General features: G+C 68.4%; 108 protein-coding genes, 3 tRNA genes and 1 other RNA gene (1 of these 112 running past the window's edge). 49 read left to right on the top strand and 63 right to left on the bottom strand.

Features of this window, described 5'->3' with window-relative positions:
• The 12 genes from ACFM35_RS02020 to ACFM35_RS01965 all read right to left on the bottom strand — a co-directional run.
• Positions 1-764: the 5' end (the start) of an MMPL family transporter gene (locus ACFM35_RS02020; RefSeq protein ID WP_378837697.1), read on the bottom strand. 1,540 nt of this gene lie to the left of the window's left edge; only the first 764 of its 2,304 coding nucleotides appear in the window; it begins with the start codon at positions 762-764; its stop codon lies off the left edge, out of view.
• 93 nt (positions 765-857) lie between these two features.
• The gene (locus ACFM35_RS02015; RefSeq protein ID WP_378837695.1) at positions 858-1,298 is read right to left on the bottom strand and encodes a hypothetical protein; all 441 of its coding nucleotides are present in this window, start codon (positions 1,296-1,298) and stop codon (positions 858-860) included.
• A 60-nt stretch (positions 1,299-1,358) separates the two neighbouring features.
• Positions 1,359-1,431 (bottom strand) — tRNA-Thr (locus tag ACFM35_RS02010).
• 92 nt (positions 1,432-1,523) lie between these two features.
• Positions 1,524-3,101 carry an alpha/beta hydrolase gene (locus ACFM35_RS02005; protein WP_378837693.1) on the bottom strand — a complete coding sequence of 526 codons (1,578 nt, stop codon included), beginning with the start codon at positions 3,099-3,101 and terminating at the stop codon, positions 1,524-1,526.
• Positions 3,098-4,285: a DNA polymerase III subunit delta' gene (locus tag ACFM35_RS02000; RefSeq protein ID WP_378837690.1), complete on the bottom strand. Its 1,188-nt coding sequence runs from the start codon at positions 4,283-4,285 to the stop codon at positions 3,098-3,100. Before ACFM35_RS02000 ends, ACFM35_RS02005 begins: the two co-directional genes overlap by 4 nt.
• Positions 4,286-4,347: 62 nt before the next feature.
• Complete coding sequence (gene tmk, locus ACFM35_RS01995) at positions 4,348-4,965, bottom strand: dTMP kinase (protein ID WP_378837688.1); 618 nt, start codon at positions 4,963-4,965, stop codon at positions 4,348-4,350.
• Positions 4,962-7,685 carry a type I DNA topoisomerase gene (gene topA, locus ACFM35_RS01990; protein ID WP_378837685.1) on the bottom strand — a complete coding sequence of 908 codons (2,724 nt, stop codon included), beginning with the start codon at positions 7,683-7,685 and terminating at the stop codon, positions 4,962-4,964. Before topA ends, tmk begins: the two co-directional genes overlap by 4 nt.
• A gap of 103 nt (positions 7,686-7,788) precedes the next feature.
• Positions 7,789-8,142: a helicase gene (locus tag ACFM35_RS01985; protein ID WP_378837682.1), complete on the bottom strand. Its 354-nt coding sequence runs from the start codon at positions 8,140-8,142 to the stop codon at positions 7,789-7,791.
• Entirely contained in the window at positions 8,142-8,435 is a 294-nt protein-coding gene (locus ACFM35_RS01980) for a TadE family type IV pilus minor pilin (protein ID WP_378837680.1), read from the bottom strand. The genes ACFM35_RS01985 and ACFM35_RS01980 overlap by 1 nt, the downstream gene beginning before the upstream one ends.
• Positions 8,436-8,479: 44 nt before the next feature.
• Positions 8,480-8,725, bottom strand: a complete 246-nt coding sequence (locus ACFM35_RS01975) for a DUF4244 domain-containing protein (RefSeq protein WP_378837677.1) — start codon at positions 8,723-8,725, stop codon at positions 8,480-8,482.
• 72 nt (positions 8,726-8,797) lie between these two features.
• Positions 8,798-9,697, bottom strand: a complete 900-nt coding sequence (locus tag ACFM35_RS01970; RefSeq protein ID WP_378837675.1) for a type II secretion system F family protein — start codon at positions 9,695-9,697, stop codon at positions 8,798-8,800.
• Positions 9,694-10,872 (bottom strand): TadA family conjugal transfer-associated ATPase, encoded by a 1,179-nt coding sequence (locus tag ACFM35_RS01965; protein WP_378837673.1) that lies wholly within the window; start codon positions 10,870-10,872, stop codon positions 9,694-9,696. Before ACFM35_RS01965 ends, ACFM35_RS01970 begins: the two co-directional genes overlap by 4 nt.
• A gap of 510 nt (positions 10,873-11,382) precedes the next feature.
• Here ACFM35_RS01965 and acs point away from each other — a divergent pair.
• Complete coding sequence (gene acs / locus ACFM35_RS01960) at positions 11,383-13,353, top strand: acetate--CoA ligase (protein ID WP_378837671.1); 1,971 nt, start codon at positions 11,383-11,385, stop codon at positions 13,351-13,353.
• Between the two features lie 80 nt (positions 13,354-13,433).
• On the opposite strand, the gene ACFM35_RS01955 is transcribed toward acs, so the two are convergent.
• Both ACFM35_RS01955 and sp36 read right to left on the bottom strand, forming a co-directional pair.
• Positions 13,434-13,901, bottom strand: a complete 468-nt coding sequence (locus ACFM35_RS01955; protein WP_378837669.1) for a RidA family protein — start codon at positions 13,899-13,901, stop codon at positions 13,434-13,436.
• Position 13,902: 1 nt separating this feature from the next.
• Positions 13,903-14,118, bottom strand: coding sequence for a Sp36 family protein (sp36, locus tag ACFM35_RS01950; protein ID WP_378837667.1), 216 nt, complete (start codon positions 14,116-14,118; stop codon positions 13,903-13,905).
• 107 nt (positions 14,119-14,225) lie between these two features.
• On the opposite strand from sp36, the gene ACFM35_RS01945 reads away from it, so the two are divergent.
• From ACFM35_RS01945 to ACFM35_RS01925, 5 genes are all read left to right on the top strand, one after another.
• Complete coding sequence (locus ACFM35_RS01945; RefSeq protein ID WP_378837664.1) at positions 14,226-16,922, top strand: transglycosylase domain-containing protein; 2,697 nt, start codon at positions 14,226-14,228, stop codon at positions 16,920-16,922.
• Entirely contained in the window at positions 16,919-17,845 is a 927-nt protein-coding gene (locus ACFM35_RS01940) for a metallophosphoesterase (RefSeq protein WP_378837661.1), read from the top strand. The genes ACFM35_RS01945 and ACFM35_RS01940 overlap by 4 nt, the downstream gene beginning before the upstream one ends.
• 116 nt (positions 17,846-17,961) lie before the next feature.
• Complete coding sequence (locus ACFM35_RS01935; protein WP_378837659.1) at positions 17,962-19,485, top strand: hypothetical protein; 1,524 nt, start codon at positions 17,962-17,964, stop codon at positions 19,483-19,485.
• Between the two features lie 88 nt (positions 19,486-19,573).
• A tRNA-Pro gene (locus ACFM35_RS01930) sits at positions 19,574-19,647 on the top strand.
• 72 nt (positions 19,648-19,719) lie between these two features.
• A complete protein-coding gene (locus ACFM35_RS01925; RefSeq protein ID WP_378837656.1) occupies positions 19,720-20,496 on the top strand; it encodes an HAD-IIB family hydrolase in 777 nt (258 codons plus the stop codon).
• 6 nt (positions 20,497-20,502) lie between these two features.
• Here the strand turns inward: ACFM35_RS01925 and ACFM35_RS01920 are convergent, their stop codons facing one another.
• Together ACFM35_RS01920 and ACFM35_RS01915 are read right to left on the bottom strand one after the other, a co-directional pair.
• Entirely contained in the window at positions 20,503-21,759 is a 1,257-nt protein-coding gene (locus ACFM35_RS01920; RefSeq protein WP_378837654.1) for an alpha-hydroxy acid oxidase, read from the bottom strand.
• Positions 21,760-21,772: 13 nt separating this feature from the next.
• The gene (locus ACFM35_RS01915) at positions 21,773-22,513 is read right to left on the bottom strand and encodes a FadR/GntR family transcriptional regulator (RefSeq protein WP_378837652.1); all 741 of its coding nucleotides are present in this window, start codon (positions 22,511-22,513) and stop codon (positions 21,773-21,775) included.
• Positions 22,514-22,604: 91 nt separating this feature from the next.
• Between ACFM35_RS01915 and ACFM35_RS01910 the strand changes: the two genes are divergently transcribed.
• A complete protein-coding gene (locus ACFM35_RS01910; RefSeq protein ID WP_378837650.1) occupies positions 22,605-23,501 on the top strand; it encodes a DUF1295 domain-containing protein in 897 nt (298 codons plus the stop codon).
• Here ACFM35_RS01910 and ACFM35_RS01905 read toward each other — a convergent pair.
• The 4 genes from ACFM35_RS01905 to ACFM35_RS01890 form a co-directional block, all read right to left on the bottom strand.
• Positions 23,465-24,100 (bottom strand): thymidine kinase, encoded by a 636-nt coding sequence (locus ACFM35_RS01905; protein WP_378837647.1) that lies wholly within the window; start codon positions 24,098-24,100, stop codon positions 23,465-23,467. The two genes, ACFM35_RS01910 and ACFM35_RS01905, sit on opposite strands and share 37 nt — an antisense overlap.
• 44 nt (positions 24,101-24,144) lie before the next feature.
• A complete protein-coding gene (locus tag ACFM35_RS01900) occupies positions 24,145-25,617 on the bottom strand; it encodes a malate:quinone oxidoreductase (protein ID WP_378837645.1) in 1,473 nt (490 codons plus the stop codon).
• A gap of 106 nt (positions 25,618-25,723) precedes the next feature.
• Entirely contained in the window at positions 25,724-26,794 is a 1,071-nt protein-coding gene (locus ACFM35_RS01895; RefSeq protein WP_378837643.1) for an aspartate-semialdehyde dehydrogenase, read from the bottom strand.
• A gap of 140 nt (positions 26,795-26,934) precedes the next feature.
• Entirely contained in the window at positions 26,935-28,221 is a 1,287-nt protein-coding gene (locus ACFM35_RS01890) for an aspartate kinase (RefSeq protein WP_378838620.1), read from the bottom strand.
• Positions 28,222-28,389: 168 nt separating this feature from the next.
• Between ACFM35_RS01890 and ACFM35_RS01885 the strand changes: the two genes are divergently transcribed.
• Positions 28,390-28,881 (top strand): hypothetical protein, encoded by a 492-nt coding sequence (locus tag ACFM35_RS01885; protein WP_378837641.1) that lies wholly within the window; start codon positions 28,390-28,392, stop codon positions 28,879-28,881.
• Between the two features lie 120 nt (positions 28,882-29,001).
• Complete coding sequence (locus tag ACFM35_RS01880; RefSeq protein WP_378837639.1) at positions 29,002-29,583, top strand: DM13 domain-containing protein; 582 nt, start codon at positions 29,002-29,004, stop codon at positions 29,581-29,583.
• A 68-nt stretch (positions 29,584-29,651) separates the two neighbouring features.
• On the opposite strand, the gene recR is transcribed toward ACFM35_RS01880, so the two are convergent.
• The 6 genes from recR to pta all read right to left on the bottom strand — a co-directional run bounded on the left by recR (position 29,652) and on the right by pta (position 39,257).
• Complete coding sequence (gene recR, locus ACFM35_RS01875) at positions 29,652-30,245, bottom strand: recombination mediator RecR (protein ID WP_378837636.1); 594 nt, start codon at positions 30,243-30,245, stop codon at positions 29,652-29,654.
• A 2-nt stretch (positions 30,246-30,247) separates the two neighbouring features.
• On the bottom strand, positions 30,248-32,467 hold the full coding sequence (locus tag ACFM35_RS01870) for a DNA polymerase III subunit gamma and tau (RefSeq protein WP_378837634.1): 2,220 nt from the start codon (positions 32,465-32,467) through the stop codon (positions 30,248-30,250).
• 64 nt (positions 32,468-32,531) lie between these two features.
• Positions 32,532-35,060, bottom strand: coding sequence for a glycoside hydrolase family 65 protein (locus tag ACFM35_RS01865; protein WP_378837631.1), 2,529 nt, complete (start codon positions 35,058-35,060; stop codon positions 32,532-32,534).
• A complete protein-coding gene (locus tag ACFM35_RS01860) occupies positions 35,057-35,788 on the bottom strand; it encodes an HAD family hydrolase (RefSeq protein ID WP_378837628.1) in 732 nt (243 codons plus the stop codon). Before ACFM35_RS01860 ends, ACFM35_RS01865 begins: the two co-directional genes overlap by 4 nt.
• Positions 35,789-35,896: 108 nt before the next feature.
• Positions 35,897-37,135, bottom strand: a complete 1,239-nt coding sequence (locus ACFM35_RS01855; RefSeq protein ID WP_378837626.1) for an acetate/propionate family kinase — start codon at positions 37,133-37,135, stop codon at positions 35,897-35,899.
• A gap of 4 nt (positions 37,136-37,139) precedes the next feature.
• The gene (pta, locus tag ACFM35_RS01850) at positions 37,140-39,257 is read right to left on the bottom strand and encodes a phosphate acetyltransferase (protein ID WP_378837623.1); all 2,118 of its coding nucleotides are present in this window, start codon (positions 39,255-39,257) and stop codon (positions 37,140-37,142) included.
• A 113-nt stretch (positions 39,258-39,370) separates the two neighbouring features.
• Between pta and ACFM35_RS01845 the strand changes: the two genes are divergently transcribed.
• Positions 39,371-40,093: an NUDIX domain-containing protein gene (locus ACFM35_RS01845; protein WP_378837621.1), complete on the top strand. Its 723-nt coding sequence runs from the start codon at positions 39,371-39,373 to the stop codon at positions 40,091-40,093.
• Here ACFM35_RS01845 and ffs read toward each other — a convergent pair.
• An RNA gene (gene ffs / locus ACFM35_RS01840) (signal recognition particle sRNA small type) lies at positions 40,088-40,184 on the bottom strand. The two genes, ACFM35_RS01845 and ffs, sit on opposite strands and share 6 nt — an antisense overlap.
• A gap of 183 nt (positions 40,185-40,367) precedes the next feature.
• Here ffs and ACFM35_RS01835 point away from each other — a divergent pair.
• From ACFM35_RS01835 to ACFM35_RS01820, 4 genes are all read left to right on the top strand, one after another.
• The gene (locus ACFM35_RS01835) at positions 40,368-41,414 is read left to right on the top strand and encodes an AAA family ATPase (protein WP_378837618.1); all 1,047 of its coding nucleotides are present in this window, start codon (positions 40,368-40,370) and stop codon (positions 41,412-41,414) included.
• 31 nt (positions 41,415-41,445) lie between these two features.
• A complete protein-coding gene (locus ACFM35_RS01830) occupies positions 41,446-42,693 on the top strand; it encodes a DUF58 domain-containing protein (protein ID WP_378837616.1) in 1,248 nt (415 codons plus the stop codon).
• A complete protein-coding gene (locus ACFM35_RS01825) occupies positions 42,680-44,989 on the top strand; it encodes a transglutaminase TgpA family protein (protein WP_378837613.1) in 2,310 nt (769 codons plus the stop codon). The genes ACFM35_RS01830 and ACFM35_RS01825 overlap by 14 nt, the downstream gene beginning before the upstream one ends.
• 26 nt (positions 44,990-45,015) lie before the next feature.
• Positions 45,016-45,100, top strand: a tRNA-Ser gene (locus ACFM35_RS01820).
• 270 nt (positions 45,101-45,370) lie between these two features.
• On the opposite strand, the gene ACFM35_RS01815 is transcribed toward ACFM35_RS01820, so the two are convergent.
• Together ACFM35_RS01815 and ACFM35_RS01810 are read right to left on the bottom strand one after the other, a co-directional pair.
• Positions 45,371-46,606 carry a site-specific integrase gene (locus tag ACFM35_RS01815; protein WP_378837610.1) on the bottom strand — a complete coding sequence of 412 codons (1,236 nt, stop codon included), beginning with the start codon at positions 46,604-46,606 and terminating at the stop codon, positions 45,371-45,373.
• Positions 46,607-46,613: 7 nt separating this feature from the next.
• Entirely contained in the window at positions 46,614-47,243 is a 630-nt protein-coding gene (locus ACFM35_RS01810; RefSeq protein WP_378837608.1) for a hypothetical protein, read from the bottom strand.
• An 84-nt stretch (positions 47,244-47,327) separates the two neighbouring features.
• Between ACFM35_RS01810 and ACFM35_RS01805 the strand changes: the two genes are divergently transcribed.
• Both ACFM35_RS01805 and ACFM35_RS01800 read left to right on the top strand, forming a co-directional pair.
• Positions 47,328-47,507 (top strand): excisionase family DNA-binding protein, encoded by a 180-nt coding sequence (locus ACFM35_RS01805; RefSeq protein ID WP_378837605.1) that lies wholly within the window; start codon positions 47,328-47,330, stop codon positions 47,505-47,507.
• A 21-nt stretch (positions 47,508-47,528) separates the two neighbouring features.
• Positions 47,529-48,230 carry a hypothetical protein gene (locus ACFM35_RS01800; RefSeq protein ID WP_378837603.1) on the top strand — a complete coding sequence of 234 codons (702 nt, stop codon included), beginning with the start codon at positions 47,529-47,531 and terminating at the stop codon, positions 48,228-48,230.
• A gap of 284 nt (positions 48,231-48,514) precedes the next feature.
• On the opposite strand, the gene ACFM35_RS01795 is transcribed toward ACFM35_RS01800, so the two are convergent.
• Complete coding sequence (locus tag ACFM35_RS01795) at positions 48,515-48,973, bottom strand: GNAT family N-acetyltransferase (RefSeq protein ID WP_378837601.1); 459 nt, start codon at positions 48,971-48,973, stop codon at positions 48,515-48,517.
• Positions 48,974-49,529: 556 nt separating this feature from the next.
• Here ACFM35_RS01795 and ACFM35_RS01790 point away from each other — a divergent pair.
• Positions 49,530-49,799, top strand: coding sequence for a hypothetical protein (locus ACFM35_RS01790; protein ID WP_378837598.1), 270 nt, complete (start codon positions 49,530-49,532; stop codon positions 49,797-49,799).
• A 182-nt stretch (positions 49,800-49,981) separates the two neighbouring features.
• On the opposite strand, the gene ACFM35_RS01785 is transcribed toward ACFM35_RS01790, so the two are convergent.
• Together ACFM35_RS01785 and ACFM35_RS01780 are read right to left on the bottom strand one after the other, a co-directional pair.
• The gene (locus tag ACFM35_RS01785; protein ID WP_378837596.1) at positions 49,982-50,458 is read right to left on the bottom strand and encodes a cupin domain-containing protein; all 477 of its coding nucleotides are present in this window, start codon (positions 50,456-50,458) and stop codon (positions 49,982-49,984) included.
• A 170-nt stretch (positions 50,459-50,628) separates the two neighbouring features.
• Complete coding sequence (locus ACFM35_RS01780) at positions 50,629-51,318, bottom strand: BON domain-containing protein (protein WP_378837593.1); 690 nt, start codon at positions 51,316-51,318, stop codon at positions 50,629-50,631.
• A 321-nt stretch (positions 51,319-51,639) separates the two neighbouring features.
• Here ACFM35_RS01780 and ACFM35_RS01775 point away from each other — a divergent pair, with 321 nt between their 5' ends.
• A complete protein-coding gene (locus ACFM35_RS01775; protein ID WP_378837591.1) occupies positions 51,640-52,299 on the top strand; it encodes a GAF domain-containing protein in 660 nt (219 codons plus the stop codon).
• Positions 52,300-52,733: 434 nt separating this feature from the next.
• Positions 52,734-53,009, top strand: a complete 276-nt coding sequence (locus ACFM35_RS01770) for a hypothetical protein (RefSeq protein ID WP_378837588.1) — start codon at positions 52,734-52,736, stop codon at positions 53,007-53,009.
• Between the two features lie 34 nt (positions 53,010-53,043).
• Here ACFM35_RS01770 and ACFM35_RS01765 read toward each other — a convergent pair whose 3' ends face one another.
• The 3 genes from ACFM35_RS01765 to ACFM35_RS01755 all read right to left on the bottom strand — a co-directional run bounded on the left by ACFM35_RS01765 (position 53,044) and on the right by ACFM35_RS01755 (position 54,704).
• Positions 53,044-53,754 carry an ANTAR domain-containing protein gene (locus ACFM35_RS01765; RefSeq protein WP_378837586.1) on the bottom strand — a complete coding sequence of 237 codons (711 nt, stop codon included), beginning with the start codon at positions 53,752-53,754 and terminating at the stop codon, positions 53,044-53,046.
• Between the two features lie 78 nt (positions 53,755-53,832).
• Positions 53,833-54,231, bottom strand: coding sequence for a hypothetical protein (locus ACFM35_RS01760; protein WP_378837583.1), 399 nt, complete (start codon positions 54,229-54,231; stop codon positions 53,833-53,835).
• Positions 54,232-54,284: 53 nt separating this feature from the next.
• Positions 54,285-54,704: an Asp23/Gls24 family envelope stress response protein gene (locus ACFM35_RS01755; RefSeq protein ID WP_378837580.1), complete on the bottom strand. Its 420-nt coding sequence runs from the start codon at positions 54,702-54,704 to the stop codon at positions 54,285-54,287.
• Positions 54,705-54,963: 259 nt separating this feature from the next.
• Here ACFM35_RS01755 and ACFM35_RS01750 point away from each other — a divergent pair, with 259 nt between their 5' ends.
• The 7 genes from ACFM35_RS01750 (at position 54,964) to ACFM35_RS01720 (ending at position 62,494) form a co-directional block, all read left to right on the top strand.
• The gene (locus ACFM35_RS01750) at positions 54,964-55,554 is read left to right on the top strand and encodes a DoxX family protein (RefSeq protein WP_378837578.1); all 591 of its coding nucleotides are present in this window, start codon (positions 54,964-54,966) and stop codon (positions 55,552-55,554) included.
• 42 nt (positions 55,555-55,596) lie between these two features.
• Positions 55,597-56,439, top strand: a complete 843-nt coding sequence (locus tag ACFM35_RS01745) for a universal stress protein (RefSeq protein ID WP_378837575.1) — start codon at positions 55,597-55,599, stop codon at positions 56,437-56,439.
• A 34-nt stretch (positions 56,440-56,473) separates the two neighbouring features.
• Positions 56,474-58,135, top strand: a complete 1,662-nt coding sequence (locus ACFM35_RS01740) for a sensor histidine kinase (protein ID WP_378837572.1) — start codon at positions 56,474-56,476, stop codon at positions 58,133-58,135.
• A complete protein-coding gene (locus ACFM35_RS01735) occupies positions 58,132-58,779 on the top strand; it encodes a response regulator (RefSeq protein WP_378838618.1) in 648 nt (215 codons plus the stop codon). The genes ACFM35_RS01740 and ACFM35_RS01735 overlap by 4 nt, the downstream gene beginning before the upstream one ends.
• Positions 58,780-58,858: 79 nt before the next feature.
• Positions 58,859-59,392 carry a flavodoxin family protein gene (locus ACFM35_RS01730; protein WP_378837570.1) on the top strand — a complete coding sequence of 178 codons (534 nt, stop codon included), beginning with the start codon at positions 58,859-58,861 and terminating at the stop codon, positions 59,390-59,392.
• Between the two features lie 147 nt (positions 59,393-59,539).
• Positions 59,540-59,758: a hypothetical protein gene (locus ACFM35_RS01725; RefSeq protein WP_378837568.1), complete on the top strand. Its 219-nt coding sequence runs from the start codon at positions 59,540-59,542 to the stop codon at positions 59,756-59,758.
• Between the two features lie 219 nt (positions 59,759-59,977).
• Positions 59,978-62,494, top strand: coding sequence for a phosphoketolase family protein (locus ACFM35_RS01720; RefSeq protein ID WP_378837566.1), 2,517 nt, complete (start codon positions 59,978-59,980; stop codon positions 62,492-62,494).
• A 14-nt stretch (positions 62,495-62,508) separates the two neighbouring features.
• On the opposite strand, the gene ACFM35_RS01715 is transcribed toward ACFM35_RS01720, so the two are convergent.
• Entirely contained in the window at positions 62,509-63,144 is a 636-nt protein-coding gene (locus tag ACFM35_RS01715; RefSeq protein ID WP_378837563.1) for a pyridoxamine 5'-phosphate oxidase family protein, read from the bottom strand.
• A 137-nt stretch (positions 63,145-63,281) separates the two neighbouring features.
• Between ACFM35_RS01715 and ACFM35_RS01710 the strand changes: the two genes are divergently transcribed.
• On the top strand, positions 63,282-63,614 hold the full coding sequence (locus ACFM35_RS01710; RefSeq protein ID WP_378837561.1) for a cupin domain-containing protein: 333 nt from the start codon (positions 63,282-63,284) through the stop codon (positions 63,612-63,614).
• A 659-nt stretch (positions 63,615-64,273) separates the two neighbouring features.
• Here the strand turns inward: ACFM35_RS01710 and ACFM35_RS01705 are convergent.
• Positions 64,274-65,563, bottom strand: a complete 1,290-nt coding sequence (locus tag ACFM35_RS01705) for a GAF domain-containing protein (RefSeq protein ID WP_378837558.1) — start codon at positions 65,561-65,563, stop codon at positions 64,274-64,276.
• A 77-nt stretch (positions 65,564-65,640) separates the two neighbouring features.
• Here ACFM35_RS01705 and ACFM35_RS01700 point away from each other — a divergent pair, with 77 nt between their 5' ends.
• On the top strand, positions 65,641-67,299 hold the full coding sequence (locus ACFM35_RS01700) for a sensor histidine kinase (protein WP_378837556.1): 1,659 nt from the start codon (positions 65,641-65,643) through the stop codon (positions 67,297-67,299).
• Entirely contained in the window at positions 67,296-67,940 is a 645-nt protein-coding gene (locus tag ACFM35_RS01695; protein WP_378837554.1) for a response regulator, read from the top strand. The genes ACFM35_RS01700 and ACFM35_RS01695 overlap by 4 nt, the downstream gene beginning before the upstream one ends.
• Positions 67,941-68,036: 96 nt before the next feature.
• Here the strand turns inward: ACFM35_RS01695 and ACFM35_RS01690 are convergent, their stop codons facing one another.
• Positions 68,037-68,396: a hypothetical protein gene (locus ACFM35_RS01690; RefSeq protein WP_378837551.1), complete on the bottom strand. Its 360-nt coding sequence runs from the start codon at positions 68,394-68,396 to the stop codon at positions 68,037-68,039.
• A gap of 218 nt (positions 68,397-68,614) precedes the next feature.
• Between ACFM35_RS01690 and ACFM35_RS01685 the strand changes: the two genes are divergently transcribed.
• Entirely contained in the window at positions 68,615-69,907 is a 1,293-nt protein-coding gene (locus ACFM35_RS01685; RefSeq protein ID WP_378837549.1) for an APC family permease, read from the top strand.
• Positions 69,908-70,041: 134 nt separating this feature from the next.
• Positions 70,042-70,320 carry a hypothetical protein gene (locus ACFM35_RS01680; RefSeq protein WP_378837547.1) on the top strand — a complete coding sequence of 93 codons (279 nt, stop codon included), beginning with the start codon at positions 70,042-70,044 and terminating at the stop codon, positions 70,318-70,320.
• Positions 70,321-70,453: 133 nt separating this feature from the next.
• On the opposite strand, the gene ACFM35_RS01675 is transcribed toward ACFM35_RS01680, so the two are convergent.
• From ACFM35_RS01675 to ACFM35_RS01665, 3 genes are read right to left on the bottom strand one after another with little or no spacing between them, the layout of a single operon-like run.
• Positions 70,454-70,858, bottom strand: coding sequence for an arsenate reductase ArsC (locus tag ACFM35_RS01675; protein ID WP_378837544.1), 405 nt, complete (start codon positions 70,856-70,858; stop codon positions 70,454-70,456).
• Positions 70,855-71,427 carry a GNAT family N-acetyltransferase gene (locus ACFM35_RS01670; protein ID WP_378837542.1) on the bottom strand — a complete coding sequence of 191 codons (573 nt, stop codon included), beginning with the start codon at positions 71,425-71,427 and terminating at the stop codon, positions 70,855-70,857. The genes ACFM35_RS01675 and ACFM35_RS01670 overlap by 4 nt, the downstream gene beginning before the upstream one ends.
• Positions 71,415-72,728: an NAD(P)-binding domain-containing protein gene (locus tag ACFM35_RS01665; protein ID WP_378837540.1), complete on the bottom strand. Its 1,314-nt coding sequence runs from the start codon at positions 72,726-72,728 to the stop codon at positions 71,415-71,417. Before ACFM35_RS01665 ends, ACFM35_RS01670 begins: the two co-directional genes overlap by 13 nt.
• An 86-nt stretch (positions 72,729-72,814) precedes the next feature.
• Between ACFM35_RS01665 and ACFM35_RS01660 the strand changes: the two genes are divergently transcribed.
• The 3 genes from ACFM35_RS01660 (at position 72,815) to ACFM35_RS01650 (ending at position 74,510) form a co-directional block, all read left to right on the top strand.
• Positions 72,815-73,165, top strand: coding sequence for an ArsR/SmtB family transcription factor (locus tag ACFM35_RS01660; protein WP_378837537.1), 351 nt, complete (start codon positions 72,815-72,817; stop codon positions 73,163-73,165).
• Positions 73,162-73,869 (top strand): aquaporin, encoded by a 708-nt coding sequence (locus ACFM35_RS01655; protein ID WP_378837534.1) that lies wholly within the window; start codon positions 73,162-73,164, stop codon positions 73,867-73,869. The genes ACFM35_RS01660 and ACFM35_RS01655 overlap by 4 nt, the downstream gene beginning before the upstream one ends.
• Before the next feature lie 62 nt (positions 73,870-73,931).
• On the top strand, positions 73,932-74,510 hold the full coding sequence (locus ACFM35_RS01650) for a Dps family protein (protein WP_378837532.1): 579 nt from the start codon (positions 73,932-73,934) through the stop codon (positions 74,508-74,510).
• 24 nt (positions 74,511-74,534) lie between these two features.
• Here the strand turns inward: ACFM35_RS01650 and ACFM35_RS01645 are convergent, their stop codons facing one another.
• From ACFM35_RS01645 to ACFM35_RS01610, 8 genes are all read right to left on the bottom strand, one after another.
• Complete coding sequence (locus ACFM35_RS01645) at positions 74,535-75,635, bottom strand: DNA glycosylase AlkZ-like family protein (RefSeq protein ID WP_378837530.1); 1,101 nt, start codon at positions 75,633-75,635, stop codon at positions 74,535-74,537.
• Positions 75,636-75,675: 40 nt separating this feature from the next.
• Positions 75,676-76,194, bottom strand: a complete 519-nt coding sequence (locus tag ACFM35_RS01640; RefSeq protein ID WP_378837528.1) for a GNAT family N-acetyltransferase — start codon at positions 76,192-76,194, stop codon at positions 75,676-75,678.
• A gap of 48 nt (positions 76,195-76,242) precedes the next feature.
• Complete coding sequence (locus tag ACFM35_RS01635) at positions 76,243-76,986, bottom strand: NUDIX hydrolase (protein WP_378837526.1); 744 nt, start codon at positions 76,984-76,986, stop codon at positions 76,243-76,245.
• Positions 76,987-77,069: 83 nt separating this feature from the next.
• Positions 77,070-78,374 (bottom strand): M18 family aminopeptidase, encoded by a 1,305-nt coding sequence (locus ACFM35_RS01630; protein WP_378837524.1) that lies wholly within the window; start codon positions 78,372-78,374, stop codon positions 77,070-77,072.
• 375 nt (positions 78,375-78,749) lie between these two features.
• On the bottom strand, positions 78,750-79,721 hold the full coding sequence (gene fdhD, locus ACFM35_RS01625) for a formate dehydrogenase accessory sulfurtransferase FdhD (protein ID WP_378837521.1): 972 nt from the start codon (positions 79,719-79,721) through the stop codon (positions 78,750-78,752).
• Between the two features lie 60 nt (positions 79,722-79,781).
• The gene (moaA, locus tag ACFM35_RS01620) at positions 79,782-80,870 is read right to left on the bottom strand and encodes a GTP 3',8-cyclase MoaA (RefSeq protein WP_378837519.1); all 1,089 of its coding nucleotides are present in this window, start codon (positions 80,868-80,870) and stop codon (positions 79,782-79,784) included.
• 125 nt (positions 80,871-80,995) lie between these two features.
• The gene (locus tag ACFM35_RS01615) at positions 80,996-81,361 is read right to left on the bottom strand and encodes a hypothetical protein (protein WP_378837517.1); all 366 of its coding nucleotides are present in this window, start codon (positions 81,359-81,361) and stop codon (positions 80,996-80,998) included.
• 17 nt (positions 81,362-81,378) lie between these two features.
• Entirely contained in the window at positions 81,379-81,780 is a 402-nt protein-coding gene (locus tag ACFM35_RS01610) for a PPOX class F420-dependent oxidoreductase (RefSeq protein WP_378837515.1), read from the bottom strand.
• Between the two features lie 47 nt (positions 81,781-81,827).
• Between ACFM35_RS01610 and ACFM35_RS01605 the strand changes: the two genes are divergently transcribed.
• Positions 81,828-83,120: an FAD-dependent oxidoreductase gene (locus tag ACFM35_RS01605; protein WP_378837513.1), complete on the top strand. Its 1,293-nt coding sequence runs from the start codon at positions 81,828-81,830 to the stop codon at positions 83,118-83,120.
• A 110-nt stretch (positions 83,121-83,230) separates the two neighbouring features.
• On the opposite strand, the gene ACFM35_RS01600 is transcribed toward ACFM35_RS01605, so the two are convergent.
• A complete protein-coding gene (locus ACFM35_RS01600; RefSeq protein ID WP_378837511.1) occupies positions 83,231-83,455 on the bottom strand; it encodes a hypervirulence associated TUDOR domain-containing protein in 225 nt (74 codons plus the stop codon).
• Between the two features lie 166 nt (positions 83,456-83,621).
• Between ACFM35_RS01600 and ACFM35_RS01595 the strand changes: the two genes are divergently transcribed.
• The 3 genes from ACFM35_RS01595 to ACFM35_RS01585 all read left to right on the top strand — a co-directional run bounded on the left by ACFM35_RS01595 (position 83,622) and on the right by ACFM35_RS01585 (position 86,966).
• A complete protein-coding gene (locus tag ACFM35_RS01595) occupies positions 83,622-84,197 on the top strand; it encodes a DUF2510 domain-containing protein (protein WP_378837508.1) in 576 nt (191 codons plus the stop codon).
• A gap of 161 nt (positions 84,198-84,358) precedes the next feature.
• A complete protein-coding gene (locus tag ACFM35_RS01590) occupies positions 84,359-85,870 on the top strand; it encodes a SulP family inorganic anion transporter (protein WP_378837506.1) in 1,512 nt (503 codons plus the stop codon).
• A 67-nt stretch (positions 85,871-85,937) separates the two neighbouring features.
• Positions 85,938-86,966 (top strand): LLM class flavin-dependent oxidoreductase, encoded by a 1,029-nt coding sequence (locus tag ACFM35_RS01585; RefSeq protein ID WP_378837504.1) that lies wholly within the window; start codon positions 85,938-85,940, stop codon positions 86,964-86,966.
• Positions 86,967-86,982: 16 nt separating this feature from the next.
• On the opposite strand, the gene ACFM35_RS01580 is transcribed toward ACFM35_RS01585, so the two are convergent.
• Positions 86,983-88,392, bottom strand: a complete 1,410-nt coding sequence (locus tag ACFM35_RS01580; RefSeq protein WP_378838616.1) for an SDR family NAD(P)-dependent oxidoreductase — start codon at positions 88,390-88,392, stop codon at positions 86,983-86,985.
• 227 nt (positions 88,393-88,619) lie between these two features.
• On the opposite strand from ACFM35_RS01580, the gene ACFM35_RS01575 reads away from it, so the two are divergent.
• From ACFM35_RS01575 to cydC, 5 genes are all read left to right on the top strand, one after another.
• Positions 88,620-89,387: a hypothetical protein gene (locus ACFM35_RS01575; protein WP_378837501.1), complete on the top strand. Its 768-nt coding sequence runs from the start codon at positions 88,620-88,622 to the stop codon at positions 89,385-89,387.
• A gap of 118 nt (positions 89,388-89,505) precedes the next feature.
• Entirely contained in the window at positions 89,506-90,948 is a 1,443-nt protein-coding gene (locus tag ACFM35_RS01570; protein WP_378837499.1) for a cytochrome ubiquinol oxidase subunit I, read from the top strand.
• A 9-nt stretch (positions 90,949-90,957) separates the two neighbouring features.
• Positions 90,958-91,989 (top strand): cytochrome d ubiquinol oxidase subunit II, encoded by a 1,032-nt coding sequence (gene cydB, locus ACFM35_RS01565; RefSeq protein ID WP_378837497.1) that lies wholly within the window; start codon positions 90,958-90,960, stop codon positions 91,987-91,989.
• Between the two features lie 63 nt (positions 91,990-92,052).
• Entirely contained in the window at positions 92,053-93,777 is a 1,725-nt protein-coding gene (cydD, locus tag ACFM35_RS01560) for a thiol reductant ABC exporter subunit CydD (protein WP_378837495.1), read from the top strand.
• 50 nt (positions 93,778-93,827) lie between these two features.
• Entirely contained in the window at positions 93,828-95,504 is a 1,677-nt protein-coding gene (cydC, locus tag ACFM35_RS01555) for a thiol reductant ABC exporter subunit CydC (protein ID WP_378838613.1), read from the top strand.
• A 37-nt stretch (positions 95,505-95,541) separates the two neighbouring features.
• Here the strand turns inward: cydC and ACFM35_RS01550 are convergent, their stop codons facing one another.
• From ACFM35_RS01550 to ACFM35_RS01530, 5 genes are read right to left on the bottom strand one after another with little or no spacing between them, the layout of a single operon-like run.
• A complete protein-coding gene (locus tag ACFM35_RS01550; protein ID WP_378837492.1) occupies positions 95,542-96,138 on the bottom strand; it encodes a GNAT family N-acetyltransferase in 597 nt (198 codons plus the stop codon).
• Positions 96,139-96,147: 9 nt separating this feature from the next.
• Positions 96,148-97,362, bottom strand: a complete 1,215-nt coding sequence (locus ACFM35_RS01545) for an ABC transporter ATP-binding protein (protein ID WP_378837490.1) — start codon at positions 97,360-97,362, stop codon at positions 96,148-96,150.
• Positions 97,359-98,237 (bottom strand): ABC transporter permease, encoded by an 879-nt coding sequence (locus tag ACFM35_RS01540; protein WP_378837488.1) that lies wholly within the window; start codon positions 98,235-98,237, stop codon positions 97,359-97,361. The genes ACFM35_RS01545 and ACFM35_RS01540 overlap by 4 nt, the downstream gene beginning before the upstream one ends.
• Positions 98,234-99,034, bottom strand: coding sequence for a molybdate ABC transporter substrate-binding protein (gene modA, locus ACFM35_RS01535; RefSeq protein WP_378837485.1), 801 nt, complete (start codon positions 99,032-99,034; stop codon positions 98,234-98,236). The genes ACFM35_RS01540 and modA overlap by 4 nt, the downstream gene beginning before the upstream one ends.
• Positions 99,035-99,037: 3 nt before the next feature.
• Positions 99,038-99,430, bottom strand: a complete 393-nt coding sequence (locus tag ACFM35_RS01530) for a TOBE domain-containing protein (RefSeq protein WP_378837483.1) — start codon at positions 99,428-99,430, stop codon at positions 99,038-99,040.
• A gap of 119 nt (positions 99,431-99,549) precedes the next feature.
• On the opposite strand from ACFM35_RS01530, the gene ACFM35_RS01525 reads away from it, so the two are divergent.
• Genes ACFM35_RS01525 through ACFM35_RS01500 form a run of 6 tightly spaced genes read left to right on the top strand, consistent with a single transcriptional unit; the run spans position 99,550 to position 103,713 of the window.
• Complete coding sequence (locus tag ACFM35_RS01525) at positions 99,550-100,746, top strand: ThiF family adenylyltransferase (RefSeq protein WP_378837480.1); 1,197 nt, start codon at positions 99,550-99,552, stop codon at positions 100,744-100,746.
• Positions 100,746-101,981, top strand: a complete 1,236-nt coding sequence (locus tag ACFM35_RS01520; RefSeq protein ID WP_378837477.1) for a molybdopterin molybdotransferase MoeA — start codon at positions 100,746-100,748, stop codon at positions 101,979-101,981. Before ACFM35_RS01525 ends, ACFM35_RS01520 begins: the two co-directional genes overlap by 1 nt.
• Positions 101,978-102,454, top strand: coding sequence for a cyclic pyranopterin monophosphate synthase MoaC (moaC, locus tag ACFM35_RS01515; protein WP_378837475.1), 477 nt, complete (start codon positions 101,978-101,980; stop codon positions 102,452-102,454). The genes ACFM35_RS01520 and moaC overlap by 4 nt, the downstream gene beginning before the upstream one ends.
• A 37-nt stretch (positions 102,455-102,491) precedes the next feature.
• A complete protein-coding gene (gene mobA / locus ACFM35_RS01510) occupies positions 102,492-103,172 on the top strand; it encodes a molybdenum cofactor guanylyltransferase (RefSeq protein ID WP_378837472.1) in 681 nt (226 codons plus the stop codon).
• Entirely contained in the window at positions 103,169-103,480 is a 312-nt protein-coding gene (locus tag ACFM35_RS01505) for a DUF6457 domain-containing protein (protein WP_378837469.1), read from the top strand. The genes mobA and ACFM35_RS01505 overlap by 4 nt, the downstream gene beginning before the upstream one ends.
• The gene (locus ACFM35_RS01500) at positions 103,480-103,713 is read left to right on the top strand and encodes a MoaD/ThiS family protein (protein ID WP_378837467.1); all 234 of its coding nucleotides are present in this window, start codon (positions 103,480-103,482) and stop codon (positions 103,711-103,713) included. The genes ACFM35_RS01505 and ACFM35_RS01500 overlap by 1 nt, the downstream gene beginning before the upstream one ends.
• A 21-nt stretch (positions 103,714-103,734) precedes the next feature.
• Here ACFM35_RS01500 and ACFM35_RS01495 read toward each other — a convergent pair whose 3' ends face one another.
• From ACFM35_RS01495 to ACFM35_RS01465, 7 genes are all read right to left on the bottom strand, one after another.
• Positions 103,735-104,166: a molybdenum cofactor biosynthesis protein MoaE gene (locus ACFM35_RS01495; RefSeq protein ID WP_378837464.1), complete on the bottom strand. Its 432-nt coding sequence runs from the start codon at positions 104,164-104,166 to the stop codon at positions 103,735-103,737.
• Positions 104,163-104,717 (bottom strand): MogA/MoaB family molybdenum cofactor biosynthesis protein, encoded by a 555-nt coding sequence (locus tag ACFM35_RS01490; protein WP_378837462.1) that lies wholly within the window; start codon positions 104,715-104,717, stop codon positions 104,163-104,165. Before ACFM35_RS01490 ends, ACFM35_RS01495 begins: the two co-directional genes overlap by 4 nt.
• 9 nt (positions 104,718-104,726) lie before the next feature.
• Positions 104,727-106,355, bottom strand: a complete 1,629-nt coding sequence (locus ACFM35_RS01485) for an SDR family oxidoreductase (protein ID WP_378837459.1) — start codon at positions 106,353-106,355, stop codon at positions 104,727-104,729.
• Between the two features lie 99 nt (positions 106,356-106,454).
• On the bottom strand, positions 106,455-108,911 hold the full coding sequence (locus tag ACFM35_RS01480; RefSeq protein ID WP_378837456.1) for an FdhF/YdeP family oxidoreductase: 2,457 nt from the start codon (positions 108,909-108,911) through the stop codon (positions 106,455-106,457).
• 38 nt (positions 108,912-108,949) lie between these two features.
• Positions 108,950-110,905, bottom strand: a complete 1,956-nt coding sequence (locus ACFM35_RS01475; RefSeq protein WP_378837453.1) for a helicase HerA-like domain-containing protein — start codon at positions 110,903-110,905, stop codon at positions 108,950-108,952.
• Positions 110,906-110,914: 9 nt separating this feature from the next.
• A complete protein-coding gene (locus ACFM35_RS01470) occupies positions 110,915-111,613 on the bottom strand; it encodes a phosphatase PAP2 family protein (protein ID WP_378837450.1) in 699 nt (232 codons plus the stop codon).
• A gap of 81 nt (positions 111,614-111,694) precedes the next feature.
• Positions 111,695-112,924, bottom strand: a complete 1,230-nt coding sequence (locus ACFM35_RS01465; protein ID WP_378838610.1) for a multidrug effflux MFS transporter — start codon at positions 112,922-112,924, stop codon at positions 111,695-111,697.
• Between the last annotated feature and the right edge of the window lie 32 nt (positions 112,925-112,956).

The raw sequence follows: 112,956 nt of genomic DNA, 5'->3' as shown, positions 1-112,956 counted from the left end.
ACGTACAGCAGTGCGTAGTCGGTCGCGGCGCCGATCACGAGGATGAAGAGGATCCCCTGCACCTGCCCGTTCAGGACGAAGACCTCGGCTTTCGCCAGCCACCACACCGTCAACAGCGCCACACAGAGGGCGAACACAGATGTCAGGAGCACGAGGACGGGCAGAAGCGGCGACCGGTAGACGATGATCAGGATGATGAACACGGCGCCCAATGCCGTCAAAAGCAGGATGCCGTCGATCCCCGTGAAGCCCTTGACCAGGTCTGCCGTGAACCCCGCGGGCCCCGTCACCCACGCCTGCAGGCCCGCGGGCACCTCGGCCTGCACGACCGCGCGCACGGCATCGACGTTCTCCTGCACCTCACCGCTCGCATCAAGGGGCACGAAGATCTGCACCGCTTCCCCGTCTTCGGAGACGATCGGCGGCGAAACGCCCTCCAGGACACCCTCCACGTCGGCCACGTCATCGGCCAGTGTCTGGATGTCGGCGATCTGCGCGTCGGTGAGAGCCTCCGTGCCCGTCACCACGACGACGGCGGGGATGCTGTCATCCCCGAGGAAGTCCGTGAGGCGTTCACTCACCTGTGTCGCGTCGGCGCTGCTCGGGAGGAAGGAGGACTGGTCGTTCGATGCGACCTCATCCACCTTGCCGAAGTACGGACCGCCGATCGATCCGCCGATGAGCCAGATCAGCACAAGGACCACCGGGATGCCGATGCGCAGCCATCGCGCGGGGGTCGTGCGGCCGTGACGAGGATGATCCATTTAGCTAGCTTATCTAGCAAGTAGTCATCGCGCCATCCGACTTTCTCGATCACCGCCCGTGAGGTGAGCTGCGCAGGCCTCCTCGACCCGACGTCACCCGCGGGCGAAGAGAACGATCCAGGAGACGACGAGTGAGACCATCCCCACGGCGAAGAGCCCGGACGCCAGCAGGACCGTCGCCCGCACCGCCGGCGAGCCCGGCGTCACCCGCATGCGGTTCGTCCACCCGCGCCTCGTGTAGATGTCGACCATCCCCCGGCTGCCGAGCAACGCATGCTGCTCGTGCGTGAGGGGCGCCTGGTTCACCCCACCGTCCTGATCGAACCAGCGCACCACCAGCCGGTGCTCCTGGATGTTCGGAGCGATGTCGGGGGTCGGCCCGTCCTCTTCATCGAGGTCTTCGACCACCGCTTTCACCGAGATCCAGGTACCGTCGGCGAGGTGCAGGATGAGCGCGAGGACCGCCAGCACGATGCCGACGCCGAGCCCCACCCACGCGAAGATCTCGAGGATCGCGTCGAGCGTGTTCGACATCGCGCCTCCCGTCTCCGGATACGGCGAAGGGGCCGCGGTCCGCGACCCCTTCTGAAACCGAGCCGCCTGTCAGAATCGAACTGACGACCTTCTCATTACGAGTGAGATGCTCTGCCGACTGAGCTAAGGCGGCGCGCCCCGCTCACGCGTTGCACGATGACCAATCCTACAGGTTCGCGGGACACCCCGCGAACCGGTGGAACGGAGGGCGAAGCGTCCCCCGCCTCACTCGCAGCGCAGGCCGTCCTCGGGGACCGTGCCGTCGAGGAAGTACGTCTCGACCGCATCGTCCACGCACGCATTGCCCTTGTTGTAGCCGGTGTGCCCCTCGCCGACGCGCGTGACGAGGACGCCCGAAGACAGCTGATCGGCCAGCGAGACCGACCACTCGTAGGGCGTGGCGGGGTCGTTGGTGGTGCCGACGACCACGATCGGTGCCGCGCCGTCCGCGGCGATCGGTTCGCGCACTCCGGTCGGAGGGTAGGGCCACTGCGCACAGGCGTCGGGGCCCGACCAGTAGGGAGCGACCGTCGGCGCCTCCGCCGCGATCTTCGCGTCGGAGGCGTCCTTCTGCTCCTGCGTCGCGTCGTCGGGGTAGTCCATGCAGTTGTAGGCCCGGAACGCCTCGGTGGAGTTGTCGTCGTACTGCCCGTTGCTGCGCCCGTAGTAGAAGTCCGCCAGTTGGAACGCCACGTCCGAGTTGCCCTGCAGGACGTCCGAGAGCGCCGTGGTCAGGTAGGTCCAGCTGTCCTGGGAGTAGAGGGCAGCGATGATCGCCGTCATGAGCGAGTCGGCCCCGAGCTCGCGACCATCGGACGCGCTGATCGGCGTCCTGTCGACGCTCGCGAGCAGCGTGCCGAGGTCGGCCATCGCCTCGTCGACCGTGCCGCTGAACGGACAGTCGCTCCCCGACAAGCAGTCGGACATGTAGGCGCGGAGGGCCGACTCGAACCCGACCGCCTGCGTGGTGCTCACGTCGAGACCCGACACCGACGGGTCGATCGCGCCGTCGAGGACGAGCCGGCCGACGCGCTCCGGGAAGATCTTCGCGTATGTCGCGCCGAGGAATGTGCCGTAGGAGTAGCCGAGGTAGTTCAGCTTCTTGTCGCCGAGGACGCCGCGGAGCAGATCCATGTCGCGGGCGGCGTTGTCGGTCGTGATGTACGGCAGGATGCCGTCACTGTTCGCCTCGCACGCGTCGGCGAACGCCTGGTTGCGGCTGTCGAGCTCTGCGGTCCACGCCTCTGATCCCCGGGGATCCGCGGGGATGTCGAACAGGTAGGCGTCCATTTCGGTCGCGTCGAAGCAGCGCACCGCCGTGGACTCGCCGACCCCTCGAGGATCGAACCCGATGACGTCGTAGTTCTGCTGCAGCGCATCGCCCACGGCGAAGGAGAGGGAATCTCGGATGAGCGCGACGCCGCTGGCTCCGGGGCCGCCGGGGTTCGTGAGCAGCGAGCCCTCCGCCGTGCCGGTCGCGCGGTGCCGGATGACCGACAGTGCGACGTCTCCCGTGGCCGGATCGGACCAATCGAGGGGAGCCCGCACGTCGGTGCACTCGAAGCCCGACCCGCACGACGTCCACTCGAGTGTCTGCTCGTAGAACGGCAGCAGGTCGGCGTCAATGCCGTCGGTGTCGGGGGCTGCGCTCGCGGTGGACGCCGACGTCGGCGCACTCTCGGGGATGAGGGAATAGAGGCATCCCGACAGGGCCAGCGTCGCGGCGACGAGGCCTGCGATGACCGCCACCCCGCGACGTGTGCGGCCGAGACGGTGGGGGCGGTGCGACGATTCGTTGGTCACGGTGTCCTTCCGCTCGCGACGGTCACGAGCATGCTTTCGAGTGCGAGGGTGGGCGCGACGTTCTGTTCGAGATTGCGGCGCGTCTCGGAGATCTGATCGAGCACCGTCATGGTGCGCGCGGGCGCCCAGGCAGCCGCCAGGGACCGCAGCTCCGGCTCGAGCTCGCGGTTGATCAGCCCGTCGTCACGGCCGAACTGCAGCAGGACGACGTCGCGGAACAGCGACTGCAGGTCGGTGAGCACGCGGTCGATGCCGTCGCGCAGGCTGCGCGTTGCGCGTCGCTTCTGATCGTCCTCGAGGGCCGAGACCTGGGAGCGGACGGCCGGAGGCACGGCGGCGCCCTCCGGGACGCCGACCGTGCGCAAAAGGCTCGAGCGCTCCGCTTCGTCACGCTCGGCGGTCAGTGCCTTCGCATCCTCGGTGGCCGCCTGCACGACCCGCCCTGCGACGTCGACCGCGTCGCCGACGCTGCGGACGCTCAGGACTCCGCGGAGTGTGTCGTCGCGGCGCGCGCGGGCCGCGGCATCCGTCGCCAGCCTCTGAGCCATACCGATGTGGCGTTGTGCGTGCCGCGCCGACTGCTCGGCGACGGCGGCATCGACGCCGGTGCGCTGCATGATGAGACCCGCCACGTCGGAGACGCTGGGCTCGCGCAGCCGGAGGGCGCGCACGCGCGAGCGGATCGTCGGGAGCAGATCGGCGTCGCTGGGAGCGCAAAGCACCCAGACGGTGCGCTCGGGCGGCTCTTCGAGAGCCTTCAGGAGCACGTTGGACGTGCGTTCGGTCATGCGATCCGCGTCTTCGACCACGATCACGCGATAGCGCCCGATCGCCGGCGAGAAATAAGACCGCTCGACCAGAGCACGCGCGTCCTTGATGGTGATGATGACACCCTCGGTGCGCAGCGATGTGAGGTCGGGATGAGTGCCTGCGAGAACCTGCCGCATGGCCGGCTCGTCGCCGGGGTCGGCGATCAGCGCTGCGGCGAAGGCATACGCCAGGGTGGATCGGCCGGAGCCGGGCGGGCCGGTGATGAGCCATGCGTGCGTCATGCCCGCGGCGTCGGATGCTGCGCCCCGAAGTGCGGCGACGGCATCGTCCTGCCCCCAGACGTCGGCCCACGGGAACGGCTCACCGGCGCGGGAAGACGCATCCACCGCCCCCACCGTCGCGACCGCGTCCATGCCGTCCAGCCTAACCGCGGCCACCGACGCGACCGGCCATGTCCCTGTGCCCGCGGTGGCGGTCAGAGCAGGCTCGACACCCTCGCGCGGACGGAGGTCGCGAGCACGTCGACCGGGAGTGCGGCATCGAGGACGAGGAAGCGTGCGGGCTCGGCGTCCGCCAAGGCGAGGAACTCCGCACGCACCCGCTCGTGGAAGGCGCTCTGCTCGGATTCGAGGCGGTCGAAAGGCTTGTCGTCGGCGTCGAGCCGCTGCCGGGCGCGAGCAGGATCGAGGTCGAGCAGGACCGTGACGGCCGGCAGCAGACCGCCCGTCGCCCAGAGCGACAGGTCGCGCACCTCGTCACGGCCCAGCACCCGGCCGGCACCCTGGTACGCGACCGACGAGTCCAGGTAGCGGTCCTGGATGACGACCTCGCCGCGCTCGAGAGCGGGTCTGACGAGAGTGTCGATGTGCTGAGCGCGGTCGGCCGCGTACAACAGCGCCTCGGCGCGCGGCGCGACCTCCCCGCGGTGGTGGAGGACGATCTCGCGGAGAAGGAGCCCCACCTCGGTTCCGCCCGGTTCGCGTGTTCGCAGCACCGTGCGCCCGGCATCCGTCAGCCACTCCTCCAGAAGCGATGCCTGCGTCGTCTTGCCGACCCCGTCGCCACCCTCGAACGTGACGAACAGTCCGCTCACGAGGTCTTCTTCGCCGGGGCCTTGCGGGTCGTCGTGCGCTTCGCGGGAGCCTTCTTCGGTGCCGGACCCTTCGCGCGCTTGTCCGCGAGCATCTGAACGGCGATCTCGTACGTGATGTCGGCCACCGTCTGCCCGCGGGGGATGGTGACGTTCGTCACACCGTCGGTGACGTACGCGCCGAAGCGCCCGTCTTTCACGCGGATGGGCTTCTCGCTGACCGGGTCGTTGTCGAACTCGGCGAGAGCGCTCGAGGCCTTGCGTGCGCCGTACTTGGGGAGCGCGTAGATCGCCAGCGCCTGCTCGAGCGTGATGTCGAAGATCTGCGCCTCCGTGTCGAGCGAGCGCGAATCGGTTCCCCTCTTCAGGTAGGGCCCATACCGGCCGTTCTGGGCGGTGATCGGCTCGTGCGACTCGGGATCCTCGCCGACCACCCTCGGCAGCTCGAGAAGCCGCAGCGCCGTCTCGAGGTCGATCGTGTCGACCGACATGGACGAGAACAGCGACGCCGTGCGGGGCTTGGGCGCGACCTCTTTCTTGGCTCCGCGCTTCTTGGGCGGCTCGATCACCTCGCCGGTCGTCTCGTCGACGCCGCCGGGCTCTTCCGGCAGCTGCTCCTCGATGTACGGGCCGAAGCGTCCGTCCTTGACGACGATGATGCGTCCGGTCTCGGGGTGCTCGCCGAGCACCCGGTTGCCGGCGACGGGAGCGTCGATCAGCTCCTGGGCCTTCTCGGATGTGAGCTCGTCGGGTGCGAGGTCCTCGGGGATGTTGACGCGACGCGGCTCCGCTTCGGGCGCCTCGGGGTCGATCACGTCGAGGTACGGGCCGTACTTGCCGAACCGAAGCGTCGTGGTGTCGCTGATGCGTGTGGCGTTCAGTTCCCGCGCGTCGATCTCGCCCAGATTGTCGACGATGTTGCGGAGCCCGACCTGTTCGTCGGACCCGTAGTAGAAGGAGCGCAACCAGTCACCGCGCTGCTGCTCCCCACGGGCGATCGCGTCGAGGTCCTTCTCGACATCGGCTGTGAAGTCGTAGTCGACGAGATCGGCGAAGTGCTCTTCGAGCAGGCGCACCACGCTGAAGGCGAGCCAGCTCGGCACGAGAGCCTGGCCGCGCTTGGTGACGTAGCCGCGATCGAGGATCACATCGATGATGCTGGCGAAGGTCGACGGACGCCCGATGCCCTTCTCCTCGAGCGCCTTCACGAGGCTCGCTTCGGTATAGCGCGGCTTCGGGTTGGTCGCGTGCCCCTTCGCTGCGATGTCGCGGACATCGAGGCTGTCGCCCACAGCGAGCACCGGCAGGGACTGGTCGTCCGCCTTGTCGGCGTCGGCGCGCTTCTCGTCCTGGCCCTCTTCGTAGGCTTCGAGGAAGCCCTTGAAGGTGTAGACCGTGCCGGAGGCGGTGAACTCGGCCGTCTGGCCACCCGCGGCGACCGCGAGCGTCACCGTCGTGGTCTCGTACTTCGCGTCGGACATCTGGCTGGCGACCGTGCGCTTCCAGATCAGGTCGTACATCCGCTGTTCGTCGCGATCGAGCTGGGACGACACCGAGGCCGGGGTACGGAAGGTCTCGCCCGACGGGCGGATGGCCTCGTGCGCCTCCTGCGCGTTCTTGCTGTTGTTCCGGTACACGCGGGGATTCAGGGGCACCGCCTTCGACCCGTAGAGGGCGACGGCCTGCTCACGCGCGGCCGTCACGGCCTGCGTGCTCAGCGCGGTCGAGTCGGTGCGCATATAGGTGATGAAGCCCTTCTCGTAGAGTCGCTGGGCAACGCTCATCGCGTGCTTCGCGCTCATCGAGAGCTTGCGTCCGGCTTCCTGCTGGAGGGTCGACGTGGTGAACGGCGCCCGGGGGCTGCGCGTGCCGGGCTTGGCTTCGATGCTGGTGACGGATGCCTCGCCCGCCGCCTCGATCGCCGTCGCGAGCTCGGCGGCCTGCGCCTCCGTGAGCACCAGGACGGCCTTCTTCAGCTGACCACGGTCGTCGAAGTCGGAACCGCGGGCCAGCGGGGAACCATCGACCCGCGCCAGACGGGCGAGGAAGGATTCTGCCCCCTTGGCTGCACGCGCCTCGACATCCCAGTAGGACGCCGAGACGAAGGCCATGCGTTCGCGCTCGCGCTCGACGACCATGCGGGTGGCGGCGGACTGCACCCGGCCGGCGCTGAGCGCCGCGCCCTCGCGGCCGCTGCCGACCTTGCGCCACAGCACCGGGGAGACGTCCCAGCCGTACAGACGATCGAGAACACGTCGAGTCTCCTGCGCGTCGACGAGCGCGAGGTCGAGGTCACGGGTGTTCTCTGCGGCGGCGCGGATCGCGTCCTTCGTGATCTCGTGGAAGACCATGCGCTTCACCGGCACCTTGGGCTTGAGCACCTCGAGCAGGTGCCAGGCGATCGCCTCACCCTCGCGGTCCTCATCAGTGGCGAGCAGGACCTCTTCGGCCGTCTTGACCGCGCGCTTCAGTTCGGCGACGGTCTTGGTCTTGCGATCGTTGACGACGTAATAGGGGTCGAAGTCGTTGTCGACGTCGATCGAGTACTTGCCGTAGGACTCCTTCTTATCCGCGGGGATGTCCTTCTTGCTGGCGAGATCGCGGATATGTCCGACCGAACTCAGCACCTCATAGTCATCGCCGAGGTATCCCTGAATCGACTTCATCTTCGTCGGGGACTCTACGATGACGAGCTTCTTGCCGTGCGGCGCTCCTTGTGGCACTGATGGTCCTTTCGTCGTTGCACACCATACACACCGCAGGCTGTGAGAGGCGCTGTGAGCTGCGGCGCCGGGGGCACGATGTCACGGCGTCGAGACAACCCCGTCAGCGCGCTTCCGCGGGCGCCCCCGTCGGTGCGGTGACCGGCGGTGGTCCGGCGCGAGCGGATGCCGCGGCCGGCAGCCGGGCGAACGAGCCCGCCACGCTCACCGTGGCGATGAGACCGTCCACCTCGCAGCGCTCGAGAGCCGCACCGGAAGCGGCGGCGACCTCCGCCGCGCGGTCGCAGGGCGCACCCGCGACCGCGCCGGATGCGGCGTCCGCCGCGGCCAGGGCCGCGGCATCCGCGGCCCCGGCGAGCTTCTGGCCGTAGACGGCGCCGGCGCCCGAGATCACGAGCCCGCCCGCAAGAGTTGCCGCACACGCCAGGACGCCGACCGCGAGCAGGGCGCCTGCCATCAGCGCCCCCCGGCGAGGGCGCAGCTGGTCGCGTGCAGCGCGCCGAGCGGCGGGATGTCTCCGCTGGCGGTGACGCAGACGAGGTCGTCACGGCGGTCGATCGCCATCGAGCCGCCCACCGCCGCCACCGCCCCGGACACGCGGCCGTCGGACTCGCCGCGTCCGGCCAGGCGGGCGGCGTCGGCCGCGGCATCCTGCAGACGCACCTGCAGCGCACAGGCGTTGAGGGCCGCCGCGCTCAGGAGGAGCACAGCGACGACGGCGGGGAGCGCCACGGCGAACTCGGCGACCACAGCGCCTCTCTCGTCTGAGGACCGCCGTGCTCGCCCCCGGCGCATCATGCGACGGTCAGAGCACGTCGCACCAGGTCGGTGAGGATGCCGCGCACCTCGTCGCTGCGCATGATGACGACGAGCAGCCCGGCGAATGCGACGGCTGCCATCGTGGCGATCGCGTACTCCGCGGTGGCGGCACCGGTCTCATCGGTGAAGAGGGTCGCGGCGCGTCGACGGCTCAGACGAGGAAGCGCTCCACCGGGGTCGACGGGGTGGGCACGGCGGAAAGGGCGGCGGGGATCGGACATGTGATTCTCCTTCGGGGTCGAGCGATGTGTGGGGCGGGCACGGTTCGGGGCCGCGAACGGGCGCGGCGGAGGTCAGATCCGGATCGAGGTGGATGAGAGGACGCTCAAGAGCATCGGCGCGACGCCGAGTAGGAGGAATGCCGGCAGCGTGCAGACCCCCAGAGGGAGCAGCAACTGGGAGGACAGTGCCGCAGCCTTCATGCGGCCGTCGGTGCGTGCGCGATGGCGGGCCAGCGACGCCGAGGCCCGCAGCAGCTCGACCGCGGGCACTCCGGCGTCGCGGGAGAGCGCGAGAGTTTCGTCGGTCGACTCGTCGGCCGCCGTCGGATGTGCGCGTGACACGATCGACCGTGCTCGATCGATCGAGACGCCACCGCTCAGCCCGATGGCCAGGAGCTCGGCGTGCAGCCCCGGGATTCCGGGTGTCGGACGCGCTCGTCGGACCAATCGTGACGACCAGCGCCGGGCGGCCACGATGAGGGCGATGCCCGCGACCAGGCACGCCATGCCGAGGGGACTTCCCACGAGCATCCCGAGCGTGTCGAAGCCGAGCGCGATGCCCAGCCCGACGGCGACGAGCGGCAACAGGCCCATCAGCCGCGCGGTACCGGCCGGCTCGGCCAGCGCGACCCGGACGTCGTCGGTCGTCTCCTGCGCGTCACGGAGGGCCACGGCGACGCCGCGGAGCGAGGCTGCCAGCGGGGCGCCCACGGTCGTCGCCACGTCCCACGCGGCGGCCACCTCGGTCCACGCTCCACCCAATCCCGACACGGCGGCGGCGACCGTGGCTCCGGAGTCCACGGCGGCGTGGACACGAACGGCCGCCGGATCGCCGGAGGCAGCGAGGTGCATCCACGCGCGTGCGGGCGAGACCCCGGCCTGGAGGAGCACAGCCAGGCGCAGCACGGTCTCGGCGGTGGCGGCGGCATCCGGACCTCTCTGCTCTCGTACGCGTCCTGCGCGACCGATCATCCGCGCGACACCGTCCCTGACGTGCGGCGCCGCGCACGTCGTCCCGGAGCGTCTATCACGGCCTCGCGGACGACGCGCAACCGCCCCCGCTCGTCGACGCCGGGACGCCCGATGCCCTGCAGCAGACGCCGCCCATCGGCGCCGCGGCCGATGTGCAGCACCCAGTGGATCGCGCTGACCACCTGCCGCGCCAGTGCACGATCGTCGAGCGAGGCGAGCGCGCCGAGTGATTCCAGTCGCGCGGCGACATCGTCGAGCCCGTTCGCGTGCACGGTGCCCGCTCCCCCGTCGTGCCCGGTGTTGAGCGCGGAAAGGAGTTCGCGGACTTCATCGCCGCGGCATTCGCCCACGACGATGCGGTCGGGCCGCATCCGCAGCGCCTCGCGCACGAGACGCGCGAGGCCGATGGCCCCCGCGCCCTCCAGGTTCGGCTGGCGGGACTCCAATCGCACGTGATGCGGGTGATCGATCGCCAGCTCGGCGACGTCCTCGATCGTGACGATCCGCTCATTGGCCGGCACCTTCGCCAGGAGCGCGGCGAGCAGTGTGGTCTTGCCCGCCCCGGCCGCACCCGTGATGAGGATGTTCTCCCGACGCGCGACCACCGCCTCGAGCCACACGCGCGTCGCCGCGTCGAACATCCCGAGCGACTCCAGTTCGTCGAGATCGGCCCGATCGGGCCTCGAGATGCGGATCGAGATGGCAGCGCCCTCTGACGCGACGGGGGGAAGCACCGCGTGCACCCGCAGCCCGCCCTCCAGGCGGACATCGACGCACGGGGAGGCGTCATCGATGTGCCGGCCGCCCAGTCCGATCAGGGCGACGGCGAGATCGCGCACTTCGGGAGCGGTCGCCCGCCACGCGGCCACGGGCGCCGGGCCCTCCCCGCGATCGACGAACAATCCGGCACTGCCGTTGATGAAGAGGTCGGTGACGTCATCATCATCGAGGAACTCCGCGATGGGCGCGAGCATCGGATGCTTCGGAATCGCCGTCCTCCGCGTCCTCCGATGCCGCGCCTCCTGCCGATCGGCTGTCGCGGACTTCTCGCGGTCGTGATCCGGCTCCTGGCTGCCGACGACCGCCGGGGCCCGCCCGCCGCGCGAAAGCACCGGTTCCGTCGTCGGCGCGGGCGGCGCGGAGTCGCGCGGCTGGACGACGAACGGTTCGGTCATTCCTCGACGCTAGGAGCGCGCCGCGTCCCCGATGGTGGCCGTGCGCCTGATCGTGGACAACGCGGTTCACTCGAACGCTGGGGAGGAGGAGCCTTCGCGAGTGTGCGGCGGCGGCGGCGTTCGCCCGAGCCGGTGGGGGCGCCCGGCGCGGCCGCCGCGGGCACGACGCCGAAAAGAAGGGCGGCATCCCATGGGGGGAATGGGATGCCGCCACGAGCAGCACCGACGCAGGGGGGTGATCGTGTGCTGCTTTGCCAGAATCGAATGTTCGGCCGGAGGAGATACTACGCATTTTCCTGCGCTGATTCCAACGCACGCGCCCCGGGTCGCCGATATATCGCTCACGCCGCGAATCCGGCGCCCGTCCGCCGCCCCCCGGAGGGCACGAGGCATCCCAACTATCGGCGGTAGTGACCGTCGGATCGCGACGGGTAGATTGACCGTGCTCGGGGCCGCTCGGCGATCGACGAGCACGACGACACCATCTTCTCCGCCGCAAAGGAGCGCCGTATGAGCAGTCAGATCGACCACCTCTTCTCCGAAACCCGCCGGTTCCCGCCGACCGAGGCGTTCACGGCCGATGCCGTGGGCACGGCCGAGCTGTACGAACGTGCGGCGGAGGACCGCGAGGGATTCTGGGCCGACCAGTCACGCGCATTGCTCACCTGGCACACGCCCTTCACCCGGGTGCTGGACTGGTCCAATCCTCCGTTCGCCGAATGGTTCGCCGACGGCGAGCTGAACGTCGCGTACAACTGCCTCGACCGCCACGTCGAGGCAGGCACCGGCGAGCGGACGGCGTTGCTCTGGGAGGGCGAGAACGGCGACGCGCGCGCCGTGTCCTACCGCGAACTCACCACCGAGGTGAAGCGCGTCGCGAATGTGCTCACCGACCTGGGGATCGGGCAGGGCGACCGCGTCGCGATCTACCTCCCCATGATCCCCGAGGCCTTGGCGGCGATGCTCGCCGTCGCCCGCGTCGGCGCGATCCACTCCGTCGTGTTCGGCGGCTTCTCGGCGGACAGCCTGCGGTCACGCATCGACGATGCGGGCGCGCGCCTGGTCATCACCGCGGACGGCGGGTATCGCAAAGGCAAGGTGTCCGCGCTCAAGCCCGCCGTCGATCAGGCGCTGGCGGACCGCAACGGCTCGGGGGTGCAGGAGACCGTCGAGCACGTGCTGGTCGTGCGTCGCGGGGGCAACGACGTGGCATGGCAGGACGGACGCGACGTCTGGTGGCACGACGTCGTACCCGCAGCATCCGACGTCCACGAGGCGAAGCCGTTCCCCGCCGAGAACCCGCTGTTCATCCTCTACACGTCCGGCACGACCGGAAAGCCGAAGGGCATCCTCCACACGTCGGGTGGCTACCTCACGCAGGCCGCATATACGCACCGGAACGTGTTCGACCTCAAGCCCGAGACCGACGTCTTCTGGTGCACGGCGGACATCGGCTGGATCACCGGCCACTCCTATGTCACGTACGGGCCGCTCGCCAACGGAGCGACCCAGGTGCTGTACGAGGGAACCCCCGACACCCCCCACCCCGGTCGGTGGTGGGAGATCATCGAGAAGTACAAGGTGTCGATCTTCTACACCGCGCCCACCGCGATCCGTTCCTTCATGAAGATCGGCCGCGCGGTCCCCGAGAAGTTCGACCTCTCCTCCCTGCGGCTGCTCGGGTCGGTGGGCGAGCCCATCAACCCCGAAGCGTGGATGTGGTACCGCACGGTCATCGGCGCCGACAAGACCCCCATCGTCGACACCTGGTGGCAGACCGAGACGGGGGCGATCATGATCTCCGCGCTCCCGGGGGTGACCGAGACCAAGCCGGGCAGCGCCCAGGTCGCCATCCCCGGCATCTCGATCGATGTGGTGGGCGACGACGGCGCGGCGGTGGGCGACGGCAACGGAGGACTCCTGGTCGTGACCGAGCCGTGGCCGAGCATGCTGCGCGGCATCTGGGGCGACCCCGAGCGCTTCGTCGAGACGTACTGGGAGAAGTTCGCCGAGCAGGGCTACTATTTCGCCGGCGACGGCGCGCGGCTCGACGAAGACGGCGACATCTGGCTGCTGGGACGCGTCGACGACGTGATGAACATCTCGGGACATCGTCTCTCGACCGCGGAGATCGAGTCGGCTCTCGTGGCACACGAAGCCACGGCCGAGGCGGCCGTGGTGGGGGCCTCCGACGAGACGACAGGCCAGGCCGTGGCCGCGTTCGTGATCATCAAGCAGAGCTACCTCGCCGCCCACTCCCCCGACGGCCTCGCCGCGGCGCTCCGGGCCTGGGTCGCCGAGCAGATCGGGCCCATCGCACGGCCGCGCGACGTCTACATCGTGGAGGAGCTGCCCAAGACGCGCTCCGGGAAGATCATGCGACGTCTGCTGCGCGATGTGGCGGAGGGCCGGGAAGTCGGCGACACCACCACGCTCGCCGACACCGCCGTCATGAGCGTGATCTCGGCGCAGGTGCGGTAGTCGCGAGGAAGGACGGATGCCCCGGACCACGTTGTCCGGGGCATCCGCTGCTCGTCGGCGGCGTATTCGCCCGCCACAGGTCACACGAAGGTGAAGACGACCTCGACCTCGACGGGCGAGTCCAATGGCAGGACCGGAACGCCGACCGCTGACCGCGCGTGGCGACCCTCGTCGCCGAAGATCTCGCCCAGAACCTCGCTCGCTCCGTTGATCACTCCGGGCTGCCCGGTGAACTCGGGGACGGATGCCACGAACCCCGTGATCTTCAGCACCCCGGTGAGGCGATCGACGCCGCCGACGACGGCGGCCGCCGCAGCGAGCGCGTTGAGTGCGCTCTGCCGCGCGTACGTCTTCGCGTCCGCGGCGGACACGAGGCCGTCCGCCTCGCCGACCTTGCCGGTCGCCGGCAGGGATCCCTGCACCATGGGCAACTGGCCCGACGTGAACACGAGGTCGCCGTGTGCCTTCGCGGGAATATAGGCCGCCACCGGCGGGACGACGTCGGGAAGCGTGATCCCGAGCCCGGCCAGCGTGTCCGACACCGTCATCTCACTGCCCCTCGAACTGTCGCGCGGCCTGAGCCGCAGCATCCAGCCCCGCATTGTCGGTGCCCCCACCGGAAGGACGCTTCAGGTACGCGACCAGACCCCCCTCGGGGCCGGTGACGACCTGCACGAGCTCCCAGCCCTGCTTGCCCCAGTTGTTGAGGATCGCGGCCGTGTTGTGGATCAGCAGGGGCGTGGTGAGATACTCCCACGTCGTCATCGAGACTCCTCGGGGGTCGGTGTACAAGCGGGGCGAAAGCCGGGAAGACGCGGGAAACGCAGAGCCTGTCAAGGCTTCCCTCAGGTAACTCCCTTACGATCAAGCCTATGCCTGATACCAAACGGACGGCCAGTGGCGTGCTCGGCGGCATCGCCGGAATGCTCGGTCTGAGCGTCGTCGCCGGTGTGCTGATCACCGCCACCGTCACCCCCGCCATCGCCGTGTCAGGCGCCGCCGCATCGAGCGCGATCACGATGTTCGACAACCTGCCCAGCATCCTCGACATCGAGGACCTCATGCTGCCGAGCACGATGTACTACACCGATCCCGCCACGGGCAGCCCGGTCGAGCTGGCCACCTTCTACGACCAGAACCGCTCCCCGGTGACGTTCGAGCAGATCGCCCCCGTGATGTACGACGCGATCCTCTCCAGCGAAGACCCGCGCTACTACCAGCACGGCGGCATCGACCTGATCGGCACCTCGCGTGCGCTCCTGCAGAACCTCCGAGGCGGCGGCGAGACCCAGGGCGGATCATCGATCAGCCAGCAGTACGTGAAGAACATCCTCATTCAGCGCTGCGAGTCCGACGCGACGTCCGACGAAGAGCTGCAGAAGTGCTTCACCGACGCCACCAACTCCAGCGGCACGGAGGGCATTCAGCGCAAGCTTCAGGAGATGCGCTACTCGATCGCGCTCGAGCAGAAGTACTCCAAGAACGAGATCCTGCTCGGCTACCTCAACATCGCCAACTTCGGCGGGACCACCTACGGCATCGACGCCGCCGCCCGCTATTACTTCGGAGTCACCGCGGCCGACCTCAACCTCGCGCAGGCGGCGACACTCGCCGGCATCGTGCAGAACCCGAACACGTACCGCATCGACAAGACGGGCGGCTCGATCACCGACGCCGCCGGTGTCACGTACAACAAGGCGCCCGACGGTTCAATCGACGACGTCAACCCCAACACGATCGCGGGCCTCAAGACGCTGCTCGACAACGGAACGATCACGCAGGAGCAGTACCTGGCCGCCGCCGACGGATACAGCGCGACCAAGGGTCGTCAGCTCTACGTGCTCAGCCGGCTCCTGGACGACGGGAAGATCACCCAGGAGCAGTACACAGAGGCGGTCATCGCCCCCATCACGCCGAACATCAATCCCTCGCAGACCGGGTGCGTCGCCGCCGGCGGCGCCGCGTACTTCTGCCAGTACGTCAAGAGCATCATCAAGACCGACGCCGCGTTCGGCGCGACGCAGGATGAGCGCGACAAGACGCTGCAGCGCGGCGGCCTGAAGATCTACACGACCCTGGACGTGCGGCTGCAGGCCGCCGCCGAGGGCGCGATGAACGAGTACGTTCCGACGTCGGTGGCGAACATGAAGTTCGGCTCGACCAACGTGAACATCGAGGCATCCACCGGTCGAATCCTCTCGATCGCCCAGAACACCAGATTCAGCGAGACCGCGGATGCTGCAGCCGACCCCAATCTCTCCTCGCTCGTGTACGCGGGCGACGTGACGCACGGTGGGTCGTCCGGATTCTCGGCGGGTTCGACGTTCAAGATCTTCACGCTCATCGACTGGCTCGAGAAGGGCCATTCGGTCAACGAGCGCCTCGACGGCCGTGTCCGCGTCATCGACAAGATGAAGGACAGCTGCGCGCCCGACGGGTCGGGCTACTGGTACAACGGCGCGAAGGACAAGATCGGCAACTTCGGCGGCGGCGGCGGCAACTACGGCACGCCGATGGACTTCACCGCGTCCTCCCTCAACTCGGGCTACTTCGCGATGGCCGAAGAGCTCGACCTGTGCGACATCCAGAAGGTCGCCACCAAGATGGGCGTGATGAAGGGCACCGGCGGCGAGGTCGACATGCACACGCAGTTCTCGGTGATCGGCTCGAACAACATCGCCCCGATCGCCATGGCCGGCGCCTACGCGACGGTCGCCAACAACGGCACCTACTGCCAGCCGAAGGTCATCGACCGTGTTCTGGACCGCAACGATGCCGAGCTCGCGATCCCGGCGACGACATGCACGCAGGTCATCGACCCGAAGGTCGCCGCCACCGCGGCGTACGCCCTGCAGGGTGTCATGAACCGCGGCGGCACCGGCGCCAACGGGAACCCGTACGACGGAACCCCCTTGCTCGGCAAGACGGGAACGCACGAGCAGCTGCAGACGTGGCTGGTCGAGTCGAGCACGAAGGTGACGAATGTCACCTGGGTGGGCAACTCCGAAGGCGAGGCCGATGTCTTCAAGAAGTACTACAACGGCAATGCCCTCTCGAACCTCCGCTATCTCGTGGGCAAGAGCGTGCAGCGCACGGTGGACGAGGTCTACGGCGGAGACGACTTCCCGGAGCCCGACAACAGCCTGACGCGTCGCGTGCTCAAGAACCTGCCGAACGTGGTGGGCCTGTCGGTGGACGAGGCGACGTCGCGGCTGGACGACGCCGGGTTCACGGTGAGCGTGGGTACGCCGGTCGACTCCACCACGGGTGCGGGCCTCATCGCCCAGCAGGACCCGGCCGGTGGTCAGGCCGTCGGCGGCACGACCGTCACGATCAGCCCGAGCACGGGTCAGGGAGTGTCCATACCCGACGTGAACGGGCAGTCGCTCGAGGCAGCGACGAGTTCGCTGAAGTCCGTGTTCGGCAACGTCACCATCGGCACGTGCACCGCCGACGGCAGCCTCGACGCGAACCGGAAGACCGCCAACGGGACGAATCCGGCCGCCGGCACGATGACCAACAGCGGTGCCGCGGTGAGCATCAACTACACCTCGAAGACGTGTCCGTGACAGCAGGTCCGAACGGCCGAGCCGCCCTCACCGCCCTTGCGACGGTGGGGGCGCTCGGCGCCGGGGCCGCGATCTGGGGCGTGGGTATCGAGCGCTACCTGTTCGCGACCCGGCGACACACCCTCCGCGTACTCCCCCCGGGGTCCTCACCGCTCAAGGTGCTGCATGTCTCGGACGCGCACATGGCCCCGTGGCAGCACCGCAAGCAGCAGTGGATCGCCGGGCTCGCGGCATTCCAGCCCGACCTGATCGTCAACACGGGTGACAACCTGGGCCACGTCGAAGGTCTCCGTGGTCTGCGGAGGGCCTTCGATCCCTTTCGCGGCATCCCCGGATTCTTCGTGCACGGCTCGAACGACATGTCCGCCCCCGGCCCGCGCAACCCGCTGAAGTACTTCACCGGGCCGTCCAAGATCCAGGCGGTCGAGCAGCCCCTCGACACGAACGCCCTCGACGCCTACCTCACAGACGACCTCGGCTGGCAGCGGCTCGACAACACCACCGCTGTCCTCGAGACGGCCGGCCTGCGTGTCAACGCCTTCGGCGTCAACGACGCGCACCGCGACTGGGACGACCTCGCCGCACTGCCTCCGCTGGTCGCCCAGCAGCCGAGCGCCGACCTGCGCATCGGCGTCACCCACGCCCCGTACCGCCGGGTGCTCGACGAGTTCACCGACCTCGGCGCCGACCTGCTGTTCGGCGGACACACGCACGGCGGCCAGGTTCGGATCCCCGGGTTCGGCGCCCTCGTCGCGAACTGCGACATCCCCCTGCGTCAAGCGCGCGGACTGAGCACGTGGACGCACGCCGGACGCAGCATCCCGCTGAACGTCAGCGCGGGACTGGGCCACTCGATCTACGCGCCCGTGCGTTTCGCCTGCCGTCCGGAGGCGTCGCTCCTCACGCTCCTGCCTCGCGGCTGAGCGCTCTCCTCCCCAGCGGCATCGTCGCGCCGACTCTCCACATCGAAGCCTTCCGCGGCTCACCGGCGCGACCCTCCGGCGCACGATCGACGTGACCCCGTCGAAAGGAAGCCGCGATGTCATCGTCCGCGCCAGCCCCCCTCCCTCTCGTGCGCACCGCCGTCGCGGCGATCGCGTGCGCGATCCTCATCGCCGCCGGTGCCGTCCTCTTCGCGCCGCCGGCCCACGCCGCCGACCAGGGCACGGGGTTCGGCACATGGGCTCCCCTGTCCGCCTCCGGGTGGCACGGGTCGATGGTGGTGGGCGGCGTGCACACCTACTGCATCCGCCCGGGGCTGCCCCTACCCACCGGGGAGTCGACCGACCACGGCGTCACCGCGGCGGCCGCCGGCCTGTCACCGCAGCAGTTGACCGGCATCAATCTGCTCGTGACGACCTACGGTCAGACATCCGATCCCGTGCAGGCGGCCGGGGTGGGCTGGGCCGTCAAAGCGATCGCCGACCGCTCTGAAGCCCTGCATTCCTGGGGATACCGCGGCGAGTCCCTGGCCGAGGCCGTGCGGTGGACCATGAATCATATGTCCCCGGCGCACGCCGAGGAGGTGGCTCGACTCGCCGAGAGGTACTACGCCGAGGGGATGAGTGCGGCCGTCGCCTCGAGTGCGGCACAGATCTCGCTGACCACCGATCCCGCGGATGCGCGCCGAGGGGTGGTGCGGTTCGAGGCCGGTGGCCCCGGCACCATCACCCTGCAGAACGCCGTCTTCGCCGACGGTGGCGCCGCGGCTCTCGCCGACGCGCGACCGGGTGCCGACTACGCGATCGTCTCCGCCTCACCCACCGGCGACGGTGCGCCCTACTCCGTCGACGCACGCGTCGAGGGGTCCGCAGGGTACGCGGCGGCCGTCCGGCACATCACCACGGACGGCGGGCAGGACACGGCGGGTCCCGGCGGTCCGTTGCGCTTCTCTGCCGAGACGACGGATGCCACGCCACGACCGGTCCTCTTCTCGCCCGTCCTGTCGACCCAGGTGATCGACGCCGAGGTCGACGGCGGCCCGTTCGTCGACGACGTGCGCCTGTCGGTCGAAGACGGCGTCTGGCCGCGCGCCGGCGACGGCAGCTTCGTCGCCCTGCGGGCCACCGCGCGCGTCTACCGCACCGATGCCCCACCTGCCGAGAGCCTGGGGGTCCCCGCCGATGCGACGCCGGTCGGGGATCTCAGCCTGACGAGCGATCCCGGCCGGGGCGCCGGCGTGTACCGCGTGGAGTCCGGGTGGGATCTTCCGGGGCCGGGCGTGTACACCGCCGTATGGCAGATCAGTGCGAAGGCTCAGGACGCGGGAGTCGCCGCCCACCTCGAGCCGGGCTACGCGTGGGTGGAGAAGTTCGGGGTCGCGACGCAGCAGATCTCGATCCTCGCTCCCCCGCCGCAGCCCACGCAGACGCCGGGCGTCCCATCCGCACCGCCGGCCGCGGAAGCACCGCCAGCAGCCGCTGCTGCCCCGCCGGCGCTCGCGGCGACCGGGCTCGATGACAGCACTGTGCGCGCAGGCGGTATCGGTGTGGCAGCGGTGATCCTCGGCTGCGCCGTGCTCGCCCACGTCGCGCAGCGACGACGGAGATCCGCGCTGCCGTGACCGCCTCGCGCTCCGATCGGGCGGCGATCACGTGGTCGGCCACGATTCGGCACTGCGCCGGGAAACGGGTAGACTCGGGGGGTTGCCACGGGGTGTGGCGCAGCTTGGTAGCGCGCGTCGTTCGGGACGACGAGGCCGCAGGTTCAAATCCTGTCACCCCGACAACGGAAGGGCTCCATCGCACCGCGGTGGAGCCCTTCGCTTAGGCCACGCAGCTCGTCGCGAGAGGGAACCATGACCGAATCCGCCACCCCGCGTCTGGTCGCCTTCGACCTCGACGACACGCTCGCCCCCTCCAAGGCGCCGATCGACCCGCGCATCGGCGCCCTGCTGATCGCGTTGGCGGAGCGCGTGCAGGTGGCGATCATCTCGGGTGGACAGATCGTGCAGTTCCGCACGCAGGTCATCGACAGGCTTCCGGATGCCTCGCCCGAGGTGCTTTCCCGTATCCACCTCATGCCCACCTGCGGCACGCAGTACTTCCGCTTCGGCGGCCAGCACTTCGACGTCGTCTACGCGAACGTGCTCACCGCGGATGAGAAGTCCCGGGCGCTCGCCGCCGTGGAGGAAGAGGCACGGCGCCTCGGCCTCTGGTCTTCAGAGACCTGGGGCGACATCCTCGAGGACCGCGACTCCCAGATCACGTTCTCGGCTCTCGGACAGCGTGCGCCGCTGGACGCGAAGGTCGCCTGGGATCCCACCGGCGAGAAGAAGAACACCCTGCGGGCCGCGGTCGCGGCTCGTGTGCCGGATCTCGAGGTGCGGTCGGGCGGCTCCACCTCGGTCGACATCACTCACCGCGGCATCGACAAGGCCTACGGCATGAATCGCCTCAGCGAAGTCACCGGCATCCCCCTCGACGAGATGCTCTTCATCGGCGACCGCCTGGATCCTGAGGGCAACGACTACCCCGTGCTCGCGATGGGCGTGCGCTGCCATGCGGTGGAAGGGTGGGAGCAGACCGCCGACTTCCTCGACGACCTGCTTCCCACGCTGCCCGCGCGGGCCTGAGCCGGATCAGGCGACCGGCACGCCGGTAGCGCCGGCGACCGGCACGAGGCGCGTCAGCTGAGTCACGTGCTTGGGCTCCAGTTCCTCCAGCGACGCGACGCCGAGCAACCGCATCGTGCGCTCGATCTCGGTGCGCAGGATCTCGATCATGCGGTCGACGCCCTCTCGACCGCCCGCCATCAGACCGTAGAGGTAGGCGCGCCCTACGAGCGTGAACTTCGCCCCGAGGGCGATGGATGCCACGATGTCGGCACCGTTCATGATGCCGGTGTCGACCATCACCGTGGCGTCCTTGCCCACTTCGCGCACGACCTGTGGGAGCAGGTGGAACGGGATCGGCGCACGGTCGAGCTGGCGGCCGCCATGGTTGGACAGGATGATGCCGTCCACACCGAGGTCGATGAGCCGCTTGCTGTCCTCGATGTTCTGCACCCCCTTGATGAGAATCTTTCCGGGCCACAGGCCGCGGATGACCTCGAGGTCCTCGTAGCTGATCGTGGGGTCCATGGCGTAGTCCAGCAGCTCGCCGACAGTGCCGCCGGTGGTCGAGAGCGACGCGAACTCGAGCTTCGGCGTGGTCAGGAAGTCGTACCACCACCACGGTCGCGGGATCGCGTTGACGATCGTGCCGAGGGTCAGCTGCGGCGGAATTGAGAAGCCATTGCGCTTGTCCCGCAGTCGGGCGCCCGCGACGGGGGTGTCGACCGTGAACATCAGCGTGTCGAAGCCCGCGGCCGCCGCCCGTCGAGCGAGCCCGTAGGAGATCTCGCGGTCCTTCATGACATACAGCTGGAACCAGTTGCGACCCTGCGGATTGGCTGCCACGACGTTCTCGATCGACGTCGTGCCGAGCGTCGACAGAGTGAACGGGATGCCTGCAGCACCCGCAGCGGAGGCACCGGCTGTCTCCCCCTCGGTCTGCATGAGGCGCGTGAAGCCCGTGGGCGCGATACCGAACGGCAGCGCGCTCGGGCCCCCGAGGATCTGCACCGACGTGTTGACGTCAGGAGCCGGCCGGAGGATTCCGGGGTGGAACTCGATGTCCTCGAACGCGTGCCGCGCCCGCGCCAGTGACAGCTCACCCTCGGCGGCGCCATCCGTGTAGTCGAAAGCCGCCTTCGGCGTCCGGCGCTTCGCGATCGTCCTGAGATCGGCGATCGTGAGGGCCGCGTCGAGGCGGCGCTTGCGTCCGTCGAATTCCGGCTTCTTGAACTTCATCAGCTCGAGGAGCTCGATGGGGTTGGGCAGCTGACGCTGGACCATGGTCTTCCTTTCGTCAGGCGGGGAGGCGAGCCGGGGTGGCCTCGGCGTAGTACCCCGTGATGTGGTCGTGGATGAGCGTGCGCGCCAACGTGACGTGACCGTCGTCGATGGCATCGAGAAGAGCGCGATGCTCGCCGCGGAGGCGCGCGGCCACCGGCTCCCATTCGGGGATGCGGGCAGCTCCTGCCTGCACGTACGATTCGATCGATGTGCGGAGCCCCGCCATCATCGCGGCGATGACGACGTTGCCCGAGGCCTCCGCCAGCGACTGGTGCAGTTGGGCGTCGAGCGCAAGGAACTCCGCCGCAGTGAGCGTCGGCTCTTCCATCGCCGTCGCGATGGTCGAGGCCGCGGCCGTCGACCGATCGTCGTGGCCGGCGAGCTGCGTCACCACCGCTTCCTCGAGCACGAGTCGCGTTCGCATCACGTCTTCGAGCGGAAAGCCGTTCGCCGCGACCTGAAGACGGAGCAGCGCCGCCATTCCCCCCTGAGGTGCCGCGACGATGATGGCGCCCGATGTCGGACCCGAGCCCGTGCCGGTCCGGATGAGCCCCAACACCTCGAGCACGCGCAGCGCCTCGCGCACGCTGGAGCGGCCGACCCCCAAGGAGGCGGCGAGCTCGCGCTCCGGCGGCAGGTGATCTCCCGGCGTCAGCGTGCCGTCCAGGAGCGAGGATTCGACGTGGCGCAGCACGCGCTCCCACGCGCGCGGCGAGGCGGCCTCGCGGGACGACGTTGTGGAAGGGATCACCATTGCTCCGGACTCTGTGGTCTGGCCACACTAGCGCGTGTGGTCGGACCACGCAAAGCGAGCGCGCAGCCCTTGGAGGTCGTACTCTGTCGCCATGGAACCGCTGCAGGCCGTCCTCATCCTCTTCGCTGCCGTCTGCGTCTTCTGCTGGATCGCGTCACTGATCACGAAGGACACGTCCTGGGTCGACCGCATCTGGTCGATCGTGCCGGTCGCCTATGTCTGGATCTTCGCCGGCTTCGCCGTCGCCGAGGGACGCGAGGCGACTCGGCTGGTGCTCATGGCCGCGGTGGTGACGTTGTGGGGCGCCCGACTGACGTACAACTTCGCCCGGAAGGGCGGCTACACCGGCATGGAGGACTACCGCTGGGCGATCCTGCGGGGCCGTATGAAGCCCTGGCAGTTCCAGCTGTTCAACCTCCTCTTCATCGTGCTCTACCAGAATGCGCTGCTCGTGCTGATCAGCCTTCCGGCGCTCGTCGCCTGGGAGAATCCCGCACCGCTGGGTGTCGGAGACATCCTCTTCGCCGCACTCTTCCTCGCGTTCCTCCTCGGCGAGACCATCGCCGACCAGCAGCAGTGGAGGTTCCACCAGGCGAAGAAGCGCGCAGGAGGGCAGCTCGCCCCCGGTTTCATCACGTACGGCTTGTTCCGCGTGAGCCGGCACCCGAACTTCTTCTTCGAGCAGGCGCAGTGGTGGGCGTTCTACGCGCTGGGGGCGACGGCGGCCGTGGCATCCGGTGCGGGGATCTGGGGCGGAGCGATCAACCCGACGATCGCGGGCGCGATCCTCCTGACCCTGTTGTTCATCGGGTCGACGATCTTCACCGAAAGCATCTCGGCGGGCAAATACCCCGCGTACGCCGACTATCGACGTTCCACGTCGATGTTGATCCCCTGGCCCCCGAAGTCATCGACAACGGGACAGGACGAGCCGGATGCCGCAGCGAGACCTCACGCGCCGAGCAGGCCCGCGGACTCCCGGAGGTAGCACTCGCCGCACAGCGACTCGTACGTCACTTCTTGTCCGTCGATGGCGACCTGGTCACCGTCGAACACGAAGACCCCGTCCACGAGACGCCCGTTGAACAACGCCTTGCGTCCACAACGACAGATCGTCTTGAGCTCTTCGAGGGCGTGCGCCACCTCGAGGAGTCGGCGCGAACCCGGAAACGCGGCCGTCCGGAAATCGGTGCGGATGCCGTAGGCCAGCACAGGAGTGTCGTCGAGCACCGCGATGCGGAAGAGGTCGTCGACCTGCGAGGCAGTGAGGAACTGCGCCTCGTCGACGAGCAGACAGGCGACATCGGCAGGGCCGGTGCTCAGCCCTGACAGCTCATCGTGAGTGTGTCGCACGCGCGCCTGGTTCTCGGCGAACAGACCGCGCGCATCGTCGGAGCCTCCGATGAGGAAATCGACGGCACGCGTCATCCCGAGGCGACTGGAGATCTGCCCGGCGCCCTTCGTATCGATCCGCGGCTTGGCCAGGAGGACGTGCTGCCCGCGCTCTTCGTAGTTGTACGCCGCTTGGAGGAGGGCCGTCGACTTGCCCGAGTTCATCGCCCCGAAGCGGAAGTACAGTTTGGCCACCCGCCGATTCTACGGAAACGCGGGTCGCGGGGTGCGACGGCCGGTCACGCGGTGAGGGCGAGCGCGTCCGCGGTCTCGGCGAGCACTTCGCTGGCGACCTCGGGTCGCGGATTGAGCGTCTGTCCGTAGCTCGGGATCAGCTCGCGCAGCCGGGGCTCCCACGACGAGATCTGGTCCGGGAAGCAGGTCTTCAGCAGTCCGAGCATGATCGAGACGGCCGTCGACGCTCCGGGCGAAGCACCGAGGAGACCGGCGATCGAGCCGTCCTCCGACGTGACGACCTCCGTGCCGAACTGCAGCACCCCGCCTTTCTTCGGGTCCTTCTTCATGACCTGCGCACGCTGGCCGGCCTGCAGAAGCTCCCAGTCCTCGGCCTTCGCGGTGGGCATGAAGATGCGGAGGCTGTCGACCTTCTTCGCGTGGTTCTTGAGCAGCTCCCCCACGAGGTAGGTGATGAGCGACGGGTTGTCGACCGCGACCTTCAGCATCGGGCCGATGTTGTGCGGCCGCACCTGCGACACGATGTCGAGCATCGAGCCGTTCTTCAGGAACTTCGGGCTGAATGTCGCGAAGGGACCGAACAGCAGCGACGTCTCGCCGTCGACGACTCGCGTGTCGAGGTGCGGCACCGACATCGGCGGGGCACCGACGGAGGCCTGCGAGTACACCTTCGCCTTGTGCTGCGCCACGAGCTCGGGGTTGGAGGTCTTCAGCCATTGCCCGCCGATCGGGAAGACGCCGTAGCCCTTGATCTCGGGGATGCCCGAGCGCTGCAGCAGCTTGATGGCCCAGCCGCCCGCGCCCACGAACACGAACTTCGCCTTCGTGGTGCCGGGCGTGCGGCCGATCGTGTTGCGCCACTTCACGACCCAGCCGCCGTCTTTCGCGCGTGTCAGGTTTCGCACCTCGCGGTTGGTGACGACTTCGGCGCCGTCCTCCTTGAGCTTGTCGAAGAGCTGATGTGTGAGAGCGCCGAAGTCGACGTCGGTGCCGGCGGGCACGCGCGTGGCGGCGAAGGGCTCGCCGGCAGGCCGCTTCTTCATGAGCAGCGGGGCCCACTGGTTGATGACGCGCGAGTCCTCGCTGTACTCGATTCCCGCGAACAGGGGCTGCTTCTTCAGCACCTCGTACCGCGCCTTGAGGAAGGCGACGTCTTTTTCGCCCCGAACGAACGTCATGTGCGGGGTGGAGTTGATGAACGTCGAAGGCTCCTCCAGTACGCCCGCCTCGACCAGGGAGGACCAGAACTGACGGCTCTGCTGGAACTGCTCGTTGATCGTGATGGCCTTGGCAGGATCAATGGTCCCGTCGGCGCTCTCGGGCGTGTAGTTCAATTCGCACAGCGCTGCGTGGCCGGTACCGGCGTTGTTCCAGGCGTTCGAGCTCTCCAGCCCCACGTCATCGAGACGCTCGTACACCGCGATCTTCCAATCGGGCTGGAGTCGGGAGAGGAAGGTGCCCAGGGTGGCGCTCATGATGCCACCGCCGATCAGCACGACGTCGACGGATTCGTTCACACGTCGATTCTAGTTGCGACCGCTCGCGGTACCTCCCCGCGAGGCGACGCTGAGCACGAAAGTCCGCGATTCTTTCCTCGAGGTCAAAAGAATCGGTCGACGCTCTTCAGGCGGTGACGCCCAGGGACGCCGCGACGACCTCGGCGATCTGCACCGCGTTCAAGGCCGCTCCCTTGCGCAGATTGTCGTTGCTGATGAACAGCACGAGGCCTCGGCCCTCGCGGGCGGACTGATCGGCACGGATGCGACCGACGAAACTCGGATCCTTGCCCGCGGCCTGAAGAGGTGTGGGCACCTCCTCGAGCACGACGCCGGGCGCCGCGCTCAGCACTTCCCGCGCTCGGTCGGGGGTGATGTCGCGAGCGAACTCCGCGTGGATGCTCAGCGAGTGACCGGTGAAGACGGGTACGCGCACGCACGTGCCCGCGACGCGGAGGTCGGGCAGCTCGAGGATCTTCCGGCTCTCGTTGCGCAGCTTCTTCTCCTCGTCGGTCTCGTTGTCGCCGTCGTCGACCAGGCTGCCCGCGAAGGGGATGACGTCGAAGGCGATCGGAGCGATGTACTTCTCCGGCTGCGGGAAGTCGATCGCTGAGCCGTCGTGGACGAGGCGCAGGGTGTCCCCCTGGGCGAGGACGGCCTCCACCTGGCCGAGCAGCTCCTCGGCGCCGGCGATGCCGGAGCCGCTCACGGCCTGGTAGGTGCTCACGATCAGCCGCTCGAGCCCGGCCTCGGTGTCGAGCACCTTGAGCACGGGCATGGCCGCCATCGTGGTGCAGTTCGGGTTGGCGATGATCCCCTTCCGCGCCTCGCGGATGGCATGAGGATTGACCTCGCTCACGACGAGCGGCACGTCGGGGTCCATGCGCCAGGCGCTGGAGTTGTCGATGACCACGGCGCCCGCCTCGGCGAAGCGCGGGGCGTGTGCGCGGCTGCCGGTGGCGCCGGCCGAGAACAGGGCGATGTCGATGCCTGCGGGATCGGCGGTCTCGACATCCTCGATGATCACCGTCTGCCCCGCGAATTCGAGAGCCGTGCCCGCCGAACGAGCCGTCGCGAACAATCGCAGTTCGCGGATCGGGAAGGCGCGCTCGGCGAGGATCTCACGCATCACGGTGCCGACCTGGCCGGTGGCGCCGATGACGGCGACGGAGAGTCCTGAGTCGGAGATGCGGGTCATGATGGTCATCCTCGAGTGTCGGGGGCTCACGCGGACATCGCGAGGCCGGTTGTGCTGATTCTACCGAGACCGGCGTATCCGCCGAGACGGTGTGACGTCCGTGAGGAGTTGAGCGCAGCCGAGCTGGCGGGTGGGTGCGGTCAGCGACCCGTACCGGCGTGGATCACGGCGTCGCTGTCACCGTCGAGCCCGTATGCCGTGTGCACGACGCGCGCCGCCTCGGCCAGATCGTCGCCGCGCACGACGACCGAGATGCGGATTTCAGAGGTCGAGATCATCTCGATGTTGACGCCCGCGATGGACAGCGCCTCGAAGAGCGTGGCCGACACACCCGAGTGCGTGCGCATTCCCGCACCCACGACCGACAGCTTGCCGATCTGGTCGTCGTGCACGAGGCTCTCGAAGCCCACGTCGGCCTGCTCGCCGGCGAGGGCTCGCAGCGCCGTGGGCGCGTCGGATTTGGGTACGGTGAACGAGATGTCGGTGCGGCTCGTGGCGGCGGCCGACACGTTCTGCACGATCATGTCGACGTTCGCGCCGGACTTGGCGACGATCTTGAAGATCTCGGCGGCCTTGCCGGGCACATCGGGCACACCGATGACGGTGATCTTGGCCTGGCCGAGATCGGTCGCGACACCGGCGACGACGGGCTCTTCCATGGGACCCTCCTGGTCCGCGTAGCGGGCACGCTGCTGTTCGTTGAGCACGAGAGTGCCCTCGGTGGAACTGAAGCTGGAACGGGCGTGGATCAGCACACCGTGGCGGCGTGCATACTCCACAGCGCGGATGTAGAGCACCTTGGCGCCGTTCGCCGCGAGCTCGAGCATCTCTTCGCTCGAGACGCGATCGAGTTTGCGGGCTTTCGGCACGATGCGCGGATCAGCGGTGAAGATGCCGTCGACATCGCTGTAGATCTCGCATACGTCGGCGTTGAGCGCTGCCGCCAGTGCGACGGCGGTCGTGTCGGATCCCCCGCGACCGAGCGTCGTGATGTCACGCGTGTCACGGTTGAACCCCTGGAACCCGGCGACGATGACGATGGCCCCCTCGTCGAGGGCCTCGCGCAGGCGCACCGGGGTGACGTCGACGATGCGGGCCGCGCCGTGCGTCGCATCGGTGATCATTCCCGCTTGGCTGCCGGTGAAGGACCGCGCCTCGAAGCCCATCGAGTGGATCGCCATGGCCAGCAGTGCCATCGAGATGCGCTCGCCGCTGGACAGGAGCATGTCGAGCTCGCGCGGCGCCGGAATCGGCGCCACCTGACCGGCGAGATCGAGCAATTCGTCGGTGGTGTCGCCCATGGCGCTGACGGCGACCACGACCTCGTGGCCCGCCCGACGATTGTCGACGATGCGCTTGGCGACCCGCTTGATGCTCTCGGCGTCGGCGACGGACGAACCGCCGTATTTCTGCACGATCAGCGCCACTGTGGAACTCCCCGGGAAGGAGTCGTCGCGTCGGAACGTGGACCGGCGACGACGGGCGAGCGGATGCCGCACCCGAAGGTCCATCTTACGGAAGACGCATGCCCGCACTGCCATGGACGCCTGCCGCGGACTGCTCGCCGGCCGAACCCGGCGCGCTACAGTGCTCGCATGGATCTGCCGCAAGAGGCCTGGTCGGAGTTCAACGTCGCGATGGTCGGAGCGACGGCTGCCCTGGCGGGGCTGGTCATCGTCGCCGCGAGCGTCAACATCGCCGACATCGTGAAGGCTTCCTCCCTGACCTCGCGGCTGGCATCGGGCATCTCCTCGCTCGTGCTGGCGATCGTCGGATCCGCGGTGGGACTCGTGCCCGGGCTGGGGCTCAGCGCATACGGCATCATCATGATCGCCGGCGCTCTCGTGGCGGCCGTGTTCGCCGGGGCCGCTACGCGACGCATCGCAGAGAACCGTCATCCCGAGAACAGGTTGCGTGCCCTCAAGGCCGCACTCGGGTTCGCCGCTCCCCTCTCCTACGTCGTGGGCGGACTGCTGCTGCTCACGGACGCACCCGCGGGCCTCGCCTGGTTCGCCGCCGGATCGCTCATCGCGATCATCGCCGCACTGCTGATCTCGTGGATCGTGCTGGTCGAAGTGCTCCGCTGATCTCGCGGACCGTGGCGCGCGCAGCCTGTGAGAGCGCGGAGCATTCCGCGTGCCGGATCGCGGTCGCAGTACCCTGGTGCGATCAGCGCCGACTCTCGCCCGGTGCGACCAGGGGGTCACGTGAACCGCAGACCGGTCCTCGTCATCGCAGGAGTGTCGGCCGTCATCCTGGTGGCCGTCGGTGCCGCCTTCTTCCAGCCCTGGCGCCTCTTCACGACCACCGTCGTAGACGAGGCACTGCCTCCGCTGTCATCCGCATCGCCGTCGGAGTCGGTCGTCCCGCGGCCGATCGGATCCGCGTCGCCGTCTCCGACCGCATCGGAGCAGGCAGCGACGACGGAGCCCACGTACACCGACCTCGCCGCGGGCACCTTCATCACGCACGAGCACGACACGACCGGGGCGGTCAGGGTCGTCGCACAGCCGGATGGCACGCGCGTCCTGGCGATCACGGGTCTGCGCACGAGCGACGGACCCGACCTGCGGGTGTGGCTGACGGATCAGCCGGTCATCGAAGGGACGGCCGGCTGGGGTGTCTTCGACGACGGGACATGGGTGGAACTCGGCCCTCTGAAGGGGAACGTCGGCGACCAGGTCTATGCGATTCCCGGCGATGTCGATCTGACCTCGATCCAGAGCGTGTCCATCTGGTGCGCGCGCTTCGCGGTCTCCTTCGGCGCTGCCACTCTCACCCCAATCTGAGCACGCTGAGCACACGCGCTCGCACAGCATCCCGATTCTGAGATCGAGTCGACCGCCGGCCGCGTCGTTCAGATCGCGCGACGGCCCTCGAACGCCCGCCCGAGGGTGACCTCATCGGCGTACTCGAGATCGCCGCCGACGGGCAGGCCCGATGCGAGACGGGTCACCGAGATCTCGAGCGTGTGCAGCAGACGGCTGAGGTACGTCGCCGTCGCCTCGCCCTCGAGATTCGGGTTGGTCGCGAGGATGACTTCCTGAACGCTGCCGTCCGCGAGCCGCTGCATCAGCTCGCGGATGCGCAGGTCGTCGGGGCCGACGCCCGCGATCGGACTGATGGCGCCGCCGAGGACGTGATAGAGCCCACGGAACTCACGAGTGCGTTCGATGGCGGAGACGTCCTTCGCGTCCTCGACGACGCAGATGAAGCTCGCGTTGCGGCGGGGATCCCGGCAGATCGAACACTTGGTCTGCTCGGAGACGTTGCCGCACACCTCGCAGAAGCGCACCTTCTCGCGCACGTCGCTGAGCAGCTCGCTGAGTCGGGACACATCGAACGAGGGCGTCTGCAGGATGTGGAACGTGATGCGCTGGGCCGATTTGGGACCGATGCCCGGCAGCCGACCGAACTCGTCGATCAGTTCTTGAACGATGCCGTCGTACATGATCAGCTGAACCTCGTGGGCGGGTTGTAAGGCTCTTCACGCACGAAGGTCGCGCCGAGAACCTGCCGGACGACGGCCTCGCCATAGCGCTGCACTCCCCCGGTCGATATCGGGAGTCGCGGTGCGACGACGGGCGGGACGGGCGCATCGGGCTCGGGCGTCTCTGCGACGTCCGTCTCTTCCGCGTCGTCGTCCCTGACCGGGGCGACCACGTCGGCAGGCAGCACCTCGCCCTCGCGCGGCGGCGCGAGAGTGGTGGTGCGGGCGTGATCGAGGTCGGCTGCGGCGTCTTCGGGCTCGTCGTCCACCGCGAGACCTGCGGACGCGGGGGGCGCACCCGTCCGCGCGTCGGACGCGGGTCGCCGACCGGCGGGAAGCGACTCCGCCGGGGCCTCACGAGGGATGGATGCCACGACCCAGTCCGTCACCGGGGCTGCGGGAGTGCGCGAGGCCTGACCGGTACTCGGGCGCGGACCCGGGTCGGGTGGGGTGGGATCATCGTCGTACGGGTCGTTCGGGGGCTGCGGGTCATCGGGGACCTCACCGATGTCGCGGAGCCCCGGATCAGCCGGCGAGCCGGTCGGCGAGTCCGCTGCCGGATCGTGACGGGCGATGTACTTCACCCGGATGCCGAGCACGGCCTGGATCGCCTGGCGCAGGTCTTCGCTGGGACCGGCGCCGCGATTGAGCTGCTTGAACTTGGCGACGTCGCCCTGGCTCTGGAAGGCGAGGGTGAGGACATCCCCCTCGAATGCCAGAACGCGCGCGTTGCTCGCCACCAGCCAGGACGTGCGGCTGATGTCTTCGAGATTCCGGAGGACTTCGGTCCACGAGTCCCGCACCATCGGCAGCGTGACCGGACCGGAGGGCGCGGTCGTCGTCGGCGCGGGGACCGCGGCGGTGGCGGCGACGGTGGACCGCACGTCGTGTGCGGAGACGGCGGGTGCCGGTGGTGTGGGACCGGGGACGGTCGCCGCCGGGGTCGACGGTCGCGATGACTCCGGCGCGCTCGACGTCGTCCGTGACGACCCGGAGCCGGTCGACGGCGGCGGGACCGAGGCGGGTGCGGCAGATGGCGCGGGCGCGGCGGGCGCCGCGGATGCACCGGTGTGGGCGAGCACCCGCGCGACCATCAGCTCGAGCTGCAGGCGCGGCGAGGTGGCCCCGGTCATCTCGTCGAGTGTGCCGATCACGAGGTCGGCGGTGCGCGAGAGGCGGTCGGAGCCGAAGATCGACGCCTGCCGCGACATCCGCTCGAGCTCGTCGGCGGGCACGCCACGGAGCACGGCCGCTGCACCCTGGCCCGTCGCGGCGATGATGATGAGATCGCGCAGTCGCTCGAGGAGGTCGTCGACGAAGCGTCGTGGGTCCTGTCCGGTCTGCACGACGCGGTCCACCGCGGCGAAGGCTGCCGCGGGGTCGCCCTCCCCGAAGGCGTCGACGACCTCGTCGAGCAGCTCGGCATGCGTATAGCCGAGCAGTGACACGGCGCGCTCGTACCGCACGACCACGGTGCCGGTCTCGGCCGAGGCATCCGACCCGGCGATCAGCTGGTCCAGAAGGGAAAGGGTGTCTCTCGGGGAACCACCGCCGGCCCGCACGACCAGCGGAAGGACCCCCGGCTCGACCTGCACGCCTTCGAGCTCGCACATGGCCTGGACGTATTCGAGCATCGCAGCGGGGGGCACCAGGCGGAAGGGGTAGTGGTGCGTGCGCGAGCGGATGGTGCCGATGACCTTCTCGGGCTCGGTCGTGGCGAAGATGAACTTGACGTGGTCGGGCGGCTCTTCGACGAGCTTGAGCAGTGCGTTGAACCCCTGCGGCGTCACCATGTGCGCCTCGTCGAGGATGAAGATCTTGAAACGGTCGCGAGCCGGCGCGAAGATCGCGCGCTCGCGCAGGTCGCGCGCGTCGTCGACGCCGTTGTGGGATGCCGCGTCGATCTCGACCACGTCGAGCGACCCACCGCCGCCGCGACCGAGCTCGACGCAGCTGTCGCACTCACCGCACGGCACGTCGGTCGGCCCCTGAGCGCAGTTGAGGCATCGCGCGAGGATGCGCGCGGACGTCGTCTTGCCGCACCCGCGGGGCCCGGAGAAGAGGTAGGCATGGCCGACGCGGTCGCCGCGGAGCGCCGTCATGAGCGGATCGGTCACCTGCGCCTGCCCGATCATCTCGCCGAACGTCTCCGGACGATAGCGGCGATAGAGGGCGGTGGTCACCCGCCTAGCCTAAGCGGTGCCGCCGACATCGGCGGGTCCGCGTCGGACCGCCGGTGACCCCCGCTCACACGTCGACGCGGGCCCCTTCACCCTCGTCCTCGAAGTCCTCCGGGCCGACCACGGGGATCGACGTCGTGACCGTCGGAACGGACGCCGACAGAAGCGTTCCGTCCTCGAGCCGCACGTCGGCGAACTGACGCAGCGACGGGCGGCCCTTGATCACCGGACCCTGGTCGTCCAGGGGCACGACGACCTCTTCGCCGCCCTCGACGACGTAGATGGCCCCGCGCACACTGAAGTCGACGGGCTCGCCCTCGCCGGCGCGCACGCTGATCGCATCGCGGGTGATCGTGACGGTCAGGCGCGTACCGTGCCAGTGCAGCACGAAGGACAGGTCGTCCCAGTCCGCGGGCAGACGCGGGTCGAACGACAGGTCGCCGAAATGATCGCGCATGCCGCCGAAGCCCGACACGAGCGCCGTCCACACCCCTCCCGCCGACGCCACGTGCACGCCGTCGGAGGCGTTGTGGTGGAGGTCGGCGAGGTCGACGAAGATCGACTCCTCGAAGTACTCGCGGGCGAGGTCCTGATAGCCGACCTCCGCCGCGAGGATCGACTGCACCACCGCCGAGAGCGTCGAGTCGCCCGTGGTCAGCGGGTCGTAGTACTCGAAATCGGCGAGCTTCTCGGCATCGGTGAAGTGGTTGCCCTGCAGGAAGAGCGCCAGCACCACGTCCGCCTGCTTGAGCACCTGATACCGGTAGATCACCAGCGGGTGGAAATGCAGCAGCAGCGGGCGCTGATCGGCCGGCGTGTGCTCGAGGTCCCAGACCTCCTTCTCGAGGAACACATTGTCCTGAGGGTGGATGCCGAGGGCCGGGCTGAACGGGATGTGCAGTGCCTCCGCGGCCAGTTCCCACCCTTCGGCCTCCATGGGGCCGAGGCCCAGCCGGTCGACCATGAGGCGGTACGCCTCGGGGTCGTCCTCGGCCATCTCGCGTACCGTGCGCGTGGCGAAGCGCAGGTTGAACCGCGCCATCACATTCGTGAACAGGTTGTCGTTGACGACCGTCGTGTACTCGTCCGGTCCGGTCACCCCGTGGATGTGGAAGGTGGGCGGCTCGTCGTCGTCGTTCTCGCGCCAGAAGCCGAGCGTCGACCACATCCGTGCCGTCTCGACGGCGATGTCGACGCCTTCGCGGTGGAGGAACTCGATGTCGCCGGTCGTGCGGACGTACTTCGCGAGCGCGAAACTCACGTCGGCGTTGATGTGGTACTGCGCGGTGCCGGCGGCGTAATACGCGGATGCCTCTTCCCCGTTGATCGTCCGCCAGGGGAACAGCACGCCGCCTTCGTTCAGCTGACGAGCACGCTTCCGGGACGCCGGCAGCATGAGATAGCGCATGCGCAGCGCGTTGCGCGCCCAGAGCGGGGTCGTGTACGCGAGGAACGGCAGGACGTAGATCTCGGTGTCCCAGAAGTAGTGTCCGCTGTACCCCGAGCCCGACACGCCCTTGGCCGGCACACCGAGCCCGTCGGCGCGTGCCGCCGCCTGAGCCAGCTGGAAGAGGCACCACCGGGTGGCCTGCTGCAGGTCGCCGTGGCCGCCGATGCGCACGTCGGATCGCGCCCAGAAGTCGTCGAGCCAGGCGCGCTGACGCTGGAACTGGTGGGCGACCCCCTCACCGCGTACCCGGTCGAGGGTGCGGCGACAGCGGTCCACCAGCTCGCGCGCGGGGACACCGCGGGACGTGTGGTAGCTGACCAGCTTGGTGACGAGGATGGGAACGCCCTGCTTGGCCTGGAAGCGGAAGACGTTCTTGGCGATGTCGGGCTCGATCAGCTGACGCGAATCGCATTCGTTCTCGGTCTCGACGATGTGGTCGGCGACGACCGCGATCGTCATGCCCGAGGTCGTCACCTTGTAGCTCAGCGCCGAGCGCAGCCCGTCCTGCCAGTACTCCTGCGGCTGCAGCACGCGCTCATCGATGCGGTCGGCCTTGCGCGGATCGAACCCGGCCTTCTTCGGCGCGCTCGGGGTGCCGCCGTAGACGTCTTCCCCGTCCTGCCGGTTGATGACCTGGCAGCTGATCGTGACCGGCGCGTCGGCGTTCAGGACGGTGACCTCCACCGTCATGACGGCCAAATGCTTCTCCTCGAACGACACCATGCGCTGGAACTCGAGTTTGACGAGCTTGCCGGAGGGGGTCGACCACATGATGTGGCGTCGCAGCACACCGTCGCGCATGTCGAGCACGCGCTCGTACTCCCGCACGTCGGTGACGTCGAGCGACAGGGGCTCGTCGTCGACGTAGACGCGCATCACCTTCGCGTCCGGCGCGTTGATGATCGTCTGCCCGACCTCGGCGAAACCGTACGCCTTCTCGGCGTGACGGATCGGGAAGACCTCGTGGAAACCGTTGATGAAGGTGCCCTGCTCGTGCGCGTGCCGCCCTTCGGGCTGATTGCCGCGCAAGCCGAGGTAGCCGTTGCCGACGGCGAACAGGGTTTCGGTGACGCCCGCGTCGTCGAGCGAGAACTTCTTCTCCACGAGCCGCCAGGGGTCGACGGGGAAGCGGTCGCGGTCGATCATGCCGTGAACTCCCCGAGATCCTGCACGACGATGTCTGCTCCAGCGTCACGGAGGGCGTCGGGTCCGACGCCGCGGTCCACGCCGACCACGAGCGCGAAGTGTCCGGCGGCCGCGGACTGCACGCCGCTGATGGCGTCTTCCACGGCGGCACTGCGGGCAGGGTCGACCCCCAGCATCCGTGCGGCTTCCAGGAACACGTCCGGAGCGGGCTTGGAGGAGAGGTCGTCGCGTTCGGCGATGACGCCGTCCATCACGACCGAGAAGCGGTCGCGGATACCGGCGGAGGTCAGCACCTCCTCAGCGTTCTTGGAGCTCGAGACCACCGCGATGGGTGTGCCCGCGGCGATCAGTCGGTCGACCAGGTCGAGGGAGCCCGGGTACGGGGCGATGCCCTCTTCGCGGAGCACACGGGCGAAGACGACGTTCTTGCGGTTGCCGATCCCGCACACGGTGTCGGCCTCCGGCTCATCGGACGGATCGCCCCAGGGCACCTCGATGTCGCGGCTGCGCAGCAGGCTCGCGACCCCGTCGTAGCGCTTCTTGCCGTCGAGGTACTCGAAGTAGTCGCGATCGGTGTACGCCGGGGAGACGTCCCACGCCGCGAAAAGTTCGTCGAACATGGTCTTCCACGCGTGCATGTGCACCTCGGCCGTGGGAGTCAGCACCCCGTCCAGATCGAACAGCACGGCGTCGTAGGACGCCAGATCGGGCAGGGCATCGACAGTCACAGGGACCTCCAGGGGGGAACAGAGGGTGCGGCCGCCATCGTGCCGTGCTGCCAGCGTAGCGGCCGGGCATGTCCGCCCGATGACGCACCCCCTCGCCGCCGCAGCCGATCAGGTCCCGGTGACCTCGAGCGTCTGCCGCGCGATCTCCAGCTCTTCGTCGGTCGGCACCACGAGCACGGTCACGCGCGACGAATCCGAAGAGATGACACGGATGCCGCGACCCCGTGCCGCGTTCCGCTCCGGGTCGACCTCGATGCCCGCGAAACCCAGGGTCGCCAGCGCTCCCGCGCGCACGTCGGGCGAGTTCTCGCCGACGCCTGCCGTGAACGAGATCACATCGACACCGCCGAGCTGCGCGAGGTAGGAGCCGGCGTACGACCGGAGCCTGTGGAGGTAGACCTCGAATGCGAGCGTGGCCGCCGCATCCCCCGCCTGGGCGCGCTCCTGCAGGTCGCGCATGTCGGAGACGCCGGCCATCCCGAGGATTCCGCTCCGCTTGTTCAGGAGGGTGTCGAGGTCGTCGATCGTCATGCGGGCGCGTCGCGCGAGATGGAACAGGACTGCCGGATCGAGGTCGCCCGAGCGGGTGCCCATCACGAGACCCTCGAGAGGCGTGAGACCCATCGACGTCTCGACCGAGCGACCGCCGTCGACCGCGGTGACCGACGCGCCGTTGCCGAGGTGGAACACGATCTGGCGCAGCTCGGCGAGGGGACGCCCGACGAACGCGGCCGCGGCCTCGCTGACGAACTTGTGGCTGGTGCCGTGGAAGCCGTAGCGACGGATTCGGTGGGCGGCGGCGAGTTCGGCGTCGATCGCGTACGTGTAGGCGGCCGGCGGGAGCGTCTGGTGAAAAGCGGTGTCGAACACCGCGACGTGCGGGAGGTCGGGGAAGGCCGCTTTGGCGGCGCGGATGCCCTGCAGCGCCCCCGGGTTGTGGAGCGGCGCCAGCACCGACAGCTCGTCGATGTTGATCTCAACGAGGGGCGTGACGACGGTGGGCTCGAAGAACCGAGCTCCGCCGTGCACGACGCGGTGGCCGACGGCGCTCGGCGGCCGATCCTCGAGCGATGGCCCGTGGGCGGCGAACGCCTCGAGCATGACCGCGAAGCCCGCGGTGTGATCGGGGATCGGCAGTTCGCGGTCCGTCGTGACATCGAGCACGGCGGGGGCCGCGGCATCCGGATCCACACCCATCCCGAAAGCGGTCACGGTGTGACGTGCGTAACCGACCGGCTCGCCGATGCGCTCCACGAGCCCCGACGCCAGCACCCGCTCGTGGTCCATGTCGAGCAGCTGGTACTTGAACGAGGAGGATCCGCTGTTGACGACCAGGACGACACTCACGAGGTCACTCCCCCTGAGCCTGGATCGCCGTGATCGCGATCGTGTTGACGATGTCGTCCACCAGCGCGCCGCGCGAGAGGTCGTTGATGGGTTTGTTGAGGCCCTGGAGCACGGGTCCGATCGCGACCGCCCCGGCCGACCGCTGCACGGCCTTGTAGGTGTTGTTGCCCGTATTGAGGTCGGGGAAAATGAAGACCGTCGCCCTGCCCGCGACCTCCGAATCCGGCATCTTCGCCGCGGCGACGGCGGCATCCGCTGCCGCGTCGTACTGGATGGGCCCTTCGACGAGGAGCTGCGGTGCACGCTCCCGCACGAACGCGGTGGCGGCCCGCACCTTCTCGACGTCGGCGCCGCTGCCGGATTCGCCGGTCGAGTACGAGAGCATCGCGATGCGGGGCTCGATCCCGAACTGCGCGGCGGTCGCGGCGGAAGACACGGCGATGTCTGCCAGCTGCTCGCTCGAAGGATCGGGGATGACCGCACAGTCGCCGTAGACGAGCACGCGATCGGCGAGCGCCATCAGGAACACCGATGAGACCACCGAGACGCCCGGCGCGGTCTTGATGATCTCGAAGGCCGGGCGGATCGTGTGGGCGGTCGTGTGGGCCGCCCCCGACACCATGCCGTCGGCGAGGCCGAGGTGGACCATCATCGTTCCGAAGTACGACACGTCGGTCACGGTGTCGGCCGCCTGCGCGTACGTGACGCCCTTGTGTGCCCGCAGCTCCGCGTAGGCGGTGGCGAACTTGTCGACGTGCACGGGATCGAAAGGCGACAGCACCTGGGCCGCGGAGATGTCGATGCCGAGCTCGATCGCCCGCGAGCGCACCTCGATCTCCTCGCCCAGGATCGTCAGGTCGGCGATGCCCCGCGTCAGCACGGTGGCCGCCGCGCGCAGGATGCGGTCGTCCTCGCCCTCGGGAAGCACGATGCGCTTGGGCACCGATCTGGCCCGCTCGATCAGGCCGTACTCGAACATGAGCGGCGTCACGACCGTGGCGCGAGCCAGCCCCAGCGCGCGTCGCAGCTCGTCGGTGTCGACGTGCCGCTCGAAAAGGGTCAGCGCGGTGTCGTAGCGGCGCTGCGAGTCAGCGGCGAGACGGCCGCGCGTGTTCATGATGCGGACGGCGGTCTCGTACGTGCCGAGATCGGTCGTGATGATGGGGATGCTGGAGTCCAGGCCGTCGATCAGTCTGTCGATGTCGTCCGGCAGCGGGAACGGGCCGTTGAGCACGATGCCCGACAGGGACGGGAAGGTGCCGGAGGCGTTCGCGAGGATCGCCGCGAGCAGCACTTCGGTGCGGTCGGCGGGGATCACCAGGACGGCACCCTCGGTGAGTCGCGGGAGCACGTTCACCATGGACATGCCGGCGACGACGACGCCGAGGGCCTCGCGGGTGAGAAGCTCGGGATCGCCCTTCAGGAACGTTCCGTCGACGGAACGCAGGATGCCGCGAATCGACGGCGCCACGAGGAAGAGGTCTTCGGGCACAGCCCAGATCGGCACCGTGTGACCAGTGGCGGTCTTCACCGACTCCCCCACGCGGGCGACGATCTCGCCGAGGTGATCGGGATCTGCGCGGTTGGCCACCACGGCGAACAGCTCGGAGCGCCCGTGTGCGAGCTCGGCGAGTGCCAGGTCGGCGATCTGTCCCATCTCGGCGGGGGTGCGCGGCGGTGTGGTGCCGAGCTGCTCGGCCTGCCCCTGCCCCGCGCGGCCGCCGAGGACGAGCAGGACGGGGGCGCCGAGATTCGCGGCGATCCGCGCGTTGTACGCGAGCTCGGCGGGGCTGCCGACGTCGGTGTAATCGCTGCCGATCACCACGACCGCGTCGCACTGCGCCTCGACCGCCTTGTATCGGGCCACGATGGTCGCCAGCGCGCCTTCGGGGTCGGCGCGCACGTCGTCATAGGTGACGCCGACGCACTCGTCGTAGTCGAGGTCGACCCCGTCGTGGTCGAGCAGCATCTCCAGGACGTAATCGCCGGAGGACGACCGTGCGATGGGCCGGAAGACACCGACGCGGGGCGTCGCGAGACTGAGGGCCTCGAGCACCCCGAGCGCGACGGACGACTTGCCGGAATGGCCTTCGGCCGAGGTCAGGTAGATGCTCTGCGCCACGGTCCCCAGCCTAGGTGCGAGGCGTGTCGGAGACGGGGGAAAAGCTCGAAGCCGAAGCATCCGTCTCTGATTCGCCGATCATCCGCTCGTCTGCGGGCCCCTATGATCCGGTCATGCCCGAACTCTCGTCTCAACCCGGCGCCGACGTTCCCGACCACCGCGGCAGGACCGGGCTGCACCGTACCGGGATGGACCTCGTGCGCAACCCGCGCGTGCGCGTCGTGGACGTCGAGCTGCTCGCGGCGGGCTGGCACGTCCTGCGCCGGACGACGTTGGATTACCGGGACGACGCAGGTGAGTGGACGCGTCAGCAGCGTGAGACCTACGACCGCGGCAACGGAGCGACCGTCCTGCTCTACGACGAGGCACGGCGGACGGTGCTGCTCACGCGGCAGTTCCGCTTCCCCGTGTACGTGAACGAGCACCCGGACGGGATGCTGCTCGAGACCGCGGCGGGGCTCCTCGACGACGACGATCCCGTCACCGCGATCCGCCGCGAGGCAGCCGAAGAGACCGGCGTGCGGATCGGCGAGCTGGAACACGTCTTCGACGTGTACATGAGTCCCGGGTCCGTCACGGAGCGGATCCACTTCTTCGCCGCCCCGTACGACACGTCGACGCGGACCGGTGCGGGCGGAGGTCTGGAGGAGGAGGGCGAGGAGATCGAGGTCGTCGAACTCGACATCGCAGAGGCGCTCGGCATGATCCGCACCGGCGAGATCCAGGATGCGAAGGCGATCATGCTTCTGCAGTGGGCGGCCCTGGAAGGACCTTTCGCCGACACCCCTCAGCATCGAGAGAGCCGGCTCCCTGCGGGTACCGAGGGAGAAGAGTAAGACTCTCCGCGAACCCGGCAGAGCCTGGTTACCCTTGCTACGTTTCCGTCCTGGGGGAGTTGGCCTGGATACCGCCTCGCGGAGAGCTGATCCCATTCTAACGGGTCGCGATCCACAGGGTGAACTCAGGGAATTCTCCGGACCACCCCAGACCTCGCCGGGTTACGATCGAGTAACGAGCAGCGGCGCCCGATCGCCGGTACCCGTACGCACGACGCGGCCGCTCCCGAAAGCCGTGATCCGCAGCCCGTAGCCGCGACTCCCCGGGGGACACATGGAACACAGCGCGACCGCAGACTTCCCGTCCGCTCCCACCCGCCGCTCGGCGGCTGCGGCTCCCGTGGTCGAGCCTCTCGACCAGGACTCCTTCGAGGTTCTCACCGGCCGCATCCTCGGCTCGATCGGGGGGGTCATCGACGGCAAGCCCGACGCCGTCCGCAGTGCGCTCATCACCCTCCTCGCGGAGGGCCACCTGCTGATCGAGGACGTCCCCGGAGTGGGCAAGACGGTGCTGGCCCGCGCGCTCGCGGCGTCCGTCGACGCCACCGTGCGCCGCATCCAGTTCACCCCGGATCTGCTTCCCGGTGACGTCACCGGAGTGAGCATCTTCAACCCGGTCGCCCGGGAGTTCGAGTTCAAGCACGGTGCGATCTTCGCGAACATCGTCATCGCCGACGAGATCAACAGGTCGTCGCCGAAGACGCAGTCAGCGCTCCTCGAGGCGATGGAGGAGCGCCAGGTCACCGTCGACGGCGAGACCCACGCGCTTCCCGACCCGTTCCTCGTCGTCGCCACCCAGAACCCGCTCGAGATGGAGGGCACCTACGCCCTGCCCGAAGCGCAGCGCGACCGTTTCATGATCCGTATCTCGATGGGCTATCCCGACGCCCGGTCGGAGGCGCTGATGCTGCGCCAGCGCGACACCGTGAACCCCCTCGAGTCCCTCGCGGCGGTGGCCACGTCGATGGAGGTCGTGGCCATGATCGACTGGGCGAGGTCCGTCCACGTCGCACCGGCTCTCGAGGAGTACGCCGTCGCCCTGGCCCACGCCACGCGCACCCATCCCGAGCTGAGATTGGGCGCGAGTCCGCGCGCCACACTCCAGCTCGTGCGCGCCGCAAAGGTGTGGGCCGCGCTCGACGGCCGGCGGTTCGTCATCCCCGACGACCTCACCGCCCTCCTCATCCCCGTCTTCGCCCACCGTCTGATCCCGACGCGCGCCGCGGGAACGGTCAGATCGCGCGGGAGCGGCGACACGGTCGGGGCGATCCTCGAGCGCATCGCGGCCTCCGTGCGCGTGCCGCTCGTCGCCCGATCGTGATCAGGTCTCGCGTGCCCGTCGGGAGTGGACCGTGCGCCGCCTCTGGCCGTTGACCGTGCGCGGCTCGGGGGCGCTCGTGCTCGCGCTGATCTGCTTCGTCCTCGCCAACGAGTTGGGCCTGGTGGAACTCCGCTACTTCGGGATGCTGCTCCTCGCGCTCCTCCTGGGAAGTGTCGTCGCGCTCTACCTCACACGCCGGACCGAGACCGTCACGCGAGCCCTGAACCCGGACGTCGCCACCGTCGACCACGCCTTCGACGTCACCGTCCGGGTCGGAGTTCGCACAGCGCTCGCGACCCCTCCGGGTGCCTGGTCCGACGCTCTGACGAAAGGGCTGACGGGCGCGGCGGCCGGCGCCTTCCCCGCCGTGGGATCCGGCCTCCGGGGCACGGCTCGCACCGTCGAGCTGGAGTATTCCGTGACGGGAATGAAGCGCGGCATCCATTCGCTCGGGCCTCTCTCCATCACCTCCACCGACCCGTTCGGCGTGGCCCGCCGGCGCAACGTGCTCGGCGGGCGGACGCCGGTGACCGTGGCCCCGGAGATCATCGAACTGCCGGCCGTGGCGAGCTTCGCCGGCGCCGCTGGCGGAACCCTCCCCTCCTCCACCACGCAGATGGGTCAGGGAGCCGACAACCTGATCGCCCGCCCCTACGCCCCCGGTGACGCCCGCCACCGCATCCACTGGAGGGCGACCGCGCACCGCGATTCCCTCATGGTGCGTCAGGAGGAGCAGGAGTCCACGCCCGAAGCCGTCGTCGTGCTCGATCGCGGCACACCCCGCTGGGCAGCGGAGGCGGCACGGACTCCCGGTGCCGATCCGGGTTTCGAGCGCGCGGTGACGGCGTGCATCTCGGTGGCCGCCCACCTCGTGCACGCCGGATTCGCCGTCACGGTCATCGACAGCGACGGGAGCGAGCTCGTCGAGCGCCTCGAAGGCGGCGACCTCTGGGCACTGGAAGAGGCAGCCGCGCAGTTCGCGACGATCACGACGCACGGTGTCGACACCCTCCCTCATCTGCCCGAGCTGTTCGCCGGGACGACGATCGGGCCGATCGTGGTGGTCACGGGCCGACTCGAGGAGCAGGATGCCACGTCCCTGCGAGCACTCGTGCACCATTCGTCTCTCCCTGTCCTCCTGAGCACCGCGCCCTCGCGGGAGGCGCTCGAGCTCGCCGTCGACACCGGGTGGCACGCGGCATCCATCGCCCTCGACGTCGACCTCGCAGACGCCTGGTCGTCGACGACGTCGGGTGGGGTCGGTCATGTCGTCCGTTGACCCCTCGGCGACGGGCCCATCTGCGCGCCGGCGGTCCGAGCCCGCACTGACGTTCGGCGTGTTTGCCGCGGTCCTCGCGGCGATGCTGCCCGTCATGCGCGTGGTCTCCCCCGACGCCTGGGTGTGGGGCTGCGTGCTCGTCGTGGGTGCTGTTCTCGCTTCCGGGTTCGCCGCCCGGCGGGTGCAGCTCCCTGCCGTGGCCGTGAGCCTCATCGAGGCGGGCGTCTGGCTCGTGCTGATGACGCTCATCTTCCTGCGCGAGACGGCACTGCTCGGAATCATCCCCACCCCCGAGACCGTACGTCTCGTGCAGGCACTGCTGCCCACGGCCTTCGCCGAAGTCGCCCAGGGTGCTGCGCCCCTGCCTGCCACCCTCGCGATGTCGTTCCTGCTCGTCGGGGCCGTCGGTCTGCTGGCGATCGTGATCGACCACGTCGTGCTGACAGCGCGGATGCCTCTCCTGGCCGCGGTCGGGCTCATACCGATCTCACTCATCCCCGCGATCGCCGTGCCGGACGAGGCGGACGTCTGGGCGTTCGTGCTGCTCTCGGCCTCGCTGCTGCTGATGATGCGCGCCGAGATGCGCGCACGCGAGGCCAGGGTCCCGCGTGTCGCCCGTGGGCAGGATGCGACGGGCGCCGCCCCCCGCTCCGCCGTCTCGGCGAGCGCCCTCGGCGTCGGCGCCGTCGCCGTCATCGTCGCGCTGGTCATCGTGCCGCTGCTGCCGGCACCGACCGGATCGATCGCCGGCGGAGCGGGCGTGGGCACGGCGATCGACCCGACCCTGCAGCTCGGCGACGACCTGCGCAAACCTCAGGAGGTCGAGGTGCTGCGCGTCCGCGGCACGGGGACGACCGCCCCCTACCTGCGCGTCGCGACCCTCTCCCAGTTCGATGGGCAGGTGTGGGAACCCGACCGCGGTCGACCCGTATCGCTCGACGACGCGGCGGCTCTGGTCCCGGACCAGGTGTCCGAGGGTATCGAGGTCATCGAGGTCGACACCACCGTCGAGGTGCAGAATCTGCGCTCGAGCTGGCTGCCCGTCTCGTACCCGGCCGTCGAGGTCTCGGGCCTGGGACCGGAATGGTCTGCCCTGCCCGAGAACAGGACCGTCATCAGCCGCTCGGCGACGAGCGCCGGCGAGACGTACGACATTCAGACGCGGGTTCCGCAGCCCTCCCTCGAGCAGGTGCGCGCCACCCGAGCCGGCGGGATCGACGACGACGGCGTCACGCTGGCGCTGCCTGCGGACATGCCGTCCGTCATCGCCGAACGCGCGAACGAGGTCACCGCGGGTGCGGCGACCGATTACGACAAGCTCAAGGCTCTCCAGGACTGGTTCCGCAGCTCGGAGTTCTCCTACTCGCTGGATGCCCCCGTCGCGGACGGCTTCGACGGCACGGGGGCGGATGCCGTCGCCGAGTTCCTGCAGCAGCGCGAGGGGTACTGCGTCCACTACGCATCCGCGTTCGCGCTGATGGCGCGATCACTCGATATGCCGACGCGGATCGTCGTCGGTTACCTGCCCGGCACCACCACCGGCGATGAAGTCGACGACCAGCGCGTGTACTCGGTGCAGAGCGGTCAGCTGCACGCCTGGCCCGAGACGTACTTCGAGGGGATCGGCTGGATCGGCTTCGAGCCCACGAACAGTCTCGGCGTGCCCACGTCGTTCGCGTCCACGGCGACCGGAGGCTCTCCCGGAGCCGACGCCGACGTCGCCCCCGAGGCCACCCCGGGAGCCTCCGCAGCGCCCTCGGCCAGCTCGTCGGCGCGGCCGGACGAAGAAGCCCTGAACGGCTCAGCCGCCGGCTCCGGCACGGGTGCGAGCCCTCTGCCCACCATGCTCGTGCTGTCGGGCATCCTCGTCGCCCTGCTGATCCCCGGTCTGCTCGCCGCCCTCCGCCGTCGCGTGCTCCACTCGCGATCGCGACGCGGCGACGTGCTCGCCGCGTGGACGAGCATCCAGGACATCGCCATCGACATCGGCATCCCCGCACCCGCGAGCGAGTCCGCGCGCATGTTCGGGCATCGGCTCGTGGCTCAGCACGGCGCTCCCGCCGCAGAGCTGAACGTCCTGCTGCGCGAGATCGAGAAGGCCAGCTACGCCCAGGACGGCACGTTCACGAGCGACCGCGGTGCAGAGCTGGCGGATGCCACGGCATCTGTCCGCGCGGGCATGCTGGGCGCCGTCGACCCCCCGCGCCGGGTGCTCGCCGCCATCGCCCCACGATCACTGCTGATCCGCCCGGGAAGCGCCTTCGCCGAGTCGGGGGGAACGCTGCGGGCAAGGTAAGCTGTTCGACGGCCCCGCGGGGCCACGGAGGATTCGCCTAGTGGCCTATGGCGCACGCTTGGAAAGCGTGTTGAGTGAAAGCTCTCAGGGGTTCGAATCCCCTATCCTCCGCACCTGCGATCCCAGTGTTTACAAGGGATCGCGACTCCGAAAAATGCTCGTGGCACAGTTGGTGGCACAGTTAACACGCGTTCTTTCGCTTTTTCGTGCGCATTCTGGCAGGCAGTCCGCCCCTCACCCGCGTCAAATTGTTCAGCGCAGCAGCCTCCCTCCGGCAGCCCGGGTGCGCTCTGACGGACAGTTTGTCCGGTCGAGGCAGCCCCTCTCACGCCGCAAGGAGCGATGGCACGGTGCCCTTGCAAGTCGTCCGGACAGGTGTCCTCAGTGATCGGCTACGGCGGCGCGCTCGGGCTGCTCCGGTGCAAGCAACTGGCCGACGAGATCGGCCGCGCCGCGCTGCAGGGTGCGGACTGCGTGAGAGTAGGTGTTTAACGTTGTCTGTATATCAGCGTGACCTAGTCGCTCCGAGACGATCTTGGGGTGTACCCCGGCGCGCAGCAGCAGCGTCGCATGGGTGTGACGTAGCTCGTGCAGGTGCAGCTCGTCCAGGTCGGGGTGTAACGCGACTGCCTTGAGAACGCGCTCACGCCATTGTCGTGAGAACTGGGTCGGGTTGTGTGGCTGGCCATACCGGTTGCAGAAGATCAGGTGTTCGCCGCGCGCGAGATCGGGGGCGACGGCGCGCAGCATGTCGCGCTTGGCGCGAAAGGCGCCAGCCAAGCGCTGGTCGATGTCGACGTTGCGCACCCGGCCGCTCTTGGTCGCGCGAAAGTCGATGATCGGCTTCTTTCCCGCTTCTTTCACATAGGACATCGCGCGGGCGATCGTGATGACGTTGTTCTCAAGGTCGAGGTCTTTCCAGCGGATGCCGAGGATCTCACCTCGCCGCATGCCGGTCCCAAGCAGCGTGAGCCACGCAAGCCACAGATAGTCACCGGTCGACTCCGACCATTCCAGGAACAGGCGGGCGTCCTCCGCGGACCATGTCGCCATCTCCGGTGGCGCCGCCTCGAGCTTGGACGGCGGCGAGGCACGCTTCGCCGCATTGAACCGAATCAGCCCGTCCTCCAGCGCATGCTGCAGCACCTGTGAGATCAGTACATGAATGTGGCGAACGGTAGCGGCACCCAGCGGATCACCAATGTGCCCGCGGTCCTTTCGGCCGTTCTGCTCGAGCTGCCGATAAAAGCGGTTGAGCTGATCTTTCGAGATGGTGGCGATAGGAGACCGACCCACCGAGGACGGAAGCACATGCACGCGATAGTGCTTGCGATACCCCGCCAGCGTTGTGGCTCGAACGCGCAGCGAGTCGAAGTACTTGTCCGCGTATGCGTTCAGGGTTTCGCGAGTTTCTTCCACGTGATTACCGCGACGGATGTCGACCTGGATTTCATTCAGCGCGTTCAGCGCATCTCGCTCTGTGGCGAACCCGCGCTTGAAGCGGCGCGTTGAATCGCCGTCCGCACGATCCACCCAGTAGGCGATCCGATACAGCGTCTCCCCCGCATTCGTGACATACGAGGAGACCGTGCCATCCTGATTCGACCTGCGCGGCATCAACTTCCTATCTACCGATCGATGGCCCGCCGGCGTACGGCAGGCTGACCGCGGGACCGGTCGCCGAGGGATCGGGAAGGTTCATCCCGGGTGCAAGTCCCTCCGTGCGTGCGCGATTCATCAGACGGGTCGCCGTGCTCTGACTGATGCCGAGGCCATCTGCCACCGCCCGCAGCGGCGGCAGGTTGAGCGCGGCCGCAAGCTGGTACGTCCGCGCGGCATCGGCGACGCTCTGCAGCATGGTGCGGCCTGTTCGCTCGCGCATGCGCCGAATGTAGTCCTCTCCCGTCGCGACCGGGTGATCGGGCTCGGACACTGTGGATACTTTGAGGCCGCTCACTTGAAGCGCATGCTGCACCCGGACCTCGCGCAGCGTGAGGCTGGTGACCTCATCTCCGCTCCCCTGCCGAAGCACGCGAACCTCGGCCGCGACCGCTCTACCGAACTGTTCGTCGAAGTGAACGTGCATGCGAATCACCCCCGGCACTCCCTCCTCGCCGCGGACAACGATGGTCCACGAGCGCGGAACGCTGACACCACTGGCGAGCGCTATTCGCTCGTCGCTGACGTCGACGTTCTCGATGTAAACCATGTCGCCATTATCACAGGCATGAAATTGCTGAGCAAGGCGCGACATGACGCATTCATGACACTCCTGGCTCGATACGTGCTACCGTGTGCGCATGCGCTGACAAAGGTGGCTCTAACAAAGGAGAAGTCAATGAACCGCTCGCAGGACGCACTCGCTCTCACCTATAAGGATGCTGCGGTACTCGTGGGCGTGGAGTACCGCACGATCAAGCTCGGCGTGGAGCGTGGAACGATCCCCACCGTGCAACTCGGCCCTCGCCGGATGATCCCCCGCGCGGCACTGCTGCGCCTCTTCGGCGTCGAGTCCTGACGCCCGTAAGCGGCGAGCGTCATGGTCGACGCACGGCTGCCGGCCGAATGGCTCGGCAGCATCCAAATAGACGACCTCAGCGATCGCGCCTTCCGCATCCTCGCCGGCGCGCTGATGTGGCGCAACGGACAGGGCACCGACGGATTTGTCCCGGCCAGATACACGAGGTACCTACATCCCGACGGGGACGATCAAGCGGCGTTCGACGAGCTAGAGAAGTCCGGCTTCTGGACGCGCGGAGAAGACGGCTACCAGATGGTCGGCTGGTCTCAGGAATTGCGGCAGTCGACGGCCGCTGAGGTGGAGCGCTACCGCGAGTCATCTCGGTTGCGTCAGAAGGCCTACCGGGAGCGTCGGAAGAGTGCGCCTGCTTCCGCGGCCGACCGACCGGCGAGGACGCCCGACGTCACGCCTGACAGCACAACTAACGTGATGCGTGACGTCACGGCGAACGTAGGCTCAAGCTCCTTGACCAAGCCGGGAAAGAAGAGCGCCTACGTAGAGCGTGATGTCACGCGTAACGCAGACTCTCCGTTCAGCCATAAGCAACCTTCCGGCACGGTGGAGCCGCGCGGCGCGTGTGCGCGCGCCAGGCTGGCATCAGAGGCTCGCCAGAACACCATCCCCGGGCTGGGCTGCGACGGCGCCATCGACGGCCATGAAGTCGTCGTCGATGGAACGTGCGCGGTCTGCGCCTACCGCCCCGATCACTCCTCCGCCTAGACAGCGCGGCCGACGAAGAGCCCCGTGCACGGCTGACTTGCGTGACAGTCTCGCCAGCCGCAGAACGTCGCCGCGCGCGCTGTCGACCGGGTCGCCTCCCAGGTAGCGACAGTCTCGTTGCCCAGCGCATTCGAAATAGCCAGTCACGCGGCGCTCCGGCTTAGGCGACTGCACCGAGACGACGGCGGAAGTCCTGCCGTCCGAACAACCACGTGACGCGGAAGGGTACGGAGTTGATACGGGCAACGCGCAGAGCGACGGTCAATCAACCAGTATTCGGCCTCTCAAACTCGATAGGTGAATCCGACGTCCGAGCCGATGAAGCCACATCGCCGATAGAACCGATGCGCGTCCGAGCGCGACGCTTCGGACAACAACTGGACGAGGCTTGCATCGATCGCGGGTGCGGCGGTGCCGGTGAGCCAGCGCATCATCGCCGCACCGATCCCCGATGAGCGCTGGTCTTTGTCAATCCGCACGGCTTCCACGAACAGCCGGGCACGTCCCCGGTTCGTCATCCCAGGAATTGCGGTGAGCTGCATCATCCCGACGAGGCGTCCGCTGGAATTGATGGCGACAACCAGCTCGTTCGCTGGATCTTTCAGAATCTCAGCCAGCGCCCGGCCGTAAACGCGGCGATCAGATTGGTCAGTCACGTCGCCGCGTCCAGCGCTCCCCGGGTCATCGAATAGCAGACGCACAATAGCGTCCAGATCTTCCAGGTCCGCTCGGCGGAGGGTCATCACCCCATCGCGAATGGCTAAGCAGGTAGGTAGCGATAGAGAAGCGAGCATATTCTCATCATTGCAAAGCGTCGAAGCAGCACGACCATTCGGAGTAGCGGTCGTCCGAGCATCTCCGTCTGCCGCAGACTCATCGGACACCTTCATTGACGTGCGCGTAACGCGTCGAGACGAAACCTTGTTTTGGTGGCCAAGCGGGGGTGTGACGAACGCGACCAGAACGTCAGGAACCATGGCTCCGGAGCTGGTCCTCGCCTGCCCCAAACGCCTCGGTCGGCCGATCGCTCGAGTCCATCTTCAAACCAAGAGGCCAGAGGGGGCCGGTGCTACACCGATGAATGATCCCATGACGACCAGTCCTCTGCGGCCACGATCGGAGCAGTCAATATGCCAACCGAGTCAATAGAAGCAATAGAAGCAATGCACGCAGGCACCATTCGGTGATAGTCCGTCGCGCCTTGCGAGCAGTGGGATCGCGTGTCAACCTGGTTACATGTCTCGAGGCCGTCGAATCGCTAAGCGATCAGCGGCGGAAATTCGGGCTGCGCAAGCAGAAATGGTCGCCGAGGCCGAGCGTGCAGCATCCGAACTTCGAGCCGCAGACGAGCGGCGGTTACTACGTCGGTGGGGCACTTTGAGGGGCGCCCTCGAACGGCTCAGTGTCGTGTCGCGCGAACTCGAGCGAGTGCATCGGGAAGAGATGAAGCTCCTCCACGAGCGCGACGAGCTGATCCTTCTGATGCGGTCGAACGGCGAGAGCTGGAACGCGCTCAGCGCGAGAACCAAGCTCAGCCGCCAGGCACTGATGAAGAGAGTACCGAGCTGAATCGGCCCCTCGACACGTATGACGGTCTCACCGGCCCGCGGCTACAACTCCTATCGGCCAAGCGCCTGACCGAGGCCCGCGAGCCGCGAGCCGCGAAGAATCGGGATCGAACACGTGTACCTGGACTACTCGCAAGGTTGGCCGGCGATGTTCCTAGCCGCACGCCGGTCACAGGCGGCAATCTAAGCGTGCTCACCGGTGTCGCCAGAATTGATCTGTGCCGTCCACTCGGGCGCGGTATCCGCACCAGACGTTTCGTCTCTCGCCGCATCAGCGCTCGTCCTTTGCACCGTCCCCGCCGCGTGATGCACCGGCGCGTAGATCGTGCATAGATGGAGAGCACTGGTACCTGTGTTGATGACATCGTGCCAGGTACCCGCTGGGACCTGGATGGCCCACCCCGTCGAAACGTCGTGCTGGGAGTCCAGGTGATCCCGCGCCGCTCCCATGACGGCTCGGCCCTGTCCATCAACGACGCGCAAAAACTGATCTGTCGCCGGGTGGCATTCGAGACCGATTGACTGACCGATCGGAATGGCCATCAGTGTGATTTGCAAGTACTTTCCGGTCCAGGCGACTGTCCGGTAGTTGTTGTTCTCCTTTGTTGCCCCATCAATGTCGAAGACATCCGGGTCTGGGCCGATATCGCTGATGTTCATCTTTCCCATCTCGCTAATCTGTTCGTTTTGGCAGCTTCAACACCTAGTTGTGACTGAGTGAATGTTCGTTGTTCTCCTGACTCGTCCTGCCACTGACTGCGGGGATGCCCGGCCTGCGACCTCAGGAGCGACAGCGGGAGGGTCGTAACCCGACCCTCGGGTCCGTCTTGTCAGTCCGCGCGAACGACGATGCGGTTATCCACGTGGGTCACGTGCGGCGACGCCCAAGCCGCGCTGGCGGCTTGGTCCTTTTCTGCCCAGGAGCGCACGCGGCCGTGCAGCAGAACCGTCCCTTCTTCGGCGGTCACCGTCACGTGATTGGCGTCGAGTTGGGCGTTGCGGACAATTGCGTTGCGGATCCGCTCTTCGGTGTCCGAAGCAGAAGGTCGCGCTGACCTTGTGATGCGATTATCGACGGAGACGACCCCGCGAAGGTGTTGCACCGCCTGTTGGGCGGCATCTCGCTCGACGTCTCCGTAGACCTCGCCGGCGAGGGTGACGCGGTGCCCTACCACCTCGGCGGTGACTGTATCTGGCACTGCACTTGTCGACTTGAGTGCCTGATCGACTTCTTTGGCGACGTCCGTCTCACTGATCGAGAAGGATCCTTCCGGATGAATCCGCAGCTCGTCGACGATCGTTGATACTCCGCGGACTCGAAGCGCGGCGCGCTTGGCCGACAGCAGTTCCGCATAGGTGTCCACCTCGCCAGCGAGCGTGATGGTGCTGTTTTCGACCGCCACGCCGATACCGGCGAAGTCGACACCGGTTGCCCTCTTCAGCTCTTCCTGGATGGCAGCCTGCTGGTCTTCATCGCTTTGAGCAGTCTTGTTGTTACTCACGACTTTGGCGGTACGCATGATGAGATCCTTTGGTCGGGTCGCGCAGGTTCACGGCGCTTCCTCTAGGCTCCCGCGCGTGAGATCTCCGCGACAGGGTCGTTGGTCCCGCGGCCCGGCATCGCCCGCGCGTTTGTTTGTGTGGTGGCCGAGGACACCCCTCTGTCCCACCGCGGAGAGCATCGCCTGGTTCGCGTCACGCGTTGAGGAGGGCGGATGCACGCGGGTGTACTGTCAGTGTCACGGCACCTAGACCCACGCGCCCAGCCACTCTGAAACGACGGGCGGGTTCCTATGGGTTCTTCTTTACCGGGCGATGACCGAGCGGACTTCGCTTTGGCATTGAACGATCTTGTCAACGCGGTCCCCGGGTGTGACTTGAGCGGTGCTTTTTGTCGCGCGGTGGCGGTGTCCGGTGCCGTCATCTCCACCCTTGGGCTGCCATTGGGAAGCGAGACCGTCTGCGCCAGCGACCGGGTGGCCGCTCGCGTCGACGAGATACAGATCGACCTCGGCGAGGGTCCCTGCTGGGATTCGCTTCGAACCCGGCGCTCCGTCCTCGAACGCGATCTTCGTAACGGCGGCGAGAACTGGCCCGCCGCCCGCGAAGCGTTTCGCGGGCTCGGTATCCGCGGCATCTTCGCATTCCCGCTGTTTGTAGGAAACCTGAACGTTGGCACCGTTGGCCTCTACACCGACGAGCCCCGCAGACTCACCACGGAGAACGTTCGTGATGTGAGAGTGCTGGCGGCCGTGGTGTCGCGCCACCTGCTGTGGTGCGCGCTCCGTCGTGTTGACGATGTTGAGGATGGATGGGATGACGGCCCTTACTCGCGGGGCAACATTCACCGAGCCGCCGGGATGCTTGCGTCTCAGCTTCACGTGCGAGTCGATGAGGGCCTGTCAGTTCTTTGCGGCCGCGCCCATTCCACCGGACGTCCCGTATGCGAGGTCGCGGAGGAAGTCATCTCGGAGCGAAGGCCCTCACCCGCTGATATCTGACCCGACAGCCTGCTCTCCACCAACGCGATCTCCCAGGATGCACAGTGTGAGCACGATCAGGTACGTAACCACAGGGCTTCGGTTGGTCGAGAGCTCTCGGCCTGGTGGCGGTAACAAGCGTGACCCTCTATGCCGTGTTTCGCGGATGCGCTGGCTCCGACAGGCTGCATCGAGCTACCGCAACACGGGTTCTCATACAAGGAGGTCGCTCATTCGAGCTCAGCGACCTACGTTGACGGCGGAGCGCCGGGAAGGCCGGCCAGCACGGGCGATCGCCGCTCGTCCATCTGATGGGAGGGCCATGATCCTTTTGTTTGCCCTCGTCATCAGCAGCGGGGCATCGTCGACCCGCCTGGCTTGCACCGGCTCCGGATCCGGCACAACTCGCGACTCGTCCCCTCAGGTGGCTCCTGATCGGCCAGATGATCGTTGCTATGACGTCTAAAATCACCGTCGTCACAGTTGGTCACGTCGAATTTCAGTTATCTCCTTTCGAGGATGTTGCCACCCTGAAGCTGGCCGTAGGCCAGGCCGCGGGGTCTGGCGCAGGGTTGGTCAGCTTCCGGGCTGTCGGAAACAGGGACGTCTGCGCTCTCGTTATCCCGGGAGTGCCAGTAATCATCGAGGAGCGTGAACTCGAATCGGCAGCAGACAGGGATCCGGACACAGGAGAAGATCCGGGCGGCGCCGTGGATTACGACTGGCCGTGACGGCAGAATCACCCGTCACCCCGGTAGATGACGCCTACTTCTCGGCGTCGCCGATGACCTCTCGAGCGATATCGGAGAGCCGCCGCTGAGTGCTTCGCGCGGTGTCTCGAAGGTGGCCAAAAGCCTCGTCCATGTTGATCTTGTGCGCCTTCGCGATGACGCCTTTCGCCTGCTCCACGACGACACGGCTCTCGAGGGCATACTGCAGCTGGGTGCGGGCGACATCGGCTTCCCTGAACGCCCGTTCATGCAGAATCCCTATGGAGGCGATGTCGGCAAGACCGCGGGCGGCATTCACATCCTCGGGCGATAGACCATCCGTGCGATCGCCGAAGAGATTGAGGGAGCCGATGGTGTCGTCCCGGAGCCTCAGCGGGACTGCGTACACCCACTGGTAGCCGAGTTCGCCGGCCCGTCCGACGAACTCGGGCCAGAGATCGCGCATCTTCGCGAGGTTGTTCACCGAGACCGGCCGACCCGTCCTGTACGCATCGAGACAGGGGCCCTGTCGCGCGTCGAGTTGCAGCAGACCTACCAGGTGAATCCGTTCACTCGATGAGGCGATCACGGACAACGATCCGTTCTCGTCCGGCACCATGATGCCGGCGTCGGCAGCGCCGAGGGTTCGGACGCATTCCGTCACCAGCGTGTGCAGCAGCTCGACAATGTCGTAGCCGGCGACGAGGGTATCGGCTAGTTCGACGAGCGTGTCCAGCAACATCTTCTCGCGTGGAACCTCGCCCATGTACTTAACTTACTTGCATTGTTGAGCGTTGCCGCGTGCCTCTCGGGCCCCGATTCGCCCATGGCACGCGGCGCGTCTCTAGAGGGCCCCGATGTGTTTGGCCGCTTCAGATGTGTCAGCGAGGAGCACGAGACCTACGGAGGGTTCGAGTGAATCCGTGAGCGAGTCGAGGGTGCCGTGATGAACCCTCTCCGTGATCGGGATGTCGATGTGACGCTCCAGGTACCGGGACAGAGTTCGCGCGAGGGCCATGCGACCGGCATCTGCATCGCTGACGATCTGTCCTCCCAAACGGGCGCCGACAAGCTCGACGAGCCGGATGACGTGCACCCCGCCCTCGTTCGCTCGGGCGATGGACACCGCCCGATCGATGAGGTCGACCGGCAGGGTCGCCCCACGGACGACGACCGCGACGTCCGGCCGGTCTCGATCGAGCGCCTCCGAAACTCCGCCCGTTCCCGGCTGCGGTGCGGCCATGACGTGTGTTCCTCTCAACCCGAGTTCGTATGGTCGCGATGGTGTCGGTCCTGCTAGACGGACGCGTCCGGGTCCGTCGTCTCTTCGGGGGTGAAGATGTCGTTGACCGTCACGTTGACGGCGAGGACTTTCATGCCCACGATGGTCTCGACGGCGAGGATGACCGCGGAGCGGACATCGGCGCCGAGCTGCTGCAGGCTGATCGGGTACTCGGCCGAGAGGGTGACGTCGACGCTGACGGTGTCGTCGGTCACCGCGAGGGTAATACCCTGGCTGTAGTTGGTATTGTTCATCGCTCCGCGGACCGCGCCGATGACGCGCATCGCAGCCCCACCGAGCGCATGGACACCGGTCACGTCATGAGCGGCGATGCCGGCCACTTTGGCGATGACGTCCTGTTCGACGGTGGTGGTGCCGAGTTCTGAACCGATGTCGGTGGACGAGTTGACCGGGTTGGTCGTCGTGGTGGCCATGATGGCTCCTTCTTCACCCGTCGCCGGGTGTCATGGAGCGGCTCAGATTCGCGGTATGCGGTGACTGCCGCCACTCCTGAGCACGACGTTACGGCGCCCCCGTGGCGGCTGACAGGGCCGAAGGTCCCGACGCGTTGTGAATCACCCAGGTCCTCTTCCGCCGGGACCTTCGACCCTGGCCCGGCGCCTATCCATGACGGAGTGTGGAACTAACAATCGCCGCAGGCCGACCGCCGCGGCACAACCCGAAGGATTCCCGATGGCTGTTCTGCAGACTCCGCTCCCCCACTCCCCCGACCTCGCCACGACCCGGACGGTGACGACCCTCGATCAGACGGCGATCGTCACCCGCACGAATGGACGACGCTGGCTCGCCGTCTTGAGACTGTCGACCGGCTTCATCTTCTTGTGGGCCTTCCTGGACAAGACCTTCGGCCTCGGATACTCGACGCCGCCCGAACGAGCATGGATCTCGGGCGGGATGCCGAGCCAGGGCTTCTTGAACAGCGACGCGGTTGTCGGACCGTTGAAGCCCTTCTTCGCCGCCATCGCAAGCCCGGCCACCGACATCCTATTCATGCTGGCGATGCTCGCCATCGGGGTAGCGGTCACATTAGGCGTAGGTCTGCGCGTTAGCGCCGCCGCCGGAACCCTGGTGATGGTCGCGATGTATCTCGCCGAATGGCCCTTCGGGCCCAACGCCGCCTCCACCAACCCCCTGGTGGACTACCACATCATCTACGCGCTCGCCCTCATCGTCGCAGCCACACTCGCGGCCGGAGACACCTGGGGCTTCGGGAAGTCATGGAAGAAGCTCAGCCTCGTCCAGCGGAACCACTGGCTCGTCTGAATGCGCCGCGCGGTCAGGTCGACCCACAAAAAGGAGGCAGAGATGCACAGCATCATCGTCGGGTTCGACGGGACGGATGCATCGTTCACCGCCGTCGACTGGGCCGCTGACCGCGCCGCTCGACGTGAGACCCACGTCGACATAGCGATGTTTGCGGGTGACACCCTCTCTGACGAGGTCCGCACCGGCGCATCGCTCGCCGCTGCCGAAAGACGCGTGCTCGACCGCGCTCCCGACTGTGAGGTCACCACCCGTCGGTTGCCGGGGTATATTCCCGCTGCCCTCTACGCGGAGGCGTGGGCATTCGATCTCCTCGTCATTGGCTCTCACAGCGGACGGACCCTCCGCACGGCTCTCTCGGGCTGGCTCCCGCTACGGATCGCGGCCGGATCCCCCATCCCCGTCGTCGTCGTCCCCGACCATTGGGTGCCGAGCTGTGGACCCATCGTCGTCGGATTAGATGAGGACGACTCGTCCGCGACCGCTGCGGACCGCGCCGCAGAAGAAGCTGAGGCGGCAAAGGTGTCGCTTCGCGTCGTGCACGCGTGGCAGATGCCCGACCCACAGATCGACGGAGCGATATCGCTACTCGCCTCTCCCGCGCGGGTGAAGGCCGAGCACGCGCGCACGCTCCGCGCGATCACCCACCGACTATCCGTCGCTCACCCGCGACTCGACGTCACACCGATCCTGGCGCAGGAGAGCGCGGTATCCGCGCTGATCAGCCGCGCGCAGGAAGCAACGATGCTCGTTATCGGGACGCACCACTGGGGCATCATCGCCGGCGGACTGTTCGGCTCCGTGGCTCAGAGAGTGCTCGCCGACGCAAGGATTCCGGTCTACGTCGTACAGTCCCAAGTCGGCCGTGAAGGCCGCCCCGCCTGAGCGATCGATACACTCAGAACGACGGGAGGCCGGAATGCTGGAGCCGTCGGACGCGCCTTACCATTCAGTAAACGATGCTGCGCTCGTTCAGCCTCGACTCCACGATCTGCTGCGCGCCAATGCCGCCGTCGTCGAGCGGTTGGACCTCGAAGTCGTCCTTCGCCGCGTCGTCGAGTCGGCGATGCGGCTCGTCGACGCACGATACGGGGCTCTGGGTGTCATCGCCCCCGACGGCACGCTGGAACGGTTCATCCACGTCGGCGTCGATGCGGCCACCGCCAGCGACATCGGGCACCTCCCCACCGGGAAAGGCCTGCTCGGCGCCGTCATCGCCGATAGCGCCCCCATCAGGGTCGCGCATCTCGCAGAAGACCCACGTTCCGCGGGCTTTCCGGCGCATCACCCTGCAATGGATGCGTTCCTCGGCGTCCCGCTGCGCGTCGGCGACGACGTCTACGGCAACCTTTATCTCACGTCCGGGCGGCGCGGCCCGTTCACCGCCGACGACGAAGAACTCGTGCTCGCCCTCGCGGCCACCGCGGGCATCGCCATCGAGAATGCGCGCCTGTACGACATCGCCAAGACCCGCGAGATCTGGAGCATCACGACCGCCGACGTGATGGCCGCGATGCTGGAGGTCTCCGGCGAGGACGTTCTCAGCGTCATCACGGAACGCGTCGGCGCTCTCATCGACGTGGACCTCGTGGTTGTCGCGGTCCCCCACGGCCCGGACGATTTCCGAGTAACGACCGTGCACGGCACCAGCGCGGAACCCCTCCTCGGCCGCATCTTCCCCGCGGCCGGAACGCTCGCTGCCCGCGCGCTCGCGACCCAGCGAGCAGCTAGTGTCTCAGGGAGCGCCGACCAAGCTCCCGTCATCTGGCAGCCTGGTTCTGGCCCGACGGTGGCGATCCCTCTCTACAGCGGCGAGGAACCGCTCGGCGTCCTCACTATCGCCCGGTATGCCGGAGCATCGCCTTTCACGGACGCGGAGCTGAACATGGCGTTTGCATTCGCCGGGCAAGCCAGCGTCGCCATCGAGATCGTCCGCGCACGGGATGACCGCCGACGCCTCGACACATCACGTGATCGCACCCGCATCGCGCGAGACCTTCACGACCACGTCATCCAACGGTTGTTCGGCGCCGGCCTGTCGTTACAGGCGCTTACAGCGGGAGCGGATGCCGCGACGTCAGTCGCTCTGGAAACTCAAGTCGACGCCATCGACGCCGCCATCAAAGACATCCGAACCGTCGTTTTCGCTCTGGGCGCCGCGGACCGGGGCGGCCAGAAGAGTACTCGCGACCGCCTCCTAGACGTCGTGTCCGAGAGCGCGACAGGTCTAGTCGAGACGCCGCGCATCACCTTCTCGGGACCGCTCGACTCTCTTGTAAGCCCGCCGCTCGCGGACGAACTCGTTGCAGTGCTCCGAGAATGCCTTACGAATGTCGTCAAACACGCACGGGCTCATCTCGTCGAAGTTGCCGCCGAAATCACTCACGAAGCTATCACCCTCACCGTGTTCGATGACGGTCGCGGCATCCCGGACGGAGTCCACAGGAGCGGGTTAGCCAACATCACCGAGCGCGCATCCCTGCTCGGCGGGGATTGCACGATCACCGCCGGTTCCCCCTCGGGAACGCGTGTCACGTGGTCGGTACCCGCAACACGCGACGAGAAACCGGGAACATCATGATTCGTGTCTTCCTCGTGGACGACCACGAAATCGTCCGACGCGGCATCGCGCAGCTGATCGGCTCAGAGGCGGACCTAATCGTCGTGGGTGAAGCAGGAACAGTTTGCGAGGCCGCCCGCCGCATTGAAGCGACCATCCCCGACGTCGCAGTTCTCGATGTCCGACTTCCCGACGGCAACGGTGTCAACCTCTGTCGCGACATTCGTTCCGCGCACCCCGAAGTCGCTTGCCTCATCCTCACCGCGTACGACGATGACGACGCGCTGCGCCTCGCAATCCTCGCCGGTGCGAGCGGGTACGTCCTCAAAAACATTCGCAGCGGCGCCCTCATCTCAGCCATTCGTCGCGCCGCGGCCGGAGGCACTGTGCAATCCCTGGACGTGCTTCGCCGCGGCGCAACAGCCATCCGGCCGGTTGCGCTATACGCCGATAAACCCGTCCAATCAGACCTCTCATTGAGGGAGAACCAGGTACTCGAGCTAATCACTGGTGGCCTCACCAACCGCGAGATCGGCGACAGGCTCGGCCTTGCGGAAAAGACGGTAAAGAACTATGTCAGCGCGCTCCTGTCGAAACTAGGAATGGAACGTCGCACACAGGCAGCCGTTTACGGATACGAACGGAAGCACACCTCCCCTGAATGACCCACGGGACGTTCGACTCTGTGCCCACAGGAACTGGTGAACGAGACTCTTAACACATCGATCGAAAGAGGAACAGCTCATGCGCGCACTCGTGGTCTACGAATCCATGTTTGGGAACACGAGAGCTGCCGCAGAATCCATCGCCCTCGCCCTGGAGCAGAGCGCGATCGATGTGTCGATAACAACCGCGTCGACCGCGCCCGATACGACCGACTGTTTCGACCTTCTCCTCGTCGGCGCCCCCACCCACGCCCACGGCCTTCCCCGCGTTACCTCGCGGTTCGAGGCCGACCGCTGGGCCGCCGATCCGGCCAAGAACCTCACTCTTGAGCAGTCGGCCATCCTGCCAGGTGTGAGGGAGTGGCTGGAAACCGTCCGCATCTCCGATCGCACCCACCTCCTCGGCGCCTTCTCCACGAGGGCGGACATCCTCCGCGCTCTGTCAGGAGACGCAGCGGTCGCCATCAAGCGACGACTCACGTCTCATTCCACTGGTCCCGTCGAGATGGAATGCTTCCTCGTTGACAAAACGAATCACCTCATCGGCGGAGAACTGGCCCGCGCCAGGGCATGGGGCATAAGCCTCGCTAGACGGGCCGCGGTCGCAGCTTAGCTATCACGTCGATCATGGCCCGGCATCTGCGGGCGACTAGTCCGTCGTGGTGTCCAACTCATCCGTGAGCTGCGCTCTATCTTCCGCAGAGTCTTGGCGATCGTCTTTAGCGTGTGCGCGGTCCCGTGCCGCCGCGCGGCGCTCACCGTGGCCTGCATAGTCCTCATCGGTATCGAGGAATGCCTGAAGGTCAGCGGCACGCCCGCGTTCATCGGCTGCCGTGTCACGCGCTGTCGCCTCTTCGTCTCGCTGGTCGGCATCTCGAAGAATCTTGACGGTGCGGTCATGCCGTGCCGATTCATCACTAGCGCCGACGCCTCCTCGTGGCTCGCGGCGATCACCCTCGTGCGGTTCTCCGTTCCCTGATCTGGTCACGCACCCATCTAACACCCATGCATTTGCAGGTCCGACTGTCGCGGTCGCGATTACGCACTCAGTCGTTTTCGTCCACGTCAACCACGTGGTGCAACACCGTCCTCGTGCCATACAAATCGGTCACACCCACAAATTTGTTGCGGCAGCACGCCGCCCCAACAAACTCCGTAGGCCACCCGACCCACCCTGGACCAGCGAAACGAGACGCACATGATCAGCGGTCGACCACCGACACTCGCTCCCGACGGCGGACACAGTGCCTTCCCCTCCCGGGAGAAGGTCGGCGCGGACGGGGGCACACTCGCACAGGTCGACGCGTGGTGGCGAGCGGCCAATTACCTCTCGGTCGGGCAGATCTACCTGCTCGACAATCCACTGCTTCGTGATCCGCTCGCTCGCGATCACGTCAAAAGGCGGCTCCTCGGCCATTGGGGCACGACGCCGGGACTAAATTTCGTCTACGCACATCTGAATCGCGTCATACGGGAGCGCGACCTGAACACGATTTACATCACCGGTCCGGGCCATGGCGGGCCGGGCATGGTCGCCAATGCGTATCTAGACGGCACCTACTCAGAGCTCTATTCGCACATCGACCGAAACATCGACGGCCTACGTCGACTGTTCCGCCAGTTCTCGTTCCCCGGCGGCATCCCCAGCCATGCCTCGGCGGACACGCCGGGATCTATTCACGAGGGCGGCGAGCTGGGCTACGCGCTCTCCCATGCCTACGGAGCCGCATTCGACAACCCCGACCTGCTGGTAGCCGCAGTAATCGGCGACGGCGAGGCTGAGACCGGCCCGTTGGCGACGAGCTGGCACTCCAATAAGTTTCTGGATCCGCTCACCGATGGAGTAGTCCTCCCGATCCTGCACCTCAATGGTTACAAGATCGCTAACCCGACGGTGCTGGCGCGCATCCCCGAAGAAGAATTGCTCACGCTAATGCGGGGGTACGGCCATACGCCGTATCTCGTCTCGGGCGGCTTCGACGGCGAGGACCCGATGGCGGTACATCAACGGCTCGCAGAGACGCTCGACACGGTTCTGAACCAGATCGCAGAGATCAAAGCGGCGGCCGCCGCGGGAACTCAGACCAGTCGCCCCGCCTGGCCGATGATCATCCTGCGCACACCGAAGGGGTGGACGTGCCCGCGGACGATCGATGGGCTACCCGCGGAGAACAACTGGCGATCGCACCAGGTGCCGCTTGCCAGTGCGCGGGACACACCAGAACATCTCGAGGTTCTGGACACGTGGCTGCGGTCGTATCGACCGGACGAGCTGTTCGACGAATCGGGTGCCCCTGTGTCGCTCATCAGCAGCCTCGCTCCCGAGGGTGAGCGCCGCATGAGCGCGAATCCCGTCGCGAACGGAGGCCTGCTGAGACGAGACCTGGTGCTGCCTGACTTCCGCGACTTCGCGGTCGATGTGCCGAGCCCGGGCGCCACCGTCAACGAGGCCACGCGCGTGTTAGGCGAGTGGCTCGCGGATGTCGTTCGGTCTAATCCGCACAACTTCCGCATCTTCGGACCCGACGAGACGGTTTCGAACCGCCTCGGTGCGGTGCTCGCCGTCACCGACAAACAGTGGGACGCAGAATTGCGGGACTCGGACGAGCATCTGGCCCGCAGCGGCCGTGTCGTCGAGATGCTCAGTGAGCACCAGTGCGAGGGGTGGCTGGAGGGCTATCTGCTCACCGGACGCCACGGTCTCTTCAACACGTACGAGGCTTTCGTGCACATCGTCGATTCGATGTTCAATCAGCACGCAAAGTGGGTGAAGACCAGTAAGGATGTGCCGTGGCGGCGCCCGATCGCGTCGCTCAACTATCTCCTGTCCTCGCACGTGTGGCGGCAGGATCACAACGGTTCCTCACATCAAGATCCCGGCTTCATCGATCACGTCGTCAACAAGAAGGCAGACGTCGTCCGCGTGTACCTGCCGTTCGACGCGAACACACTTCTGTCGACGTACGACCACTGCCTGCGCAGCGTCAACTACGTCAACGTCGTCGTCGCCGGCAAACAGCCCACCTTCAACTGGCTGAGCATGCCGCAGGCCGTCGAACACATGACCCGTGGCGTTGGCATTTTCGAGTGGGCCGGCTCCGAAGTAGAAGGTGAGCAGCCCGACGTAGTGTTGGGCTGCGCCGGTGACGTGCCCACTCTGGAAGTACTCGCGGCCGCGTCCCTCCTTCGCACGGCGATCCCCGACCTCAAGGTGCGCGTCGTCAATGTGGTGGATCTCATGTGGCTCGTCAGCGAAGGTGAACACCCGCACGGCATGAGCGACCGGGAGTACGACGCCATCTTCACTACCGACCGTCCCATCGTCTTCGCGTACCACGGCTACCCATGGCTGATCCACCGACTGACGTATCGGCGAGCGGGTCACGAGAACCTGCACGTGCGCGGCTTCAAAGACGAGGGCACGACAACGACGCCCTTCGACATGGTCATGCTCAACGACATCGACCGCTATCGGCTCGTCATCGACGTGCTCGATCGCGTTCCGGGACTCAGTGAACGCTATGCCGGGCTGCGCCAACGCATGCAGGACGCCCGCGTGCGAGCGCGGGCGTACACCCGGGAGTTCGGTGAAGACATCCCCGAGGTTGCCGACTGGATCTGGACAACCGGCCCGGAGCTGCTGGCGCGCGAGGTGAACACCGGCGTGGGCACCCCCGAGGCAGATGCCCGTGCAAACAGTGACGACGCCGCATGAGTGGCGGCGGAATCCTAACTCGGCGGAAAGTGCGCGATATGGATAGGTGCCTGCGAACGGACGGAAGGGGTTTGCAGGACCGTGTCTTCGTAGGGTCGTGTCGGCTCGTGAGCACTCACTGGTGGCGTGAGAATGGCTGGCTCAGGAGACGTCCTAAGCAGGTTCGTGTGCTCAGCGAATCGACGGCCGGAGACCGAGTCCGGCGTGATGCACACGTAGTTGTACTTCGTCGTGGGGCTAGACGAGATCATCGCCTGCACGCCCGATTGAAGGATCTCGGTGTCGAAGGCGAGACGACGGGCGGAACCTCGGATAACCGCGCTCCACTGGAAGCCGGCGTCTACGCCGTCGATCTCCAGCGCGACGCTCGAGTGCGCAGTGATCGCCATCAGTTTCAACCCGGGTGCGGACTTGATATAAATGGCTTTGTCGCGGACCACATAGTTCAGCGGAAACACGTCAGGTGCGCCATCCAATCCCTCAACGGCAAGCCGGCCGAAGGATTCCGCCTCGATCATCGTCCAACACTGCGCCTCAGTCAGGTGCTCCACCGCATGGCGGGCGGGCTCCACATGGGCAGTTAGGTAGGCGTTCTCGTCGACGATGGCGCCGGGTTCGTCCATCTCGCGGTCATCCCTGATTGTTGTCATTGTTACTCCCTGTCTCTTCTATTCGACATCGTCGCCTGATGCGAAAACAGGGCCGAAGGTCCCTCCGACTCAGGAAGCCATCCACGCCACCGGACGATTGATATCTCTGACCGACAGCACTCGAACATCGGAACATCATGCAGAAGACCTCACTCATCGCACTCGCCCGACACGAACTCGTCCATGCGCGAGAGGCGGCTAGCGGCCGAAGCTCGAAGACAGTCTTCGGGGGCCACGAGCATCATCTCCGTCAGACATTGATCGCCCTCACCGCGGGCGAAAGCCTCGCCGAACACGAGAACCCTGGGGAGGCGACCCTGCAGGTTCTCGAGGGTCGAGTGCTCCTCATATCCGGCGACGTGTCCTGGAACGGCTCTCCAGGAGACCTTATGACGATTCCGGATGGACGCCACTCGCTGGACGCCGTCGAAGACTCCGTCATCCTCCTCACCGTCGTGAAGCAGAGTTGAGCCACGACTCTCATGTGATCCGCTGGCGACAAGGGCGCCGAGGCCGAACATGCATCAGCCCGGTGGCGCAGCGCGAGAGCTCGAGCAGGTGCATCAGGCAAAGGTCAAGCTCCGACCGACACGATCGCGACGAAGCGGTCCTTCTCATACGGTCAAACGGAATGCGCTCAGTTCTGGAACCAGCCTCGGCCGGCGGTAGGCGGTCAATATGTCCGAGACCCCAGCGTCTCCCTTGGTAGAAGTGAGCCAGACCAGCAGCTATGGCTCACTAACCTGGTCCCGTGGCACAGTTGTGGCACAGTTGACCGCGACACGCCGTGCATCCAAAGGCAGGGGGATGCTGGTGTGCCAAGATTTCGGCATACCGAAAACCGCGTAATTCCGCGGCAAAATGGCCGATTTGCACCCCGAAAAATGAGAGTTCGAATCCCCTATCCTCCGCTCTCACGATCCGCGTGTTTACGAGGGATCGCGTCCCTGAAAACGCTCGCGGCACAGTTGCGGGCAAAGTCACGACCGCTTCGTGATTCGAAAACCGGTCCGCTGATGTCGAAGATCGGCCGATTCTGATCGGCTGTCGCTACGAATGGACCAGCGTCGGCTGCCGGGCTCCACCGGCGACATAAGCGGGCCCCGCGCCAGAGTGGCAGAGGACGCCCTCACGTGAGGTCCGGTCTCCAGAGCTGTTCTTGTGCGATCAGGGCGAGGTTGCGGAGCATCTCAAGATCGCCGGCGGTGAACCGGCGGGGCTCGGTGTCCATGATGCATAGCGCGCCGACACGGTACCCCTGCGGGGATTCGATCGGAGCACCGGCATAGAACCGCACCCCGGGGGGGCCGACGACGGCGTCGAAGTCAGCGAAGCGCGGATCGGCTTGGGTGTCTTCCACTACGAGCTGAGAGGCCCGTCGAATGGTGGTGTCACAGAATGATTGTTCGCGCGCGACGACAATCGGTTCCATTCCGCTCACAGCCTTCATCACCTGCGTCTCGCTGCGGACGATCGTGATCACAGCCATCGGCGCTCCAAACGTGTGTCGCGCGAGCTCCGTGAGTTGGTCGAGGACTGGGTCGACACTGCTGACGAGTTCCCCGAGGTTCTCCACGGCGCGCTGACGTGCCGCTTCGTGGAACGTCCACCGGTCCGCGGTTCGCCGGCGTGCATCAGGGATTCCCGTGATCCGCGTTGCGATTCCCTCTGCCCACCGGGCGTAGACATGCGCGTTCTCCGCTTCGAACTGGTTATCGCCCGACAGCGGCATCATCGTCATGTTCGACCGAGCCGAGATCAGAGTCGAGATGACGGCGTTCAGGGCCACTGCGTGCTGGTCGACGACGCGGGCAAGAAGGCGTGGGAGCTGAGTCTTCTCGGCGAACGTGGGAATCGACAGGATGACGATCTTGGTCTCGGGCGACGTCCTCGCTTCGATATCCGAGAAGAGTGTCTCCAGGTCTTCCTCCCACTGCACGGCACTCACCAAGGCGAGTGCTTCGTTGTGTCCTACGGACAGGAGGATGAGATCGAACCGGGAGAGATCGACGTCCTTGATCGCAGGCAGACAGGTTCTTGCGGTCATCAGCTGGTCGACGACGATGTCGACATCCGTCGCATGACCAGTGCGCGCTGACAGACTGCGGGCGAGGTAGCCGGGAAGCCCAAGGTCGTGGCTGAGCACCCCGCGCCCGGTGGCCGCGCCATCTCCGGTGAGCAGTACGTGATCGCGATTCTCCCCGGTCGCATAGACGTGGGGGGTGTCATTGGCCAGGAAGGTGCGCTGCCAGGAATGAGGGCTGGCTGCCAACCACAGTGCGATCAGGAGGCGATCAAGCGGATACCAAGGCATGACAGACCTCGCAAACACCCGGGGTGAGTGGAAATCGGCACGGAACACATGGTTTCCGTATTCAAGCACTCCGCACCACCGGTCGATAGCTACGGCCATACCCATGACGCGGGCTCGGAATCGTAAGAACGGGCGTCACCCGCCTCTCGGCCTCTCGATACACTCCAACGACGGGAGGCCTCATGTTGGATCCGTCGAACGTACGTCGCGCCGCAGTCGAAGACGCCGCTCTCGCTGAACCGCGACTTCGCGACCTGCTCCGCGCGAACGCGGCCATCGTCGAGCGTCTGGACCTCGAGATCGTGCTCCGCCGCATCGTCGAGGCGGCGATGCGGTTGGTCGGTGCTCCATTCGGGGCGTTGGGTGTGCTCGCCCCTGATGGCACCCTGGAACGGTTCATCCACGTCGGCGTCGATGACGTGACGGCCCGCAAGATCGGCCGTCTGCCCACCGGGAAGGGCCTGCTCGGCGCGGTCATCACGGATGCCGCGCCGATCCGTGTCCGACATCTGGCTGAGGATCCCCGCTCCGCAGGCTTCCCGGCGCATCATCCGCCCATGGACGCCTTCCTCGGCGTCCCTCTGCGGGTGGGGGACGACGTCTACGGCAACCTCTACCTCACGTCCGGGCAGCGGGGACCGTTCAGCGCGGAGGATGAAGAGCTGGTCCTCGCGCTCGCGGCGACGGCGGGGATCGCGATCGAGAATGCCCGCCTGTACGACCTCGCGAGAACCCGAGAGATATGGAGCGTCACGACCGCGGACGTGATGGCCGCGATGCTGGAGGTCTCCGGCGAAGACGTGCTCAGCGTCATCACCGAGCGCGTCGGGGCGCTGCTCGAGGTCGACCTCGTCGTCGTCGTCGTCCCGCACGGCGTCGAGGACTTCCGAGTCACGACCGTTCACGGCGTCAGCGCCGGGCCTCTCCTCGGACGCGTCTTTCCCGCCGCCGGCACACTCGCCGCCCGCGCTCTGGCCACCCAGGGCGCCGCGAGCCTCCCGTGCGACGCCGATCGAGAGCCTGTGGGCTGGCATGTGTCGGGGCCGACTGTGGCGATCCCCCTCTACAGCGGCGGGGAGCCGCTCGGCGTCCTCACGATGGCTCGACGAACCGGAGCGTCCTCCTTCACGGAAGCGGAGTTGGGCATGGCATCTGCATTCGCAGATCAGGCCAGCGTCGCCATCGAGATCGTCCGCGCCCGAGAGGACCGCCGCCGCCTCGAAACGTCCCGAGATCGGAGCCGCATCGCGCGAGACCTCCACGACCATGTCATTCAGCGGCTCTTCGGCGCAGGCCTCTCGCTTCAGGCGTTGTCGACGGCGGCGGACGGCGAGACATCCGCCGCCCTCAACACGCAGGTCGATGCGATCGACGCGGCGATCAAGGACATCCGCACGGTCGTGTTCGCGCTCGGTGCGGGCGAGAGAGGCACGGAGAAGCTCACTCGCGACCGGCTGCTCGACGTCGTATCGGAAGGCTCCGCAGGTCTGTCGTCGACCCCCCGCATCACGTTCTCGGGACCCCTGGATTCCTTGGTGCCGTCATCGCTCGCCGATGAGCTGGTCGCGGTGCTGCGGGAATGCCTCACGAACATCGTCAGGCATGCCGATGCTCATCTCGTCGAGGTGGCCGCCGAAATCACTCTCGACGCCATCACGCTCACCGTCACCGACGACGGGTGCGGCATGACGGGCGCTGTGCGCATGAGCGGTCTGGCGAACATCACCGAACGGGCCGTCCTGCTCGGCGGAGAGTGCACGATCACCTCCGACGGCCTTTCCGGTACCCGCATCGAATGGTCTGTGCCCGTCGCGCGGGGCGACGAGTCAGGAGGACAATGATCAACGTCTTCCTGGTGGACGACCATGAAATCGTCCGTCGCGGCATCGCGCAGCTCATCGACGCGGAGCCGGACCTCACCGTCGTCGGCGAGGCGGGCACCTTCCGCGAGGCCCTGCGCCGGGTCGACGCAACCCTCCCCGATGTCGCCGTGCTCGACGTGCGCCTTCCCGACGGCGACGGAGTGAACCTCTGCCGCGACATCCGCTCCGCCCATCCGGAGATCGCGTGCCTCATTTTCACCGCGTACGACGACGACGACGCTCTGCGACTGGCCGTCCTGGCCGGTGCGAGCGGCTACGTGCTCAAGAACATCCGCAGCGGAGCACTCATCGCCGCCGTCCGACGCGCCGCCGGCGGAAGGACCATCCAATCCACCGAAGTGCTTCGGCGGGGCGCGACGATCATCCGTCCCGTCTCTCAGACGACTGGTCCACTCGTCTGCCCTGATCTCTCGATGAGGGAGAACCAGGTCCTCGATCTGATCACGGGCGGGCTCACGAATCGGGAGATCGGCGAGAGGCTCGGCCTCGCCGAGAAGACGGTGAAGAACTACGTGAGCGCACTCCTGGCCAAGCTGGGCATGGAACGTCGAACCCAGGCAGCGGTGTACGGATTCGAGCGAAAGCGGACGACACCCTGACCTCGAGACGGCCGTTCTCCACCCCCGAGTGCGAGCGCGGGTTCGGGAACGACCACTCGACGCGCCCGAGCCCCGTCTTGGCGCCCCGGCGACCCGTCAGCGAGTGTCCGTCGGCGGGTCGTCTGCATCGAAGTCGACTTCGTCGGCGAGGAGAGCCCGGTCTTGCGCCGAATCCTTCCGATCGCCCTTCGCGTGCGCCCGGTCCTGCGCGGCCGCGCGGCGCTCCCCGTGACCGGCGTAGTCTTCGCCGGTTTCCAGGAACGCGCGCAGATCTGCCGCTCGCGAGCGCTCATCGGCTGCCGCGTCGCGAGCGCCGGCGGCATCGTCTCGCTTCTCAGCGTCGCTCAGGACCTTGATGACCCGATCTGCTTTCGTCGCGGGGGCTCCACTGTCATCACCCGCGGGCGCCTTTTCCCGATCGCCCTCGGGTGACCCCGAACCGCCTGAATCGACCACGCTCACATCTAACACCCCATGGGTCCGCCGATCGACGGCTGCGTCTTCAGGCATCTCCGTGGGGTGATGGTCGACGAGCCCGCCTGCCGCGTCGGGCGGGTGATCCGGCACAGTGCGGTCGGGATGGATGCTGACACCGCGCGATCGTCGCTCCGCCACCAGACGAGGAATTTGGTCGACGACATGTCGATGTCACCACGGGGCACTATGGTCACGCCATGGTCACCGGTCCGGCAGATCCCCCCGCGCTCGCTCGCAGGTTGAGCCTGTCCGACGCCGTGATGATCGGTCTCGGGTCGATGATCGGGGCGGGAGTCTTCGCGGTCTTCGCTCCGGCCGCGCAGGTGGCCGGAGCGGGCCTCCTGATCGGGCTCGGACTCGCAGCCGTGGTCGCGTTCTGCAACGCGACCTCGTCCGCGCAACTCGCCGCTCAGTACCCCACGTCTGGAGGGACGTATGTGTTCGGGCGGGAGCGGCTGGGCGAGTGGCCCGGCTTCTTCGCCGGCTGGAGCTTCGTGGTCGGCAAGTCCGCGAGCTGTGCCGCGATGGCTCTGACGTTCGCCGCCTATGTGGTCCCCGGACCGCTGCAGAAGGCCGTCGCCGTCGTCGCCGTCATCGCGTTGGTGGGGATCAATCTGCTCGGCGTCACGCGGACGGCCGCACTCACGAAGATCCTCGTCAGCTGCGTCCTCGTCGTTCTCGTCGTCGTCATCGTGATTGCTGTGGGATCCGTCGCCGTCTCGGGCGCACGCGGGACGGCCGCGGGTGATGCGCCGACCGGTGGGTACGGCATCCTGCAATCCGCCGGGCTGCTGTTCTTCGCCTTCGCGGGATACGCGCGTATCGCGACGATGGGTGAAGAGGTGAGGAATCCGTCGGTGGTGATCCCCCGGGCGATCGTCATATCGCTGACGGGTGTCCTCGCCTTGTACGCGACGCTGGGGGTCCTGCTGCTGACCGGGCTCGGGCCGCAACGGCTGGCGAGTTCCGACGCACCGCTGATCACACTGGTGGTGCACGCCGGCGCGTCGTGGATGACCCCCGCGGTGCAGATCGCAGCCGCGCTCGCCGCACTCGGCGCGCTTCTGGCGCTGATCGCCGGAATCGGCCGGACAACCCTGGCAATGGCCCGCACAGGCGATCTCCCCCGGACGCTGGCGGCGATCGACCCCACATCCCAGGTACCGCGTCGCGCCGAGACGGTCCTCGCGGTCGCCGTGTGCGCACTCGTCGTCCTCGTCGACCTGCGGCAGGCGATCGGCTTCTCCTCCTTCGGCGTTCTGCTGTACTACTTCGTCGCCAATGTGGCCGCGTTCACGCAGGACCGACCGCACCGCCGATACCCACGCCCGCTTCCCCTCCTCGGGGCCGCGGGGTGTTTGATCCTCGTGGTCACCCTTCCCTGGCAGTCCATCGTGGGCGGGGCGGCAGTCGTAGGCGTCGGCATCCTCTACCGATTGATACGCCTCCGCCGTCGGCCACGTCGATCTCGCGTGATTCCTCGCGCGTGAGGCACCGTCGGCGAACTTTCCTGACGATCGCGCGGAATAGCAAGGGTGGGGACAATATCCGTGCGTCCTGGTTACCTCACGCAGTGGCTGCGCACACGCAGTCTCATCAACGTGATAACCAACAAGGACACATCATGACCAACACCACCGCGGACACCCGCGTCTCCCGCGTCTCCACCGAGACCAAAGCGGCTTTCAAGACGACGGAGTTCATCGTCTACATCGTCGTGCTCATCGCCATGTTCATCGCCTCCGCCGTCGTGGACAGCAACGAGGACGGTCAGGGCTTCGGCGCCGAGCAGGTCTGGCTCTACGCCACCCTGTTGACCATCGGATACATGATCAGCCGCGGCTTGGCCAAGTCCGGCAGCCGCGAGCACTACGACCGCGACGAGGCCAGCGCCCGCCGCTGACCCTCGCACCGGAACGTCATGGACGCTTCGGACCACGGAGATCGACGATGGCCCTCTGCGACGCAGGGGGCCATCGTCCTTCCCAGGGAGCGCGGGGATCATCCGTCCGCCGTCGTAACGGCGGTCGGAGCGGCTATGCCGTCCGGAGCTCCGCCAGCAACGCCTCGACCCGCCCGCGGATCTCGTCGCGGATCGGACGGACCGCTTCGATGCCCTGGCCGGCGGGATCGTCCAGCTCCCAGTCCTCGTAGCGCTTGCCGGGGAAGATCGGGCAGGCATCCCCGCACCCCATCGTGATCACGACATCGGATTCGCGGACCGCGTCCACTGTCAGCACCTTCGGCGTGTGACCTTCGATATCGATGCCTTCCTCGGCCATGGCCTGGACGGCTACCGGATTGATGGAGTCCTTCGGCGCAGATCCGGCGGAAAGGACCTCCACATCATCTCCGGCGAGCTCCCTCAGGTAGCCGGCGGCCATCTGGGAGCGCCCGGCATTGTGGACGCAGACGAACAGGACAGTGGGTTTCGTGCTCATGAGGGTCTCGCCATCTCTTGGTGGTCATCTGAATCAACGCGGGTCTCGACGTCTGCCGGGTTCGTGGCGCGGCGCCGCTCGATCAGCAGCGTGTCCCGCCAGCTTCCGGCATGCGGACCAGCGCCCGCCCGGGCGATCCGCTCCCGCCGTCCGACCACGCGGAAGCCGTTCTTCTCGTGCAGCCTTCGACTGGCGGTGTTCTCGGGAAAGATGCTCGACTGGATCGTCCAGAAGCCTGCCGCGTCAGCCGCCGTGATGAATGCCTGCAGCAGCGACGTGGCGACACCCGCCCGCCGCGCCTCCGCATCGACGTACACCGAGTGCTCGATCACGCCGCGGTACGCCGCGCGGGAGGAGACGGCGGATGCCGCGACCCAGCCGACGACCGCCCCGTCCGCATCGACCGCCACGAAACGCAGACCGGTCAGCTTTCCTGCGTCGAAGGACTCCCATACCGGGGTGACCACTTCGAAGGTGGCCTCCCCCTCGAGCATGCCCTGCGCGTAGATCCTCTCGACGGCCGGCCAGTCGGATGCGTACATCGCGCGGATCTCCGTCACGCGCAGCATCCGTCCCCGGCGCCGTCCGTGGAGCACACGCCCGTCGCGGGCAGCACGAGTTCGACCGCTGAAGCCGACCCCATGTCGCCCGCGAGCCACGCTGTCACGGATCGCACCTGCTCATAGCCCGTCGCGAGCAGGAACGTGGGCGCCCTCCCATAGGACTTCATTCCGACGATGAAGAACCCCGGCTCGGGGTGCGAGAGCTCACGGAAGCCGTGCGGTTCGACGGTGCCGCACGAGTGCACGTTGGGGTCGATGAGCGGGGCGAGTCGCTTCGGCGCCTCGACGATGTCGTCGAGATCGAGGCGGACTTCCCGGAGCATCTCGAGATTCGGGCGGAAGCCCGTGGCGTTCACCACCACATCGGTGGCGTGGGTGACGAGTTCGCCGCGCCGGTGCCCCACGAGCTCAGCGGCCCGTGCCCTCCGGTGCGCCCGGATGATCTCGAATCCATCGACGACGACGATATCGCCGCGCCCGACCGCACGATCGACCCGGTCTCCGAGATGAGCGCGACCGATCAGCTCGTCGTCCGAAGAAGACGAGACACGCACCGCGTGCGAGGTGCGAATGAGCCAGGTCACCGTCGTCCCCGCCTCCTCGCGGGCGAGCGTGACGAGGGCGAGCAGTGTATTCGCGGCGGAATGACCGGCACCGACAACGGTGACCCTTCTGCCGGCGAACCGCGCGCGGTCGCGTCCGAGCACGTCGGGCAGCGCCGGCGACACGAGGTCGGCGATCTCCGTCGCCCCGATCAGCTCGAGTCCGCTCGATGACAGCGGGTTCGGCGATCGGTAGGTGCCTGACGCATCGATCACCGCTCGAGCGAGGACGTCCTCGATCCGGCCGTCCGCCGCACGGATGCGCACCGCGAATGGCGTGGTGGCCCGAAACTTCGTCCGCGTGCGGTCCATTCCGTCACGGGACACCGCCAGCACCTCCACCCCTGCACGGATGCGAGAGGCGATCCCCTCGCACCCCGCGAGCGGCGCGAGATAGTCGGCGACGAGCTCCGCGCCGGTCGGCGCGCGTTCGGGCTCAGACAGACTCCAGCCCACCGTCTCCAGCAGGCGGCGCGAGGCAGGATCGACCAGGTGCTTCCACGGGGAGAAGAGCCGGGTGTGACCCCAGGCGCTCACGCTGGCCGCGGCATCCGGCCCGGCTTCGAAGACGACGAACTCGATGTTCCGCTCGAGCAGATGCGCCGCGGCCGACAGGCCTATCGGTCCGGCCCCGATGATGACCACCGGCAGCGTCGACAGCACGGGCGTCTGCACGACACGGGGCGTCAGATCGATCAAGGTCACGGCAGCCTCCTGCGATATCGATCACCGTCGATATCCGATTGTCCCCGCATCTATCGACGCTTGTCAATATCGACTATCGTCGATGTATGACGACCATGATCGAGGTGACGGACGTCTCGGCCGCGACCTGCCGCACACCGCTCGTGCGCGAGCCGTTGACGGCCGCCGAAGCGGCCGATCTCGCGTCCACGATGAAGGCCCTGGCCGATCCCACCCGCCTGCGCCTCCTGTCCATCGTCGCCGCATCCGAACACGCGGAAGCCTGCGTCTGCGACCTCATCGAGCCGGTCGGGCTCAGCCAGCCGACGGTCTCGCACCACCTCAAGATCCTGACGGCGGCGGGCTTCCTGAGTCGCAGCAAGCGCGGCACGTGGGCGTACTTCACGCTCGTACCGGGTGCGCTGGATCGCGTGTCTCAGCTCCTCGTCGCTCCGTGATCAGCACGGTCAGATCCGCCACCGGCGAACTGCTGGGGAGCGCCGGATTGGCGGCGGTCGTCGTGGGCTCGGGCATCGCCGCGCAGCGACTCTCCCCCGCCGACACGGGTCTTCAGCTCCTCGAGAACGCGCTCGCCACCGCGCTGGGACTGGGAGTGCTGATCCTGGTCTTCTCCCCTGTCTCGGGGGCGCACTTCAATCCTGTCGTCACCGTCGTCGACATCGTGCTGCACCGTCGCCCGTGGTCCGTCGCGGCCGTTTACCTGCCGGTCCAGGTCATCGGATGCATCGCCGGGGCTGTGCTCGCGAACCTCATGTTCGCCGTTCCGGCGGTGGACTGGAGCACGACGGACAGATCGGGCCCGCACCTGCTGCTGTCGGAGACGATCGCCACGGCGGGCCTCATCGTCGTCGTGTTCGCTCTGGCTCGTTCCGGGCGGTCCCACCTCGCGGCACCCGCCGTCGGCGCCTACATCGGCGCGGCGTACTTCTTCACGTCTTCGACGAGCTTCGCGAATCCTGCCATCACCGTCGGCCGCATGTTCACCGACACCTTCTCGGGCATCGCTCCTGCCTCGGCGGCGCCGTTCATCGCCGCTCAGCTCGTCGGGGCAGCGATCGGCTGGGGGCTGGTGCGTCTGCTGTTCCCGGTACGGGCTCCCACCTCGGCCGGTGACCGGGCCGGTGCCCGCCGACGCGGCTAGCATCACCGGCAGCCTCATGCAATCCCGGCGACGGTGCCGGGCCTCCCCCGTACCGTCGAGGTATGGCAACGACAACTGCAACCAAACCGGCCGCGTCCAAGACCCCGAGCGCTGCGGCGAAGAACAAGCGGCGCCCCGCCCGCGGCGCCGGTCTGACCGATGAGCAGAACGCCGAAAGCGGCTTCTTCGCGTCGGCCGAGCTGAGCGAGAACATGCAGAAAGTGCTCGTCGACCTCATCGAGCTGGCCTCGCAGGGCAAGCAGGCGCACTGGAACGTGGTCGGGAAGAACTTCCGCGACACACATCGACAGCTCGACGAGATCATCGAGGAAGCCCGCGAGTTCAGCGACACGATCGCCGAGCGGATGCGGGCGCTGCACGCCCTTCCCGACGGGCGCAGCGACACCGTGGCCGAGACCACCACGCTCCCCGAGTTCCCGCAGGGCGAGATCGACACGAGCGAGGTCATCGACCTCGTGACCGAGCGCCTCGAGGCGACCATCTCGACCTGCCGTGAGGTTCACGACGACATCGACGACGAGGACCCCACGAGCGCAGACATCCTGCACGCGATCCTCGAGAAGCTCGAGCAGTTCGCGTGGATGGTCAGCGCCGAGAACCGGGTACCCGGCGCCCGCTGATCGCGATGTGGACGTCGTCGCGGCTCAGGTGCCGTCGGCGACGTCCACTCCCAGCCACTGCGCGAGCTCATCGATCTCGGCGCGGACCATCTCGTGCTCTTCAGGGGCGAACGGCTCGAACTCGTGGACGGCGTTGATGCGCAGCATCCCCCGTTCCGCTGTTCTGTCGACCTCGGCGTCCAGCATGCCGACGAAGCGATCGCCCATCAGAATGGGATGTGCGAAGTACCCGAAGCGGCGCTGGGACCGAGGCTTGAACTGCTCGAGCACATAGCTGAATCCGAAGAGCTCCTCGAGACGCGGCCGATCGAAGAGCATGCCGTCGTACGGGTTGAGGAAGGCGATGCGTCCGCCCGCATCGTCGTCGAGGGCCGCGAGTGCCGCCGGGTCGACACGGTAGCGGCGACTCGAGCCCGCAATCGTGGCGGGGACCCCGGCGTCGCCCACGGGCGTCCACGGTGATCGTTGCTTCGCGATGCCGGCCGCCTCGAGCCGGCGCTCGTCCAGGAGGCGGGCCGCGTCGTCTTCGCCGTACTGTGGAAGATCTCGGGGGTAGACGCGCTCGGCGAGGTCCCACCGGCGCTGCCGCCCCTCGCGACCTACGATCGCGACGCGGCCCTGCCGAAGCAGGAAGTCCAGCATGTGGGGCACCTGGTTCGATCCCGACCATCCGTCGGGTGCACGGCTGACCTGCGAGGTGTCGGGGATGCCGGAGGCGAGCATCGGACCCTCCGCGCGCAGCCTTGCGAGCACGTCCCGCCGAAACCGGTCGTTCGCCACGAGCCACTGACGCGTGCTGTCGCGGCGCGGCCAGTGCCGCATCGCCGGCAGCATGAGCGGAAGCAGGCTGATCGGACGGAAAGCGCCGTCGAACTCGAACAGCAGCCGGTCCATCTCGACAGCCTTCACGAGCTGACCCGCCTCGTACGACCAGCCGATGCGCGACCACAGGATGGTGTGCTCGCTGGGGGCGATCGTCTTCGTCGGGTCGATCTTGATCGCGCCGATCTGCTCAGCGACCTCGACGACGTCGCCCGGGCGCTCGGCATCAAGCAGCTGCGCACGCACGGCTATGCGCCGCGCCTGGTCTCGCGTGAGCTGCACGGCCGTCGGCTTGGTCACCACGTCCCGAGGGTAGCGCGGGCCACGGACGGCGCCTCGATCGTCAGTCGCGGGCGCCCGTTCGGCCGGCCAGCGCCGCCAACTCGTCGCCGACGAGACGCTGTGTGGTCCACTCCGTCATCGCCACCGCTCCGATCGAACGGTAGAAGCCGATGGCCGGCGCGTTCCAGTCGAGCACGGTCCACTCGAGACGCGAATACCCGCGCTCGATGCACACCTCGGCGAGCGACGCGATGAGCGCCTTTCCGTATCCCCGCCCCCGATGCTCCTCGGCGATGTGGAGATCCTCGAGCCAGATCCCGTGCCTGCCCGTCCACGTCGAGTACGTCAGGAACCACAGCGCGATACCCAGGATCTCGCCGTCGCTTCCCGCGACGACGTGCGCAAAAGCCCGCGGCGCCTCTCCGAAAAGTGTCTGCGTCAGCGCCCCCACGGTGTTCTCCACCGCATCGGGCTCGCGCTCATAGTCGGCAAGCGCCTGGATACCCGCGAGGATACCCGGCTCATCGCCCGGACGCGCTTCGCGCAGGACGGCACCGTCGGGGAAGTTGTGGATGGCCATGGTTCGAGCGTAGCGATCGTGACGGGCGCGGCATCCGGTGGTCGGTCGTCAGCGGATCTCGGGCACGTCGTCCGACGGCACGACGATCGGCAATTCGCGCGCATCGTCCCACGGCTCGGTCCACCCCAGGCGATCGAACAGCCCGTCGAGCAGCATCCCGGTGAAGCCCCATACGAGGTACTCGCCGTCGTCGTGCGCCACGACGAACCCCGGCCCGCGCCATTCCTGACCATCGCGGCGCATGATGGTGACGCCGCGGCGGGCGGGATCGAGCAGGTCCGCCACGGGCACGCGGAACACGTCGGCGGATTCGGCGGTGTCGACCACGCGGATCGGGGACGGATGCCGCCACCACCCGATCACGGGGGTGACCACGTGTCGCGAGTAGGCCAGGGGTACTTCCGGCAGGATTCCGAGCACGTCCACGCCGGCGGGGTCGAGGCCCGTCTCCTCCCATGCCTCCCGCAGGGCGGCGTCGATCGGTCCTGCGTCGCCGGGATCGACGCGTCCGCCGGGGAACGCGATCTGCCCGGCGTGCGCGCGCAACGTCGTCGCGCGTGCCAGCAGCAGCACGTCGAGGTCGCGCGGGACGGCCGTCGAAGGGCTTTTGCTCGGGCGCTCGTCCATCACCCCGAACAGCATGAGCACGGCCGCCGGACGCGCGTCGGCGCTGGTCGGCAGGTCGGCGATCGAGACCAGTCCGCGGCTGTCGCTCCGCGTGCCTTCGTGCATCGACGCTGCGAGAGCCGCGAGCTGATCCCGAGCACTCTGCGAGGCGTCACGAACGGGCATGCTTTCAGGCTACGCCGCTCGCGCGGGTTCGATTCCGCACGGCCCCGGGCACAGCGTCCGCCCCCGCCCGGCGCCCGTCCGACTCAGCCGCGGAAGAAGACCTCCGCCACCCGCGCCAGGTCGTAGAGATCGCTGACGCCGGCGAGCTCGCGCGCCGAGTGCATCGACAGGATCGGGATGCCGACATCGACCGTGCGGATACCGAGCCGTGTCGCGGTGATCGGGCCGATCGTCGAGCCGCACGGCACGGCGTTGTTCGACACGAACTCCTGGCTGACGATGCCGGCCTGGGCGCACCAACCGTTCCATGCGGCCGCGCCGCCGGCGTCGGTGGCGTAGCGCTGATTGGCGTTGATCTTGAGGATGGGCCCCGAGCCGAGGATGGGGCGGACGACCGGATCGTGACGCTCGGGGTAGTTGGGATGCACCGAGTGTCCGACATCGCTGGAGAGACACCAGGAGGCTGCCATCGATCGCATCTGCTGCTCGCGGTCGGCTCCGAGAGTGAGCCAGATGCGCTCCTGGACGTCCGAGAGGAACGGTCCCGCGGCGCCGCTGCGGGTCGCGGAGCCGACCTCCTCGTGATCGAAGACCGCGAGCATCGCGATGTGGTCGGCGTCGAAACCGTCAGCGGCGCGCTCGAGCGCGACCACGCCGGCGTGCACCGATGCGAGGTCGTCGAGCCTGCCGGACGCGAAGAACACGTCATCCTTGCCGAACACCTGCCCGCGCGAGGAGTCCGCCGTGATGATGTCGAAGCCGCGGATGCGCGCCGCATCGACGTCGGCGCTGCGGGCGAGTTCGCCGAGGATGTCGGCGGATGCCGCGTCCCCCAGGCCCCACACCGGCTGGGTGTGCGCCTGCTTGTCCAGTGTCAGACGATCGTTCTGCTCACGATCGAGGTGGATGGCGAGCTGGGGCAGCCGCAGCAGCGGTCCTGTCGCCGCCAGGACCGAGGTGCCGTCGTCGAGCACCAGACGTCCGGCCAGTGTCAGCTCCCGGTCGAGCCACGAGTTGAGAAGCGGGCCACCGTAGATCTCCACACCGGCCTGCAACCAGCCGAGCCTCCCGGTGGTCGGCTGAGGTTTGAGCACGAAGCCCGGCGAATCGCTGTGCGCCCCGAAGATGCGCGTACTCGTCGCGGCGGTGGCTGTCGCCGGCACGACCCAGGCGATCACCGCCCCGTCGCGGAGCACGAGGAAACGTCCCGGCTTTCCGTCCTTCGTGCCGGTCGCGTCGGGCCAGGCGGCGCGCTCGTCGAGTGCAGTGAACCCGGCGTCGATCATGCGCCCTGCGACGGTGGCCGCAGCATGGTAGCTCGAAGGCGAGGCCGCGACGAAGTCGGCGAGGTCTTCGGCGTGGGCACGGGCGGTCGAGGGTGTCGGCATGCGGGCTTTCTGGGTTGCGGGGCGTTGGTTTTCGGGGGCCGTGGTTGTTCGGGGCGCATGGCGGTGCGGGGTGCTGCGGTGCGGGTGTGTGAAGGGGCTGTGCCGGTTGCTGTGGTTCGATCGTAGTTCGGGAGGTGCACCGGCTCGGCAAAGGACCATTCGTCCTGGAATCCCCACCGGGAGGTCGGGCGCCGATCCCCCTCCGATCGCGGTCACCTGTGCGGTGGGCGTGGGATCCTCCGCCGATGGATCGTCCGGGGTCGCGCCGCACGGCATCTTCCGGCGGCGCAACGGCGGCCGGTCTCGGGCGACTGGCCTGGGTCGACTGAGATCGGGGAGGCAGGTCTAGGGCGAGCGCACCAGCGCGTCAGCGCATCAGCGCATCGACGCGACCTGGGAAACGTCGGCGACCTCTTCGGCCGCAGCAGGCGGCGCGTCGAGCGTGATGCGGTCGGCACGGGAGTACACGTTCATCGACTCACCGCGGAGGAAGCCGACGAGCGTGAGCCCCGAAGCATCCGCCAACTCCACCGCCAACGAGGACGGAGCAGACACCGCCGCGAGGATCGGTATTCCGGCCATCACCGCTTTCTGCACCAGTTCGAAACTCGCGCGACCCGACACCTGCAGCACCGTGCCGGTCAACGGCAGGCGATCCGCGAGCACAGCCCACCCGATCACCTTGTCGACGGCGTTGTGGCGGCCGACATCCTCCCGGAGGACGAGCAGTTCACCTGTCGCCGCGTCGAACAGCGCCGCCGCATGAAGGCCACCCGTCTTGTCGAAGACCGCCTGTCGAGCGCGCAGCTCGTCGGGGAACCGGGTCAGCGCGCGCGCCGACAGGGTCGAGGCATCCGTCGCCACGTCATACGACGAGACCGTCTCGACCGCATCGATCGACGCCTTCCCGCACATGCCGCACGAACTCGTCGTGTAGAAGTTGCGCGTGAGGTCGGGCGACGGCAGCGCCACATCGGGAGCGAGGCTCATATCCAGCACGTTGTAGGTGTTGCCCGGATCCGTCGACGCCGAACCGGGCGCGCCCCGTCCGATGCTCAGCAGCCCGGCCGACCCCGCGCTCCCGAGACCGCCCTGCCCGCCCGTGCCGGGCCCGCCGCAGTGGATGGCCGACCGGAACTGGTCACCACGAGAGATCACACCCTCCGAGACGAGGAATCCCGCCGCGAGCTCGACGTCGTTCCCGGGCGTCCGCATCGTGATCGCCAAGGGGGTTCCCCCCACCCGGATCTCGAGCGGCTCCTCCACCGCGAGCGTGTCGGAACGACGGACCGCACCGCCCGCGAGGGTGATCTTCACGACCGGTCTGCGTACGGTGATGCGCCCCATCGCGCCATGCTAACCCGGCCTGCACCGCCAGGCTCGATCAGCTCCCGGTCGATCGCCGACTCAGCCGCCGATCGCGTTCATCCCACGCGCCGGCTGGAGGAACGACGGATCGTTGATCGCGTGACCCGGCAGTTTGCCTCGCACGCAGGATCGCAGCATCCGATCGATCTCGGCGTCCGGTGCGCCCGCCCGCAACAGGGGCAGCAGGTCGTACTCCGTTGTGGAGAACAGGCAGTTGCGCAACTGACCATCGGCCGTCAGGCGCATGCGGTCGCAGTTGCCGCAGAACGGAGCCGTGACCGAAGCGATCACGCCGACCGTCGCGGGTGGCCCACCGGCCGGCACACCGGCACCCTCGAGCACGAAGCGCTCCGCAGGAGCACCACCCCGCCCGGGCACGGGAGTCAGCGTCCACCGTGCGCCGAGGGTCTCGAGGATCTCCTCACGCGTCACCATCTCCGCCCGACTCCACGTGTGTCCGGCATCGAGCGGCATCTGCTCGATGAATCGCAGCTCGGCACCGTGTCCGATCGCGAACGCGACCAGGTCCACCAATTCGTCGTCGTTGACACCCCGCATCGCGACGGCGTTCAGCTTGAGTGGGCGCAACCCGGATGCCGCCGCCGCAGCGATCCCCTCGAGCACGTCGTCCAGGCGATCCCTGCGCGTCAGATCGCGGAAACGATCGCGGTCGATGGTGTCGATCGAGATGTTGACGCGATGCAAACCGGCATCGATCAATGCCGGCAGCATCTCGCGCAGCCGGATGCCGTTCGTGGTCATCGCCAGCTGCACCGGCCCGGCGGGGCTCTCGATCGCCGCGAGGCGACGGACGACGTCGACGATGTCGGTCCGCAGCAGCGGCTCGCCACCGGTCAGTCGGAACGTGGTGACTCCCGCAGCGGCGGCGACGCGGGCGATCCGCTCGATCTCGTCGAGCGTCAGGATGCTCTGCCGCGCCAGCCACTCGTTGCCCTGCTCGGGCATGCAATACGTGCAGCGCAGCGAACAGCGGTCGGTGAGCGAGATGCGGAGGTCACGATGCACCCGCCCGTGCGTATCGATCAAAGGACCGGATGCCTCGACCTCAGCCTCGTCCGCACCATGCATCGGTCGCCGAGGAGCGAGCGTGAGGGGAACGGCGACCATGGTCCGAGGCTACCCGCGAGATCACGCGGTCGGGTCCGCCTCGGCGGACGTCCGGGCTTTTCCCTGCCGCACTCGGCGTCATGGGGGGAAGGGGCAGCGGCACGGGGCAGCCCGTGCGGGCGCGCTCAGTCCGGCGGGCGCCACACCGGGCGGCGCTCCGCCCGGACGACGTCCGGTCGCGGCGGCGCGGACTCGTCGGTCGACAGGCGACTCTCCTCGAGGTTCGCGTATCTGTCATGCGCATCGCGCACGTCGGAGCGCCGACTGAAGATCGGTTCTGCTTCGTCGAAGAGCAGCACCGGAACGTCGTCGTCGGCACTCGGGGCCGCGCGCGCACTCGCCGCCACAACCACCGTGCCGGGCTCGAGCCCCAGCATCCGGGCGAGGCCCTCCGGCAGCACGACCGAGCTCGATTCACCTGCCGCCGGCCGGAGCGAGGCCGCGGCATCCCACACCGGTGTCCCCGGCCGGATCACGCGCACGTCGGACACGCTGGCGACCTGCCGACCTACTGCTTGGTGGACCGCTCGATCGACATGACCAGGATGACGCGGTCGGCCTTGTCGGGCGGCGGAGTCTCGCTGGGATTGCCGTACCGGTTCTGCAGGCGCACGTAGAACGCGCCCTCGGGGTCGGGCTCGATGTCGACGAGCGAGCCCGCCACCTCGAGGTACCGGAACACATTCTCGGGATCGATGATCGACAGCGCCATCGACGGGTTGTGCTGCAGATTCCGGTACTTCTGGCGCTTCGTCGTATGGGTGAAACGGACGTGCTCGCCGTCGAACTCGAACCACATCGGTGTCACCTGGACGGTGTCGTCGGGACGGACGGTGCCGAGGTGTCCGTACAGCGGACCCTCGAGTAGATGGCGGTATTCGCGGGGGATGATGTCATCGACGGTCGGCATGACCCCAGTCTGCCGGATGCGTCCGCCGCACGCCTAGGCTCGATCAGGTGGAGCAGCACGACGTGATCGTCATCGGCGCGGGCCTCGCGGGACTGCGCTGCGCGACACGTCTCGCGCAGGAGGGGCTCGACGTCGTCGTGCTCGAAGCGGCCGACGTCGTCGGTGGACGCGAGCGCACGGACGACGTCGACGGCTTCCGCCTCGACCTCGGGTTCCACGTGCTGAACCCGGCCTACCCCGCGGTGCGGCGCTGGGTCGATGTCGATGCTCTCCGGATGCGGCGCTTCCCCGTCGGGGTGCGCGTTCGTCGCGAGCAGGGCGGGCGCGGCTCCGGTCACGGCGTGGGCGTTCTCGGACATCCCCTCCGTCACCCGTCGCTGATCCTTCCGACGCTGCGCAGCGGTCTCGTCTCACCCGCCGATCTGACAGCCGTGACCCGATGGGCTGTCCCGGTGCTGCTCAGTCCCCGGCGCGTGATCGACGGGCAGGACGAGACGCTGCGCGAGGGCTGGGACCGTGCGGGCCTGACCGGGTCGCTCCGCGCCGAGGTGCTCGAACCGTTCCTCGCGGGCGTGATCGCGGACGACACCGGCACGACCTCCGACGTTTTCGTGAAACTCCTCGTGCGCATGTTCGCGCTCGGCCGCCCCGGCCTTCCCGCGCGCGGCATCGGCGCCCTGCCCGTGCAGCTCGCCGCCGCCGCGACGGACGCCGGTGCCGACATCCGCCTCCGCCAGACGGTCACCGCCCTCACCCGTCGCGCAACGCACACCGAGGTGCACGTCGCGCACGCCGACACGGTCAGGGCGCGCGCCGCGGTCGTCGCAGTCGGACCGGGCGTCGTCGCCGACCTCGTCGACATCCCCGCGCCGGTGACGAAGGGTCTGCAGACCTGGTGGTTCGACGCGGATGCCGGAGCCGCAGCATCCGCTCTCATCAGTGTCGACGGTCGCCGCGCGGGCCCCATCGTGAACACCGCGGTGATGTCGCGCACGCTCCCGTCGTACGCACCGGCGGGCCGGGACCTCGTGCAGGCGACGTGCCTGCTCCCCCGGGCTGCCCGGACAGACGCACGCGCCGCGCCGCGCGAGGCGGACGTCCGTCGACAGCTCGGCGAGATCTGGGGCACGGATGCCGCGACCTGGCGACTCATCCGCCGCGACGACATCCACGACGCCCTCCCCGCCCAGACCGCACCGCTCCGGACCACGAGCGCGGCGCGCATCGACGACCGGATCTACGTGGCCGGCGACCACCGCGACACCGCGTCGATCCAGGGTGCGCTCGTCTCAGGCGAACGGATCGCGCGCGCGGTGCGCGCGGACCTCCGCGGGGACTGACGCCGGACACGGGCGTCACCGGACGCCCGCGTCAGCGGCGGTCGGTGCTGTGCCCGCGAGCGTGACACGACTCCGGAGCTCACACGTCGGCTCACCGCGTCGCGGGCACGCTACTTCTTCGCCCGCGGCTTCAGCTTGCGGAGAGCACCGCCCTTGTGTGCGGCTTCGGCGTCGGTCTTCTCCGAGCGCACGATGTACGCGGGGTCATCGTTCGATGCGGTGAAGTGCTGCCCCGCGAATTCGAAGTCCTTCGTGTGCGTCTTGACGACTTCACCCTGGGTCCGTCCCTGCGGCGTGCTCCAGCTGACGCGGTCGCCTTTTTCGAGCTTCGACATCGACTCACCCTTCCCGTTGTGGACCCACGGTAGGTGTGATCCGTCATGACTCTCGAGGGGTTGCGCGGAAAAGCGCCGCACGGTAGCGGCAGGGCACGCGACCATGCCGCTGCGGCACCCCGCCCACGCCCGGATGCCGGCCGCCCGCGCGGACTACTCTCGACCCATGGTCACGGCAGAGGCGGGCTGGTACGACGACGGCACCGGCAGGCATCGGTGGTGGGACGGCACGCGTTGGACGGACCAGTTCGTCGACTTCACCGATCCCGAGGTCGTGCTCCACACCGACAGCCGGCCGCTGGGACCCACCACCGGAACGTCCGGGTGGTTCGACGACGGACGTGGGCGGTCGCGATTCTTCGATGGCCGCCAATGGACCTCTCAGACGCGGTTCAGCCCCGAGGCGCGTGAATGCGCGGGCATCGTGGTCGACGGGCGCTGGATCCACTGCGGCGAGGCCAGCCTGCCGGTCAAGGACGTCGTCGCCGCTCTCTCCCCCGTCGACGCGATCCGCCGGCGCCCGGCGCTCCGCGACGCGGTGATCCGCAAGAGCCTGCTCGGCCCCGGAGGCACGCTGTCGGGCCGAGCTTTCGGCAGGCTCGACGGACGGATACCGGCCGTCTCGATCGAAGGCCCGCAGCAACTCTGGGTGAGTCCGGTGCGGCCGGGCGACGAGGCCGCAGCCTCAGCGTTCGTGGTCTGGGCCAATGCGTCGGCCGAGCATTACCGCTACCGGGAGTGAGCCCGCCCGCCGTCGTCACGGACGGTCGGACCCCCGGTGGTCGTTGTACGCGACGGTAGAATAGAGAGGTTCGCCATCTCCCGTGCGACCCACCGCCTCTTCTCTTCCCGCGTGCGCCCGCTCGTCTCGCCGAGCCGCGCGCGCACCGTCTGGAGACATCCATGACCGCCGGATCCCCCGCAGTCGAGCGCGCCGCTCGCACCCGCATCGAGCCGACGGTGCTGCAGGCGTTCCGCAGCCCTCGGCTGCTCACGCGCGAGGTGCTGGCCGGTCTGGTGGTCGCGATCGCCCTGATACCCGAGGCGATCGCCTTCTCGATCATCGCCGGGGTCGACCCCCGTGTGGGGCTCTTCTCGTCGTTCGTCATGGCCGTCGTCATCTCGTTCACCGGCGGTCGGCCGGCGATGATCACCGCGGCCACGGGCGCCGTCGCCCTGGTGCTCGCGCCCATCGCGCGCGAGCACGGCGTCGACTATCTCATCGCGACCGTGCTGCTGGCGGGCGTGATCCAGATCGTCCTGGCCGTCCTCGGCGTCGCCAGGCTCATGCGCTTCATCCCACGCAGCGTCATGGTGGGGTTCGTCAACGCGCTGGCCATCCTGATCTTCATCTCGCAGGTGCCGCAGCTCGTCGGTGTGCCGTGGGCGGTCTACCCCATCGTCGTGGCCGGGCTCGCCATCCTCCTCTTCTGGCCACGCCTGACCCGCGCCGTGCCTGCGCCGCTCGTCGCGATCGTTCTGCTCACCGGCGCGGTCGTCGTGCTGGGAATCGCGGTGCCGACCGTGGGCGACCAGGGCGCACTGCCCGAGAGCCTGCCCGCGCTGCTCCTGCCGAGCGTCCCGTTCACCTGGGCGACGATTCAGCTCATCGCCCCTTACGCACTCGCCGTCGCGGTCGTCGGCCTGCTCGAGTCGCTGATGACGGCCAAGCTCGTCGACGACATCACCGAGACCCGCTCCGCCAAGACGCGTGAAGCATGGGGGCAGGGTGTCGCGAACATCGCCTCCGGCTTGTTCGGCGGCATGGGCGGCTGCGCGATGATCGGCCAGACGATGATCAACGTCAAGGCCTCGGGAGCGCGCACGCGCATCTCGACGTTCCTGGCCGGGGTGTTCCTGCTGATCCTCGTCGTCGCGCTCGGCGACGTGGTCGCCGTCATCCCGATGGCGGCTCTGGTGGCCGTGATGATCCTGGTCTCGGTCGCGACGTTCGACTGGCACAGCATCCGCCCGTCGACGCTCCGCCGCATGCCGATCGGAGAGACGGCCGTGATGGTCGTGACCGTCGTGTTCACCGTGTGGACCCACAATCTCGCCATCGGGGTCGTGGTCGGCGTGATCGCCGCGATGGTGATCTTCGCCCGCCGTGTCGCCCACTTCACGACGGTGACGCGGTCGCTCGACGGCGACATCGCCCGCTACGACGTCGTCGGTGCGCTGTTCTTCGCCTCGAGCAACGACCTCACGACCCAGTTCGAGTACGCCATCGACCCGCCGCACGTCGTCATCGACCTCTCGCGGTCGCACGTGTGGGACGCCTCGACCGTCGCCGCCCTCGACGCGATCGTCACGAAGTACCGGCAGCACGGCGTCGCCGTCGAGCTGACGGGCATGAACGATGCGACGACGGCCTTCCACGGGCGCCTGACCGGAGGTGTCGGCGGCGGGCACTGACCCTTCCGCTCGGAAGGCTTCCTCCATTCACCGGAATGGATGCCGCATCCGCACTGTTGCACTCGGCATGCAACGTTTCGGAACCCTCTCCTTCGGACACTACGGACCCCTCGGGGGCGGACGACAGCTCACCGCGGGCGACTCCCTCCACCAGGCGATCGACCTGGCTCAGGGAATGGACGATCTCGGTGTCGACGGTGCGTACTTCCGCGTCCATCACTTCGCCCGGCAGCAGGCCTCTCCCATGCCGCTGCTCGCGGCCATCGCGGCGCGCACGCAGCGCATCGAAGTCGGCACCGGCGTCATCGACATGCGCTACGAGAACCCGCTGTACCTCGCCGAAGAGGCGGCGGCGGTCGATCTCATCAGCGATGGCCGACTCGCCCTCGGCGTGAGCCGCGGGTCACCCGAGTCCGTCCTCAACGGCTACGAGACGTTCGGGTACACCGGATCGAAAGACCCTCGCGGCGCGGACCTCGCGCGTGAGCACTTCGAACTGTTCCTGCGCGCGATCGAGGGCGAAGGACTCGCCGAGCGCGACCCGATGAGCCCGTTCGGTGCCGGGTCGGGGCTGCAGCGCATCGAACCACAGTCCCCCGGTCTGCGCTCGCGCATCTGGTGGGGCGCCGGCAACCGCGAATCGGCCGAGTGGGCGGGCCGCATGGGCGTGAACCTCATGTCGTCGACCCTGCTGACCTCCGCCGACGGCCGCCCGTTCGACATCCTTCAGGCGGAGCAGATCGACGCGTTCCGCGCCGCCTGGCGCGAAGCCGGACATGCGGGTGAGCCCCGCACCTCCGTCAGCCGCAGCATCTTCCCGATCACGACCGCCGAGGAACACGCGTACTTCGGCGGACGGCAGGACGGGGATCAGATCGGCATCATCGACGGCATGCGCTCGACCTTCGGGAAGACGTACGCAGCGACGCCGGACGTGCTCGTCGAGCAGCTCCTCGATGACGCCGCCATCCGCACGGCCGACACGCTCATGCTGACCATCCCGAGTCAGCTCGGCGTGGAGTTCAACCTCCGCATCGTCGAGTCGTTCGCGAAGTACGTGGCGCCCGCGCTCGGCTGGGTCGGCACGAAGGTCTGAGCGGCGCGCGCCCGGCTCACCATGCGCCGGGCGCGTAGTCCTTCAGGAAGACACCGAACACGTCTTCGCCCGCCTCGCCGCGGACGATCGGGTCATACACCCGCGCAGCGCCGTCGACGAGGTCGAGCGGGGCGTGGAAGCCCTCTTCGGCGAGCCTGACTTTCGTGTAGTGGGGCCGCTCGTCGGTGATCCACCCGGTGTCGACCGCCGTCATCAGGATGCGGTCGGTCTCGAACATCTCACGGGCACTGGTGCGGGTGAGCATATTCAGGGCGGCTTTCGCCATGTTCGTGTGCGGATGCCCCGGCCCCTTGTAGCCGCGGCCGAAGACGCCCTCCATCGCAGACACGTTCACGACGTACGTGCGCCGCGCAGTCGAGGCCGCCATCGCCGGGCGGAGGCGGGAGACGAGCAGGAACGGCGCCGTCATGTTCGCCAGCTGCACCTCGAGCATCTCCAGGGGCTCGACCTGGTCGACGTTCTGCGTCCAGCTGTTGATGTGGTGCTCGTCGGGAACCAGACCACCCGCGTCGATGGCCGTTCCTGCGGCGAGCCGCTCGAGCGACGACGAACCCGCCGCCATCGCTTCGGCGGTGAGCTCGTCGGCGGTACGCGCGGCGGCGGCCAGGATCGGGTGGCTCGAGACCGACTGGGCGAGCGCCATCGGATGCGCGTCGTTCGTGTGCCCGAAAGTCAGCAGCTCGGGCAGCGGACCCGTGGGCAGGGGGGCGAGCTCCGCATCGACGAGGGGCTTGTAGGCTCCGGCCGAACGTCGCACCGTCTGCGCGGCGTTGTTGATGAGGATGTCGAGGGGGCCGTCGGATGCCACGGCATCGGCGAGCGCGATGACCTGTGCCGGGTCTCGGAGATCGATGCCGACGATCTTGAGCCGATGGATCCACTCGCCGGAGTCCGGCAGGGCGGTGAACCGCCGCACCGCGTCGCGCGGGAATCGCGTCGTGATCGTCGTGTGGGCACCGTCTCGCAGCAGCCGCAATGCGATGTACATCCCGATCTTGGCGCGCCCGCCGGTGAGCAGTGCGCGCTTGCCGGTGAGATCGGTGCGCGCGTCGCGCTTCTCGTGACTCATCGCCGCGCACTCGGAGCACAACTGGTGGTAGAACGCGTCGACGAGCGTGTACGGCTTCTTGCAGATGTAGCACGCGCGAGGCTTCAGGAGCTCGCCCGCGGTGGGCGTGCGGGTGCGCGTGGCGAGCGGGATGCCGCGCGTCTCGTCGTCGATACGGTCGGGCGCACCCGTGGCCGTGGCGGCGACGACGGCGCGGTCCGCGTCGGCGATCCGCGCGCGCTTGGCGAGCCGGCCGAGCTTCTTGACGTCTTTGTACATCTTCCCCGTGGCACGTCGGAGGGCGATGTAGTCGGGGTCCTCCGCGTCGAGCTCTGACACCGCGTCGAGGACGCGCAGAGCCGTCGCGAGCTCTTCCGGGGTGAAGGGAGCCGGAGCGGGGGGTGCCGTCGCCTCGGAGTCGCGGGGGGCTGAGGGATCGGAGGGCACACGGGATTCTATCCGAGCACGTCGGTGTGTACCTGAGCGCGGGTCGACCTCGGATTCGAGCGTCCAGGCGCCCGCACGTCCGGGCGTACCGGCTTCAGCGGCCGGGCACCGGCTGCTCGATGGCGCACACTGGGGTCATGGTTTCGGATGCCGACGCGCGGGAGCTGGCGGCACTGCGAGCGCGGGCGTACGGTCCGACGGCCGACATCGATGCAGACCCCTCGGCGCAGACACGTCTCCGTGCCCTCGAGGACGCGCGCAGGCAGGCAGCAGAAGACCCGCCGATCGGGGCTCTGAGTCCCGACCAGGACCCCGTCGACGGAGAGGTCCCCGTCCTGTCTCGCCCCGGAGCGAGCCCCTCCGCGGAGCCGATCCTCGCCGAGACGGCTGACATCGCGACGAGCCAGGACGAGGCATCCGCCCCCTCCGGCTCTCATCGACGCGGCCGAAGGGTGTCGCTCGCGGTCGCCGTCGTCGCCGCGGTGCTGGTGGCGTTCGGAGCCGGCCAGGTCGTGGAGCAGGCCACGCGCCCGCAGACGGCGGGGTGGCACACGGACCTCGCCGCTGTTCCGCCCCGTGTGGCCGAGAGCTACGAGCGCGTGACCGAGACGCGGCGGGACTGGGATGCGGATTCGCTGTACTTCGTCGGATCGGTGGACGCCCGATTCGTCTGGCTCGGCACCATGCAGGACGGCGAGACGACATGCGTCATCGTCGACGCCGACTCGCAGGCGTCCGACGGGTTCTCCGGGCTGGCGTGCGGGCCCACGTCCGATGTCGAGAAGACCTCGATCGGCTACGCGACGGTCAGCACCGAGAGCGGAACGAAGATCGACCAGTACTCGGTGGACTTCCGCGCGGGAGATGCCCCCGTCCTGCTCTACTCCCAGACCACCCCGCAGTGAGGTGCTGACCGTGCGGTTGGCGCCCCCGCACCGGTGATCGTTCGACGGCGAAACACGTCGTGGCGCGTGGTCTGACCACAGAGTAGCTTGGGTTCCGTCACCCCGTGAGAGGAGTCCCATGGACCTGCTCGACCCGCTGTTGCTCGCCCGATGGCAGTTCGGACTGACGACGCTGTACCACTACCTGTTCGTACCGCTGACGCTGGGCATGTCGCTGTCGGTGGCGATCTTCCAGACCGCCTGGTACCGCACCGGACACATCAAGTGGCTGCACCTCACCCGGTTCTTCGGCAAGATCTTCCTGATCAATTTCGCGATGGGTGTCGTCACCGGCATCGTGCAGGAGTTCCAGTTCGGAATGAACTGGTCGGCCTACTCACGCTTCGTGGGTGACGTGTTCGGCGCGCCCCTCGCCTTCGAGGGGCTCCTGGCCTTCTTCTTCGAGGCCACCTTCATCGGACTGTGGATCTTCGGGTGGGACAAACTCCCCAAGGCCGTCCACCTCGCGACGATCTGGATCGCGTCCATCGGGGCGCTGCTGAGTGCCTACTTCATCCTCGCGGCGAACGCCTTCATGCAGAACCCCGTCGGCTACCAGATGTCGTCCGACGGCGGCCGTGCCGAGATGGTCGACTTCGCCGCGGTGCTGTTCAACCCCGTCGCGGTCCGTGCGTTCCCGCATACGATCTTCGCCGCGATGATGTTCGCGGCCGGAGTCATCATCGCCGTCAGCGCATGGCACATGGCCCGCGCGCAGAACACCGAGATGATGCGGCCCGCGCTGCGCTACGGACTCTGGTTCATGATCGTCTCCTTCGCCGGCGTCGCCCTCTCGGGCGACCAGCTCGGCCTCATCATGGTCGAGACGCAGCCGATGAAGATGGCGGCCGCAGAGGCGATGTTCAACACCTCCTGCGGGGCGGATGCCTCGTTCTCGCTGTTCTCCATCGGAACGCCCGACGGCACCGGCGAGATCTGGTCGCTGCGCGTGCCCTATCTGTTGTCATTCCTGTCGACGCACACCCTCGACGGCTGCGTGGAGGGTGTCAACGACCTGAATGCGCAGTACGCCGCGCAGTGGCCGGAATTCGCCGCACAGCTCGACGGGGTGTTCAACCCCGTTCTGTGGATCACCTACTGGTCGTTCCGCTGGATGATGGGCTTCGGCGGAGCAGCCGTCGCCGTCGCCGTCGCCGGCCTCTGGTTCACACGCAAGAACGCGCGTCGCGCCGTGCCCGGGTGGGCCTGGAAGATCGCGATCTGGTCGGCGCCGGTCGCCCTGTTCGCGAGCCTCACCGGGTGGGTGTTCACCGAGATGGGCCGGCAACCCTGGATCGTGTTCGGTCTGATGCTGACGCAGGACGGCGTCTCACCCAGCGTTCCCGGCTGGACGGTGCTCATCTCCCTCCTCGCCTTCACCGCGATCTACGCCACTCTCGCGGTCGTCGAGATCCGTCTCATCATCACGACGGCCAAGAAGGGGCCCGATCCCCTGCCGCTGCCCGGCGATCCCGACCCGACCGACCACGCACTCGAAGACACCCCCACCACGGTCTATTAGGAACCCATCATGGATCTCGCATATCTCTGGTTCTTCATCGTCGGCGTGCTCTTCGTCGGCTACTTCGTCCTCGACGGATTCGACTTCGGGGTCGGCATGTCGCTCCCCTTCCTCGGTAAGAACGACATCTCGCGCCGCCAGATCATCAACACGATCGGGCCCGTCTGGGACCTCAACGAGACTTGGGTCATCGTCGCCGGCGCCTGCCTCTTCGCGGCCTTCCCGGAGTGGTACGCCACCCTCTTCAGCGGCTTCTACCTCGCGCTGCTGCTCATCCTCCTCGCACTCATCGCCCGCGGCGTCTCGTTCGAATACCGGCACCAGCGTCCCGAGCTGGCGTGGAAGAAGAGGTTCGACACGATGATCGTGGTCGGCTCCGCGATCCCGTCGTTCCTGTGGGGAGTCGCGTTCGCCAACATCGTGCACGGGACACCGATCGACGCGGACTTCGAATTCACGGGGACGCTCCTCACCCTCTTGAACCCCTACGCAGTCCTCGGCGGCCTCACCACGCTGCTGCTGTTCTTCACGCACGGCGTGTATTTCGTCGCGCTCAAGACCGACGGGCAGGTACGCGACGACGCCCGGAAGCTGGCCGTGCGCTCCGGGATCCTCGCGGTCGTCGTCGCCGCGGCCTTCCTGGTCTGGACGGTGGCGCACGCGATGACGGCGGATGCGCCGTTGATCGGCCTCGTCCTCCTGAGCGCGGCACTGGCCGGAGGGCTGCTCATCGCCTCGGTGCTCGCGAACATGCGCGGCCGTGAGGGCTGGGCGTTCGCCCACGGCGCGGGCACCATCGTCTTCGCGGTGCTCACACTGTGGTTCGCCCTCTTCCCGAACGTGATGGTGAGCTCGACCGACCCCGCGTTCAGCCTCACGATCGAGAACGCGTCCAGCACGCCCTACACGCTCACGATCATGACGTGGGCCGCGGTCATCTTCCTTCCGCTCGTGCTGCTGTACCAGGGGTGGACATATTGGATCTTCAGGAAGCGGGTCACTCGGTCGCGCATCGAGAAGGCCGCGGCATCCGTGCACTGATCCATGGACCGCGAGACCAGACCGGGGCGACCTCCTCGGATCGAAGGTGGGCAGGCTCGGAACATGCCCCCTGAGGACGATCTGCGCGCTCCGGCGTCGTCCACGGGATGGTTCGTGGAGTCGACGTCGGCGGAGCCGCAGCGACGATCCGGTGCCCCGGTCGACCCGAGGCTGCTGCGGTATGCGCGGGCGTCGCGGGGCTTCTTCGCGGCGATCACCGCGATCAGCCTGCTGCAGACGGTCGTGATCGTGCTCTTCGCCTGGTTGCTCACGCGCGCGATCGACGGAGTCGTGCACGGGATGCCGCGGCCCGAGCTCATCGCGACGCTCGGCGCACTCGTGAGCGTCGTCGTCGTCCGGTCGGCACTCATCTGGGCGCGCGAGTGGGTCGCCGCACGCGCCGCCGCCGCGGTGGAGCTGCAGCTCAGATCGCGACTCATCGACGCGGTCGGTGCGCTCGGCCCCGAGTGGCTCTCGACCCGCAACTCCGCACAGCTGGCCATCACCGCCGGGCACGGTCTGGACGCGCTGGACGCGTACTTCGGCCGCTACCTGCCGCAGCTCGTACAGACCGTCGTGGCGACGCCGGTCATCCTCGCGGTCATGTGGTGGCAGGACTGGATCAGCGGTCTGACCGTGCTGCTGACCCTCCCGCTGATCCCCCTCTTCATGGTCCTGATCGGGCTCGCGACCCGGAGTGTCCAGAACGCCCAGTGGAGCACACTCCACACGCTCGCCGTGCGGTTCACCGATACCGTGCAGGGGCTGGCGACCCTGAAGGTCTTCGGTCGCCAGCATCGGGCGGTCGCGTCGATCGAGGCCGTCACCGATCGCTACCGCCGCGAGACGATGCGCGTCCTGCGGGTGTCGTTCCTGTCGGGCTTCGCCCTCGAGTTCCTGGCGAGCATCTCTGTCGCGATCGTCGCGGTGTCGATCGGCTTCCGCCTGCTCGACGGGTCGCTCACCCTCCTGGTGGGGCTGTTCGTGCTGCTGCTCGCCCCGGAGGCGTACCTCCCGATCCGACAGGTGGGGGTGCAGTTCCATGCCGCCGCCGAGGGTGTGGCCGCGACCGAGGATATCTTCGGGGTGCTGGATGCCGCGGCATCCGCCCCCTCTCCGCGGTCCGCCGCGGGCGTGCCGGTGGTCTCCGCGGGTGCGGTGCTGACTCTGCAGGACGTGCGGGTGCGGTGGGGAGGACGACTGCTGCCGTCCGTGAGCCTCGAGGTCGGGCCGGGATCCCTCACCCTCATCGAGGGTCCCAGCGGATCGGGCAAGTCGAGCCTGCTCGCGGCGCTGCGCGGCGCGGCGTCGTTCGAGGGGACCGCGCGCTGGCATGGGAGCGACGTGCGCGACCTGGCTCCCTCGGAATGGCTGGCCTGGGCAGGTCAGCAGCCCGGCCTGATCGCCGGGAGCGTGGCATACAACGTGGCGCTCGGTGATCCCACCCCCGATCCTGCGATCATCCGCCGCGCCCTCGCTCTGGGCTGTGCGGCCGACGTCGATCCGCAGCAGGATCTCGGCGTGCAGGGCGCCGGTCTGTCGGGCGGGCAGGCGCAGCGCGTCGCCGTCGCGCGCGCGGTCTACCGACACCTGCGCGGGTTCGCGTCGGTGCTCGCTCTCGACGAGCCGAGCGCCGCGCTCGATGCGGACACCGAGCGGATGCTGTGGAACTCGGTGCGTTCGCTGGCCGATGACGGCGCCGTGGTGCTGCTGGTGTCGCACCGCGAATCGGCTCGCCGGATCGCCGACGCCGTGGTGCGGCTCGAGACGAGCGAGGCGGCCGCATGAACGACGTGACCGGAGGGGTCGGGCTTCGGGTCGAGCGCGCGGAAGGCGGGATGTCGACCGCTCCCCCGACGACCGCGACGGTGCTCCGTGGCGCAATGCCTCCGTTCCGTCGTTTCTGGCCGGGCGCGCTGTCGGCGTTCGCCTCCGAGGCCTCCGCGGTGGCCCTGCTCGCGGTGAGCGCGTGGCTCATCGTGCGGGCGAGCGAGCAGCCGATCGTGCTCTACATCTCCGTCGCCGTCGTCGGAGTACGACTGTTCGCCCTGACGCGGGCGGTGTTCCGGTACACCGACCGTCTCGCGAGCCACGACGCGGCCCTGCGCCAGCTCGCCTCGACCCGGGCGACGCTCATCCGCCGGCTCATCCCCTTGGCCCCCGCCGGGCTGACGCGCACCCGGCGCGGCTCGGTGCTGGGGGCACTGGTCGACGACGTCGACGACCTGCAGAACCTCCCGTTGCGGGTCGTCCAGCCGCTCGTCGCTTCGGCGACGGTCGCCGTCGGCGGTGTGGTGCTCGTCGCCTTCGTCTCCGTGCCGGCCGCGCTCACCCTGCTGGTGTGCCTCGTGGCCGCAGGGCTCGCCGCCACGTTCTGGGGATGGGCATCGGGAGCCCGCGCCGAACGGGCGATCGCTCCTCTGCGCTCTCGCGTCTCCGACGCGCTCCTCGACCATCTCGGCAGTCTCGACGTACTCGTGGCCTTCGGTGCCGAGGGGCAGAGCCTCGAGCGGATCCGCGCGGCCGACGCCGCCCTGCGTCGAGCCGTCGTCCGGCGCGCGGGCGCGCAGGCGGGCACGGCGGCGGTCGTGTCGCTGCTGGCGGGGATCGCCTCGGCCGCGGCGGTCCTGGTCACGGCGGGGCCGGTCGGTGCGGGATTGATCGGCGCACCGGAGATGGCCGTGGCCGTGCTCGTGCCGATGGCCGTGTTCGAAGTGTTCGCCGCCGTCCCCATGGCGGCGGCGTCCTGGCGGGGCGTGCGTGCATCCGCCGAGCGCGTGGCGTCGGTTCTGCCCGTCGAACCGCCCGCCGGCCTGGTGCGCGAGACCGTACCTCCGACGGGCGAGCAGCCCGCGCTCGGCAGCGGCCTCCGACTGCGAGGTGTGTCGGCCCGGTGGCCGCAGGCTGACGAGGATGCGCTCACCGATGTCGATCTCGACGTGCGGCCCGGCGAGCGGCTGCTCGTCGTGGGATCGAGCGGGGCAGGCAAGTCCACGCTCGCGCACGTGCTCGTGCGCTTCCTCGACGGCACCGGGGAGTACACGATCGGCGCGAAGTCGGCACATGCCATGGCCGGAGACGACGTCCGGTTGACCGTAGGGCTGTGCGAGCAGCATCCGATGCTGTTCGACGAGGACATCCGCCAGAACCTCCTCTTCGCGCGCGACACCGCGACCGACGGCGAGCTGATGTCAGCGCTGGAGCGCGTGGGGCTCGGTTCGTGGGTCCGCGCGCGCGGCGGCCTGGATGCGCGGGTCGGCGAGCGTGGAGCGCTGGTCTCGGGCGGCCAGGCCCAGCGTCTCGCCCTCGCGCGGGCCCTGCTGCGGGGATTCCCGGTGCTGGTGCTCGACGAGCCGACGGCCGGTGTCGACCCCGCGGCATCCGACGCCCTTCTCACCGACCTGCTGACCGCGGTCGGTCCGGATCAGGCCGTGGTGCTGATCTCGCACGTCACCGTGCCGGCGGGACTGGTGGATCGCACGGTGCGCCTCGCGGGCGGACGCATCGTCGGCTGACCCGGCGACCCGCATCGCCGGCCGAAAGCGCCATGCCCTACAGCCGCCGGCCGAAGGCGACCACGTCCGGCTCGGACAGCAGGCGATCGAAGCCCACCCGCGGGTAGAAGGCGATCGCACCGGCGTTCTCCGGCGCCGCCGCGAGGTGCACGCCGGGCACGCCCGCCTCCCGCAGCGCCGTGACCAGCGCCTCGATCAGCCGTCGACCCCATCCGCCCCCCTGCGTCTCGGGCAGGAGATCGATGTGCAGGTGGGCTGGATACTCCGCGCTGAACGGCCCGGGCGTCTGCGAACGACCGGCGGCGTAGCGCAGGATGTCGCTCTGCCGCGGGTTCCCCTCCGCCGACAGCGGCCGACGGCCGCCGCGCTCGGGCCACCACACGGTATGGAACCACGCCTCGAACGCCTCGGTGTCGGGCGCCGCCACGATGTAGCCGACCACGCGGCCGTCGTCGGCCTCCACGACGAACGCGAACTCCGGATGCCGCGCGACGTACGGGAGCACGAAGATCTCCGCCCAGATCGCATCATCGTCGAGGACGCCGGTCGCGTCGCCGCCGGCATCCGCGGTCTTCAGGCAGATCTCGGCGAGCGCCGGCTCATCACCGGGGCGGAACGCGCGGAGGTGGGGCATCCGCCGAGTCTAGGACGCCCGTTCCGACGCCCGCTCGGGCGTGGCGTCCGGCGTTGCGGCAGGCGCCGCGGGCGAGCGCGTCGGCCACCGCACCGCATCCGCGGCGACCTCGAGCCGCACGGGCACCCCCGGCACGAGCCGCCAGGTCGCGGCATCCTCGATCGAGATGTCGACCGCGATGTCGGGAGCGGTCGTGCGCACCCGCACCCCGCCCGGAGTCTGCTCGAGGCGCACGACACGCGCCAGCCACGACCCGGGGGAGGACGGATGCTGCGCCCTCAGCCGCACCGCACCGGTCCAGGTCGCATCGGGCACAGGTTCGAGACGGACCGCGCCCGGACGGAACACGGCGGCATCACCGAGCGGAACGGTCGACCCGGTGGCGCTCGACCCCGTGCCGCCCCGGGGCGCGGTCTGCGGGGCCGCCGGCGCGGGCACGGGGAGCACGAGCTCCCCCGTCTCCGAGTGCCACACCCCATCCCGCACCTGCCCCGGCACGCGGTTCACCCCCACGATCGCGGCGACGAAACGCGTGGCGGGTGCGGCCAGAACCTCGCGCACGTCGCCCGTCTGGGCGATGGCGCCATCCTCGATGACGATCAGCCGGTGGGCGATGGCCGCGGCATCGACCACGTCGTGCGTCACGACGATCGCCGTGGCATGTGTCGAGGTGAGCTGCTCCTGCAGCATGGCCCGGAGGTCTCCGGCGGTCTCCGGGTCGAGTGAGGTCAGCGGTTCGTCCAGCAGCAGCACCCGCGGCGTCGTGACCAGCGCGCGGGCGACCGCCACTCGCTGCTGCTGGCCTCCGGACAGCTCCGCGGGACGGTGGCCTCCTGCTCCCGGCAGTCCCACGCGCCAGAGCCAGTCGTCCGCCTCGCGATCGGCATCGCGACGCGTTATTCCCCGGGCGCGCAGCCCGAAGGCCACGTTCTGTCGGGCGGTGAGGTGCGGGAACAGCCGCGGCTCCTGTCCGAGCAGCACGACGCCACGACGCGCGGGGGGGACGTGCCGACGGGCGGATGCCACGGCCGCTCCGCCGAGGATGATCTCGCCGTCGCTCAGCCTGACCTGGCCGGCGATCGCACCCAGCAGGGTCGATTTGCCGGCTCCGCTCGGCCCCATCACGGCGACGATCTCGCCCGGCTCGAGCTGCAGTGCGACGCGCAACGCGTAGCCGCCCGCGCGCACGACCGTGATGTCGGCGAGGAGCCCTGCGCCTGTCATCCGATGCCTCCGGCCGTGCCGGCGGCGGGACGCGAGGCGTTCCCCGATGCGCCACCCGGTCGCCACGCCCGCACCAGCAGGAGCACGGCCAGCGCGGTGGCCAGCAGCAGCAGGCTGAGTGCGACGGCCGTGCCCTGGCCGACTCCCGCCCCGTTGAACGCGGTGTAGATCGCGAGAGGCATGGTCTGGGTGATGCCGGGGGCGTTGCCGGCGAACAGCGCCGTGGCGCCGAACTCGCCGATCGCACGAGCGAAGCAGAGCACGATCCCGGCGACCAGGCCGGGCGCCGCGAGGGGCAGCGTCACCCGACGAAGCGTCATCCAGCGACCTGCGCCGAGGGAGGCGGCGGTCCGCTCGTACACGATGCCCGATGTGCGCAGCGATCCCTCGACGGCGAGCACGAGGAACGGGAGGGCGACGAACGTCTGCGCGAGCACGACCGCCGTCGTCGTGAAGGGGATGCGGAGGCCGAACCAGGCGTCCAGGAGCTCGCCCACGGCGCCGTTGCGACCGAAGAGGAACAGCAGCGCCACACCCCCGACCATCGGAGGGAGCACCAGCGGTACGGTCACGAGCGCGCGCAGGAGGCCCGCCCATCGCGGGCCGCTCCGGGCGATCAGCAGGGCGAGCGGAACGCCGAGGACGATGCACGCGAGGGTGGCGATCAGCCCGGTCTGCACCGAGAGCCGAAGCGCGCTGAGCGCCGCGGGCGCGGTGACGTCGGCCCACAGCGTGGACCACTCCACGCGGGCGACGAGCGCGCCGAGGGGCACGACGAGCAGAGCGAGCCCGATGACCGCCGGCAGGGCCAGCACGGGAGGGAGGAAGCCGCCGACCTCTCGCGCGGGGCGGCCCTTCCGAGGCTCGACCCTCACGGTGCGCCGAAGCCGAGGTCGGCGAGGATCTTCTGCCCTTCGGGGCCGGTCACGAATTCGATGAACGCCGCGGCCACATCGGGGTTCGGAGCGTCGGCCATGACGGTGATCGGGTACTCGTTGATGACGTCCGCCGCTCCGCGCGGGACGATCGACTCGACGTCGTCGCGGCCGATCACGTCGGTGGCGTAGACCAGGCCGGCGTCCGCCTCGCCCGCGGCAACCTTGGTCAGCACCGCGCTCACGTTCTGCTCTTCGCTCACAGGCCGCACCAGGAGATCGGCGTTGCCCAGAAGCCTCTGCGAGGCCGCCCCGCACGGCACCTCGGGGGCGCACAGCACCGTGAGCACATCGGGTCGCGCGAGGTCGGTGATGCTGTCGACCTGGGCGGGATTTCCCTTCGGCACGGCGATGACGAGGGTGTTGCTCGCGAAGAGGGTCGTCACGCTCGCGAGGGACTGGTCCACCACCTTGGCCATGTTCTTCTCGTCCGCCGACGCGAAGACATCCGCAGACGCCCCGCCCAGGAGCTGCGTCGCGAGGGTGCTCGAGCCGTCGTACACGATGGGCTGCACGTCGACGGCGGGATTCTCTGCTTCGAAGGCCGCTGAGATCTCGTCGAACGCCGGACTCAGAGAGGCGGCGGCGAACACGGTCAGATCGCCGCCCAGAACGGGAGTCGGGCTGGGGGTCTCGACGGTCGCCGACTCGCCGGTCGAGGCCGTGCACCCCGCCACGGCGAGAGCGACGGATGCGGCGACCGCGGTCGCGGTCAGAGCCCGGCGGATGCGGGACACAGATCAGCCCTTCGGTGCTTCGACGATGACATTGGTGGCTTTCACGACCGCGACGGCCAGGGACCCGACTTCGAGACCGAGATCGCGCACCGCCTCCGCCGAGAGGAGGGAGACCACCCGGTGCGGACCGGACTGAATGTCGACCTGCGCCATCACTCCATCGACCTGGAGGCGGGTGACGAGCCCGGTGAAACGGTTGCGTGCGCTCGAGGCGGCGTCCAAGGGGTCGAGCGCGGCTCGCGCATGTTCGACGGCCCAGTTCGCGAGGGCGTCGCCGGGAATCTGCGCGGGTGAGGCGCCGGTCGTCGGGAGAGCGCCCTGATCGACCCAGCGTCGGACGGTGTCATCACTCACACCGAGCAGCCGAGCGGCGTCCGAGATCCGGTAGGTCTGCATCCTCGTAAGTTACCGCAGCCGCGGTGTGACGAGGGCCATATCGCCGCTGATGCGGATATCGATCCGCACAGCCGGCAAGGTCTGACCGCGCCCTCGCGGCCCGCGACTACCCTGAGATCATGCCTATGCCTCCCCTCGTCGAGCCGGTCGAAGCCCTGTCTTCGGCGGAACGGGCACGCACGGCGCGCCACACCAGCCTCGCCCGTCTCGGCGAGATCGGGCAGCGCCGGTTGGCCGCGGCGCACGTCGCCGTGGTCGGTGCCGGCGGTCTCGGCTCCCCCGTGATCTTCGGTCTCGCCGCAGCGGGTGTCGGCACCCTGACAGTGATCGATGACGACGTGGTCGAGGCATCCAATCTTCAGCGTCAGGTGCTGCACCGCCTCGAGGACGTCGGGATGTCGAAGGCGGACTCCGCCGTGCGGGTGGCCGCCGATCTCTCCCCCGAGACCGTGGTGCACGTGAGGCGTGCGCGGCTGAATCCGGACAACGCCCGCGAACTGCTCGACGGGGCCGACATCGTGATCGACGGAACCGACACGTTCGAGACCCGCGAAGCCGTCGCCGCGGCGACCGAGGCGCGGGGCGTTCCGCTCGTCTGGGGCACGGTGCAGGAATTCGATGCGCAGGTGACGGTCTTCTGGTCCGCGCCTCCGGCGGGGCATGCCCCCGTGCTGCTCCGCGATCTGTATCCCTCCGGGAGCGTCGGCGAGGTTCCCACGTGCGCGGACGTCGGTGTACTCGGCTCGGTGTGCCTGCAGGTCGGCGCGCTGATGGCGACCCAGGCGATCACGCTGCTCACCGGCATCGGCGAGCCGCTCCTTGGGCGCGTTCTGGTCATCGACGCTCTCAGCGCCCGCCAGTGGGAGGTCCCCCTCCGCGGCAGCGCCGTGTCGTCGACGAGGACCGTCGCCGCCCCGTCGTCCGAGATCGAGTCGGATGCTGCGCCGTCGGCTCCACCCGTCCCGACGATCTCCGTGGAGGAGCTCAGGGAACGACTCGCGGCCGGGACCGACACCGTGGTGATCGACGTGCGCGAGGACGCCGAAGTGGCCGACGGGATGATCGCGGGTGCGCGGCACGTGCCGCTGCGCGCACTCCTTGCGGATCCCGCCGGTGTTGTCGACGGTGTCGGCACACCTGACCGGACCGACACCCCGGTGGTCCTGGTGTGCAGGATGGGTCCGCGCGCGGAACGCGCGAGTCGTGCCCTTCACGCAGCGGGGATCGATTCGGCGGTCCTCGGCGGCGGAATGCTCGCGTGGACCGACGCATACGGTCCCTCCGATCTCCGCGCGGGCGCCGAGATACGCGTCTGATGCGCAGCGTCGAGGAACAGCTTTCCGTCGTGCTCGCGGCCGTGAACCCGGTCGCATCCGAGACGATCGCGCTTGACCGTGCCTACGGGCGCACGCTGCGCGAGCCCGTGTTCGCACGCGTCGACATCCCGGTGTTCGACAACTCCGCGATGGACGGATTCGCGGTGCGATACGCCGACGTCGCGGGCGCATCATCCGACTCACCGGTCACCCTGCGCGTCGTGGCAGACCTCCCCGCGGGCACCGACCTCGACCCGTCCCTCGGCGCCGGCGAGGCCGCGCGGATCATGACCGGTTCGCCGGTGCCCGCCGATGCGGACGGCATCGTGCCGTTCGAGGGCACCACCGGCGGCCTGGCGGATTCGCTCGAGACGGTGACGGTCGTGGCTCCGCCGTCCGACGCGGGCGTGCACGTGCGCCGGCGCGGATCAGATGCCCGGGTGGGCGACCTCATCGTGCCCGCCGGGCGGCGGCTGGCCGGGTTCCAGATCTCCGCCGCGGCGGCCGCAGGCGTCGCCGAGGTCGTCGTCGCACGCACCCCACGAGTGGCCGTCATCTCCACCGGCTCCGAGCTCGCGCTCCCCGGGGTGCCGCTCACACGTGGGCAGATCCCGGAATCGAACTCGCTCCTGCTGGCGGGGCTGGTGACGGATGCCGATGCCGAGGTTGTTCTGCGTTCCACGGTCGCCGACGATGTCGAAGCGCTGCGCGCGGCGCTGGCCGAGGCATCCGCTCTCTCGGCCGACGTGGTGATCACCTCCGGTGGCGTGAGCGCCGGTGCGTACGAAGTCGTCAAGGACACACTCGGCCCCGGAGGAGAGCTGGAGTTCGCGAAGGTGGCGATGCAGCCCGGGAAGCCGCAGGGTTTCGGGCGGCTGGCGGACGGGGCGCTCATGTTCGGGCTGCCGGGCAACCCGGTGAGTGTCGCGGTGTCGTTCGAGGTCTTCGTGCGCCCGGCGCTGCTCGCGATGCAGGGGCGTGGTGAGATGAGCCGGGCGATGCTTCGACTGCCCGCCGCGACCGGGTGGCGCACGCCCCCCGGAAGGCGCCAGTACCTTCCCGCCGCACTGGACCGTTCCGACCCGGCCCGCTGGACGGTGCGCCCGGCGTCGGCGGGAGGTTCCGGCTCGCATCTCGCCGGCGGGATCGCGCGCGCTGAGATCTTCGCCATCGTGGCGGCCGACGTCGACGAGATCGCTCCCGGTGATCTCGTCGATGTCATGCTGATCACATGAGCTTCACCCACCTGGATGCCGCCGGCCACGCCCGCATGGTCGATGTGACGGAGAAGCAGCCCACCGTCCGCTCCGCCACCGCGCGCGGGTTCGTGCGTTGCGCGACCCCCGTGATCGCGGCGCTGCGAGACGGATCGGTGCCGAAGGGCGATGTTCTCGCGGTCGCCCGCATCGCCGGCATCGCCGGTGCGAAGCAGACGCCGCTTCTCCTGCCGCTGGCGCATGTGATCGGGGTGCACGGGGCATCGGTCGATCTGGCGATCGAAGACGACGGCGTCGTCATCGAGGCCACGGTGCGCACCGCCGACCGAACCGGCGTCGAGATGGAGGCCCTCACGGCCGTGACGGTGGCAGCTCTCGCCGTCGTCGACATGGTGAAGGGGCTCGACAAGGCGACATCGATCGAGGACGTGCGGCTGATCGCCAAGACAGGCGGCAAGTCCGGCCCCTGGCTCCGACCCGACGGCTCGTGAGCTCCTCGCGCGTGGAATCCCGCCGACGGCGCTGATCGTGGACGATCACGCATCCCTGGGAGCGATCCTCCTCGCCGGCGGGCGGGCGACCCGCGTGGACGGCGCCGCCAAGCACCTGTTCGACGTCGGTGGCCGCACCCTCCTGGAGAGGGCTGTGGCGGCGGCCGCCTCGGCCGGCGCTCAGCCGATCGTGGTCGTGGGCCCGAGGCCTGCCGATCTGCGCCTCTCACACGTGCGGTGGGTGCGCGAGGACCCGCCCTTCCGTGGACCTGCCGCAGGAATCGTCGCGGGGCTGGCTGTCACGGCGCTGTCCACCGCAGCGCGGACCGACCCCGAATGGACACTCGTCCTGGCGTGCGACCTCCCCGATGTGCAGTCCGCCGTGACGCGGCTCATGCGCGACATCCCGCTCCTCCCCTCCGACACCGACGGCGTGTGCCTCGCCGACGCGACTTCCCGGCCTCAATGGCTCATCGGCGCGTACCGCACGTCCGCGCTTCGGCGCGCCGCCACCGCCCTCGCCGACGGCGGGCGCGACGCTTCCGTCCGCGCCCTGCTGGCCGGACTGGCGATCGCGGTGGTCACCGCCCCCGCCACGGAGACCGCCGACATCGACACGTGGCAGGATCTTGAGAACGCGCGCCGTCGATATGCGACCGCGGAGGAATCCCCGATCCCGCAGGACAGCATCCACCCCGCACCGAAGGAGTCGCCGTGAGCGAGAAGTCAGCCCGCACCCTGCCGCCCGAGGCTCTCGACGCGTGGGCAGAGGCGCTCCGCGGGCGCTTCGGCCTCGACGCCGACGCCTTGCCTGTCGGCCTCGTGCTCGACCTGGCGCGGGATGTCGCGAACGACGTCGCGCGCCCGGCTGCGCCGTTCAGCGCCTTCGCAGCGGGGCTCATCGCCGGTCGTGCCGGCGGATCGGCAGACGAGATCGCGCGCGCAGTCAGTGCGGTCACCGCTCTGGCCGCAGAGTGGGCGAACAGCCCGCACCCCGGGTCCGACGACGCGAAGGATGAGAGCTGATGGCCCAGGTCCGCTACTTCGCCTCCGCACGCGAGGCGGCCGGTGTCGCAGAGGAGCCGCGCTCCGAACGGACGCTCGGCGAACTGCGCGCAGCCCTGTCCGCTGCCCATCCCGCGCTCGGCGGCATCCTCCCGAAGTGCGCCGTTCTCGTCGGCGGCGCGCGCGTCGAGGACGACACCCCACTGAACGCGGAGGATCTCATCGACGTGCTGCCGCCGTTCGCGGGCGGGTGATCTCGGGCCCGCACCCGACCTTCAGCCGCCGAGGCCCTTCCACTCGGTCGTACCGTCGGCCTCCACCTGGCGCTTCCACACCGGCAGCTGCGTCTTGATCGTCTCGATGATGTCGCGGCACACATCGAAGGCGGTCGCGCGGTGCGACGAGCCGACGACGATCACGACGGCCGCGTCACCGACGCCGAGCCGCCCGATCCGGTGGCTCACCGCGACGATCGCGCCGGTCGACTCCGCCGCGTCCGATGCGATCCGACGCAGGATCTGCTCGGCGTCGGGATGCGACGTGTACTCGAGCGCGACGACCTCGCCCGCGGCATCCGGATCGTGATCGCGCACCCGGCCCACGAACGTCGTCACCGCTCCCGCCGAGCTGTCCTCCACCGCGTCCAGGTGCTCCTGGAGCACCAGCGGCGTCTCGCTGATGCGCGCGATGCGCACGTCGGCGGTCACTCGTGGTCTCCGCCGCCGAGCTGGGAGATCACGTGGGCGGCGACCGACACCACGACCGACATGCCGGATGCCACGGCGCCGGTCGAACCGGGGAGGTTCACGATGAGCGCTCCCGGTCGATCGTGCGAGGGGTCGACGACCCCGGCGAGTCCGCGCGACAGCATCCCCCCGGGCTTCTCGGCCGTGCCGATGCGGCGGAGCTCTTCGGCGATGCCGGGGAGCACGCGGCTCAGCACGGGCGATGTGCCCTCCGGCGTGAGATCGCGCGCGGCGATGCCGGTGCCTCCCGTCGTGACGATCAGGCGGGCACCCCGTTCGAGCGCCGCGCGCAAGGCGGCCTCCACCGCATCGGCTCCGTCGGGGACGATCGTGGCCGGCTCGCACGCGAAGCCCGCACCCGTCAGCGCATCGACGGCGATGGGCCCGGAGGCATCCGAACGCTCGCCCCGCGACGATCGATCGGACACCGTGATGACGACGGCGGGAAACCCGGTGGTCGTGGTCACGGACGTCGCGACGGCGTCCGATGACGGATGGTGATGGTGGCTCATGCCCTCAGCCTAGGCTTCGGGCGTCACCGCGGGTTCTGCGTCGGGCACCAGTTCGGGGCGCGGGCTGGGCTCGGGCACCGGGGCCACCTCGCCGGCGGCGGCGTCTTCGGTGAGCTTCTCGGCGGCGGCGGTGATACGGCTCGCCATCCCGCTGAAGATGAACCCGTGGAAGGGCAGCACCGCAAGCCAGTACAGGCGACCGGCCAGACCCAGCGGGAAGAACACCGCCCGCTGCTCGTAGCGCGAGCCCCCGCCGTCGTCGGGAGCGGCGCGCAGCTCGAGCCACGCTCCCCCGGGAACCTTCATCTCCGCCCGCAGCCGCAGGAGTGCGCCCGGTTCGATCGCCTCGACGCGCCAGAAATCGAGCGCGTCGCCGACCACCAGGCGTTCGCGGCTGCGGCGGCCGCGCGAGAGGCCGACGCCGCCGATGAGCTTGTCGGCCCACCCACGGATGGCCCACAGCAGCGGAGACGAGTACCAGCCGTTCTCGCCGCCGATCGCCTGGATGACGTGCCACAGCGCTTGAGGCGACGCGGTCGTCTCCGCCGTGCGCTCGTCGGTGAAGACGGTGCGACCGGCCCACTCGGGGTCGCTCGGCAGCGCGTCGCTCGGCACGCCGAGAACCTCCGAGTCCTGCCAGCTGGTCTCGATCGCGTCCTCCTCTGCGCGGCCCAGAGCAAGCCTGACCGCCCGACGGTACGGCGTGAGCCCCTCTTCGGGCTGCGGGATGATCGCATCGACGTCATGGTTCTTCATGACGCAGTCGTTCTGGAGCGACTCCACCAGCGGGCCCGCCAACGAGCGCGGGATGGGTGTGACGAGGTTGACCCAGTGCGACGCCAAGCGCGGCGTCAAGACCGGCAGGGCGGCGATGGCGCGCTGGCGGAGTCCCGCCTCGACCGCATAGCCGTTCATCATCTGCCCGTAGCGGAGCACGTCCGGTCCGCCGATGTCGAGGGCGCGATTGGCGTCGGCGTCGACGCGCGCGGCTCCCAGCAGATAGTGGAGCACATCGCGCACGGCGATCGGCTGGATGTGGTTGCGCACCCACTTCGGCGCGGGCATGTAGGGCAGCACCTCGGTGAGGTGGCGGACCATTTCGAACGAGGCCGATCCCGAGCCGATCACGACACCGGCCTGCAGGACGATCGACGGCACGCCCGACTGCAGGAACACTTCGCCGACGTCGACGCGGGAACGCAGGTGGGCCGACAGCTCGGCGTCGTCGGGATGCAGGCCGCCCAGGTAGACGATGCGGGAGACGGTGCCCTCGGCGGCGGCACGTGCGACGTTGCGCGCGGCATCCTGGTCGGCCTGCTCGAATCCTCTGCCGGCCGACATCGAGTGCACGAGGTAGTAGAGCACGTCAACATCGCGGACGGCTTCGTCCACCGCCGCGGGGTCTGCGGCATCGCCCTCGACCACCTCGACGCGGTCGCCCCACTCGTGGGCGGCCACACGCGAAGCCGACCGGGCGAGCACCCGCACGCGGTAGCCCGCTTCGAGCAGTCTCGGCACGAGCCGTCCGCCGATGTAGCCGGTGGCTCCGAACACGAGGGCGCGGGGTGCAGAGCCGTCCGGGCGGCTCTGTGCGCGAAGCGCCTCTTCACGGCCGGTGGGCGAGGAAAGATCACTCATGCTCGAACCCTATGCGAGGCATCCGCTCGACTCGGGGGCTTGACCCGGTCACGAAGGCGTGCTGGCGTTCCGGCTGCCATCGGACGCACATCCCGGCCTTCACGAGGCGCGCTTGTCGAGTCTGATCACGACGGACTTCGACGTCGGCGTGCCGCTCACATCGGCCACCGAGTCCAGCGGCACGAGGACGTTCGTCTCGGGGTAGTAGGCGGCGGCGTTCCCCCGCGGCGTGCGGTACGCGACGATACGGAACCCCTCCGCCCGCCGCTCCTGGACGGTGCCGTCCTGGCCGGTCCATTCCGACACGAGGTCGACCGATTCACCGTCCTCGAAGCCCAGCTCGACGATGTCGAACCCGTTGACGAGCACGACGCGGCGCCCGCCGTGGATCCCGCGATAGCGGTCGTCCTTGCCGTAGATGGTGGTGTTGTACTGGTCGTGCGACCGCAGGGTCTGCAGCAGGAGCCGGCCCGCCGGGATGCGCGGGTATTCGAGCGTGTTCACCGTGAACCGCGCGGTGCCGGTCGCCGTGGCGAACGAGCGCTCGTCGCGCGGGCCGTTCGGCAGCATGAACGTGCGCCCCTTGTCGATGCGTCGGTCGTAGTCCTCGAACCCCGGCACGACGTTGGCGACATGGGCGCGGATCAGCGCGTAATCGGCCTCAAGGGCTGCCCAGTCGGCGTGCGGCACGTTCGCCGGGTGGTCGATGTGGGCCGGGTCGGGCCCCCGCGACTCCTCCTGCGACGTGCGCTCGGCGTGCCCACGGTCGACGTCCTCGGCGGTCGGGCGCCGATCTGCGGAGTCGGATGCCGCGGGCAGCGGCGCGTCGGTGCCGAACAGCTTCGCGCAGAGGCGGGCGACGATCGCGACCTCGCTCAGCAGGTCATCCGAGGGCGGTGAGAGCCGTCCCCGTGACGAGTGCACCGCTCCCATCGAGTCTTCGACGGAGACGCGCTGCTCTCGGCCGCCCCGCGTGTCGCGATCGGTGCGACCGAGCACCGGCAGGATGAGGGCTCGGCGCCCGGTGACGGCGTGAGAGCGGTTGAGCTTGGTGGAGACCTGGACCGTGAGAGCGCAGCTCCGCAGAGCTGCTTCGACGACCGGGGTGTCGGGCGTGGCGCTGACGAAATTGCCGCCCATCCCCATGAAGAACGACGCCTTGCCGTCGCGCATCGCCCGGATGGCCCGCACGACATCGTGGCCGTGCTCGCGCGGCGCCGTGAATCCGAACTCCTTGTCCAAGGAGCTGAGGAACTGCTCGGACGGCTTCTCGTAGATGCCCATCGTGCGATCGCCCTGCACGTTGGAATGGCCGCGCACGGGGCAGACCCCTGCTCCGGCCCGTCCGATGTTGCCCTGCAGGAGCAGCACGTTCACGATGTCGCGCAACGTCGCCACCGAGTGCTTGTGCTGCGTCAGACCCATCGCCCAGCAGACGATCGTTGCCTTGGAGGTGCGGACGGTCTCGGCGACGTGCCGCAGCTTGTCTTCGGGGATGCCGGTCGCACGGACGAGCTCCGACCACGAGGCCTCCGCCATCGCCTGCCGGTACTCCTCGAAACCGCTCGTGTGATCGGCGATGAAGTCGTGATCGAGCACGATGCCGCGGTCGCCCGACCCGCGGCCCTCGACCTCGAGAAGGTGCTTGCCGATCGCCTGGAACAGTGCCTGGTCGCCCCCGAGGCGGATCTGCACGAACTGGTCGGCGAGCTTCGTGCCGCCCAGCAGCACGCCCTTGACCGTCTGCGGGTTCTCGAACCGCATGAGACCTGCCTCGGGCAACGGGTTCACGGCGATGATCGTGGCGCCGTTGTTCTTCGCCTTCTCGAGGGCGCTGAGCATGCGCGGATGGTTCGTGCCGGGGTTCTGTCCCGCCACGATCAGGAGGTCGGCTTCGTGGATGTCCTCGATCGACACCGTGCCCTTGCCGATGCCGATCGTCTCGGTGAGCGCGGAGCCACTGGACTCGTGGCACATGTTGGAGCAGTCGGGCAGATTGTTCGTGCCGAGCCCGCGCACGAGCACCTGGTAGAGGAACGCCGCCTCATTGGAGGTGCGGCCCGACGTGTAGAAGATCGCCTCGTCAGGATCGTCGAGACCCGTCAACTCGTCGGCGATCATGGTCAGCGCGTCATCCCACGAGATCGGGCGGTAGTGCGTCGCCCCGTCGTCGAGGACCATCGGATGCGTGAGCCTGCCCTGCTGACCCAGCCAGTAGTCGTCGTGACCGTCGAGGTCGGCGACGGAGTGCCGGGCGAAGAAATCGGGACCGACGTGCCGCAGGGTGGCCTCTTCGGCGACCGCCTTCGCGCCGTTCTCGCAGAACTCTGCGAGGTGGCGCTTGTCCTCTTCCGGCCAGGCGCAGCCGGGGCAGTCGAAGCCGTCCTTCTGGTTCATCCGCAGCAGCGCCCGGGCCGAGCGCGTGACGCCCGCCTGCTCGTACGCCATCTCGAGCGCGTGCACCACCGCCGGCACACCCACCGCGACCTTCTTCGGCGTGCCGGTGGCTCGCAACAGGGTCTCGTCGATGTCGTTCTTCGGTGCCTTCGTCGCCATGCACCCAAACTACGCCCGTCGCCCGAGGCAGGCGTCCGTCAGCGGCGGCCGGTTCCGAAAATGCCGCGGATCACCCCGCTGAGAATGGTCTGCGTCGAGCGCGCACCGAGTACCTGCTCGAGGGTCGACTTCTGCGCCTTCGAGCTCGTCCGCGTCGTACCGGCCGTCTTCTTCAGCAGGCGCTCGTACTCCGACTGCGCCTTCCTGTCGGCCGCGGCCTTCGCCTTGTCCTCGGCGGCGCGCTGCTTGGCGAGCGCCGCGTCGGCCTTCGCCCGCTCGGCGGCGGCCTCGGCCGCGGCGTGCGCCTCGTCGGCGGCGTTCATGCGTGCCGTCAGGATCTCGCGCGCGGACTCCCGGTCGATCGCGGTGCCGTAGAGCGGAAGCAGAGCGGATGCCGCGACCGCGGCGTCGATCGCCGCGTCGGGCGTGGGCGACATGAGTCCCTGCGGGGCGCGCAGACGCGTCCACGCGACCGGGGTGGGCGCGCCCTTCTCACTCATCACCGTGACGATCGCCTCACCGGTGCCGAGCTCCTGCAGCACGCGCTCGAGGTCGTACCCCGACCGCGGGTAGGTTCCGACGGTCGCCCGCAGCGCCTTGGCGTCGTCGGGGGTGAAGGCTCGGAGGGCGTGCTGCACGCGCGAGCCGAGCTGGGCCAGCACATCGGAGGGCACATCCTTCGGTGTCTGCGTCACGAAGAACACCCCGACGCCCTTCGAACGGATGAGCCGCACCGTCTGCACGATCGCCTGCGTGAAGCTCTTGGAAGCGTCGGTGAACAGCAGGTGCGCCTCATCGAAGAAGAACACCAGCTTCGGCTTGTCGAGATCGCCCACCTCGGGGAGGATCTCGAACAGCTCGGCGAGCAGATACATGAGGAACGTCGAGAACAGCGCCGGTTTGTCGGCGACGCCCGGCACTTCGAGCAGGCTGATGACGCCGCGGCCGTCGGGAGTCGAGCGCAGGAACTCCCGGACGTCGAACTCCGGCTCGCCGAAGAAGACGTCCGCCCCGCCGTCGGCGAACGTGATGAGTTCGCGCAGGATCACGCCGGCGGTCGCGGACGAGAGGCCACCGAGGTTCTTGAGCTCCGGCTTGCCCTCGTCGCTCGTGAGATAGGTCAGCACCGCGCGCAGATCGGACAGGTCCACGAGGGCGAGCGCATTCTGGTCGGCGTAGTGGAACACGAGCCCGAGGCTCGACTCCTGAGTCTCGTTGAGGCCGAGCACCTTGCTCAGCAGCAACGGCCCGAAGCCGCTCACCGTGGCTCGCACCGGGACGCCCTTGCCGACGCCGCCGAGCGCGAAGTACTCGGTGACCGACGCCTCGGGCTTCCAGTCCTGCCCGATCGCACGCGTGCGAGCCAGCAGCTTCTCGTTGGCGTCCCCGGGGGTCGCGACCCCGGAGAGGTCGCCCTTGATGTCGGCGGCGAAGACGGGCACGCCTTTGGCCGCCAGCTGCTCCGCGAGCCCCTGCAGCGTGCGGGTCTTGCCCGTGCCTGTCGCACCCGCCACGAGTCCGTGACGGTTCATCATGCCGAGGGGGATGCGGATCTGCGCGGCGGGGTCGGGATCGCCGTTCATCAGCGCGCCCAGATCGAGCGTGGCGGCGTCGAACGTGTAGCCGGCGATGACGGCCTGCACCTGATCGGAGGTGAGCGGGACGGATGCCGCGGCCCGAGTGGGCGCGGATGCCGACGGCGTCTCGGGGACGGCCGTCTCGGCAGCAGCCGCTCCGGACGCGGCCGTCTCGGGCGCCACCGGCTGTGATCCCGTCGCCTCCGGCACCGGGGCCTCCGACACCGGGGGTGGAAACCCCGCGGATGCTGCCTGTGCGGCAGCCGCCTGTGCCGCGGCGAGCGCAGCCTTGGCCTGGGCGAGCTGGACGCGCGCCTCGGCCGCTTCGGCTTCGGCGGTGAGTCGGGTGAGTTCCGCCTGCGCGGCCTCCACGGCGGGATCGGTGACGGGAGCTGCAGGTCGTTCTGACTCACTCATGGCGACAGCCTAGAGGCGAGGCATCCGGCTTGTCTCCGCGCTCGGCGGGCCCCCGACGCCCTCGGCTTCGCGCTGCAGCATCGGGGCGAAGACGGCGGCGAGCAGAAGGGCGGCACCCGCACCGATCAGGGCGCCGCCCAGGGTGTCGGTCAGCCAGTGCGCGTGCAGGTAGGTGCGGCTGAAGGCCATCAGGAGCACCCACGCGACCGCGACGATGCGTACCCACAACAGGGGGAAGAGGATGATCGCCACCGTCGCGACGGTCGCGGCGTTGGCGACGTGTCCGGACGGGAACGATCCGTAGTCGCTGACCACGATGATGTCTTCGGGACGAGCGCGCCCGAACAGGTGCTTGAGCACCTGCACCCCGCCGGCTGAGACGGCTTCGGCCGCGAGGAAGTAGGCCGCGGCCCACCGTTTTCGCGCGATCACGAGCACGATCGCTCCGGCGATCGGCACGAAGAGAGCACCGAACCAGCCACCGCCGATCACGTTCATCGCCTGAGAACCCCTGCCGAGAGCGACGCTCGGCAGCCCGGCGAGGAGTGAGTTCCACCACGCGTCGATCACGAAGGGGTCGTTGCCGCGGACGAGGATCCACACCCCCAGCGCGCAGGACAGAACCACCAGCGCCGACCCCGACGCCAGCAGCAGGCGGCGCGACGGGTATCGGGAGCCCCGCCCCACGCGGTCGACGGTCGAGTCCATCGGATCATTCTGCCCGGTCGCAGGGCAGAAGACCCGGAGGCGGGCCGCACCCGGGTTGCGCCCTGCGCGAGGAGGGCCCCTCTACGGCGTGAGCAGGCCGATCGTGCGCGGGCGGACGATCGCCCACAGGGCGACGACGGCGACCAGGCCGCAGCCGATCATGACCGACGCCATGGTCGAGGCGGTGATACCCGCGTCACGCGCGAGCCACCCGACGAGCGGCGAGATGACGGCCGCGACCCCGAAGTTCGTGGCGCCGACGAGCGAAGCCGCGGTGCCCGCGGCTTTGCCGTGCCGATCGAGGGCCAGCACCTGCACGCACGGCATCGTGAACCCGCACGCCGTCATGAAGACGAAGAGGGGGATCATCAGGCCCCAGAGGCCCAACCCCCACTGGTCGGCTACGAGGATGGCGACGGAGGCGAGCACAAGGGTCGCCGTGGAGAACGCCATCACCCATTGCGGCCCGAACCGCGCCGCGAGCCGCGACGCGATCTGCACACCGAGCACGACGCCGACGGAGTTCACGGCGAAGAGCAGACCGTACTGCTGCGGGTTGAACGCATAGGTGACCTGGAACAGGAAAGGAGAGCTCGAAAGGTAGGAGAACAGGCCGCTGAAGCTCATCCCGCCGATGATGAGCACGCCGATGAACACGCGGTCCGAGAGCACGCTCTTGTAGCGCTGCAGGACGCTGACCCCTCCGGGTCCGCTGCGCCGCGCCGGCGGCAACGTCTCGGGGATGAGCAGCAGTGCGCAGACGAGCATGACGGCGCCGTACAGAGCCAGGACGACGAAGATCCCTCTCCACGGCATCACCAGCAGCAGGGCCGAACCGATGAGTGGCGCCGCGACGGGAGCGACTCCCGAGACGAGGGCGAGCCGCGAGAGCATCGTCACCAGCCTGCGGCCGCCGAACAGGTCGCGGACGATCGCCATCGCGACGACACCCCCGGCGGCCGCCCCCATGCCCATGAGCACGCGGGAGACGCCCAGCAGAAGAAGTGTGGGGGCGATGGCCGCCAGCATGCTGGCCACGACGTGCACGGCCGTGACGGCGAGCAGGGGGATGCGCCGCCCGACCTTGTCGCTGAGGGGTCCGACGATCAGCTGGCCCAGCGCAAAACCGAGCATGGTGCCGGTCAACGTCAGCTGGATGGCGGCAGCCGTCGTCTGGAAGTCTGCTTCCAGCGCGGGGAAAGCGGGGAGATAGAGGTCGACGGTGAACGGACCGAGCGCGGTCAGCGCTCCGAGCACGATGATGTAGACGATCCGGCGACCGTTCGAGATCGCGTCGCCCGGGTGGAGCATGATGGGCGCGGTCGCGGGGTTCGAGCCCAGCG

This window comes from Microbacterium songi, assembly GCF_042747925.1.
Classification (GTDB): domain Bacteria; phylum Actinomycetota; class Actinomycetes; order Actinomycetales; family Microbacteriaceae; genus Microbacterium.
The sequence above is the reverse complement of the archived record's forward strand: the minus strand, read 5'-3'. Positions and strand labels throughout refer to the sequence as shown.

Coding starts and splice junctions, on each gene's coding strand:
- cydD (WP_378837495.1), top strand. CDS start 92,053: ATGCCCCCTGAGGACGATCTGCGCGCTCCGGCGTCGTCCACGGGATGG.
- ACFM35_RS01650 (WP_378837532.1), top strand. CDS start 73,932: ATGGCAACGACAACTGCAACCAAACCGGCCGCGTCCAAGACCCCGAGC.
- ACFM35_RS01730 (WP_378837570.1), top strand. CDS start 58,859: ATGCGCGCACTCGTGGTCTACGAATCCATGTTTGGGAACACGAGAGCT.
- ACFM35_RS01885 (WP_378837641.1), top strand. CDS start 28,390: ATGGATCTGCCGCAAGAGGCCTGGTCGGAGTTCAACGTCGCGATGGTC.
- acs (WP_378837671.1), top strand. CDS start 11,383: ATGAGCAGTCAGATCGACCACCTCTTCTCCGAAACCCGCCGGTTCCCG.
- moaC (WP_378837475.1), top strand. CDS start 101,978: ATGAGCTTCACCCACCTGGATGCCGCCGGCCACGCCCGCATGGTCGAT.
- ACFM35_RS01530 (WP_378837483.1), bottom strand. CDS start 99,430: ATGCAGACCTACCGGATCTCGGACGCCGCTCGGCTGCTCGGTGTGAGT.
- ACFM35_RS01660 (WP_378837537.1), top strand. CDS start 72,815: ATGACGACCATGATCGAGGTGACGGACGTCTCGGCCGCGACCTGCCGC.
- ACFM35_RS01715 (WP_378837563.1), bottom strand. CDS start 63,144: ATGACAACAATCAGGGATGACCGCGAGATGGACGAACCCGGCGCCATC.
- ACFM35_RS01610 (WP_378837515.1), bottom strand. CDS start 81,780: ATGCCGACCGTCGATGACATCATCCCCCGCGAATACCGCCATCTACTC.
- ACFM35_RS01500 (WP_378837467.1), top strand. CDS start 103,480: ATGGCCCAGGTCCGCTACTTCGCCTCCGCACGCGAGGCGGCCGGTGTC.
- ACFM35_RS01835 (WP_378837618.1), top strand. CDS start 40,368: ATGGAACACAGCGCGACCGCAGACTTCCCGTCCGCTCCCACCCGCCGC.
- ACFM35_RS01760 (WP_378837583.1), bottom strand. CDS start 54,231: ATGGCCGCACCGCAGCCGGGAACGGGCGGAGTTTCGGAGGCGCTCGAT.
- ACFM35_RS01920 (WP_378837654.1), bottom strand. CDS start 21,759: ATGGTCCAGCGTCAGCTGCCCAACCCCATCGAGCTCCTCGAGCTGATG.
- ACFM35_RS01675 (WP_378837544.1), bottom strand. CDS start 70,858: ATGAGCACGAAACCCACTGTCCTGTTCGTCTGCGTCCACAATGCCGGG.
- ACFM35_RS01630 (WP_378837524.1), bottom strand. CDS start 78,374: ATGCCGACACCCTCGACCGCCCGTGCCCACGCCGAAGACCTCGCCGAC.
- ACFM35_RS01735 (WP_378838618.1), top strand. CDS start 58,132: ATGATTCGTGTCTTCCTCGTGGACGACCACGAAATCGTCCGACGCGGC.
- ACFM35_RS01700 (WP_378837556.1), top strand. CDS start 65,641: ATGTTGGATCCGTCGAACGTACGTCGCGCCGCAGTCGAAGACGCCGCT.
- ACFM35_RS01695 (WP_378837554.1), top strand. CDS start 67,296: ATGATCAACGTCTTCCTGGTGGACGACCATGAAATCGTCCGTCGCGGC.
- ACFM35_RS01545 (WP_378837490.1), bottom strand. CDS start 97,362: ATGACAGGCGCAGGGCTCCTCGCCGACATCACGGTCGTGCGCGCGGGC.
- ACFM35_RS01845 (WP_378837621.1), top strand. CDS start 39,371: ATGCCCGAACTCTCGTCTCAACCCGGCGCCGACGTTCCCGACCACCGC.
- ACFM35_RS01550 (WP_378837492.1), bottom strand. CDS start 96,138: ATGCCCCACCTCCGCGCGTTCCGCCCCGGTGATGAGCCGGCGCTCGCC.
- ACFM35_RS01770 (WP_378837588.1), top strand. CDS start 52,734: ATGACGTCTAAAATCACCGTCGTCACAGTTGGTCACGTCGAATTTCAG.
- sp36 (WP_378837667.1), bottom strand. CDS start 14,118: ATGACGACGTGGGAGTATCTCACCACGCCCCTGCTGATCCACAACACG.
- ACFM35_RS01935 (WP_378837659.1), top strand. CDS start 17,962: ATGTCATCGTCCGCGCCAGCCCCCCTCCCTCTCGTGCGCACCGCCGTC.
- ACFM35_RS01975 (WP_378837677.1), bottom strand. CDS start 8,725: ATGTCCGATCCCCGCCGCCCTTTCCGCCGTGCCCACCCCGTCGACCCC.
- ACFM35_RS01970 (WP_378837675.1), bottom strand. CDS start 9,697: ATGATCGGTCGCGCAGGACGCGTACGAGAGCAGAGAGGTCCGGATGCC.
- ACFM35_RS02000 (WP_378837690.1), bottom strand. CDS start 4,285: ATGGACGCGGTCGCGACGGTGGGGGCGGTGGATGCGTCTTCCCGCGCC.
- ACFM35_RS01800 (WP_378837603.1), top strand. CDS start 47,529: ATGGTCGACGCACGGCTGCCGGCCGAATGGCTCGGCAGCATCCAAATA.
- ACFM35_RS01865 (WP_378837631.1), bottom strand. CDS start 35,060: ATGATCGACCGCGACCGCTTCCCCGTCGACCCCTGGCGGCTCGTGGAG.
- cydB (WP_378837497.1), top strand. CDS start 90,958: ATGGATCTCGCATATCTCTGGTTCTTCATCGTCGGCGTGCTCTTCGTC.
- ACFM35_RS01465 (WP_378838610.1), bottom strand. CDS start 112,924: ATGCTCCACCCGGGCGACGCGATCTCGAACGGTCGCCGGATCGTCTAC.
- ACFM35_RS01790 (WP_378837598.1), top strand. CDS start 49,530: ATGGTCGCCGAGGCCGAGCGTGCAGCATCCGAACTTCGAGCCGCAGAC.
- ACFM35_RS01490 (WP_378837462.1), bottom strand. CDS start 104,717: ATGAGCCACCATCACCATCCGTCATCGGACGCCGTCGCGACGTCCGTG.
- ACFM35_RS01825 (WP_378837613.1), top strand. CDS start 42,680: ATGTCGTCCGTTGACCCCTCGGCGACGGGCCCATCTGCGCGCCGGCGG.
- ACFM35_RS01755 (WP_378837580.1), bottom strand. CDS start 54,704: ATGGCCACCACGACGACCAACCCGGTCAACTCGTCCACCGACATCGGT.
- ACFM35_RS01780 (WP_378837593.1), bottom strand. CDS start 51,318: ATGCGTACCGCCAAAGTCGTGAGTAACAACAAGACTGCTCAAAGCGAT.
- ACFM35_RS01705 (WP_378837558.1), bottom strand. CDS start 65,563: ATGGGTATGGCCGTAGCTATCGACCGGTGGTGCGGAGTGCTTGAATAC.
- fdhD (WP_378837521.1), bottom strand. CDS start 79,721: ATGGGGCGCATCACCGTACGCAGACCGGTCGTGAAGATCACCCTCGCG.
- ACFM35_RS01635 (WP_378837526.1), bottom strand. CDS start 76,986: ATGCCCGTTCGTGACGCCTCGCAGAGTGCTCGGGATCAGCTCGCGGCT.
- ACFM35_RS01485 (WP_378837459.1), bottom strand. CDS start 106,355: ATGAGTGATCTTTCCTCGCCCACCGGCCGTGAAGAGGCGCTTCGCGCA.
- ACFM35_RS01480 (WP_378837456.1), bottom strand. CDS start 108,911: ATGGCGACGAAGGCACCGAAGAACGACATCGACGAGACCCTGTTGCGA.
- ACFM35_RS01810 (WP_378837608.1), bottom strand. CDS start 47,243: ATGTCGCGCCTTGCTCAGCAATTTCATGCCTGTGATAATGGCGACATG.
- ACFM35_RS01795 (WP_378837601.1), bottom strand. CDS start 48,973: ATGACCCTCCGCCGAGCGGACCTGGAAGATCTGGACGCTATTGTGCGT.
- ACFM35_RS01720 (WP_378837566.1), top strand. CDS start 59,978: ATGATCAGCGGTCGACCACCGACACTCGCTCCCGACGGCGGACACAGT.
- ACFM35_RS01640 (WP_378837528.1), bottom strand. CDS start 76,194: ATGGCCATCCACAACTTCCCCGACGGTGCCGTCCTGCGCGAAGCGCGT.
- ACFM35_RS01945 (WP_378837664.1), top strand. CDS start 14,226: ATGCCTGATACCAAACGGACGGCCAGTGGCGTGCTCGGCGGCATCGCC.
- ACFM35_RS01785 (WP_378837596.1), bottom strand. CDS start 50,458: ATGAACATCAGCGATATCGGCCCAGACCCGGATGTCTTCGACATTGAT.
- ACFM35_RS01955 (WP_378837669.1), bottom strand. CDS start 13,901: ATGACGGTGTCGGACACGCTGGCCGGGCTCGGGATCACGCTTCCCGAC.
- ACFM35_RS01805 (WP_378837605.1), top strand. CDS start 47,328: ATGAACCGCTCGCAGGACGCACTCGCTCTCACCTATAAGGATGCTGCG.
- ACFM35_RS01570 (WP_378837499.1), top strand. CDS start 89,506: ATGGACCTGCTCGACCCGCTGTTGCTCGCCCGATGGCAGTTCGGACTG.
- ACFM35_RS01815 (WP_378837610.1), bottom strand. CDS start 46,606: ATGCCGCGCAGGTCGAATCAGGATGGCACGGTCTCCTCGTATGTCACG.
- ACFM35_RS01915 (WP_378837652.1), bottom strand. CDS start 22,513: ATGGTGATCCCTTCCACAACGTCGTCCCGCGAGGCCGCCTCGCCGCGC.
- ACFM35_RS01985 (WP_378837682.1), bottom strand. CDS start 8,142: ATGGCAGGCGCCCTGCTCGCGGTCGGCGTCCTGGCGTGTGCGGCAACT.
- ACFM35_RS01740 (WP_378837572.1), top strand. CDS start 56,474: ATGCTGGAGCCGTCGGACGCGCCTTACCATTCAGTAAACGATGCTGCG.
- ACFM35_RS01680 (WP_378837547.1), top strand. CDS start 70,042: ATGACCAACACCACCGCGGACACCCGCGTCTCCCGCGTCTCCACCGAG.
- ACFM35_RS01685 (WP_378837549.1), top strand. CDS start 68,615: ATGGTCACCGGTCCGGCAGATCCCCCCGCGCTCGCTCGCAGGTTGAGC.
- ACFM35_RS02015 (WP_378837695.1), bottom strand. CDS start 1,298: ATGTCGAACACGCTCGACGCGATCCTCGAGATCTTCGCGTGGGTGGGG.
- ACFM35_RS01475 (WP_378837453.1), bottom strand. CDS start 110,905: ATGAGTGAGTCAGAACGACCTGCAGCTCCCGTCACCGATCCCGCCGTG.
- ACFM35_RS01585 (WP_378837504.1), top strand. CDS start 85,938: ATGCAACGTTTCGGAACCCTCTCCTTCGGACACTACGGACCCCTCGGG.
- ACFM35_RS01910 (WP_378837650.1), top strand. CDS start 22,605: ATGGAACCGCTGCAGGCCGTCCTCATCCTCTTCGCTGCCGTCTGCGTC.
- ACFM35_RS01670 (WP_378837542.1), bottom strand. CDS start 71,427: ATGCTGCGCGTGACGGAGATCCGCGCGATGTACGCATCCGACTGGCCG.
- ACFM35_RS01590 (WP_378837506.1), top strand. CDS start 84,359: ATGACCGCCGGATCCCCCGCAGTCGAGCGCGCCGCTCGCACCCGCATC.
- ACFM35_RS01470 (WP_378837450.1), bottom strand. CDS start 111,613: ATGGACTCGACCGTCGACCGCGTGGGGCGGGGCTCCCGATACCCGTCG.
- ACFM35_RS01575 (WP_378837501.1), top strand. CDS start 88,620: ATGGTTTCGGATGCCGACGCGCGGGAGCTGGCGGCACTGCGAGCGCGG.
- ACFM35_RS01520 (WP_378837477.1), top strand. CDS start 100,746: ATGCGCAGCGTCGAGGAACAGCTTTCCGTCGTGCTCGCGGCCGTGAAC.
- ACFM35_RS01525 (WP_378837480.1), top strand. CDS start 99,550: ATGCCTATGCCTCCCCTCGTCGAGCCGGTCGAAGCCCTGTCTTCGGCG.
- ACFM35_RS01750 (WP_378837578.1), top strand. CDS start 54,964: ATGGCTGTTCTGCAGACTCCGCTCCCCCACTCCCCCGACCTCGCCACG.
- ACFM35_RS01710 (WP_378837561.1), top strand. CDS start 63,282: ATGCAGAAGACCTCACTCATCGCACTCGCCCGACACGAACTCGTCCAT.
- recR (WP_378837636.1), bottom strand. CDS start 30,245: ATGTACGACGGCATCGTTCAAGAACTGATCGACGAGTTCGGTCGGCTG.
- ACFM35_RS01925 (WP_378837656.1), top strand. CDS start 19,720: ATGACCGAATCCGCCACCCCGCGTCTGGTCGCCTTCGACCTCGACGAC.
- ACFM35_RS01765 (WP_378837586.1), bottom strand. CDS start 53,754: ATGGGCGAGGTTCCACGCGAGAAGATGTTGCTGGACACGCTCGTCGAA.
- cydC (WP_378838613.1), top strand. CDS start 93,828: ATGTCGACCGCTCCCCCGACGACCGCGACGGTGCTCCGTGGCGCAATG.
- moaA (WP_378837519.1), bottom strand. CDS start 80,870: ATGGTCGCCGTTCCCCTCACGCTCGCTCCTCGGCGACCGATGCATGGT.
- ACFM35_RS01965 (WP_378837673.1), bottom strand. CDS start 10,872: ATGACCGAACCGTTCGTCGTCCAGCCGCGCGACTCCGCGCCGCCCGCG.
- ACFM35_RS01895 (WP_378837643.1), bottom strand. CDS start 26,794: ATGACCCGCATCTCCGACTCAGGACTCTCCGTCGCCGTCATCGGCGCC.
- ACFM35_RS01595 (WP_378837508.1), top strand. CDS start 83,622: ATGGTCACGGCAGAGGCGGGCTGGTACGACGACGGCACCGGCAGGCAT.
- ACFM35_RS01745 (WP_378837575.1), top strand. CDS start 55,597: ATGCACAGCATCATCGTCGGGTTCGACGGGACGGATGCATCGTTCACC.
- ACFM35_RS01600 (WP_378837511.1), bottom strand. CDS start 83,455: ATGTCGAAGCTCGAAAAAGGCGACCGCGTCAGCTGGAGCACGCCGCAG.